The sequence below is a fragment of the Agrobacterium sp. 16-172Ci genome (assembly GCF_053522725.1).
The window spans coordinates 1-112,948 of sequence record NZ_JBNWBW010000008.1 but is presented as its reverse complement, the minus strand read 5'-3'; the positions used below and the strand labels follow the sequence as shown (position 1 = coordinate 112,948).

The following is a 112,948-nucleotide window of genomic DNA, read 5'->3' as shown; positions in this document are numbered from 1 at the left end:
AATCGGCCGGCTGGCGAAAAGCTTCAACGAAATGCAGACCCAGCTCGAAAAGGAAGAGCTGGAGATCAAGAATGCGCATGAGCGCAAGACGGAAATCTACAACCGCACGCCCGCCATGCTGTTTTCGCTCGACAGGCACGACCGCATTGCCGCCGTCAGTGACTATTGGGTGCAGGCGACCGGTTACGACCGCACCCGGATACTCGGCCTGAATTTCGCCGACCTCATCCATCCCGATGACCGGCTTCTGTTCCAGCAGCGCAAGACGGCTCATCCCCTGCCCGATGCCTCACATAGCGGCATTACGGTCCGCTTCCATTGTATGGATGGCAGCGTCATGGATGCGCTCATCCTCGAAAAGGCCCTTGATTCCGGCGATGCGGCCCATCAGAGCACCTGCCTCTGCGTCATGACGGACGTGACCGAACTGCGCCAGTCGGAAAAGCGCAACCGCCAGCAGGCCATTTCCGACCACCTGACCGGCCTTTTCAACCGCCAGGGCTTCGAGGCCATTCTCGACCTGCAAATCCGCGATGCGGACCGCAACGGCAGCGAGCTGGCCTGTCTGTTCATCGACCTCGACCGGTTCAAGGCGATCAACGACAATCTCGGCCATGCTGCGGGCGACGCCGTTCTCAAACAGTTCACGTTGAAGCTCGAACCGCTGCTGACACCGCTGGACAGCGCATCGCGGCTGGGCGGCGACGAATTCGCCATCCTTCTGGCCGGTGACAAGGTGGAAGAGCGCGCCCTGCAATTCTGCGAGCGCATCTGCGCCATGCTCGACACGCCCTTCGACATCGAAAGCAACAGCATCCGCCTCAGCGCCAGCATCGGCATGGCGGTCTATCCCCTGCACGCCGCCAGCGCCTCCGAGCTTTTGCAGAATGCCGACATGGCCATGTATACCCGCAAGCGCACGGGCAAGAACGGCTCGCAGGTTTTCGACAGTTCGATCATGGACCGTGCGCGCGAACATGCGGAGCTGGAACGGGATATCGCGCAGGCGCTTTCCGAAGACTGGTTCGAGGCCTATTTCCAGCCGATTCAAGACCTCGCCACCGGCCAGACGGCGGGTTTCGAGGCGCTGCTGCGTCTCAACCACCCGGACAAGGGCCTGCTTTCCCCGGCCACAATCGTCAGCCTTGCGGAAGAAAACGGCACTATCCACCGCATCGGCAATGTCATTCTCGATCAGTCGATCGCCAATCTCGCCCGGCTGTCGCGCCTGCCGGGCATGGAACAGACCTATGTGGCGGTGAATTTCTCGCCCCTGCAATTCGAACCGGGATTGCCGACGCGCATCGCCGGCGTTCTGCACCGCCATGGCATTCTTCCCAGACGGCTGGTCATCGAGATCACCGAAGCCGTTATCATGAAGGACGATCCGCAGGTCCGGGCGATCCTCAATGCCATCCACCAGCTCGGCTGCCGCATCGCGCTGGATGATTTCGGCACGGGTTATTCCTCGCTTAGCTATCTCAGCCGTTTTCCGGTCGATATCGTCAAGATCGACCAGTCCTTCACCCGCTCGATCTGCGACGATAGGATGGACATCAGGCAGCGCAATCGCATGCTGGTCGAAGGCATCGCGGCCATCTCGCACAAGATGAACTGCGCCGTCATTGCCGAGGGCGTCGAGACGGAAGAACAGAAGGCGCTTCTAAGCGATATAGGCGCGGATTTCGGGCAGGGTTATTTCTTCGCGCGTCCGCAGCCGGTCGAAAGGCTTATCTCCTCACTCGACACGGCGTCCGGGCAAAACCGCGCCGCTGCGCGGCAAGCATGAACCGGCAGGGGGCAGCCATGGGATTGATCCGCTTTTGCCTGATCTTTCTTGCACTCGCCGCTCCGGCCAGCGCGGCCAAGCTCTTCCTGACCACCGAGGTCTATCCGCCCTATAATCTGCAGGCCAGCGACGGCAGCGTGCGGGGTGTCTATTTCGAACAGCTCAGAACCGTGCTCGAAGACACCGGCACCAGTTACGAGGTCGCCGTCATGCCCTGGGCGCGGGCGATCGCACTGGCCAGAACGCAGGCCATGCACTGCGTCTTCGCCGCCGCGAGAACACCGGAGCGGGAAAAACAGTTCAAATGGGTCACGCCGATCCATATCGACCGCAACATTCTCGTGGCGCGCCGCAACGCGAATATCGAAGCCTCCAGCCTTGAGGAAGCCAAGAAATATCGGGTGGGAACCCAGCGTGGAGATTACACCGAAGCGCTTCTGGAAAAGCTCGGTTTCCCGCAGGTGGATGTCGGCGCAGATTTCGAGATCACGCTTCACAAGCTCAAGGCCGGCCGCATCGACCTGATGCCCATGTCTGAAAGCACCTTCAAAAGCCTGCCCGCCGACACGTTCAGCGAAGTGATAACTCTCTCGCGGCAGCAGCTTGGGCTTGCCTGCAACAAAAGCGTGCCCGACGAGGTCATCGCGAAATTACAGGCCCGGCTGGACAGGCTGATCGCCGATGGAACGCAGCAGCGAATATTCGACCGCTACAATCTCGTCAGCCCCTGAGCCCATCCGAAACTCCATAAAAAGATTGACAGCCGGCGGTTTTCGGGGTGGTGACAACAGCATCATCAGGCAAAACGCGGACATGCCCCATGAAGATCATCGCAGGACTTGGTAATCCCGGCGCGCAATATGCGGGAAACCGTCACAATATCGGCTTCATGGCCGTCGATGCGCTGCAGCGCCTGCCGTCCTTTGCGCCCTGGTCGAGAAAATTCAAGGCGGAGATTTCCGAAGGCGAGATCGGCGGCGAAAAGGTCCTGCTGATGAAGCCGCTGACCTATATGAACCTTTCGGGTGAGTCCGTCGGCGAAGCCATGCGCTTCTTCAAGCTTGCGCCGGCAGACATCATCGCCATCCACGACGAACTGGATTTGCCGGCCGGCCGCGCCCGCATCAAGATCGGCGGCGGCCATGGCGGTCACAACGGCCTGAAATCGCTCGACGCCCATTGCGGCAAGGACTATCGCCGCCTGCGTCTCGGCATCGGCCATCCCGGTGACAAGGAGCGGGTGCACGGCCACGTGCTCGGCGATTTCGCCAAGGCAGACCGGGTCTGGCTCGATCCGCTTCTGGACGCCATTGCCGACAATGCCGCCATGCTGGTGAAAGCCGAGGATTCGCAGCTGATGAACAAGCTGGCGCTCACCGCGGGCACCAACCCGGAAGCCGAAAAGCCGGCCAAGGCAGCCAAACCCGCCGCACAGTCCCATATCCATCAGGCACGCAACAGCGCCCAGCCGAAAAAGCTGCCGGAAACCGGCCCGATGGCCGAAATGCTGAAACGCATGTTCAGCAAGAAGGACTAGATCGCGGATGTCTTCCGAGCCCATCGTCCTGCGGGCAGCCGGAGCCGGCGACCTGGCCGGATTGCTTCACCTTTACCGGGCGCTCAATCCGTCCGACCCTGAAATGATGGCAGAAGAAGCGAACACGGCTTTCGCAGCCATGCTCGCCCAGCCGGGCCTGACCGTGTTTCTTGCGACCGAAGGCGAAGAAGCGGTCGCCACCGCCACGCTACAGATCGTTCCGAACCTGACGCGCGCCGCCCGCCCCTATGCCCTTATCGAAAACGTGGTGACGCTGGAAAACCGTCGCGGCCGCGGATATGGCCGCGCGGTGGTGCGCCATGCCGTCGAGGCGGCTTTTGCGGCGAACTGCTACAAGGTGATGCTACTGACCGGGCGACAACGCCCGGAGGTCCACGCCTTTTATGAAAGCTGCGGTTTCGTGCAGAACAAGACGGGCTTTCAGATCCGGCAGGATTAACGCTTACTCCTCCGGCTCGGTGGTGAACATCAGCGGAAAACCCGCTTCCTTGCCGAGATCGGTCGCTTCCTTGGCCTTGGTCTCGGCAATATCGCGCTCGCAGACAACGACGACCGCGCTGCCGAAGCGGTGCGCCGTCATCATCACCCGGTGGCCGGTTTCCTCGCTCATGCGGAAGACGGCTTTCAACACCATCGTAACGAACTCACGCGGCGTATAGTCGTCATTCAGCAGAATGACCTTGTAGAGCTTCGGCCGCTCCAGCTTCGGTTTGACTTTCGGTTTCGGCTTGAGATCGACAGGACTGTCACTCATCATGGTCGCTCGTGCCTGTCGCTCATCGCGGTAGTTCATGGGAAAACCCCGTTGATGACGAAAGATCGATCGCTTGACCGGCTTATATTGCGCCGCAACCGCAGCATCGGCAACCCTGCCCGAAATTCAGCACCATTAAAGGGGCTTTGCCCGCACAAATCGGCCCGCGGGCTTGACCTTGCCCTGCCCTTTCCGCAAAAGGCTCCTCAACGAATTCTTTCAAACGGACAGGTTTCAAGCCATGGGCTTCAAATGCGGTATCGTTGGATTGCCAAATGTCGGCAAGTCCACTCTCTTCAACGCGCTGACGAAAACGGCAGCGGCGCAGGCGGCCAACTATCCCTTCTGCACCATCGAGCCGAACACCGGCGAAGTGGCGGTTCCGGATGCGCGCATGAAAATCCTCGCCGACATTGCCGGCTCGAAGGAAATCATCCCCACCCGCATCTCCTTCGTGGATATTGCCGGCCTGGTGCGCGGCGCATCGAAGGGCGAAGGCCTCGGCAACCAGTTCCTCGCCAATATCCGCGAAGTGGACGCCGTGGTTCACGTTCTGCGCTGCTTCGAAGATGACGACATCACCCACGTCGAAGGCCGCATCAACCCCGTGGCCGATGCCGAAACCATCGAGACCGAGCTGATGCTTTCCGATCTCGAAAGCCTTGAGCGCCGCACGGAACAGACCCGCAAGCGCGCCACCGGCAAGGATAAGGAATCGCTGGCGCAGTTGCCGCTGATGGAAGCCTCGCTGAAGCTCCTGAACGAAGGCAAGCCGGTCCGCACCCTGCTCTCCACGCTGGATGCCGAAGAACTGCGCATCCTTCAGGGCCTCAACCTCCTGACCGCGCATCCGGTCCTCTACGTCTGCAACGTCGCCGAAGGCGACGCCGTCGACGGCAACGAACATACCAAGGCCGTTGCCGAAATGGCGAACGCCCAGGGTGCGGAATCCGTCGTCATCTCCGCGGCGATCGAATCCGAAGTCGCACAGCTTCCCGATGAAGAGGCGAAGGAATTCCTCTCCGCCCTCGGGCTCGAGGAAGCAGGCCTCGACCGCCTGATCCGCGCCGGCTACAAGCTGCTCGATCTCATCACCTATTTCACCGTCGGCCCGAAGGAATGCCGCGCCTGGACCATCGAGCGCGGCACCAAGGCCCCGCAGGCCGCCGGCGTCATCCACTCCGATTTCGAACGCGGCTTCATCCGTGCCAACACCATCGCTTACAACGACTATGTCGCCTTCAAGGGCGAAGTCGGCGCGAAGGAAGCCGGCAAGGCTCGCGACGAAGGCAAGGAATATGTGGTTCAGGACGGCGACGTCATCCACTTCCGCTTCAATACCTGATCCGGCCTTTGGCGACCTCGATAGGGTCGCTGAGAGGGGTAGCCGAACATTGCGGCACGGTTTCTTCTCCCCGCCGGGGAGAAGGTGGCCCGAAGGGTCGGATGAGGGGGCTAGCTCTGGGTTTATCTCTACCCTCGCCCCCTCATCCCGCTGCCGCGACCTTCTCCCCCTCGGGGAGAAGAAACACGTGGCTCCCCGCTCGCCCCATTCCTCTGCATTGCATCCTCGATTTGACCTTTACGTAAAGGGAAAAATCATTTTAGATGCCGTCGATATTGACTGTGCGAAGGGAGGAAACCATGACGCCGGTCGCGACATATGCCTATGAGGATTTTTCCGTCGGTCGGGAATTTCCTTTGGGCCCGCAATCGATCTCCGCAGAGCAGATCATCGCCTTCGCCAGCGAATTCGACCCACAGCCGATGCATCTTTCCGAAGAGGCTGGCCGCCAGAGCATTCTCGGCGGCCTGGCGGCTTCCGGCTGGCACACCTGCAGCCTGCTGATGCGGATGATGGCGGACAGCTACATCTCGAACTCGACCTCGCAGGGCAGCCCCGGCATCGATTTCGTCGACTGGAAAAAGCCGGTTCTGGCGGGCGATACGCTTGTCGGAAAATCCATCGTGCTGGAACAGCGGCCCTCCGCGTCGCGCCCCGGCATCGGCCTCGTGAAATTACGCCACGAGCTTTATAACCAGCACGGCGTTCTGGTGTCGCACGGGGAAAACACCGTGATGTTCCTGATGCGCGGCAATGGAGGCGTTGCAGCATGAAACTGGCAGAACTTTCTCCCATCGGCGAACGCGTCACCCTCGACACGCTGCATTTTTCCGCCGAAGACATCATCCGTTTCGCGCGCGATTTCGATCCGCAGCCCTTTCATCTCGACGCGGAAGCCGCAAAGAACAGCGTTTTCGGCGCTCTCTGCGCTTCCGGCTGGCACACCGGCGCAGGCTGGATGAAATGCTTCCTCTCTCACTGGGCCAAAGAGGTAAAAAGGTTGAAGCTACGGGGCCTTGAGCCGCCCAAACTCGGCCCCTCCCCCGGTTTTCGCGAACTCAAATGGAAAAAGCCCGTCTTTGCCGGAGACGATGTCACCTATTTCGTGACCCTGCTCGACACCCGAGCGCTGGAATCCAGAGCCGGCGTCTGGCTGAACACCACATTCAACGAGGGCGTCAACCAGTCGGGAGAAACGGTGCTGACCTTCCAGAGTGGGGTTCTGGAATTCGAATAGCAAAGCGTCGGGGCAATAGCGTCACCATTGCCCCGTTACCATCTCAGTGGCCGGAAAATTCCACCAGCGTGCGCACCTCGACACCGAGGTCTTCCAGCTTCTTGCGGCCACCGAGATCGGGCAGGTCGATAACGAAACAGGCGGAAACGATTTCCGCACCCATCTGCCGCAGCAGCTTGACCGCACCTTCGGCAGTGCCGCCGGTGGCGATCAGATCATCGACCAGAATGACCTTTTCGCCCGGCTGGACCGCATCCACATGCATTTCCATTTCGTCGACGCCGTATTCAAGGCTGTAGGCGACACGGACGGTGGTGTGCGGCAGCTTGCCCTTCTTGCGGATCGGCACGAAACCGGCAGATAGCTGATGCGCCACCGCACCGCCCAGAATGAAGCCGCGTGCTTCCATGCCGGCGATCTTGTCGATCTTCGTTCCAGCATAGGGCTGCACGAGTTCGTCCACGGCACGGCGAAAAGCGCGGGGGTTGCCGAGCAGTGTCGTGATATCTCGGAAGATGATGCCCGGCTTCGGATAGTCGGGAATGGAACGGATGGCAGCGGAAAGCTCCGAAGCGATAACGGTCATGGTATTTCCAGTTGAGATAAGGGAAATGGATCAGAAGGTTCGGACCACCCTATCAACTTGACGGCTGCGGACCAACTAAAAAGGGCCGGCGCTCATTCCGCCGGCGACATTCCCTCGATCCGCGCCCAGACCGGGCAGACATCCTCGAAGGAATGCGACAGGGGCCGCAGCGCCTCATCGTCCCTGTCATCGAAACTTCCAAAGACCAGCGCAACCGTCGGCGCGTCGTCGATGGCGCCAAGCGTGCTGCCGCAGATCGGGCAGAAGGCCCGGCTGGAGTAATCGGAGGATCGGAAAGTCGAAGGCGCGCCGCCCTCTCCCGTCCATGTCACCGCATCCTTCTCGAACTCCACCCAGGCAAGGCTGGGCGCACCGGAATGCCGCTGGCAGATATCGCAGGAGCAAGTGTGTGGATTACCTGGCTCGCCCTTCGCTTCAAAGCGGATGGAGCCGCACAGGCAGCCGCCGTTACGAATTGTCGTCATTTCCACCATCCCTCCCGGCACATGAAAAGGCCCCCACGGAAGACCGTGGGGGCCAATGGCTGACGGGCATCTTCTGGATGCCGATCAATGTTCCTTGTTGGCGTAGACCGATTTCTTGGTGAGATAGATCAGCGCCGTGAAGATGAACAGGAACACCATGACCATGAAGCCGGTGCGCTTGCGCTCTTCCAGATGCGGTTCTGCCGCCCACATCAGGAACGCAGCAACGTCCTTGGAATATTGGTCCACGGTCTGCGGCGCGCCGTCATCATAGGTCACCTGATCGGCACTGATCGGCGGCGCCATCTTTAAGGAAGTGGCGCTGACGAAGTACGGATTGAAGTGCGTGCCTTCCGACACCTTGTACTCCGAACCATCCGGGTTTTTTATGCCAGCCGGCGGATCCTGATATCCGGTCAGCAGCGCATGGATATAATCCGGGCCGCCCTCCTGGTAACCACCGACGATCGGGATCATGTCGATGATGAATTGCGGAAAACCGCGCTCCACGCCACGCGCCTTGGCGAGCAGCGACATGTCGGGCGGGGCCGCTCCGCCGTTGGCGGCAGCGGCCGCCTCATGGTTGGGGAAAGGCGAAGGGAAATGATCGGAAGGCACGGCCTTGCGATTGTACATTTCACCATCGGCGTTCGGCCCGTCCTGTACCTCATATTCCGCGGCGAAAGCCTTCACCTGCTCCTCCGAATAGCCGAGATCCTCCAGCGTGCGGAAGGAAACGAGGCTCATGGAATGGCAGGCGGAGCAGACTTCCTTATAGACCTTCAGGCCGCGTTGCAGCTGGCCCTTGTCGTATTTGCCGAAGGGTCCGGCAAAGGACCAGCTCTGCTCCTCGGGCTTGATGACCGGGAAGTGATTGCCGGCGATCGCATGCGTGGCCTGGGCGGCGAGATCATGGCTCTCCTCCGCCGCAAAAGCGGCGGCGGAACAGCCAATGGCGGCGAAAAGCGCGATGCTCGTGAGAAGCGTCTTCATTGTCGTCATCCTTCCTTCGCGCTCAGACTTCGGCAGCCGCAGATGCGGCACCTGTCTTGGCGGCGTTCTTTTCGAGAACGGCCTCGGTAATCGAATTCGGAATACGCCGGGGCGTTTCGACCAGACCGAGGATCGGCATGATGACGAGGAAGAAACCGAAGTAATAAAGCGTGCCGAGCTGCGAATAGCCGACATAATTGCCTTTCAGCTCGCCGGTGAGCAGGCCGAGCAGGCCAGTTCCTTCCGCCGGGCGTGAACCCAGCCAGCCGAGCATGATGGCATTGACCACGAACAGCCAGAAGAACATCTTGTACCAGGGACGATAGACGGCGGAACGCACCTTCGACGTATCGAGCCAGGGCAGGAAGAACAGCACGACGATCGCGCCGAACATCACGAGAACGCCGCCCAGCTTGGAATCGATGATCCAGATGTTGAAGGTGATGGCGCGCAGCATGGCGTAGAACGGCAGGAAGTACCATTCCGGAACGATATGCGCCGGCGTCTTCAGCGGGTCGGCCATGATGTAGTTGTCGGGGTGGCCAAGGAAGTTCGGCATGTAGAACACGAACCAGGCATAACCGATCAGGAACACGGAAACACCGAGCGCATCCTTCAGCGTCGCATAGGGTGTGAAGGGAACGGTGTCGGTCTTGCTCTTCACTTCAACACCGGTCGGGTTGGTCTGGCCGGTCACATGCAGCGCCCAGATGTGCAGGATCACGACGCCTGCGATCATGAAGGGCAGCAGATAATGAAGCGCGAAAAAGCGGTTCAGGGTCGGCTGATCAACGGCAAAGCCGCCGAGCAGGAACTGCTGGATCCATTCGCCGATGGCGGGGAACGCGGTGAAGAAGCCGGTGATGACGGTTGCGCCCCAGAAGGACATTTGGCCCCAGGGCAGAACGTAGCCCATGAAGCCCGTCGCCATCATCAGCAGGAAGATCACGCAGCCGAGAATCCAGAGGATTTCGCGCGGCGCCTTGTAGGAGCCGTAATAAAGGCCGCGGGCGATATGCAGGTAAACCGCGATGAAGAAGAACGACGCACCATTGGCATGCATGTAGCGCAGCAGCCAGCCATGGTTGACGTCGCGCATGATCTTTTCGACGGAATTGAAGGCGACCGTCGTTTCGGCCGCATAATGCATGGCCAGCACGACGCCGGTGAGGATTTGCACCAGCAGCATGACGGAAAGCATCGCGCCAAAGGTGTAGGCGTAGTTCAGGTTACGTGGGACAGGATAGGCAACGAAGCTGTCATAGATCATGCGCGGCAAGGGAAGCCGCGAATCGATCCACCTTTCGATGCCGGTGGACGGCTGATAACTGGAATGACCACTCATGAATATCTGTCCCCTTATCCGATCTTGATCACGGTATCGGATGTGAATGCAAATGTCGGGATGGCGAGGTTTTCCGGCGCCGGACCCTTACGTATGCGGCCCGCCGTATCGTAGTGCGAGCCATGGCAGGGACAGAACCACCCGCCGAAATCGCCGGCCTGGCCGAGCGGAACGCAACCGAGATGGGTGCAGGAACCGACCATGACGATCCAGTTTTCCTTGCCCTCGCCAGCGGAGCGGTCGATATCCGTCGCCTGCGCGTCGGCGGCGATGTTGGCATTGCGCGCCACAGGATCCTTCAGATCGCCGAGAGCGACGGCCTTGGCTTCCTCGATTTCCTTCTCCGTGCGGTTGCGGATGAAAATCGGCTTGCCGCGCCACTTCACGGTAAGCGACATGCCCGGCTCGACGGCCGTGACATCCACCTCGATGGAGGCGAGCGCCAGCGTCGATGCATCGGGACGCATCTGGTCGATAAAGGGCCATGCGACGGCGGCGGCACCGACAGCGCCCGCCATTCCCGTCACTAGGTAAAGAAAATCGCGACGGGTCGGTTCACCCGAAGCGTCGTGATTGGTTACGTGCTCGCTCACCGCTACACCATCCTCTGCGCTGTTTTTGCCGTAAATCGCATGAGTCCTCCCGCTATGATTTGATCCAAGACAAACTCCGTCCCATCGTCCTGGTCATTCTCGCGGCATTTGAGAAACCGCGTCATGTGTTTGATCGCAAAATATTGACTGACTTGGCAAGAGCAAAGCACACAAAGCTGCCGTAATTCTGCCGGAGGGGGCCGATTTGGCTCGCATTTTTTCGCCGTCCTTGGCAGGCGGGCAACATTGTGCGCATCCATGCACCATGTTAGGAGACTTCAAGGGAGAGCGCGGAAAGCAGGGATTCGGATGACGGCGAAGCTCTCTTGCATGGTCTCCACGGCAGTGGCTGCCGTTCTTTTCGTCGCCAGCCTGCGTTATGTGACGGATTTCTGGCTTCTCGCCTTCGTCACCAGTTTCCAGCTACACATCGCCATCGTCTGTATCCTGCTTTCATGCCTCGTTTTCTGGCTGACGCGCGACGCGGTTTCCGCGCTCCTCCTCGTCTGGTCGCTTGCGCTCGCCATCCATGCCATTGCCATGCTTCTGGAATTTTCCTCATCCGCCAACCCGGCGCCGGGCGCCAAACCCTTCCGGCTGCTGTCCTTCAACGTGCTGATGGACAATGCCACCAATGCGGATGCAATTGCCGACACGATTCTCGAATCGGGTGCGGATGCCATCTATCTCTTCGAGGCGGCGGCGCTGAAATCGGCCCTGCCACGACTGCAGCAAACCTATCCGCACAGGCTTGGCTGTTACACCGGAACGCCCGGATGCGATCTGGTGATCCTGTCAAAAAGACCGTTGCTGGAAGGCCGTTTCCATAGTCTCAGCGATCTTCGGCGGGATCGGTTCGCCATAGCCCATATCGATCTTGACGGCACGGAACTGACGCTCGCCGCCGGGCATATCACCAAGCCCTATTTCGACGATTATCATCGCGACGAACTCGATGAAGTCAGTGAAATTCTCTTTCGCGTCACCGGGCCGCTCATTCTGGCCGGAGATTTCAATTCGGCCAGCATCGCCCCTGACATGCGCGCTTTCCTCGCCGCCAACGATCTAAAAAAAGCGACCTTCGAACCCGCCACATGGCCGACAGAGGCCGGCCGCTTCGGCATCGCCATCGACCACGTCTTCGCCCGCGAACCGGCGACGCTGATGAAAACCACCCGCCTGCCCGACAGCCTCGGTTCCAATCATTACGGCCTGTTGGCGGATTTCATGATCGGGAAATAGCCGAAGGCCTTATTGCGCCGCTTCGTCCGCTGCAAGAAAACCGCCCGACTGCCGCGCCCAGAGTTCCGAATAAAGTCCGCCCTGCATGACCAGATCGGAATGGCTGCCCTGTTCGACGATGCGCCCCTGGTCCATCACGATCAGCCGGTCGAGAGCGGCAATCGTCGACAGGCGGTGGGCGATGGCCAGCACTGTCTTGCCCTGCATCAACTCATCCAGATTGCTCTGGATCGCCGCCTCCACCTCCGAATCGAGCGCCGACGTCGCCTCATCGAGCACCAGGATCGGTGCGTCCTTCAGCATCACGCGGGCGATTGCGATGCGCTGGCGCTGGCCGCCGGACAATTTCACGCCGCGTTCGCCCACATGCGCGTCGAACCCCTTGCGACCGCGCTGATCCTCGAGCCTGGCGATGAAATCATCCGCCTTGGCTCGCCGCGTCGCCTCCTGCAATTGCGCTTCGGTGGCGTCGGTGCGGCCGAACAGGATATTGTCGCGAATGGAGCGATGCAGCAGCGACGTATCCTGCGTGACCATGCCGATATGGGCGCGCAGCGATTCCTGCGTCACCCTGGCGATATCCTTCCCGTCGATCAGGATGCGGCCTTTTTCGACATCGTAAAAACGCAGGAGCAGATTGACGAGGGTGGATTTTCCCGCCCCGGAGCGTCCGACGATGCCTACCTTCTCGCCCGCTCTGATTTCGAGATTGAGATGGTCGATGACGCCGTTCGCGCGCCCGTAATGGAAGCTGACATTTTCGAAACGGATGCCCGGCTTCTTCACCTCCAGCGCCGTCGCCTCCGGCGCATCGACGAGACCGATCGGCTGCGAAATCAGTTCGGCGGCATTCTGCACCGTGCCGAAATTGCGCATAATGCCGTTGAACTGCGTCATCAGCCGGCCGAGCAGGAAGTTGAGACGCAGCACCAGCGCCAGCGTGAAGGCCACCGCACCGGAACTGATCTTGCCGGAAAGCCACAGATCGATGCAGAGCGCCGCCATGGACGTGATCATCACGCCGGACAACAGCGCCATGGAGGCGCGCACGCCGGTGATGAACCGGGTGAATGTCATGGTCGCATGCTGGAAAATGTCGAAACCCTGCCGCATGTAGCGGTCATTGGCATCATCTCGCCCGAACAGCCGGAGCGTCTGGATATTGCTGTAGGCATCCACCATGCGGCCGGAGAGCATTGAGGCGGCTTCCGCCGTTTCCTTGGAATGGTAGCGGATACGTGGCACGAAATAGCGCGCCAGCAGCGAGAATATCCCCACCCAGACGACGACGACGACCGCAAGCCGCCAGTCCAGCCCGCCAATCAGGAACAGCATGGAAACGGAATAAATGCCGACGAACCACACGCTTTCCATCAGCGAGGTGACGAGATCGCCCGCTGCCTGCCCACCCGACCAGACCTTGGTGACGATGCGGCCGGAAAAATCGTTCTGGAAGAAGGTCAGCGATTGCCGCGCCACATGCATATAGGATTGCCAGCGCACCAGATTGTAAAAACCGGGCGTGATGATCTGCTGATCCACCAGCGCCGTTACCATGGTGACGATAAAACGCACCACGCCGATCAGCACCAGCATGCCCACCAGCTCGCCGCCATGGGCCGCAAGCAGCCCCGCCCAGCCCTCTTCCGGCTTCACGGTAGAGAGAATATCCACCAGCCGCCCGACGAACCAGAACAGCGCCGCCTCGATGGCCGCCGTCAGCCCGCCCAGCACCAGCATGGCTAAAAACGGCGCCTTGGCCTGCGAGATGTAGAACCAGATAAAGGCGAACGTGCTTTCAGGCGGCCGCAAATCGTCCTTGCGGGCGAAGGGCTTTATCCAGTTCTCGAAAAACTCGAAGATGCGGGTAATAACCATGATCCGGATATAGGCGGATTCCCGGAGCGGGAACAGCCGCGAAGGCTTCGGGAAGAGATTATATTTCGGTAACATTCGGGGAATGAAGAAGGGCGGGGAATGTTCCCCGCCCTTAAATCGACCCAGCGATATTTTGCGCATCGGTTGCATCCTCACACCGTCACCCCGGACTTGATCCGGGGTCCAGCGCGATCAAGTCCTTGATCGCAAAAGACGCCTCTCACGGCGCGGACGCGCCGTGGCTGGATGCCGGATCTAGTCCGGCATGACGGAAGAGAGGTTGGCACACATATCATAGGCGAGAGGGCGGGAAACCATGCTTGCCGCCCTCTCGCTTTTCCTTACTCTGCGGCCACTTCCGCCTCATGGTCGGCGATGAAGCCGCCGGACTGGCGCCGCCACAGGTCGGCATAGATACCGCCCATCGCCACCAGTTCCGCATGGCTGCCCGCCTCCACGATCCGGCCCTTCTCGAGAATGATGAGCCGGTCCATTTCGGTCAGTGTCGACAGGCGGTGGGCAATCGCGATTACCGTCTTGCCTTCCATCAGCGAGAACAGGTTTTCCTGGATCGCCGCCTCGACTTCGGAGTCGAGCGCGGAAGTCGCCTCGTCCAGCACCAGAATCGGCGCGTTCTTGAGGAAGACGCGGGCGATTGCGATACGCTGGCGCTGGCCGCCGGAGAGCTTCACGCCGCGTTCGCCCACCTGCGCATCGAGGCCCTGACGGCCATGCATGTCGACAAGCGTTTCGATGAAGTCCCAGGCATTCGCCCGCTTCGCCGCCGCGATCACCTGCTCGTCCGTAGCTTCGGGGTGACCATAAGCGATATTGTCGCGGATCGACCGGTGCAGCAGCGAAGTATCCTGCGTCACGACGCCGATCAGCTCGCGCAGGCTGTCCTGCGACACCTTGGAGATGTCCTGCCCGTCGATGGTGATCCTGCCCGCTTCCAGATCGTAAAAACGCAGAAGCAGGTTCATCAGCGTCGTCTTGCCCGCACCCGAACGCCCGACCAGACCGACCTTTTCGCCCGGTTTTATGTCGAGCGTCAGCCCGTCGATCACGCCCTTGTTCTTGCCGTAGTGGAAACGGACATTGTCATAACGGATCGCGCCCTGCGGTGCGGCAAGCTGAGGCGCCTTCGGAACGTCGACGATATCGTGCGGCTTCGTCATCATCGACATGCCGTCATAGACCGTGCCGATATTTTCGAACAGCGAGGTGACCTCCCACATGATCCACTGCGACATGCCGTTGACGCGCATGGCAAGGCTGATGGCGATTGCGACCGAACCGGCCGTGACCGAACCCTGCATCCAGAAATAAAGACCGAGCGCCGCCGTGGAAAACAGCACCAGGGCGTTGTTGAGGTCAATCAGGATGTTGAAGCCGGAAATCTTGCGCATCTGGCGGTGAACGGTTCCGAGAAACACATTCATGCCCTCACGCGCATATCTTTCCTCGCGCCCCGCATGGGAAAACAGCTTGATCGTCGAGATGTTGGTGTAACTGTCGACGATCCGGCCCGTCATCATCGAGCGCGCATCCGCCTGTTCCTGCGCCAGCCGGCCGAGCTTGGGCACGAAATAAGCGAGGATGGCCATATAGATACCGAGCCAGACCAGCAGCGGAATAACCAGCCGCCAGTCCGCCGCCGCGACCATGAACAGCATCGAGACGACGAAGCTGATCGCATAGACGAAGACGTCGATCACCTTCAGCGCCACTTCGCGGATCGCCAGCGCCGTCTGCATCACCTTGGTGGAAACGCGGCCGGCAAACTCGTTGGCGAAGAAGTTCATGGAATGGCGCAGCAGGAAACGGTGCATCTTCCAGCGCGCAATCATGCCGAAATTGCCGGCAAGCGTCTGGTGCATCGTCATGGTGTGGATCGCGCCCATCAGCGGCAGCACGAAGAGCACCAGCGCCGCCATGCCGATCAGATGCCAGCCCTCATCGGCAAAAAATGTCTCGCGGTTGGCCGTGGACAGCCAGTCGACGATATTGCCAAGGAATTTGTAGAGCATGGCTTCCGCAATCGCGATGCCCATGGACATCAGGCCGAGCAGCAGGAGCCATGGCCATGCGGGCTTCACATAGTGCCACAGGAACGGCAAAAGCTTCTTTGGCGGCACGGAGGGCGCCGAAGAGGGAAAAGGATCGAGGCGTTTTTCAAACCAGCCAAACATAGGCCAAGCTCCGGCAATCAATCGCTCCATCGTGACACGGTGAGCGGACACAAATATGGCTCACGACGGAACGGAAAAGTATTTGGATATGGCCGTGACAGCCACATGACGAATCGAAAAATGGGAAACGCGGGCGAACCGCGGAATAACACCTAAGCCAGCAGCGGCACGACTGGGGCCGGGAGGCGGATGCGAATGTCATTTGGCATGAGAACCTCCCTTGGCTGGTGTTGAAGATATGGCCTTGTAGCGCAAAATTTAGTCAATGACCAGTCGGAAAGACACCGAATACGCGAGAAAACATGCAGGTGCCGCCCAAAGGCGAACGGGCGGAGATGACCCCGCGAGGTCTCCGCCCGTTAAACGATGCGCACGTCGCCCTATTCGGCCGCGGGTAGCCGCCCTGTGTGTCACGCGAATGAACATCCAGCCGGGAACGACGCTTCAAGGGGACTTTTCGCGGCATAGCTGTCGCCCGGCCCCTGCCCGTGATAATCGGACGGGCACGCCAACCGTAGTGAGACGTCCATGCCCGATACCATGCCCGAAATAAGGATCGCCCTTTACCAGCCCGATATTCCCGGCAACACCGGCACCATCCTGCGGCTGGCCGCCTGTCTCGGCCTCGGCGTCGACATCATCGAGCCGGCCGGTTTCGATATTTCCGACCGCAACCTGAAACGGGCGGGCATGGATTATATCGCAGCGGCGGCGCTGACGCGCCATGTCAGCTGGGACCGTTTCGAGGAATGGCGGGCAACCACCGGCCGCCGTCTGGTTCTCGCCTCCACCAAAGCCGCCCTTCCCTATACGAAGATCGCCTACCGCACGGATGACATCCTGCTTTTCGGCCGCGAAAGTGCGGGCGTACCAGACCATGTGCATGAGAAGGCAGAGGTGCGAATCATCATCCCCATGGTGGCGGGACAGCGCTCCATCAACGTCGCCATGTCGGCGGCGATGATCGCCGGCGAGGCTTTGCGTCAGGTGGCATGGGCATAGGCGTCATTTTTAACGCCAATTTTTCGGGCAAATACAAAATTTGACCGTTTTTACTTCAAAACTGTCGCAACCCGGCCTGTACCGAGGGCATCGAGGCTCCTATACTGATTAGCCGGACAATAAAAATCGTGCTCGCCGGAACCATCCGCCGGCGGGTGTGAGGAGACGTCGCATGCAATCCACCATTGTCATCGTCAACCTTCTCGGCGCAGTCGCGCTGCTGCTCTTCGGCCTTGCCCAGGTAAAGGACGGGGTCACCCGTGCCTTCGGCATGAAACTGCGAAGCGTGCTGGCGACCGGCACCCAGAACGGCCCGCGTTCGTTCTTTTCCGGCTTCTTCGCCACCGTCGCGCTGCAAAGCTCGACGGCGACGGCGCTCACCGTCGCCTCCTTTGCTGAACGAGACCTCATCAGGCCACGCATGGCGCAGGTGGTGCTGCTTGGCGCCAATGTCGGCACCGCCGTGACCGCATGGATCGTGGCAGCCGGGGTGGAATGGCTGTCGCCGCTGCTGATCCTTGCCGGCATTATTTTGAAAAAGGGCAGCTCCAATGCCCGGCAGGGCGGCGGAACGGCGCTGATCGGCATCGGCCTCATGCTTCTGTCGCTGCATCTGTTGAGCGGCGCGACAGAACCGATGCGCGCCTCGCCGGCTCTCGGCGTCTTTATCGGCCTGCTTGACGGGGCATGGCCCGTCGCGCTGATCTTTTCCGCCGTGCTCGCCTTCGTTTCGTCTTCCAGCCTTGCCGTCGTGGTGCTTATCCTGTCGCTCGCCGCCACCGGCACGCTTTCCACCGGCCTCATCATCGTGCTCATTCTCGGCGCCAATCTCGGCGGCGCCATTCCGCCGGTGATCGCCACGCTTTCCGGCCCTGCCTCGGCGCGGCGCATCACCATGGGCAACCTTCTGGTGCGCACCATTGGGTGCCTCATCGCCCTGCCGCTCGCCTCCTATGGCGCGGAATTCCTGCAGCAATTGCCGCTTTCGCCGGCAAAATTGCCAGTCGACGCCCATCTGATCTTCAACGTCATTCTGGCGGCGCTGGCCTGGCCCTTCTCCGGCCTGCTGTCAGACCTGATGGCAAGGCTGGTGCCAGGCGATCCGAAAGCCGAAGACGGCCCGAATTTCCTTGACCAGCAGGCGCTGGACATGCCGGTCGTGGCGCTTGCCAACGCCACCCGCGAAGTGCTGGGTGTCGGCGACAGCATCGAGCGCATGCTGATCCGCGCTGAAAACGCCTTCAAGCACAATGATCTCGCACCGCTTCAGGAGGTTTCCCTGCTCGAAAAGAAGGTCGACCGCCGCCAGCAGGAGGTGAAGGTCTATCTGTCGCAACTGGGACGCAAGGGGCTTTCCGACGAAGAAGCCCGCCGTTCGATCGCCATCATCGATTACGCGATCAACCTCGAACATATCGGCGATATCATCGAAAAGGGCATCTGCGAGCAGATCCGCAAGAAGGTGCTGAACAGCTTCAAGTTTTCCGACGACGGTTATGAGGAGCTGAAAACCCTGTTCGACATGACCATCGAGAACCTGCGCGCCGCCCAGAGCATTCTGGTGACCGGCGATTTCGAACTCGCCCGCCGGCTGATGGAAAGCAAGGTTGATATACGCCGGCTCGAAAAACAGTCCTCCAACCGCCATCTGGAGCGGCTGCGCGACGGGCTGGCGGAAAGCATGCAGACCAGCTCTCTGCATCTCGACATGCTGCGCGACCTTAAACGCATCAACGCCCATATCGTCACGGTGGCGCATCCCATTCTGGATGAAAGCGGTGTGCTGATCGAAAGCCGACTGCGTTATGCCGAGCCCCGCGCCTGAAAGCATTTCCGGGGAAATGCGAAAACGCTCTAAACTTCAATCGGCCGAAGGAAGCCGCCGCATGGTGAATTCGATGCGGTCGCCTTCCAGTTGCCGCCAGCTTTCCACTTCCGTCCAGTAGGCCGCTTTCGGAAAGCTGTCGAACCATTCGCGCGCCTTGGCGCGGGCTTCCTCGCGTCCGAGACAGAAGGTCTGCCGCACGAACATGCCATTGCGCGTCTTGTCGTCGCCCGAGCCTTCACGCGCCTTGCGGTGATTGGCGATCCTGCGCTTCAGCCCGTCGAGGGGCGGCGGTCCGGTAAATTTCGTCATGATATTCACCTCTGGCACCTACATCGATAAAGATAGTGCCCGCATGTGAACTTGGCGAGTCGAATTTGTGCGCGGGGCCTGCACCTGCTAGACGCGACAGGGAATCGACTTCACCTAAGGAGAATACGCATGGAACGGCCAATCTTGCCGAAGGGCTTGCCCGACGACATCGAGGACAAGAAGGCCCTTGCCCAAGCCTGGTTCCAGCATCTGCGCGACACCATCGTTAACTCCTTCGAGACCCTCGAAAACGACCTGACCGGCCCTCTTTCCGACCAGGAGCCCGGCCGTTTTGTCCAGAAAGACTGGCTGCGCGACAATGGCGAGGGCGGCGGCGGCAAGATGTCGATGATGGAAGGCCGCGTCTTCGAAAAGGTCGGCGTCCACACCTCCACCGTCTATGGCGAATTCTCGCCGGAATTCCGCAAGCAGATACCGGGTGCGGAAGAAGACCCGCGTTTCTGGGCGTCGGGCCTCTCGCTCATCGCCCATCCCGTCAACCCCAATGTGCCGGCGGTGCACATGAATACCCGCATGGTCGTCACCACCAGCCACTGGTTCGGCGGCGGCGCGGATCTGACGCCGGTGCTGGGGCGCAGACGGACGCAGGAAGACCCGGACAGCCAGCTTTTCCATCGTGCCTTCGAAATCACCTGCAACCGCCATCCGGTTGCCGATTATCCGCGCTACAAGACGTGGTGCGACGAGTATTTCTTCCTCAAGCACCGTAACGAAGCCCGCGGCATCGGCGGCATCTTTTTCGACTGGCTGCACCCGCAGGAGGAAAATGGCGGCTGGGACGCCAATTTCGCCTTCGTGCAGGATGTCGGCCGCGCCTTTAATCTGGTCTATCCGAAAATCGTCCGCGCCAATTTCAACCAGAACTGGACGGAAGAGGACCGCGACGAACAGCTCATCCGCCGCGGCCGCTATGTGGAATTCAACCTGCTTTACGATCGCGGCACGATCTTCGGCCTCAAGACCGGCGGCAACGTCGAATCGATTCTCTCCTCGCTGCCGCCGGTGGTGCGCTGGCCTTAAAAAACCTCACGCAAATTTGACGCTCATCAGCCAATTTGTCGCAAATAGCGCAAATTAGGACTTATGGAAAAATCAAGGCAATGATAGTCTCCTCCCCGCAGACGTACTGGAGGAGCTATCGTCATGATTACTTCGAACAGCATGCCTATCTCTGCTTCCCCCGAGGGAGCGCCACAATCCATCGATACCCCGGAATTGATCGACCGCCTGGCAGCGGAAATGCGCGCCACGGGTGATCGCGAACTGCCGCATTCCTTTTATGTCGAACAGGTAAAACGCTCCCTTGCCGGACAAAAAACGGCACGGCGGGCGGCCAATGACGAAATGCCTCGTACAAAAATTCCGGCAGCCGGCACATCCTCTGTTTTTCAGTGCTGGGCGATGCCCGAATAGGGGCCTGAATAAGGTCGAAGGACGCCGCTCTGGAACATAAGCGGTGAACATTCGTTTCTTGTCGGAGGGACAGCAGGCAATCGAATTGCTGTCCCTCACTCTCGCACATTCTCCCTGTCGAAAATCGATTCCGCTTTTCGACAGGGAGAATGTGCAGACTCAATATGTTAGAGCGTCCTTCATGCGTCCGAAAGGACGCATGGCGCTCTAAAACAGGGAGGCAAGACCATGAGACTGTTTGAATGTGGAACGCTCGTGCCCGGCTGTGCCTGGCACACGCGCGCAGATGACGACGCCGAAGTGGTGCGGCGCACCGTGGAACATATGCGATCGGCGCACGGCGAGACCGTCATCCGCGAGAACATGATCGAAAATATCAAATCCCGCATTCGCGACGAGGCAAATGCGGCCTGAGCCGCGACGCCGCCGTCGCTGACCTCAATTCTCCAGCATATCCTTCAGCCGGGCGGTTAACGCTGCCCGGTCGAGTGAGAAATTGACGTCGACCCACTTTTCCTCGAGGCTTTTCAGCACTTCGCCCACCTTCGGGCCCGCCTCGACGCCCGCCGCCATCACATCAGCGCCGCTCAGCGGAAAGCCCGGTTTGTGAAATTTCTCCGCCCGCGTCAGCAAAGTAGAAAGCCGCGCCACTTTCTGCATGGCCGTGTCGCCAGCCGAAAGATCGGCACGGGCCGAAGCAAGCGCCAGTTTCAGCCGCGTCTTCACGCCCTCGACGCCCTGACGATAGAGCAACCGGTCGAGCGCCGTCTCCTTCAGCTCTGGATCAGCCGCCGGCGCCGAAGCCCAATGGGCAAGATAAGCCGCTTCGGCCTTCGACAGCCGGAGGCGCGCGGAAAGGGCGGCCAGCCTGTCCCTGTCCGGCGGCACGATGGCGGCAAGCCGCAGCATCGGGTCCACCGCCCAGCCGAGAGCCTGCTCCGTCGCCACCAGCCCATGAATGGCGTCGATGCCCCATTTTTCTGTTTCGGGAAGAATTTCCGCCAGAACGCCCGATTGCCGCATCCACAAAAGGGCGCGGGAAGGATCGCGGGCGGAAAGCAGCTTTTTCAGCTCGCTCCACACCCGCTCGGCCGAAAGGGTGCCCAGCTTGTCCTTGGCCCGCGCGCTTGCCCGCAAGCCGTCCGCATCCGGGCGGCCAGAACCATAATGGGCGAAAAAGCGGAAAAACCGGAGAATCCGTAGATAATCTTCCGAAATCCGCATCGCCGCATCGCCGATGAAACGCACAGTGCCGGTCTCGATATCGGGAAGACCATCGATAAGGTCGATGATCTCGCCCTTTTCGTCGGCATAGAGGGCATTGATGGTGAGGTCGCGCCGCTCCGCGTCGGTCTGCCAGTCGGTGCCGAAGGCCACCTGTGCGTGGCGGCCATTGGTTTCGACATCGCGGCGCAACGTCGTCACCTCGAAACCTTCGCCATCGATCACCAGCGTCACCGTGCCGTGTTCGATGCCGGTCGGCACCGCCTTGATGCCTGCCGCCCTGGCCCGCGCAACAACCACGTCAGGGGTGAGCGTCGTCGCCATGTCGACATCGACCACCGGCAGGTCCATCAGCGCATTGCGCACCGCGCCGCCAACGATCCGCACCTCGCCGCCATCGGCATTCAGAAGCGTAAAAATGCGCTTCAGCGCCGGTTTTTCAAACCAGTCCCGCCCGGCAAGGCTGCTCATGAATAAAACCTCTCGTAAATCGTCCTGACGATGCCCGCCGTAATGCCCCAAATGTAGCGTTCGCCATAGGGCATTTCGTAGAAAAACCGCTCCTTCCCCTGAAAGATGCGGCTGCCGCGCCCGTGGTTGGCCGGGTCCATCAGAAAGGACAGCGGCACCTCGAAAACCTCATCCACTTCCGTTGGATTGAGCGTCAGGTCGAAGCCGGGCCGAACGATGGACAGCACCGGCTTGATGCGGAAACCCGTCCCGGAAATATAATCCGGCAGACGCCCGACCGTTTCCACAAAAGACCTGGAAAGGCCGATTTCCTCTTCCGTCTCGCGCAGCGCCGCCTCTTCCGGCGTCCGGTCCTCGGCATCGATGCCGCCGCCCGGAAATGAAATCTGGCCGGAATGTTTGCGCAACGTCGAAGTGCGCTGGGTGAAGATCACCCGCGCATCGTTGCCATCGTCAATGACCGGCACCAGCACGGCGGCGTCCTTCAGCCTGATGCCGTTTCCAGACAGCACCACGCCCGGATTGAGGACATGGTCGCCATTTTCACGCTCGGCCACACCCTCACCTTCCTGCAGTACCCGGCGGCGGAAATCGCTGGCGGTAAAACCTTTGAGTGTTGTTGTCATTGCGAAAGCCGTTCCAGTTCCTTGGCCGGCATCACCGGAAAGATCACCCCGCCCGAGCGCACCGCGAACATCTCAACGCCATCCACCTTAATCACCTCGCCAAGTGCGACGAGATCATACATCACCGCCCGCGACACGAGCGCTTCCAGTCTGCCGCGCACCAGAAGATAGGGCTTCAATTCGCGGTTCTCACCGAAAACCTCGAACCGCAGCGGATGCTCCGGCCCGGCCTCCACCACATCGCCGACATTGGTGCGGAAGGTCAGCAGCGGCTCGCCATCATCCTCACCCGCCGTCAGCTTCATTTCCACGGCGACGAAAGGCGCGTCCACGACGCGGATGCCGACTTTTTCCACAGGAGTTACGAGATAGGTTTTGCCATCCTCATCCTTGCGCAGAACCGTGGAAAACAGCCGCACCAGCGGCGCCCTGCCGATGGGGGTGCCGAGGTAGAACCATGTGCCGTCAGCGCGGATTTCCATGTCGAGATCGCCGCAAAAAGGCGGATTCCAGCGCTCCACCGGGGCCGGCCCGCGTTTGGCCTCACCGGTCTGTTCGGCGGCGCGGGAAATCATCGCCGCCAGCCCTGCCGCATCGCCTGCCGAATTTATCGTCTCCGCTGCCATATTCGAGTCTCGCTTTGCCGATAAGGAAATACTAAGTCACGACATAGTCATTCGAATGGCGCTTGTCAGCGGCCAAGAGAGCAATAAGCTATATGCAGCGCAAAATCCGTCCCGGCCGACTGCCAGCAAAACCGGGATGCGACTGTGACAGCGGCGAAGGTATGAGGAGAGCGACATGGGCGTGATGAATACCGGCGAAACCCTCGATGAAAAGGCCATCGTCGCCTCGGCCGAAAAGGCGCTTTCCGATATCGCGGCCATCCGCACGGAAGTCTCCAAGGTCATTTTCGGCCAGGAAAAAGTGGTGCAGAACACGCTTCTCGCCATCCTTTCCGGCGGCCATGCGCTGCTGGTCGGCGTTCCCGGCCTCGCCAAGACCAAGCTCGTCACCACGCTCGGCACCGTGCTCGGCCTCGATGCCAACCGCATCCAGTTCACGCCGGACCTGATGCCCTCGGATATTCTCGGTTCGGAAGTCATGGATCAGGACGAGAACGGTCGCCGTTCCTTCCGCTTCATCAAGGGTCCGATTTTCGGCCAGCTGCTGATGGCCGACGAAATCAACCGCGCCAGCCCGCGCACGCAGTCCGCTCTGCTGCAGGCCATGCAGGAATATCATATCACCATGGCCGGCCAGACCTATGAGCTGCCAAAGCCGTTCCATGTTCTCGCCACCCAGAACCCGCTGGAGCAGGAAGGCACCTATCCGCTGCCTGAAGCCCAGCTCGACCGCTTCCTGCTTCAGGTTGATGTCGGTTATCCCGAGCTTGCCGCCGAACGCCAGATCCTGCTCGACACGACGGGCACCGCCTCGGGCGAAGCGCGCGGCGTGATCGATGCCGGGCGCCTGATGGAAATCCAGGCCCTCATCCGCCAGATGCCCGTGAGCGACAAGGTGGTGGATGCAATCCTCTCGCTCGTCCGCTCCGCCCGCCCCGGCCATGGCAACAAATTGACCGACAAACACGTTGTCTGGGGTCCGGGCCCGCGCGCCGGCCAGTCGCTGATGCTGACGGCCCGCGCCCGTGCGCTTTACGAAGGCCGGCTCGCCCCGTCGCTGGACGATGTTCATGCGCTCGCCGAACCGGTGCTGGAGCACCGCATGGCGCTGACCTTTGCGGCCCGCGCCGAAGGCATGTCGGTGCGCGATGTCATCGCAGCGCTCGTGGAGCAGGCGAAGAACTGAAAGCACGTTCGCGAAAGGACTGCATGTGGCATCCATCGGCCAGATCGTAGACAAGACGCCGGGTAGCGAAGTTCTGGCGCGCGCACGCCAGCGCGCAGCCCTGGTGCCGGACTGCATGGTCGAGGCAAAGCGCATCGCCAACACTGTCACCGCCGGCTGGCACGGCCGCCGCAAACGCGGCATCGGTGAAAATTTCTGGCAGTTCCGCCCCTATGCCGAAGGCGAGAGCCTGTCGCGCATCGACTGGCGGCGCTCGGCCCGCGACGATCATACCTATGTGCGCGACCGGGAGTGGGAAGCCGCCCACACCATCTGGCTCTGGGCCGACATGTCGCCGTCGATGATGTTCAAATCCACCCTCGGCTCGGTCTCCAAGGAAAGCCGGGCGCTGGTGCTGATGCTGGCGCTGGCGGAAATCCTTGCGCGCTCGGGCGAGCGCATCGGTTGTCCCGGCATCATGGAGCCGGTCTCGGCCAGAAACGCCGCCGAACGGCTGGCCGCCGCCATCATGCACGCGCCGCTGACCACCGGCATGCCGGAAACGGGCATGATCCGCGGCGCGAGCGACATCGTCCTCATCGGCGATTTTCTCGATGATGCCAAAGCCGTGATGGAGCGGATTTCGCCTCTGGCGCGGCGGGGCCTGCGCGGCCATGTGGTGGAAATTGCCGATCCGGCCGAAGAAACCTTCCCCTACTCCGGTCGGACCGAATTCACCGACCCGGAAACCGGCGAAAAACTGGTGTCCGGCCGTGCCGAAACCATTCGCGAGGATTACACCCGCGCCTATCTCGCAAGGCGTGAGGCGCTGTCCTCGTCGCTGCGCCGTCTCGGCTGGAACTTCGTGTTCCACCGCACCGATCATCTGGCCTCCGAGGCGCTTGTGGCCATGCACATGTATCTTTCCGGCGCGCCAGCACAGGGCGGTGGGCAAAGATGAGCGCATTGCCTTTCGTCTTCACCAGCCCCTATATCCTCCTCGGCTTGCTGGCGCTGCCCGCCATCTGGTGGCTGCTGCGGCTTACCCCGCCGCGCCCCAAGGCGGAAGTGTTTCCGCCGCTGAAGATATTGGCGACGGTGCTGAAACGCGAGGAAACCCCCTCGAAAAGTCCGTGGTGGCTGACCCTGCTGCGCATGGCGCTTGCCGCCGCCGTGATTTTTGCGCTCGCCGATCCGGTGGTGAACCCGCGCAACAACAGCATAGCCGGCAGCGGCCCGCTGGTGCTGGTGGTCGACAATAGCTGGGCCTCCGCACCTGATTGGGAAAGACGCGTGGCGACCGCTCAGGCCCTGATCGGCGACGCGGAACGGGCAGACCGCCCCGTCTCCATCAGCTTCACCGCCGATGCGGAACATGACGCCGTACCGGGAACGACAGCCGTTGCACTGGAAAAACTCGCCGCAGCAAAGCCAAAGCCGCTCGTTCCAGATCGTGTCCGCACGGCGGAAGCCATCACCGAGGCGCTGAACGGCACGGCTCCCGGCACGATCGCCTATATTGCCGATGGTGTTCAGACCGCGCAGGATGAAAGCGCGATGAGAACGCTGGCCAGCCTCTCCCCCGCCGAATTCCGCATCGTGAAGGGCGACGGCAAGGCGATTACAGCCATTACCGGCGCCACCAACAATGCCGATGCCATGAGCGTCACACTGTCGCGGCTCGATATCGCCGAAGCCGCCCGGGTAACCGTCAATGCGCAGGACAGCCAGGGCCGCATCCTCGCCAACGGCGTCGCAAACTTCGCGCCCGGCGCGGCTGAAACCACGGCGACGGTGGAAGCACCCTTCGAATTGCGCAACGATTTCGCCCGCCTCTCGCTCGAAGGCGTGTCGACGGCGGGTGCGGTGCATCTGCTGGATGACGGTTTCCGCCGCCGCCGCGTGGCGTTGCTGGCCGGCGAAACCGGCAATGATTTCCAGCCATTGCTGCAGCCGCTTTATTATATCAGCCGCGCGCTCCAGCCATTTGCAGATCTAATCCCGCAGCGGCAGGCCGATCTGGCGCAGGCAATCCCGGAAATCCTGCAATCCAATCCTTCGGTCATCGTCATGGCCGATATCGGCCGTCTGCCGCAGGAAACCTATGAGCCGATGCAGAAATGGCTTGCGGGTGGTGGCACGTTGATCCGCTTCGCCGGGCCGCGCCTTGCCGCAGCCCCGGCCGACGATCCGCTCGTGCCCGTAACACTCAGACAGGGCGAACGCGCGCTTGGCGGCGCGCTCTCCTGGGCCGAGCCGCAGCCGCTTGCCGATTTCCCGAATTTCGGCGCCTTTGCCGGCATGCCGAAGGCCGACGGTGTCCTCGTCAAGCGTCAGGTTCTGGCCGAACCGACACCGGATCTGGCTGAACGCACATGGGCAAGCCTTGCCGATGGCACGCCGCTCGTCACCACCCGCAATGTCGAGGCTGGCCGCATCGTGCTGTTCCATGTCAGCGCGGAGGCAAGCTGGTCTGACCTGCCGATCTCGGGCCATTTCGTCGATATGCTGCGCCGTATCGTGCAATTGTCGAAGGCGGGCGGCGCTTCCGCCAACGCCAATGCCCCGGCCGCGGCCCTTCCGCCCTTCCGGCTGCTGACGGCGGAAGGCGCGCTTTCAGCCGAAATCGGCACTGCCCGGCCGCTGGAAATGCGCGCCGGCCAGCCGCCGCGCACCGGTTTCGACAATCCCCCCGGCCTCTATGGCACAGAGGATGGTTTCGTGGCTCTCAATCTCTTACCCGCAGGTGCCACACTTCGCCCGCTCGACACCTCCGCCGCCGGTGTCAGCACCACTAGCGAAGCCCTGATCGGCGAAACCGCGAAATCGCTGCGCCCCGCGCTCTTCATCGCCGCCTTCCTGATGTTGATTGCCGACAGCCTGATCGTGCTCTTCATGAACGGTGCCTTCGCACGCCTGCCGAAAGCCCGCAGCGCCACCGCCGCCACCGTGCTTCTGGCGCTCGGCGCCTTTGCCGCCATGTCGCCAACCGACGCCCGCGCCGACGATCCCAAACCCGGCGACGAACAGATTTTCGAGCGGCTGGACACCACCCATCTCGCTTATGTCCGCACCGGCGAAGACGATGTCGACCGCATTTCAGAGCAGGGTTTGCAGGGTTTGAGCGAATTCCTGACCTGGCGCACAACGCTGGAGCCCGGACAGCCTGTGGGCCTCGATATTTCCAAGGACGAATTGTCCTTCTATCCCATCATCTACTGGCCGGTTTCCGCAACAGCACCCATGCCCTCAAGCGCCGCCATCTCACGCATCGACGCCTATATGCGCGCCGGCGGCACCGTGCTGTTCGACACGCGCGACCAGTTCTCTTCGCTCGATACCGGCGCGACCAGCCCTAACGGCGAACGCCTGCAGGCGATCCTCGCCAATATCGATATCCCACCGCTGGAGCCCGTGCCGGAAGATCACGTTCTGACGCGCTCCTTCTACCTGCTCACCAATTTCCCCGGCCGTTACAACGGCTCCCCGCTCTGGGTGGAATCACGGCAGGGGGCGGCCAAGACCACCTCCGGCCTCTCCTCCTCCGGTGATGGCGTGACGCCGATCATGATAACGGGCAATGATTTCGCCGGCGCATGGGCCGTCGATCCGCAGGGCGCGCCGGTTCTGCCAACGGTGCCGCCGGATGAGATGCAGCGCGAACACGCCTTCCGCTCCGGCGTCAACATCATGATGTATATGCTGACCGGCAACTACAAGGCCGATCAGGTCCACGTTCCCGCACTTCTCGAACGGTTGGGGCAGTGACATGACATTGACCTTCGCCCCCTTCCTGCCGTGGATCGTGATTGCCGTTCTGGCCGTCGCCGCCCTTGCCCTCTCCTTCATAGGCCTGTGGCGCGGTGTGCGCGGCGCATGGCTGCGCGGGCTGGCGCTCGCCGCCCTGCTTGCGGCAATAGCCAATCCGCTTTTGACGCAGGAGGAGCGCGAGCCGCTCTCCACCATCGTGCCCGTCATCGTTGACCGCTCGCAGAGCCAGGACGTGCAAGACCGGCCGCAGATGACGGACACGGCGCTGAATGCGCTGAAAGACCGGCTCTCCCGCTTCCCGCGCATCGAGCCGCGAATTGTCGAAGTCCGCGACGACGGCGAGAGCGATTCGCCCTCCACGCAGCTTTTCTCGGCGCTCTCCTCCGCCGTTTCCGATGTCTCGCCGTCGCGCGTTGGCGGCGCGATCTTCCTGAGCGACGGCCAGATTCATGATATCCCCAATGCCCTGCCCAATGCCGAACAGGCGCTCGGCTTTCGCGCACCCGTGCATGGGCTGATCACCGGCAAGGCCGATGAGTTCGACCGCCGTATCGAGATCGTTCGCGCCCCGCGCTTCGGCATCGTCAACGAGGAACAGCAACTGACGCTGCGCGTCTTCGATGATGGCCGCCCCGCCGGCGGCGGTGCGGCGGAAGTGACCGTGAAGATGAATGGCGAAGAAATCGCCACGCTGCAGGCGACACCCGGCCAGCCGACGCCGTTCAATTTCAAGGTTCCGCGCGGCGGCAACAATGTCATGGAATTTTCCGTCGCCGAGCTTCCCGGCGAAGTGACGGCTGCCAATAACCGCGCCGTTCACCTGATCGAAGGCATTCGCCAGAACCTGCGCGTGCTGCTCGTCTCCGGTGAACCCCATGCCGGCGAACGGGCGTGGCGTAACCTCCTGAAATCCGATGCCTCGGTCGATCTGGTGCATTTCACCATTCTGCGCCCCCCGGAAAAGCAGGATGGCACGCCGATCAACGAACTCTCGCTGATCGCCTTCCCGACCCGAGAATTGTTCGTCGAAAAGATCGAGGATTTCGACCTCATCATCTTCGACCGCTACCAGCATCGCGGCGTGCTGCCGATCCTCTATTACGATTACATCGCCCAATATGTCGAAAAGGGCGGCGCGCTCTTGATCGCCGCCGGGCCGGAACATGCCGGTCAGGATTCGATCGCCATGACGCCGCTCGCCTCCGTGCTGCCGGCGCAGCCGACCGGTCAGGTGCATCAGGCCGCCTTTTATCCGCGCCTTTCGGAAGCGGGCAAGAAACACCCCGTCACCCGCGGGCTGGAAGGTTCGGGCAACGAGCCGCCGCAATGGGGCCGCTGGTTCCGCACCATCAGCGTCGACCCGCCGCAGGGCCAGACCGTGATGCTGGGCGACGGGCAGGACCCGCTTCTGGTGCTCAACCGTCAGGGCGAAGGCCGTGTCGCCATGCTGCTGTCCGATCAGGGCTGGTTGTGGGCGCGCGGTTTCGAAGGCGGCGGCCCACATGTGGCGCTTTATCGCCGCATCGCCCACTGGCTGATGAAGGAACCCGAGCTTGAGGAAGAAGCGCTGACGGCGCGCGCGAATGGCCGCACCCTGCAGATCACCCGCCAGACCATCGGCGACGATCCCGGTCAGGCCAGCGTGCGTTTCCCTTCCGGCAAGACGGAAAACATGGCCTTCACCAGCACGGAGCCCGGTCTTTACAGGATCGAGCGCCGCATGGACGAAACCGGGCTGTTCGAAATCAAAAACGGCGATTTCACCACCCTCGTCCATGTCGGCGCGGTGGATGCGCCGGAATTCAAGGCGATGATCTCGACCACCGAAACGCTGAAGCCGCTGGCCGAAGCAACAAAGGGCAGCGTGCACCGTGTCGCCGACAATTCCGGCCGTATCGCGCTGCCCGATATATTGCCCGTCCGAGGCGATATCAGGGTTGCCGATGAGGATCGCATGCTGATACGCATGACCGACGAGACGGTGCTGAAAGGCGTCAATACCCTGCCGCTCTTTGCCGGTTTTGCCGGGCTCGGCGCCCTGCTGCTCGCCTTCTCCGCGCTGTGGTGGCGTGAGGGCCGGTAAGGGCGTGGCCAGCGAAGAGCTTAAAGCGCTTCAAGTCTCGGAACGGAAAACGGGAAACGGCCGCCGCCCGGCGGCCCGGGAAGATGAACATGAATTTCGTTTTGAGCGACGTCGCGGATGCAGAGGCCGAAAAGGCCATTCGCGATCCGCTGGTGGCCTATAATCTCGCCCGTTTCGGCGAAAGCGACAAACGCGAACTCAACATCACCATCCGCGATGACGACAATACCGTCACCGGCGGTCTGGTGGGCCATACCGCTCGCGGCTGGCTTTACGTGCAGCTTCTTTTCGTGCCGGAGGCCATGCGCGGTCAGGGCACAGGCCCGAAGCTGCTTGCCATGGCGGAGGAAGAAGCCAGAAAACGCGGCTGCATGGGCGCCTATATCGACACGATGAACCCGGATGCCCTGAGAACCTATGAGCGCTACGGTTTCACGAAGATAGGCTCGCTTGACCCCCTTTCCAGCGGCCAGTCGATCACCTGGCTGGAGAAGCGGTTCTAGGCCGCAATCCCCGATACCCCACCGTCGACCGTTCGGCCCATGGCCTCACGGATTTGCTGGCGAAGCCATACGGCTCCGGCATCCGCGTCAGTTTGCAATGTCCAGACCATGGCGACGGGCGGGAAACTCAGCGTCACCGGCACCGGGCTTATTTTCAGCCCCAGCATTGGCGCATAACGCAGGGCGATGCGTGAGGACACAGTCGCCAGCACTGCCGAGGATCGCGCCGTCGCCAGCACCGAGAGAAAATCCGGTGCGGCCGCAACGACGTCGATTTCCAAGCCGCTCAGTTCCAGCGCATCCTTGATGCAGCCATGCAGGCTGTCCGTCTGCGATATGACCGCGTGTTTCGCCTCCATATAGGCGTCCAGTCCGACGGGATTGGGCAGATCGAGCAAGGCCGGGTTGAAACAGCAAAGCACGCTGGAGGAATAAAGCGGTTCGCAATGGTGGCGCTGCTCTTTCGAGTAGGTGCATCCGACGGCCATGTCGATCACACCCGTATCCAGCATCGCGGTAATTTCCTGCTCCTGCCCGCTGCGGGCCAGAATGCGAATACCGGGCGCGATCTCCCGCAGCCGCGCCGTCAGATCCGGCAAAAGCAATAGCTCCACCTCGCTCGACATGCCCAGCCGGAATGTGCGGCGCTCCGTCCCCGGATCGAACACATCCGCCGTCAAAACCGCCGCCTGCGCCTGCCTGAGCGCCTGCCGCACCGGGCCGGCCAGATGGAGCGCCCGCGCCGTCGGCTTCATCTCCTGCCCCACGCGGATGAAAAGCTCATCCTGAAACAGGGTGCGCAAAGTCGAGATGTTATGGCTCATGGCCGGCTGTTGGATTTTCAGCCGCCGCGCGGCGCGCGTCACGTTCATCTCTTCCATCATCGCATCGAAAGCGATCAGAAGATTGAGGTCGAAGGAACGGAGATTGAAATGATCGATAGTTTGCATAAGTCACATCGATTTGATTGCTGGCTTCCCTACACTTAGCTGGAGTGCGGAAAGTTTCAAGACGTTCCCTAACTCAGGAGCCTTTAATGCCATCACGTCGCTCACTTCTCAAAGGCGCCGCCAGCGCCATCTTTGCAGCCTCTTTCATTGCGCCCTCCCTCGCCTTTGCCAAAGCGCCGCTCGCTGCCACCCAGGCACCCGGCTTCTACAGGCTGATGGTCGGCAAGGTGGAAGTCACCGCGCTGTCGGATGGCGTCGTCGCGCTGCCGCTTGCAAAACTTTACAGCAACACGACACCGGAACACGCATCCAAGGTTTTGCAGGATGCCTTCCTGCCGGACGAGACGCCGACCTCCGTCAATGCGTTTCTGGTCAATACCGGCGACAGGCTGGTGCTGATCGATGCCGGCACCGGCAACTATCTTGGCGCGAGCCTTGGCAAGCTTGTCGCCAATATCGAAGCTTCGGGCTACAAGGCCGGTGAGATTGACGACGTCATCCTCACACACATCCATACCGACCATTCCGGCGGATTGTCGGCGAATGGCAAACGCGTTTTTGCCAACGCGACCCTGCACGTCAACAAGCGCGAAGCCGCTTTCTGGCTGGATGAGGCAAAGGCGAAGGCAGCGCCCGAAGCGATGAAAAAATATTATGCCGAAGCGAGAGAGAGCATCCAGCCCTATATCGATGCCGGCAAATTTGAGACTTTTACCGATAACGCCGCGCCGGTTCCCGGTCTCGGCTCGATCCTTTATGCCGGCCACACACCAGGCCATAGCGCCGTCGTTCTGGAAAGCGAAGGCCAGAAAATCGTCTTCTGGGGCGATATCACCCATGGCGATATCCTCCAGTTCGATGAGCCTGACGTGGCAATCGAATTCGACGTCGACCAGAAGGCCGCCGTCGTGGCGCGTGATTTGGCATTCAAACAGGCGGTAGAGGGCAAATATCTGGTGGCCGGCGCGCATATCGCCTTCCCCGGCATCGGCCACGTGCGCACTGACAGCACCAATTACGATTGGCTGCCGGTCAATTACGCCGCGCTCTGATAAGAACAAGACGTGGCCCGGTTCTGAAAGATCGGGCCATCGCCTTGGATCGCGACCTCAGGTGAGCGCGACCTGCCGCGTCTCTGCGTTGATCATCGTTGCGGCTATGGCCGCCAGCACCAGCAAACCGGCAAAGATGCCGATCGCGACCCCAAAGCCCTGCGCAATGGCATAACCGAGCAGAGACGGCGCCAGCAGGCCGCCGAGCCTTGCCATGGCGCCGGCAGCCCCCATGCCGGTCGCCCGCGATTCCGTCGGGTAAAGCTCCGGCGTATAGGCATAAAGCGCGCCCCACGTGCCGAGCAGCGCAAAGCTCATGATAAGAAGCGAGGCGGCGATCATCGCACCCGCCGAGGCCAGCGTGAACAGCAGGCAACCGAGCGCAGAGAGCAGGCAGAAGCCGATCAGCGTCGGCTTGCGGCCCCATTTTTCGACACCATAGGCGGCAAGCGCATAACCGGGGATCTGCGCCAGCGCCACCAGCACCAGAAAACCATAACCACGCACGAAACCGAACCCGTCACCCGCCAGTTTCGCAGGCATCCAGGTGAAGACGCCGTAATAGGAAACGGAAACGAGAAACCAGATGGCGAGGATCATGATGCTGCGCTGCCGGAGCGCCGGCGAAAATATCCCCTGCCCTTTGCCCACGTCAGGCTGGAAAAGCCCGGTCCCGGCATCGAGCGGCGCACGCCCATTCGTTACCAGCATTCGGTTGACGACGGCCTTGGCTTCTTCCAACCGCCCGCTGCGCAGCAGGTAAAGCGGCGATTCCGGCACCAGAAAACGAAGGCCAAGACCAAGAACGGCCGGAAAAGCCGTCACGGCGAATATATAACGCCAGGCATCGGCCACACCGGCAAGGCTTGCACCCCAGGCCGCCAGCGCCACTATCAGCGTTCCGACAGCCCAGAAACCCTCCAGAAAGACCAGCCAGCGGCCGCGATTCTTAGCGGGCAGGAATTCGGCCATCATCGCATAATCCACCGGCAGCGTGCCGCCCACGGCAGCACCGGTGAGAAAGCGCAGAACGAGCAGAATAGTGAAATCAGGCGCGAACACCGAAAGCACACCGAACAGCGCATCGCAGGCCACGGTGACGATCAGCACGCGGCGACGCCCGTAACGATCCGCCAGCCGCCCGAAACCGGCAGCACCCAGCAGCATGCCGAAAAAGAACGCCGTGCCAGTCTGCAACGCCTGCGGCACCGTCAGCCCGAAGGTTGCGGCGATAGACGCGGCGGTGAAGCCAACCGCCAGAACCTGCATGGCATCTGCCGCCCAGACGAGACCGAATATGCCCATCAGCCGCCGCTGATAGGCGCCTGCGCCCGCACGCTCCAGCGCATCGTTCATGGTGATAGCCGTCATGCCCCGCCCCTTTGCAGAAATCGACTTTGACTTGCTATCGTATAGGGGGAGGAAACGGAATTGAATTCTGTGGAGGGAGACGCGTTGTTTCGAAACAGGCTAGAGGAAGATAGATTTTACCAGACAAAAAGATGTGCAAGGCAGTCTCGATGTTTGCCATAGCGCGCAACGCCCCTTCCGTCATCCCGGCCTCGAGCCGGGATCCAGTCACGGCGCGTCTGCGCCGTGGGAAGAGTCCTTTCAGCCCAAACACTTGGGCTGGCTGGATTCCGGCTCAAGGCCGGAATGACGGGGTTTTACGCTGCGTTAAAAAGCACAAAGCCCCTTCGGATACCCCCTCAACCGTAAACCCTGAGCGGCTCCTCAAAACCCTCATCTTCCGCCGTGGCGGTCGACATGACGGCCTCGCATTTGCGCCAGCCGATCTTGCCCTTCAGCCGCTGGTGCACGTCGTCACCAATCGGCACGACGAGCACGCGGTTCGGGTCCACCGGTCCCGGAAAATCGAGCGCCGCATAAGCGACCTTCTCGAAACCGAGCGGCATGTAATAGGGCGGATCGCCGATCAGGATAACCGCTTCGGAGCCCTTTCGCCGGGCGGCGGCAATGGCGATCCGGACGAGTTCCCGGCCGATGCCCTTGTTCTTGTGCGAGGGCCGAACCGCAAGCGGCCCGAGCATATGGCCCTTCACCCCGCCCGCCAGAACCGGCGTCATGCGCACCGAGGCAATGGTTTCGCCATCGTCAGCGCAGACGAAGGACAGCGACCGGTCATGCGGCCCCTGCTCACGAATGCGCGCTGCGGCACGGGTATGCCTGCCGGGACCGAATGCTTCTTCGTTGATGACGTCGATGATGGCGTCGTGCGACGCGTCCTCGGTGAGGTAGACAAGATCGTGCTTGGACATGAAGAGACCGAAACTTCCAGAATGCGGATGCGACAATAGATGACGGCTGCGCCGGTAAGGGCGTTCAGGAGCGTCAGCGTCGTCGGAGCATCCGTGGTTCGATCATAATCAGCAATTTCCTCAGAATTGTGAAAATTGCAGTTATCAGGAAAATTCTCACCCGTCCAGAACAAATCTCTGCGCTATCCCATTCAGTTTGCCACAGGACCGGAAACGCATTGTTCAACGCCTTTCGGGTTCGCGGAAGAGTGCAGAACGGTTAGGATCGCTCAAAAGGAAACAATTAAGGAGATCGTCATGGGCATGCTGGTGGAAGGCGTATGGAAAGACGTCTGGTATGACACCAAGGAAACCAAGGGGCATTTCAAGCGCAGCGCCTCGCAATTCCGCAACTGGATCACAGCGGATGGCGCACCCGGCCCTTCCGGAGAAGGGGGGTTCGAGGCGGAAAAGGACCGTTACCACCTCTATGTCTCCTTCGCCTGCCCCTGGGCGCACCGCACCCTGATTTTCCGCAAGCTCAAAAAGCTGGAAGACCTGATTTACGTCTCCGTCGTCGATCCGCTGATGCTGGAAAACGGCTGGGAATTTAAGCCTGAGGGCGAGCGCACGCCGGGCGCGACCGAGGATCACCTCTTCGGCTCCTCCGCACTCTGGCAGGTCTACACAAAGGCAGACCCCAAATATTCGGGGCGCGTCACCGTGCCGGTGCTCTGGGACAAAAAGCGCGGCACCATCGTCTCCAATGAATCGGCGGAAATCATCCGCATGTTCAATTCCGCCTTCAACGATCTCACCGGCTCGCAGGCCGATTATTATCCTGAAGCGCTACGCAGCGAGATCGACGCACTGAACGACGTGATCTACGACACAGTCAATAACGGCGTCTACAAGGCCGGCTTCGCCACCACGCAGGATGCCTATCAGCAGAATGCCGTAAAAGTGTTCGAAACGCTGGATATGCTGGAGGACCGCCTGAAGGACCGGCGTTTCCTGTTCGGTGCGGAACAGACGGAAGCGGACTGGCGCCTGTTCACGACGATGGTGCGGTTCGACCCCGTCTATGTCGGCCATTTCAAATGCAATATCCGCCGCATCCACGACTATCCGCACCTGACGGATTACCTGCGCGATCTTTACCAGACGCCGGGCGTGCCGGAGACGGTGGATATGCGCCACATCAAGGAGCATTATTACCGCAGCCACCGCACCATCAACCCGACCGGCATCGTGCCGGTCGGCCCGGAACTGGACCTGACAATGGCGCATGGTCGCGAGGCGCTCTCCTGACGGAGAGCCGCCGCCTTTACCAGTGATCGGCGATCGCCGCTTCGCCGGCAAGCTCGGCGAGGCGGCGACGGGTGGCGGCCGTCACCCCTTCCGGCAGCTCCGGCAGGTCGAAAAAGCCGCTTTCGGCAATTTCATGATCCGGCTTTTTCGGTTTGGTCTGGGTGACGTCAAGCCGGTAGAGCGCAACATGATCGCGATTGCTGCCTTCCAGATTGAGATAGACATGGAAAAGCTCCGGCCTGGAAGCTGCTTCGAGATTGCCTTCTTCGCGGATTTCCTTGTGCAGCGCCACGAGCAGGGTTTCACCACGTTCCACCCCGCCGCCCGGCAGATACCAGCCCGGCAGATAGGTGTGCCGCACCAGAAAAATTCTGCCCTTTTCATCGAAACAGGCCGCACGCACGCCAAGGGTGGCGCCGCGCGTGAACAGAAAAACGAAATGCAGAAAACGGATGAAGACACGCATATGGAACGGACGGGCCTGCCGCCCGGTTGTTTCGTCATTCACCCTTGTTTCTCCCCGCCTGCCGGCTTTCATTGGACGCGCGGCATATCATAGGTTATCTCTGCCGCCATGTTCAAACTTGCGCATATTTCAGACGTCCATTTGGGGCCACTGCCAAAACTCACTTTCCGCGAACTTGCATCCAAGCGTATCACCGGTTTTGTCAACTGGCACCGCAACCGCCGCAAGCATCTCTTCACCGATACGCTGGAAAAACTGCTCGACGATCTGGAGACAAAGTCACCGGATCATTTGGCTATTACCGGCGATCTCGTCAATCTTGCGACCGGGATTGAAATCCGCGCCGCCGCCGACTGGCTGGAGGAGGTGGGCGATCCCGAAAAAACCTCCGTCGTTCCCGGCAATCACGACGCCTATGTTTCCGGCGCGCACGACAAGGCCATGCAGGCCTGGTATCCCTATGTTCGTGGCGATGGCGATCCGCCGGAATGGGACGACGACCGCAAGATTTTCCCCTATATGCGCGTGCGCGGTCCCGTCGCACTCATTGGCTGCTCCACCTCGATTGCGACACCGCCCTTTTCGGCAACCGGTTATTTCGGCAACCGGCAGGCCCGCGCCACGGCGGAGCTCTTGAAAAAAGCCGGTGAACAGGGGCTGTTCCGTGTGGTGATGATCCATCACCCGCCGATCAGGGGCGCTTCCCCCACCCACAAGCGCATGATCGGCATCCGCCGTTTCGCAGCGGCGCTGGGCGTCGGCGGCGCGGAACTCGTGCTGCATGGCCATACCCATCTCAACACGGTCTACTGGCTGAATACGCATCATGGGGAAGACCACATCCCGGTCGTGGGCATTTCCTCCGCCAGCCAGGGACCGGGCGGTGAAAAACCGCGCGCGGCCTATAATCTCTTCCATATCTCCGGTGGCCCCGGCACATGGAATGTCGCCTGTGAGCGTCACAGCCTCAATGAGACGGGGACGGGCGTGGCGCTGGAGGATGTGCGGGTGTTTTATGAAAACGGGCGGCCGCTTGGGTTTTCGCTGCTGGGGGAGTAGGTTCGCTGCGGTGAGGTTGGAGCATGTGGCTTCACCCTCAAGGCCCACTTACCGCGCCCGCTCTTCCAGCACCCGATTGGCCGCCGAAACAATCGCCTCCAGCGACGCCGCTACGATATTCGTATTGACGCCTGCCCCGAACAGCTTACCGCCCGGATGCTCCATCTCGACATAAGCGATGGCCGAAGCGTTCGAGCCATGCTGCAGCGAATGCTCGGAATAATCATTTACCGACAGGTCAATGCCGAGATAAACCGACAGCGCATTGATGAACCCGTCGATCGGGCCGGTGCCCTTGCCCTCGATGCGCTTCACCTCGCCATTATCGGTGATCTCGGCGGCGACGATGCGCACGCCCTTGAAATCGCCGGCCGGATAGGTGTGGTGATCGACGAACTTGATGCGCGCATTCGGCTGCGTCACGTAACGCTCGATAAAGCGCTCGTAGATGCGCTTGGCCGGCAGTTCCACGCCCTCTTCATCGGTGATGCGCTGGATATCCTCGCGGAATTCCACCTGCAGATTGCGCGGCAGGTTGATGCCGTAATCCTGCTGCAGAATATAGGCGATGCCGCCCTTGCCGGATTGCGAGTTGATGCGGATGATCGCCTCATAGGAGCGGCCGACATCCTTCGGATCGATCGGCAGATAGGGCACTTCCCAGACGGGATGGTTGGCGACCTTGATCGCCTTCATGCCCTTGTTGATCGCATCCTGATGCGAGCCGGAAAAGGCCGTATAGACCAGTTCACCGACATAAGGATGGCGCTCGGGGATCGTCATCTCGTTGGAATATTCATAGACCGCCTTGATGCGCTCGATATCGCGGCAATCCAGCTCCGGATCGACACCCTGCGTATACATGTTCAGCGCCAGCGTCACGACGTCGACATTGCCGGTGCGCTCACCATTGCCGAACAGCGTGCCTTCGACGCGGTCCGCACCGGCCATCAGGCCCAGCTCGGTCGCGGCAATGCCGGTGCCACGGTCATTGTGCGGATGCAGCGAGATGATGACATTTTCGCGATTGTCGATATTGCGGCACATCCATTCGATCTGGTCGGCATAGATGTTCGGCGTCGCCATTTCCACCGTCGAGGGCAGGTTCAGGATCAGCTTGTTGTCGGCCGTCGGCTTCACCACCTCGACCACTGCGTTGCAGATTTCCAGCGCCACTTCCAGCTCTGTGCCGGTAAAGCTCTCAGGCGAATATTCGAAGCGGTAACCGCCGCCAGCCTTGGCCGCCATATCGGTGATCATCTTGGCTGCATCGACCGCGATCTGCTTGATGCCGTGCACATCCTTGCCAAACACCACGCGGCGCTGCAATTCCGAAGTGGAATTGTAGAAGTGGATGATCGGCTTGTTGGCGCCCTCCAGCGCCTCGAAGGTGCGGGTAATCAGCTCCGGCCGGCACTGCACCAGCACCTGCAGGGAAACATCGTCAGGCACATTGCCCTCTTCCACGCACCAGCGGGCAAAATCGAAGTCCGTCTGCGAGGCGGAAGGGAAACCGATCTCGATTTCCTTGAAGCCCATTTCGAGCAGCAGCTTGAACATGCGGGCCTTGCGGTCGTGGCCCATGGGGTTGACCAGCGACTGGTTGCCGTCACGCAGGTCCACCGAACACCAGATAGGGGCCTTATCGATGGTCTTGCCCGGCCATGTACGGTCGGGGATATTGATGGTGGGATAAGGGCGATACTTCACGCTCGCGTCAGCCATGCCCTTGGAAATATTGGTAATCTTGCCGTCCATTTCGCTTCCTCCTTGCGCAGTCCGCGGGCTTCTTCAAGCCATCGGCGGATGCGCGGCCCTGAGGGCCTAAATCCAGTATAAAATGAGATTTCGAGATGAGGAGCGTTTGCACCAGCGGGCTTTCGGCCGCCGGGCGCTCCTCACTGGACCCGGCAACCGCGTGTAAGGTCGAGGCTAAGAAGCGAGAGTGCACCGCACGGCGAGGCCTTCGCAGAAATCTGCGCGCTCATTCCAAAAATAGTTGCGATGCTGTGGCTCATGGCGATGTGTATAAACAGCGGCTGGCGGTCTGACAAGTGATCTTGTGCCGTGCGCCGGTTATTTTCCCTGCCTGCCGCTCTCCAGCCTTTCGGCAATCCATTCGGCCATCAGGGATTGTCGTGTCCTGCCAAGGCGCACCGCTTCCGCATCCACTTTCCGCAAAAGCTTTTCAGGCAGATCGATATCGACATGCACCATTTCCAGTCCCGGACGGCTTGCCTTGGACCAGTCGAGATAATCGTCGATGTCTTCACCATCGTCGAATTTCCTGTCAAATTCTTCAGCGCTGATCGTCTTCATAACGCTGCCTTTCCTTGTCTCTGGAACGCCTGACGGAGATGATACGCAACCGGTCATTTCTGTAAGTGTAAATGGCGCTCCAGCACTTTCCGCGTAACTGGGCGACCATAATATACCGCTCTTCCGACGTGGTTTCGAGAGGAACGACGAGTCTTTTCTCGTCCAGCCAAAGCGCTCTTGCCTCGACGAAATCTATTCCGTGTTTGTCTTTGTTACTTTCACTTTTGGCAGGATCGAATTCGAAATCCATAAATAGTATTTCTTTAAAACAATAAGCTCCCTATCTAACCACGCTTCACCATTCGCTGCAACGCCATCATCAGCCCGCCGCCGATCAAGCCCCAGAAGGCCCCGGAAATGCCGCCGAAGGAAAGGCCGGAGGCCGTAATGAGGAAAGTGATGGCCGCCGCCTCGCGGGTTTCCGGCTCCCTGAAGGCTGCGACAGCGGAGCCGGAAAAGGCGCCGACCAGTGCCAGCCCCGCCACCGCCTGAATGAGGATCGGCGGCGCCAGCGCCACGAAGGCGGTGACCACGCCCGCCAAAAGGCCAAAAATAATATAGCCGACACCGCCGATGATCGCCGCCCAGTAACGCCGCTTCGGATCGGGATGGGCGTCCTCGCCAGCACACATGGCAGCAGTAATCGCCGCTAGATTGACGGCATGGCCGCCAAAAGGTGCGGAAAGCAGCGAGAAAAAGCCGGTCGAGGCGAAAAGCGGTCCGGGCTGCGGATCGTAATGATTGACCTTCAGCACCGCGATGCCGGGAATATTCTGCGAGGCCATGGTGACGATGAAGAGCGGCAGCGCGATGGAGACAACCGCGTGGAGACTGAAGACGGGCGTTACCCACTCCGTCGGCGGTGTCAGCGATTGCGCCACGCTGTCCAGCGCACCCGCCGGAATTTCGACGCCAAAAATCATCACCAGCACGAAGGCGGCAAGGGCGGCGGGCACGGCGAACAGTCGTTTAAAGGCCCCCACCACGATCCAGGCGAGGATGATGGGCAATCCGAGCGCCGGGTTGAAGCCGATCGCCTTGATGGGCGCAAAACACAGGCCGATGATGACGCCGGAGAGCATGGCATTGGCAAGCGGCGCGGGAATGGAGGCGACCGCCTTTCCCAGGGGCCGGAACAGGCCCGCGATGATGATCAGGATGGCGCAGATGATGAACCCGCCGACGGCCGCCGGAAAGCCGCCCTCAATGACGCCGGTGGTCGCAAGCAGCGCCGCACCCGGTGTCGACCAGGCGATGCTGATGGGAAGCCGGGTGGCGGCGGAGAGAATAATGGCGCAAAGCCCCATCGCCACCGAAAGCGCCATCAGCCCCGACGCCGCTTCGAAATCCGTCGCGCCGACAGCTTTCAGGCCCTGCAGCACGACGGCGAAGGAGCTGGCGAAACCGACAAAGGCGGTGAGGCAGCCCATGAACAGGCTCTGGACGGAAAAATCTTTCAGCATGAAGCACTCTGCGGCCTGCTGTCTGTCGCAAACAACCGCAGCGGTCCGCATTGGCGACAGGCAGAAACAAAACTGAAGCGTGACGCGCGAATCCGGGGATGGCGACACGCTTTGGATGAAGCGTGATTATATTCAGGATCAAAAAAGACGCGGCTTGGCAAGATGAGCCGCCAGACTTCAGGTACGGCGGCATGGAAAACGTCATCAAAGTTTAGCGGCACGGCGCTAATCCTCCCTGCACCACAACCGGTCATCCGCCACAAGAGGGACCCTTGCCAATGCTGCGCATCGTCACCACCGTCGCCTGCTGTTTTGCGGCTTTGCCCGCCGCGGCCCAGACCCCGCCGCCGCCGGCCTTTCTCGGCCAGATCGTCGTTCCATCGGGCCTCTCCATCGATGGCGTCACCTTCGGCGGCATTTCCGATCTCGCTTTTGACAGCGAAACCGGGCGTTATCTCGCAATTTCCGATGACCGTGTGGAAAAAGGGCCGGCCCGTTATTACGAGCTGGAGCTGACTGTCGCGGAAGGCATCGCGCTCGACCGCAAGGGCGGCAAGCTCTACTGGTCCTCCGAACGCGACCTGAAGAACCAGCCGGCGCTTTACGTCTCGGACCTCGACGGCAGCAATGTGAAGCGGCTGGAACTGCCAAACGCCTATCTCGTCGATGACGCCAAGACCAGGGGCGTACAGAACAACCTCGCTTTCGAAGGCCTGACGCTGATGCCCGGCCGGCTGATCGCCGCCACCGAAAATGCGCTCACCCAGGACGGCCCCAAGGCGACCCCGCAGGCGGGCAGCCCGGCCCGCATCCTCGTCATCGACACGGCGACGCTGAAACCGGTCGCCGAGCATGTCTATGTAACCGAGCCTATCTCTAAGACGCCGACAGCCGCCGAGCCGAAATATAACGACAACGGCCTTTCCGCCATCGCGGCCCTGCCGGATGGCCGTTTCGTCGCCGTCGAGCGCAATTTCGCTTCCGGCGTGGGCAATCACATCCGCTTCTTCATCGCCGACATGTCCCGCGCCGACAATATTCTCGGCAAGGACAAGATCGATCCCGCATCCGTGGCCGCCGTATCCAAATTGGCCTGGTTCGAAATCAACGAAGGCGATTTCGGCCTCGATATCGACAATATCGAAAGCTTCGCCTTCGGCCCGGTGGTGGATGGCAAGCAGCTCTTCGTCATCGCTTCCGATGACAATTTCAACACCGGCAAGCAGTTCACCCAGTTTGCAGCTTTCGCAATTCCCGCCAATCTGGGTCAGTGAAATCCACATGAAGCAGAATGCCGGTTCTGGACCATGTCCGGGCCGGCATCGGCAATCATGCCTTCACCAGCGGAGCAGACGTGAACCGGCAAAAGCGCCGATGATGCCGGTCAACAGGATGCCCAGCGAATACCAGATCAACACGAAAGCCATGCCGTTTTCGGTGCAGAACCACGAATAAACCCATGCCCCGGCCGCACCTGCTGCGATGCCCGAGGCAAAACCCGCAAGCCTGGGATCAGCGGGAGCCGAACGCCTGAGAACCGAGAAATTCGCGATAAACAGCGGCAGCGCGAAAGCAACGATCAAAAACGGGCAATGCAGCGCCGACGATCCGAGAATGAGGGTCCTGTAGGTGCCGGGCACGGCAAATCCAAGCTGGACGAGCGCGATGACCGCCATGGCCACGAAAATCACCGCAAGCCACGCAAACAGGCCACCCCTGTCGCCGTCCGGCCGCGCAAGACGCATGACGGCGAAAAATGCGGTCACGGCCAGCAGGACATTATAGGCGGATTTGACCCAGAAACCCGGTTCGGTCATGGCGTCATTCATATCGCTGCGAAGCCCCAGAATGACGACCATCAGCAGCAGCGAAACGCCGAGCGCGGGCAAGGCCACGAACGCCAGCCTCCGCTCCAGCGCGAAAGCTCGTACCGGTTTCAGATCGCCCGCCAGTTGGTCGATGATGTCTTCCGTCTTCCTCACGTGTCCCCCCGCAACTTTGCCGCCAGGACTTTCAGCGTTCTGTGAATACCGACCCTCGCCGCAAGCTCGGTCTGGCCGGATTTTTGCGCCGCTTCGGCAATTGAGTGACCTTCGAGCTTCACCCTTCGAATGAGATCCCGCTGCCGTTCCGGTAACTCATCAAGCAGCCGCTCCACATCCATGCGGGCCGTGACCGCATCGACGGACGGTTCCGCCTCCAGCGTTTCATCGAGTTCCACTTCCGCCAGCACGCGCGCACCCCGGCCCCGATAGTGATCAATGAGCTTGTAGCGCGCTATCGAAAAGAACCAGGCCGTAAAGGGTCGCGCACGGTCATAGGTCTCCCGCTTGGCGTGAAGCGACAACAGGGTTTCCTGCACAAGATCTTCGACATCGCCTCTGGCAGCTGCTCCCATGCGCCGGCCGTAATAGGCGATCAGCAGCCGTCTCAGGGCATGAAGCAAATGCCTGTAGGCGCCTTCGTCCCCATCGAGGGAACGCAGCATCAGCATTTTCAGTGTTTCTTCCGAAGGGCTGCCTGTCATCGTCACTATCGGGTTATTCGCAATCGGCAGGATATTGTTACATAGTGGCTTTAAAAAAATCTCGCCCGAACTTGTCGTCACAAGCGCGTGAAGATGTAACGGTCGGCCTTTCCCGTCCGAATGGACAATCGTGAGCCCCGGCACGATGCCGGCGGACATTCAACGACGTCCAGAGGAGACCCTTCATGACCCGCATTTTCACCGCCATTGCCGCCGCTTCCCTTCTGTCCGCTCTTTCCTTCGCAGGCATCGCCCATGCCGACAGCATGAAAACCGATACGATGAAGAAGGATACCATGCATAACGACACGATGAAGACAGAGACGATGAAAAAGGATGGCATGTCCATGACCGGCAAGAAGGCCAGCAAAAAGGACTGCATGCACAAGGCCGGCATGGAAATGGACAAGATGAAAAAGGCCGACATGATGAAGGCCTGCGACATGATGAAATAACACCGGCCTGAAAGGAAAAAGCCCGCACCGGTTTTCACCGATACGGGCTTTCTCAACTGAAAAATCGAAAACTCAGAGTTCCGACTGGCTTTCGACGATCTTGCCGACGAGGCCGTAGTCCTTGGCCTCTTCCGCGCCGAGCCAGTAATCGCGATCGATATCCTTGGCGATCTTTTCTTCGCTCTGGCCGGTGGCTTTGGAGAAGATCTTGATCAGGCGCTGGTTCATCTTGATGATTTCGCGGGCCTGGATTTCGATGTCGGACGCCATGCCGCGCGTACCGCCGGAGGGTTGGTGCAGCAGGAAGCGGGTGTTCGGCAGGCAGAGGCGACGTTCCTTCGGCACCGAAACGTAAATCAGCGCGCCGGCGGAAGCGACCCAGCCCGTGCCGATGATATAGACCTTCGGCTTGATGAACTTGATCATGTCGTGGATGGAATCACCCGATTCGACATGGCCGCCCGGCGAATTGACGTAAACGCGAATGTCGTCGTCGCTAGCGGCGGCGAGAGCCACGAGCTGCGTGCAGACCTTCTGCGCCAGTTCCTGCGTTATGCCACCATAGATGAAGATCGAACGCGACTTGAAAAGATTCGCTTCCGTTTCCTTGCCGATCGGCAGTTCCTTGCTCTTGTCGTCTTCGTCTTCGTTCATCAACGGCTCTCTCCAGCAAAATTCGTGCATGCCCTTCGGACATAGTGCGACTTGTTACGTAAGGCAATGAGAGAAAAAGGCAAGGTTTGCCCGCCAACAATAAACAGCACCCCCGGCAGATGACGCATGGACAGCCTGTCTGCCTTCGCGATATCGTTGAGGCCTCATTGCAGCGCCGCCTGCCGCGGGAAGCCCCAAGATTCCATTGCGGACGGCCATAATTTCAAGAGGGAACCATGCTGAAAAGACTAAGCCTCACTGCCGCCGCACTGGGCGTTACCGCCCTGCCCGCTTTCGCGCATTTGAACCCGGAAGAACACGGCTCCTTCATGGCCGGCGTCTCCCACCCGTTCTTCGGTGCGGATCACATTCTGGCGATGGTGGCCGTCGGCATCTGGGCCTCGCAGATCGCCGTGGCGCAGGGCGACCGCAAGGCGCTGTGGATCGTGCCTTCCGCCTTCGTCGGCACCATGGCCGCCGGCTTCCTGATGGCTGTTTATGGCATCGGGCTCCCCTTCGTCGAACCGGCCATTCTCGCCTCCGTCATCGGTCTCGGCCTGCTCGTTGCCATGGCGGCAAGGCTTCCGACGGCAGCGGCGGCGGCCGTTGTCGGCGCTTTCGCGCTTTTCCACGGCCATGCCCATGGCGGTGAACTCGGCAGCGCTGGCGCATGGCAATTCGGCATCGGCTTCATGATCGCCACCGCCATTCTGCATGCGGCCGGCATTGCGCTCGGCCTCGGCATTGCCCGTTTCGGCTCGGTCGCAAGCCGCACGGTCGGCGCGTTGACGGCGATTGCGGGTCTCTCGCTCGCTTTCGGCGGCTGACGATCATTACCGAAATTTAAAATTCGGGCTGCTTTGAAAAGCCGGAATTGAGGCCTACCTCCTTATCGTGGATTTTCGCTTCACGGTAAGGAGGCATCATATGTCACCGGAAGAAAGCCAGCTTCTCAAGGCCCTGTTCGACAGGACCAGAACCGCATCCGCCACCCCGCGTGACCGCGAGGCGGAAACTTTGATCGCAGACGCCGTGCGTGATCAGCCAGCAGCTCCCTATTATCTCGCGCAGGCGGTGATCGTGCAGGAGAAGGGTTTGGAAGCGGCGGCAGCCCATATCAAACAGCTCGAAGAGCGCGTCCATGCATTGGAAAGCGCTAATCCGGCCCCTCAGGCCGCAGCGCAGGGTGGCTTTCTCAGTTCCATCTTCGGCACCGGCCAGCCGCAGCCCCCAGCCCCGACTCCAGCACCCGCTGCCGCCCCAGCCTCGTGGCGCAACGATACCGCTGGCCAGACGGCCGGTCCGTGGGGATCGCCGGCAGCCCAGCAGCAGCCCGGTGGACCGTGGGGTCAGCAGCCGGCAGCAGTCGGCCGGTCTGGCGGCGGTTTCCTGCAAGGTGCGCTAGGCACCGCGGCAGGCGTTGCAGGCGGCATGCTGCTTGCGAATTCGCTGAGCGGCATCTTCGGCAGCCACATGTCGTCGCTCGGCCTCGGCTCGCCCTTCGGCGGCAATAGCGGCACTGGCAATGCGCCGGTCGAAGAAACGGTCATCAACAACTATTATGGTGACAGCGCGAGCCCGCAGGATAACAATGACGACGATATCCAGCAGGCCGATTACGACGACAGCGCCGATGATCCCGACTTCGATTCAGGCGACGATAGCTCGTTCGTCTGAGCTTTTTATCACCTGACGAGCCGGATCAGCCGCGACCGCGATAGGTGGGAACGCCCTGATCCGGCAGCCATACGCCCTCGGGCACCGGTCCGGTCTGCCAGAAGACGTCGATCGGAATGCCGCCGCGCGGATACCAGTAAGCGCCGATTCTCAGCCACTTCGGCTGCAGCAGCTCCACCAGCCGCCTGGCGATATAGACCGAGCAATCCTCATGGAATGCACCGTGATTGCGGAAGGACTGCAAAAACAGCTTCAGCGACTTGGATTCCACCAGGAAATCGCCCGGAATATAGTCGATGACGATATGGGCGAAATCCGGCTGGCCGGTCATCGGGCAAAGCGAGGTGAATTCGGGTGCGGTGAAGCGCACCACGTAATCGGTGCCGGCATTGCCGTTCGGCACCTTTTCAAGAACGGCCTTTTCCGGGCTCTCTGGCGTATCGACCTTCGTGCCCAGCTGCGACAGGCCGGAAACATCCGTCACGGACATGGAAAACTCCTGTTTTTCAAACAATCACTTTAACGCCATGCGCCTTTTCGCCTTCCGGCTCGACGTGAATGGCAAGGCTGGCGCCCGGTATGACGTCCCTTATGGCATCTTCAAGGCGGTCGCAAATATCATGCGCCTCGCGCACCGTCATGACAGCAGGGACCACGACGTGAAAATCGATGAAGGCGGCCGAGCCGGCGCGGCGTGTCCTCAGATCGTGTACGCCAATGACGCCGCCGCAATGTTCGGCGATGGCCTTCTTGATCGCCTCGTCTTCTTCCGGTTCCACGGCCCGGTCCATCAGCCCGCCAAGCGAATGCAGAATGACCTTGGATCCCTGGAACAGGATGTTGATGGCCACCAGAATGGCGAGCAGCGGATCGAGAATGGCATAACCCGTCAGCAGCGCCAGAATAAGGCCGACGAGCACGCCTGCCGAGGTCACGACGTCGGACATGATGTGATGGCCGTCCGCGGCCAGTGCCGGTGAGGCGTGTCTTTTGCCGACACGGATCAGGATCGTCGCCCATATGGCGTTGATGACGCCCGCCGCCGCATTGATGGCAAGACCAAGGGCCGGTGCTTCCGGCAGCCTCGGGTTGAAAAGACCGCCCCAGGCCTCCTGCACGATCAGAAGCGCGGCAACGACGATCAGCACTCCCTCCACGACGGCGGATATATATTCCGCCTTGTGGTGGCCGAACTGGTGGTCGTCATCGGCGGGCTTCTGCGCATAACGAATGACAAAATAGGCGATGAAGGCCGCGACCACGTTGACGGTCGATTCCAGACCGTCCGATAAAAGCGCGACCGAGCCCGTGACCCACCAGGCCACGAGCTTGAGGCCCAGCACGCCGAAAGAAAGCGGAATGCTCCAGAATGCGAGCTTCCGGACCAGCGTATTGCCTTCACTGTTCATTTTTGCCCCCGTGCGGATGCGAACGAATTGCATGACCGATTGCCAAAACGCACGAACCGCGCGCACGGGGTCTCCGTGCGCGCGGTTCGCTATTTGCGCGTTCTATCGTTCAAACGGAGAACAAGGTCAAGGGCCTTGCGCTCAGGCCCAAAACATCACTCTCCGCTTTTCTGCTCACAGAAACGAATGCGGTTGCCGAACGGATCGGTCACTTCCATCACATCACCCCATGGCAGTTCTTCAACGCCCGGCTTCATGAAGCGATAGTCTTTCGCCGCCAGTTCCTGTTGATAGGCGTGAACGCCGTGCATGGTGGCGAAGATGTTGGAGCCCGGCGTCGCATCGCCATGATGGCCGCTAAGATGAAGCCCCATTCCGGCCCGTGAAACCTGCATGTAAAGCGGGAAATTATCGCCGAAGCGATGTTCCCAGTCGACCTCGAAACCGAGAAAATCGACATAAAACTCCCGCGCCTTGGCCTCGTCGAAAATTCTGACGATCGGGAATATCCGCCCGAAGCCGATGTCTTCAACAGTCCGCTTCCCGGCATCGCCCATGCTGCCTCAACCCTTTTCCGGCCGTAAAACGATACCGGCCGCACAGGGTGCGGCCGGTAGGATCAGCTTATTCGGCTGCGACGATCTTGCCGTCCTGCCACTTGAACAGCGAGAAGGCCTGCGAGGTCAGGTCGCCGTTTTCGCCGTAGGTCACCTTGCCGATTGCGGTCGGGAAAGCGTCACCGCTTTTCAGGGCCGTGGCAACCGCTTCGGAATCCTTGGCGCTTCCAGCCTTCTCGATGCCGGCCTTCAGCACTTCCACGGCAGCGTAAGCATTGAGCGTGAAGGCTTCCGCCGGAATGTTGGCGGCCTTCAGCGCTTCGGCAGCGGCCTTGGAATCGTCGTTCTTCAGCGCGTCGGAAGCGTTAGTGAAGATCGTGCCTTCGCCAGCCTGCGAACCGATGTTCCAGAACTCGCTGTTCGACAGGCCGTCACCGCCGATGACGGCAGCCTTGGAGCCGATATCCTTCAACTGGCGCACCAGAAGACCCGCTTCCGGGTGGTAACCGCCGAAATAGACGATGTCGGCATTGTCGGACTTCAGACGGGCCGTCAGCGCGCCGAGATCCTTTTCGCCGGGCGTCAGCGCATCGTAGAGAACTTCGGTCACGCCACCGGCATTCAGCGTGGTCTTGAAGGCGTCCGCCAGACCTTTGCCGTAAGCGCCCTTGTCGTGAATGATGGCGATCTTCTTGTCCTTGAGGTTGGCGAGAACATATTTCGCCGCAACCTCGGCCTGCTGGTCGTCACGACCGCAGGTGCGGAAAACGTTGGCAAGGCCCCGGTTGGTCAGGCCCGGCGCGGTCGCCGTCGGCGTTACCATCAGCACGCCGTTTTCGGCAAAGACATCCGATGCCGGAATGGCGACGCCAGACGTCACCGGACCGACGACGAAGTGGATGCCTTCGGCAACCAGCTGGTTGGCCGCGGAAACGCCCTGCTTCGGCTCACCGCCGTCATCGGCAAGCTTCAGCACGACCTGTTCGCCGAGGATGCCGCCCTTCTTGTTGATTTCATTGACTGCCGTCTGGGCGCCGTTCTTCACCTGGTCGCCATAGGCGGCGACAGGACCGGTGAGCGGCGCAATCAGGCCGATGACGATTTCGGCATGAGCAAGGGGTGCGAATGCGAAGGACGCTGCAAGCGTCACGCTGGTCAATGTCTTCAGTTTCATCCTGGTGTCTCCTTAAAGGGGGTCGCGGGACCCGGTGAGCGCCATGGGGCGCCGACCGAATGAAACTATCGGACGCCTCCCGGCGAAAACTCGTTCCATTTTTGAATTCCGAGCCTTCCACTCAACTCATACGGAAGGTTTGATGATTTATGCAAGTCACTTTGCTGGATTAGCTCTATTAGCGGTAAATCATTCGCCGGATCGGCTACGATTGCGCCGTGTGAATGGACGCATCGACCTTCCGTAAACGCTTGGCGTTTGGCCGCCGCTGGAGGATAATACGCCATGATCGCAGCAGATGAAGAATTTCTGACGGGCCTGCCCGTCTTCCGGCATTTTGAAGACGTGGCCGACCCGGCGCTTTATCGCGCCCTGCCGCCGGGATGGGGGTTGGCCATCGCCGATATCATCGATTCGACCTCGGCAATCGGCACCGGCCGCTACAAGGCCGTCAACATGGCGGGTGCGGCGGTCATATCGGGCGTATCGAACAGTCTCGGCCGTCACGACCTGCCCTTCGTTTTCGGCGGCGATGGCGCTGCCGTCGCGGTGCCGCCGCACGGGCTGTCTGTCGCACGCACCGCGCTTTCGAATGTGCAGCGCTGGGTGAAGGACGATCTCGATCTTGCCATGCGCGTGGCGCTGGTTCCCGTCGAGGATATTCGTGAAAATGGCTTCGATATTCGTGTCGCGCGCTTTCAGGCGAGCGAGGACGTTTCCTACGCCATGTTTTCGGGCGGCGGCAACAGTTGGGCGGAAGCGCGAATGAAGGAGGGGCAATATGCCCTGCCGGCAGCCGAAAAGGGCGAACGCCCCGATCTCACCGGCCTTTCATGCCGCTGGAACCCCATTCCTGCCACCCATGGCAAGGTGGTGTCGATCATCGCCGTGCCGGGGCCGTCGCGGGACATGCCGGCATTTCGCCAACTGGTCGTCGATCTTGTCGATCTGGCCGAACAGGACGCAAGACACGGCCACCCCGTGCCGGAGGATGGGCCGAAACTCGGTTTCGTGCGCGAGGGTCTCGGCCTCGAAGCCCGTGCCGGCGCTGCCTATCGCGATGTCTGGGGCAAGACGCGCCGCTCGTTTCGCGTTCTCGGCGAGTCCCTGCTCGTCAATCTCTTGAGCGTGACGGGGCTCTCGTTCGGACCGTTCAATGCGATACGCTACCGGCGTTCGGTCGCGAGCAACACCGATTTCAGGAAATTCGACGACGGCCTGAAGATGACGGTGGATATCGACGCCGCACGGCTCGAAAAAATCCGCGCGCGGCTGGAACAGGGCCGCCTCTCGGGAAGCTGTTATTACGGCCTGCACGAACAGGATGCCGCATTGATGACCTGTATCGTTCCGTCTCCGCTTTCGCGAGACCATATGCATTTCGTGGATGGTGCCGACGGCGGATATGCGGCTGCGGCAAGCCGTCTCAAGCAGCAGATACAGCTTGCTGCGCCGGTCTGAAAAGCGCTCCAATACGCAGCCCCCGATTCCTGTGCCGGATGCGCCCGCAGCGAAGGCCAATGAAAAGAAAAACCGGCGTCGCGCGCCGGTTTCAATCTAGTGATGCTGCCGGGCCTTAACAGGGCCGTGGGCTCATGCAGCGGTCTTGCTGCTCTTCTGCGCCTGGCAGTAAATTTCCTCGAGGGATGCGAGGATTTTTTTCACGGATTCGGAATTGCTGGAATAATAGATGGTCTGCGCATCCCGTCGTGTCTTCACCAGCCGCTGGGCACGCAATTTCGAAAGATGCTGCGAGAGAGCGGACTGGCTGAGACCAACCTGTGAAGCGAGAACACCGACCGGCACTTCCGTATCCACCAGCGTGCACAAGATCATCAGGCGCTTGGGATTCGCCATGGCTGAGAGCAAGTCTGCAGCGGCGATGCTATGTTCCGACAGAGATTGATTATCCATACGCTCAAGTCTCCTGATGACAGTCGAAAAAGACGGTCATGGTGGCTATTATAGGTGTTCCAAAAGGTGTTTTTATAATTCAGTCGATACGTTGTATATACCTAAATCTTGCTTATATCGTGTCCCCTTCAAAGACTATTCTTCACCGATTATTTACTTAAAATATTGTGACCAAATTATCAGCTTTTTGCCTGTTTTTTGTCAATTTGATGATAAACCCATGTATTAGCGGCAGTATTTATAAGCAATAAACGATAAAAAGTTGAGCACCTCAATCTTAACACCCGACGCCGGATTTTGGGGTGACAATCTATTACCACCTTAAATTTAGCAGCGAGCTAAAGAATCTAGATTAACTTTGCGCAATTTTCTCTAAGTTTGCAATATGATTTTTATTAGTAATTATTTTCATGCATAACTTGTGATATCAAAAATATTCTTTGCTACCGTGGGAAGGTATAACTTGCGCCGTAAAGATCTTCTGGAAACAGAAAAAGGGCCCTCCATGGAGGGCCCTTTCTTTTTCAGACAGGCGAATCACTATTTTTTGCGGTGACGCGTCAGCCCCGCGACAACTTCATCGGCGGAAATCGTGCCGACGATAGCACCGTTGTCGACGACGCCGATCGCGCCGGAATGTTTTGACAGCGCATCGAGAATATCGATGAGCGGCGATGACGGACGGGCGGTGGCGGCGACTGTCATCTGCCCGTTGCGTTCGTCCACCCCACGCTTCATCACATCGGCGGCGGTCAGCATGGAGATCGGGTTCATGTTCTGCACGAAATCCGCGACATAGGGCGTGGCCGGCTGCTTGACGATCTGCTGCGGCGTTCCGCACTGGATGATGCGTCCGCCCTCCATCATGGCGATACGGTTGCCGATGCGGAAGGCCTCATCCAGATCGTGGCTGACGAAGAGGATAGTTTTCTTCAGCCGGCTCTGGAACTCCAGAAGCTCGTCCTGCAAGCGGCTTCTGATGAGAGGGTCGAGAGCCGAGAATGGCTCGTCCATCAACAGGATCGGCGCGCCGGTGGCAAAGGCTCTCGCCAGCCCCACACGCTGCTGCATGCCGCCGGAAAGCTCTCCCACCTTGCGGTCGGCCCAGGCGGAGAGATTGACCAGCTCCAGCTGCTCGGCCACCATGCGCTTGCGCTCGGCTTCCGGCACGCCGGAAAGCTCAAGCCCGAAGCCGACATTGTCGGCCACATTGCGCCAGGGCAGAAGGCCGAATTGCTGGAAGACCATGGAGACCGTGTGCATGCGCAGATCGCGCAGCGCTTTCGCCGTCGAGCGATAGGGATCGACATAGCCGGACTTGGTCTTCACGCCGACATTGCCGCGCACCACGGGCGCAAGCCCGTTGACGGCCCTCAGCAGGGTCGACTTGCCCGAGCCGGAAAGCCCCATGAGCACGAGTATCTCGCCCTCGCTGACCGAGAGCGAGGCATTGGCGACGCCGAGAACCAGTCCGGTTTCAGCATTGATCTCGTCACGCGTGCTGCCCTTGTCGATCAGCGACAGCGCCGCATCGGGCCGGTCGCCGAAAACGATATCGACATTTCCGAAGATGATGGCGTCACTCATAGATCATCCTCCGCGCCGGGAAGGCGGAAAAGCCGGTCGAGAACGATCGCCAGTATGACGATGCACAGTCCCGCTTCGAAGCCCATGGCGATATTGACGGTATTGAGCGCGCGCACCACCGGCACACCCAGACCATTGGCGCCCACCAGGGCGGAAATGACCACCATCGACAGCGACAGCATGATCGTCTGGGTAAGGCCGGCCATGATCTGCGGCGCGGCGAAGGGAAGCTCCACCTTGCGCAATACTTGCGAAGGCGTGGCGCCAAAAGCGACGGCCGCCTCCACCAGCGCCGGCGGCGTCGAAACGATGCCGAGACGGGTGAGCCGCACCGGTGCCGGAATGGCGAAGATGACGGTTGCGATGAGCCCCGGAACCATGCCGAGACCGAACAGCACCAGCGCCGGGATGAGATAAACGAAGGTGGGGATGGTCTGCATCAGGTCCAGCACCGGGCGCATGCCGGCATAGATCCATTTGCGCCGTGCCGCCAATATGCCGAGCGGTATGCCGATGATCATGCACACGGCGCTGGCGGCGATGACGAGTGCCAGCGTTTCCGTCGTCGCCTTCCAGTAGCCCAGATTGATGATGAGCAGCAGGCCGAGCGCCGTGAAGACCGGCATGCCGACGGAGCGGCGCGTCCAGGCGGAAAGCGCTGTCAGGATCGCCACGATGATGAGCGGATGCGGCGCCTGCAGCACATAAAGCAGGGCGTTGATGACGCTTTGGAAAATGAAGGAAAGCCAATCGAAGAAAAAAGCGAGATTGCCGGTCAGCCAGTCAATGGCCTCCTTAGCATATCGGCCGACGGGCAGGCGGTTTTCAGGAGCGCTGAGCCATTCCACGGTAAGAAAAGACCTTTCGTGAACTAAAACAATTCCGGCAAAAGTGCAGAGCGGTTTTGCGTCCGGAATTGCGCAGACAACAAAGAAATAGAGCATCGTCATCCCGTTTCACCGGGATTGCTCCAATGCAGAAATGACGACCGGCAGCGGAACTGCCGGACGCGGTGCTGGCGCATGACCTTCAATGTCTGAAAATTCACAGGCAAGGTCATGCATGGGCATCGTTATTTCCCGCTGATCCGGCCTGCCGCGCAGGCCGGATGCAGTCATGCATCGTCTTGCGGCTTAGAGGCCGAGAGCCTTCTTGGCAGCAGGCAGGGCGTCGGCGCTGCCGTCCTTGGTCTTGACGTTGGCGAGCCAGGGCTCGATCGCCGTCGGATTGGCCTTCAGCCAGGCGGTTGCAGCCGCCTCGCCCTCAAGGCCGTCATTCAGGATCTTGCCCATGATCTCGTTTTCCATGGGCAGGGAAAATTGCAGGTTCTTGAGGAAGGCGCCGACATTCGGGCACTCCTCGACGTAACCCTTGCGGACATTGGTATGGATCGTCGCGCCGCCGAGATTGGGGCCGAAGACCTCGTCGCCGCCGGTCAGATAGGTCAGCTTGAAATTCGCATTCATGGGATGCGGTTCCCAGCCGAGGAAGACGATGGGCTCGCCGGATTTTTCAGCGCGGGCCACCTGGGAGAGCATGCCCTGTTCGGACGACTCGACCACCTCGAATGACTTCAGACCGAAACTGTCCTTGGCCACCATGTCGAGAATCAGGCGATTGCCGTCATTGCCCGGCTCGATACCATAGATCTTGCCGCCGAGATCGGCGCTGTGGGCGGCGATGTCCTTGAAATCCTTGATGCCGAGTTCGGCGCCCTTGGCGTTGGTCGCCAGCGTGTATTTCGCGCCGGTCAGGTTTTCCCGCAGCGTCTCCACGGATTTGTCTTCGCGATAAGGCGCGATATCGCCTTCCATGGTCGGCATCCAGTTGCCGAGGAAGACGTCGATGTCCTTGTTTTTCAGGGATGTGTAGGTAACGGGTACGGAGAGAAGCTTGACGTCGGTTTCATAGCCAAGGCTTTTCAGAAGCACGGTGGCGGTCGCCGTCGTGGCGGTGATGTCGGTCCAGCCCACATCGGAAAAGCGCACTGTGCCACAACTTGCCGGTTCCGCAGCACCGGCCGCACTGAACGTCATGGAGGAGATTGCTGCGGCCAGGGCCAGACAGCGGCTTCTATTTGCAAACATATGGCTTGCTCCCTGTTTTTTCGTTCCCTTGCCATTATCAATATCTGCCGGACACAATCAACTCGCGCGCATTTGCGTGCTTTGGCGCACCGTTTGCGACAAAATGGTGAAAATGTCGGTATTCAGCGGTGCAATGTCGAAAAAGGGCAGACCGTAGAAATCTGTGTTTTTCCAACGGCCATACTTTTCAATCCGCGTCTTCGCCGTCAAAAGACGCTGGATGCAGCATCGGCTGGAAAACCGGGACAGGTTTGTGAGGCACGGTGTGCCGATTGAAGAGGTTGGAGCATTTAAACGCACGTCGGAATGATGCAACGGTGCTCCGGGAGTGGATAATGGCAAAACTCTATTTCAATTATTCGACGATGAATGCCGGCAAATCGACCATGCTGCTGCAGGCATCCTACAATTATCAGGAGCGCGGCATGCGCACACTGATCTTCACGGCCGCCTTTGACGACCGGGCCGGCGTCGGCCGTGTCGCCTCGCGCATCGGCCTGTCCTCCGACGCGCTGACCTTCGATGACAATACCGACCTGTTCGCCGAGGTATCGGCCCTCACTGCCGAAGCGCCGGTCGCCTGCGTTTTCATCGATGAAGCCAATTTTCTCTCCGAGCACCATGTGTGGCAGCTTGCCGACATTGTCGACAGGCTGAACATCCCGGTCATGACCTATGGCCTGCGCACGGATTTTCAGGGAAAGCTTTTCCCCGCCTCGAAAGAACTGCTGGCCATTGCCGACGAGCTTCGCGAAATCCGCACCATCTGCCATTGCGGCCGCAAGGCGACGATGGTCGCCCGCTTCGACAATGAAGGAAAGGTCGTAACGGAAGGCGCGCAGATCGATGTCGGCGGCAACGAGAAATATGTTTCCTTCTGCCGCCGCCACTGGGTGGAGACGTTCAAGGACGAGTGAACATCTGCGTCCGGTTGCCGCATTTGATTTTCCGCAAAGATGGCTCCCCCGCTCCTGGGCTAAGACGACGGCGACACATTCGCGTGGATGTGCTTTCTCTCAGGAGCAAAACTATGCAGAACAGAACTGCCAAATTCGCCGGCCTCGCCATTCTCGCAGGTCTTTTCGCCTTTCCCGCCCTTGCTGCCGAAATCGAAGTGAAGATGCTCAACAAGGGCAGCGACGGTCAGGCGATGGTCTTCGAGCCCGCAACCGTCAAGGCCGCCATCGGCGACGTCATTACCTTCGTCCCGGTCGACAAGGGCCATGATGCGGCAGCCGTGAAGGACATGATCCCCGAGGGTGTCGCAGACTTCAAGGGCAAGATGAACGAGACGGTGAAGTTGACGGTCGAGAAGGAAGGCGCCTACGTCGTCAAATGCACACCGCATCTGGGCATGGGCATGATCGCGCTCGTTGTCGTCGGCGATGCCGCGCCGGCCAATCTGGACGCCGTCAAGAACGGCAAACTGCCGAAAAAGGCGCGCGACCGGCTGAACGACGAGATCGCCAAGCTCGGCCTTTGAGGACATATCCCTTCGGTTCCGCGGCGGCTGTTCCTCCACAATCGGTGTGGAAAGCCATAATGGCCGGCGCGGACCGCAGGTTGAGAAAAGTTTCGCAATCATGTTGTATCCCGGTTGACCGGGACATATCTGGAAGACAGTAAATGACCGCGGTTTGTACGAAGCGCCGAAGGGCGCGGGTGGCCCGCGTGTTTTTCTTCCGGCGTCCAGCCCCACGGGCAGAGGAGACTATGACGACATGATCGACCGGATCACCGCTTTGATTCAGGCAGCCTTCAGCGCCATCGGCAGGGCCGCCGGTCTTCTCGTCGCCTGGCTTTTGTGGCCCTTCATGGCCGCCCACGGCTGGTACAGCGGCCGCAACTGGCTCATCAAGGGTCCGATCGCCCTCATCGTCATTCTTCTTGCCGGCTTCTACGGATATTTCATCTGGCAAACCCAGGTCTGGACGAATTTCGACCCGGATTACGTCGCGCGCTACAAGCTTGAAGAGCGCACCGTGCCTGCCGGGCAGGAATTGCCCGCCGCCGCCCCGGCGGGCGGCGCAACGGGTGCCGCCGCAAACACATCCGCGCCGGTCTGCCAGCGTTCGGCCATCGTCGACGCAGCCGCCGATCTCACCGATTTCAACGTCAACCAGAACGCGTGGATTTCCTCCATGCTGCTTTATCGTCTCGGCCTTTTCGGCATGGACTGGGACAGCACGCCGTTTCTGGACAACAAGGCGTCTTTCCAGCGTGGTGTAAACCAGGCCGTGCGCCGCACCTCGGTGGAACTTGTGGATACGCTCGGCCGCGTGCGCGGAACCTCCGGCATCAACAACAATCTCCAGGAAGCGCGCGGCAACATGCAGTTCAGCGAGTATTCCTGGTATTTCGGTCTCGATCCCTTCGGCCCGAAGACCCCGACCCCCAGCTATTACCGCGCCGCCATCCGCAGCTTCCAGGCCTTCAACGGCGAACTCGCCGCGTGCAAGGCCGTCTTCGATACCCGCGCCGACAACCTCATCCAGTTCATCGACCGTATCGCCGGCGATATCGGCTCCACGTCTGCAATTCTGCGCGAACGCTCGGAAAATTATAATGGCGGCTGGTTCGATACCCGTGCCGACGACCGCTTCTGGTTCGCCTATGGCCAGCTCTACGGTTATTACGGCGTGCTTTCCGCCGCCGGATCGGACTTCGCGCAGGTCATCCGCGAGCGTAACCTGACCAACCTGTGGAACGACACGCTGTTGCAGACCCGCGCAGCCCTGCGCATCCAGCCGGCGATCATTTCCAATGGTGAGGAAAGCGGCTGGATCATGCCTTCACACCTCGCCACCATGGGATTTTACGTTTTGCGGGTTCGCTCGAATCTCGTCGAGCTTCGCTCGGTTCTCGACCGGTAAGGCGAGGCCTGCCGGGAACGGCAGGGTCGATCAGTCTATCAGGCCAAGGCGTATTGTCTTGGCCACCAGCTGGGTGCGGTTGACGCAGTCGAGCTTGCGGATGGCGTTGTTCATATAGGCATTGACGGTATGTTCCGAGATGGACAGAAGCTCGGCGATCTCCACGGAGGTCTTTCCCTGCGCCGTCCAGCGCACGACGTCTAGTTCCCGCTTCGTCAAAGGCGATGGACCTTTTGAGTTGGTGCGGCAAAGCCGGTCATAGACTTCCAGCGCATGCAGCACGATCATGCCCAGCTCGTTGAGCGCGGCTTGCGGCAGGATATCGCGATCGCCCGCGAAATTCATCAGATGCCGGTTGCCGTACATGCCATGCACCGGCACCATCAGACCGGACGTTATGCCCATGCTGCTCAGCGAGGCCGCCGCATCCACCAGCGGTCCGCAGGCAATATCCGGATCCTGCAGCGACCAATATTGCGGCATCATCGATGACGCGCCGCGCTTGATGACGGGACACTCCCCAAGCGCGCCGTCCCGGGTCATCGCATTCACGACCCAGATGGGCAGGCTGCTTTCGACAACCGTCGGCAAGGCATAGGCATTCTGGCCGCCGGGCAAGCGCAAAAGGGTCACATAGGCGTAACCGAAGGCGCGCATCACTTCCCGCAGGGCCTCCAGCCATTGGGATTTGTCGGCCGCAGCCGACAGATCGTCGCAAAGTCTGGCCTGACGCTCCGTCTTCACCATTCACGCACCCTCGACACGCCGGGACGCAGCGCCCGGAGCGTAAAACATGCGGCTTGGCCAGAACGGGTTACGACCTTCATATCGGCTGGACCATCCTGATCAAAGCACCGGCTTTTCGGATTTGTCCTTCGGCTTGGCCATCAGTTTTTCCAGAAAACCAAGCATGACCGCCGAGACGACAAAAGCCAGATGGATGATGGTGAACCACATCAGCTTGCTGTCCGAATATTGACTGGCGTTGAGGAAGATTTGCAGCAGGTGGATCGACGAGATCGCCACGATCAACGATGCGACCTTGATTTTCAGACTGCCGGAATCGAGCTTGCCCAGAAAGGAAACCTCGGCATCGGCATCGTCGAAGCGGCTGACGAAGTTCTCGTAACCGGAAATCATCACCATGACGATCAGGCTGGCGACCAGCGCCGCATCGATCAGACCCAGCATGGCGAGGATCATGTCCGCTTCGTCGTAGGTGAAAACGTTCTTCGCAACTTTCAGAAACTTCAGCGCGAAGGAAAACGCATAAACCGCCAGTGCCGCGACGAGCCCGAGATAAAAAACGACGAGCAGCCAGCGGCTGGAGAGGATGATCCGCTCGACGAGCAGTTCAAGAGACTTCATTTCCGTATCCGATTAATAATCTGTTTATTGTTGGGGCATGGTTTGTTTCGCCATGTAAACTGGCTGCGAATATCCTAGCAAGCGGCAATGTCGGGACTTTGACCGTACCGTGGCGTTTTCACACCCCATTCACCAATGAGGGTCGAGAGCGGATAAGCGTCATATTTTTGCAACATACTGTTATGCTTTAAAACATGATGCAAAAAGTCATATATAATATGTTGACAGTTATCGTCATGTTTTTTAGTCCTCGCTTATCGGCTCGCCGTAACAATCAAAACAGTTTCAGCCGCGGCGGCAAGCGCGGCGTGCTTTTGCACGCCGTGGCCCATTCGCGCGCCTACCTGGGGGTAATTAATGTCCATTTCGCGCACGCATTCCGCGCTGCTTCTGTGCACTGCCATCTCTCTTCTGCCGCTTGCCGGCCCCGCGCGGGCCCAGGACGCCGCGGCGCAAGCGGACGAGGCCACCACGCTTGAAAGGATCGTCGTCAAGGGCAAGCGCGTCAAAAGCGCCAATGCCGCCGCCGACACGCCGCTGGCGAGCCAGACCACGGCGGAAGACATCCGCAAGAAGGATATCGGTAGCATCAAGGACCTCGGCAATAGCACGGAGCCGGGCGTCGATTACGTCGATGCCAAGCCCGGCCGGCCCGGCGGCCTGTTCATCCGCGGCCTCGGCGGCGCACGCGTCGTCACCTTGATCGACAATATTCCTGTGCCTTATTTCAACAATTTCGCCCGTCAGGGTCAGGCAACCACCACGCTCAGCGATACGAGTTCGAGCTTCGATTTTTCCTCGCTCTCGACGGTCGATGTGGTGCGTGGCGCAGATTCCAGCCGTATCGGCTCCGGTGCCCTCGGCGGCGCGCTGGTGCTGCGCACGCTCGATCCGGAAGACCTGATCGGCGAAGGCAGGGATTGGGGCGGCGTAGCCAAGACCACCTATGATAGCGAAGACAGAAGCGTGGGCGGATCGCTCGCCGTCGCCAGGAAGATCGAGAATACTTCGGTCCTGTTCCAGGGCTCCTATAAGCGCGGCAACGAGACGGACAACAAGGGTACGGCCGATATCTACGGCACGCGCCGCACCAAGCCCAATCCTGCCGACACCTATGAAAGCAACCTGATGTTCAAGATCCGTCAGGATCTTGAAGGCGGTCACAGCATCGGGCTGACGGCCGAGCGCTATTCTCTGAGAAACCGCAGCGACATGAAGACCCTGCAGGGCGTCAGCGTTTCGGGCTCGACCTACCGGATCGGCGACTACCGGGGCTATGAGGATACCGAGCGCGATCGCGTATCGCTCGATTACGAATACGAAGCGCCCTCGACCGACGGCTTCATCGACGCCGCCAATCTTTCGCTCTACTGGACGCGTCTTTCCAAGGAATCCGGCGCCGGCGACCGCCTGACCAACAATTCGCTTTATATTCGCGAAGACAGCATGCGCAACAGCGCATTCGGCATCGTCGGCGGCCTTGAATCCGGCTTCGAGCTTGGCGGCGTGCAGCACACGGTCCGTTTCGGCGGCAACGCCATGACGACCGATTTCAGCCAGGAGCTTTTCGCCAACACGGCCGGATCGACCTCGTCCTCGCAATCGGACATGCCTGACGTGAGCGGCAAGAGCCTCGGTCTTTATCTCGATGACGAAATCGCCTTCGGCAACGGCTTCCGCCTGACCCCCGGCCTGCGCTTCGATTCCTACGATTACGATCCCGATGGCTCCGTTTCCAGCAACAGCGGCTACCGAACATTCGGCCTGCCGAGCGGCAACAGCGGCTCGCGCTTCTCGCCGAAGCTTCTTGCCACCTATGACGTCACGCCCGAACTGCAGCTTTTCGCACAATGGTCGATGGCCTATCGTGCCCCGACGATCAACGAACTGTATCTGAACTTCTCCAACGTCAGCTCCGGTTACGCTGTTGTCGGCAACTCCGCCCTCAATCCCGAGACCAGCAACGGTTTCGAGATCGGTGCGAACTACGCCTCCGGCGACCTCACGGGAAGCCTGACGCTGTTCCACAACAAGTACAAGAACTTCATCGAGCAGTACACGACGTCGACAACGCTCTTCCCCGGCTTCGGCGGCAGGGGCAACGGATCGCTCTTCACCTATCGCAACCGTAACAACGTCGAAATCTCCGGTGTCGAAGCCAAGGTCCGCAAGGACCTCGCCAACGGCTTCTTCGCCCACGCTTCGCTTGCTTACGCCTATGGCAAGGACACCGATACCAACGAATTCATTCGCACGGTCGCGCCCTTCAAGTCCGTCGTCGGCATCGGCTACGAGCAGGACGTCTGGGGCACGGAATTTACCGGTGTCTTCTCCTCCGGCATGCGTGACGACAGGGTGGCCAACACCTTCGACGCCCCCGGCTATGGCGTCTTCAACCTGACCGGCTGGTGGGAACCGGAACAGACCAAGGGCCTGCGCATCCAGGCCGGCATCTATAACCTGTTCGACAGGAAATACTGGAATGCCGTCGGCGTTCGCGACGTGAACCCGAATGCCGTCAGCACCGTCAACCAGCCGGCCGACTTCTATACGGAAGCCGGACGCACCTTCAAAATTTCTCTGACCCAGAAATTCTAAACCCGGGCAGAAACATCATCTCCAGTTGGGGCGGCTTTCGGGTCGCCCCTTTTTTGTCAGCGGCAATAGAGATAACCGCCTTTTCGCTCCAGCACGTCGAGATGCAGGTGGTCCTGATGGGTGGCGTCGCTGCCGGGCGAAAGAACCGTGCGGAAGAACAGGCAGGCGGCGGCGGTAATCGTGCGCTGGAAAGCGCCTTCCCGCGTTCCGTCCTCACCGCGCGGCTTCATCACCAGCGGCTCGCCCTTATCGAAAGCGATCGTGGAAATATCGACGGCATTGCCCTTGGCATGTTCGGAAATCTTGCCGTTTGCCGCGCTGTTGCGGTTGCGGCATATATAGGTCGAGGCATTGGCGATGGCCGTCACCTTTCTCTCCGGCATAGCCAGAGCCGCAGCCGGCAGCATCATTTCCTTTGTCCAGCGGGAAAGCGCGAGCGCGGTTTCGCAGCGCATGGTGCCCGATGGTTCCAGCTTGATGCCGGGCAGAACCACGGAAAGCTCGACAGGCGCTTCGATGCCGCAGCCCTGCTCCGCATCCCGGATCGGTTCGAGCTGTTTGAATTCCGCACCGATATCCTTCAACGCGCCAAGGCATGCCTGAAGCGCGGCCGGGTCTTCCGGTTTCACCGGCTCCGGCGGCTTCTCTTCCGGTTTTGCAGCGTCAACATCCGGTTTCGGTTGTTCACCATCCTCTTTGCCCTCCCCCGCCTTGCCTTCGACGCCTTTCCTGCTGTCATCGGACCCCTTGTCTGCCGGCGTCTTGCCGTCATCCGGTTTCCGCTCTTCCGGGGCCTGCGGTTTCGGGGCTGGTTTCGGCGCTTCCACCGGGCTTTGCGACGGCTCGTCGGATGACTTTTCCGAGGGGGTGGCGGATTGCCCCTCACCCGGTTTCGGTTGCGGCACCGGCACCTGCGCCGGCGGTTCAGAGGCGGAAATCAATGCGAGGGTGGTTACCAGAAGACACAGGCGATGAAGCATTTTTCGGGGCACTCCTGACCGTTTCGGCAGGAGTGCAACGCCGCCACGGCCCGTAAGGTTCATTCCCTCACCGAAATCCGCTTGCCAAGGCGGATCGTGCGCGCTAACAATTTTCCCATGAACATCGTGTCTAAGAACATTGCTAACTGGTGGTGGGGCAGCTTTTCGCGGCCTTGACCAGTCATGTCTTCAGACAAAGTCCAAGCCGCCCGAATTTTCAGGCGGCTTTTTTGTTATTGTGCCGCCTGTCATCGGGCCTGAACAACGGGAAGTATGAGAGAAATGGTAACGATCATTCAGGATGACGGAGCGGAAACCTACGAGACGAAAGGCGGCATCAAGGTCAGCCGAAAGCGTCGGCCCGCCGATTACGCCAGCGCCATCGATAATTATATCGAAAAGCTCGATTCCCATCGCGGCGCGGTTTTTTCGTCCAACTACGAATATCCGGGCCGTTACACCCGCTGGGATACGGCCATCGTCGACCCGCCGCTCGGCATTTCCTGTTTCGGCCGCAAAATGTGGATCGAGGCCTATAATGGTCGCGGCGAAGTGCTGCTTTCCTTTATCACCGAGAAGCTGAAGGCGACGCCCGATCTCACGCTTGGCGCCTCCACCACGCGCCGTCTCGATCTCACCGTCAACGAGCCGGACCGCGTCTTTACCGAAGAAGAGCGTTCGAAAATCCCGACCGTCTTCACGGCGCTGCGCGCCATCGTCGACCTCTTTTATTCGAATGCGGATTCGGCCATCGGCCTGTTCGGCGCCTTCGGTTACGATCTCGCCTTCCAGTTCGACGCGATCAAGCTGTCGCTGGCGCGCCCGGAAGACCAGCGCGACATGGTGCTGTTTCTGCCGGACGAAATCCTCGTCGTCGACCATTACTCCGCCAAGGCCTGGATCGACCGCTACGACTTCGAAAAGGCCGGCGTGACGACGGACGGCAAGTCCTCCGACATCGCGCCCGATCCCTTCAAGACCACGGATACGATCCCGCCCAAGGGCGATCACCGTCCCGGTGAATATTCCGAACTGGTGGTGAAGGCCAAGGAAAGCTTCCGTCGCGGCGATCTGTTCGAGGTCGTTCCCGGCCAGAAGTTCATGGAACGCTGCGAAAGCAATCCGTCGGCGATTTCCCGCCGCCTGAAGGCGATCAACCCGTCCCCCTACTCCTTCTTCATCAATCTCGGCCATCAGGAATATCTGGTCGGCGCGTCGCCGGAAATGTTCGTGCGTGTCTCCGGCCGCCGCATCGAGACCTGCCCGATTTCCGGCACCATCAAGCGCGGCGACGATCCGATTGCCGATAGCGAGCAGATCCTGAAGCTGCTCAATTCGAAGAAGGACGAATCCGAACTCACCATGTGCTCGGATGTGGACCGCAACGACAAGAGCCGCGTCTGCGAACCGGGTTCGGTAAAGGTCATCGGCCGCCGCCAGATCGAGATGTATTCGCGCCTCATCCACACGGTGGACCACATCGAAGGCCGCCTGCGTGACGATATGGACGCCTTTGACGGCTTCCTCAGCCACGCCTGGGCCGTCACCGTGACCGGTGCGCCGAAACTCTGGGCCATGCGCTTTATCGAGGGCCATGAAAAGAGCCCGCGCGCCTGGTATGGCGGCGCCATCGGCATGGTCGGCTTCAATGGCGACATGAATACCGGGCTCACGCTGCGCACCATCCGCATCAAAGACGGCATTGCCGAGGTGCGTGCGGGTGCAACGCTGCTCAACGATTCCAATCCGCAGGAAGAAGAAGCCGAAACCGAACTGAAGGCATCCGCCATGATCGCCGCCATTCGCGATGCGAAAGCCACCAACGCCGCTTCCATCAAGCGCGACGCCGCCAAGGTGGGCACCGGTGTGAAGATCCTGCTCGTTGACCACGAAGACAGCTTCGTGCACACGCTGGCGAATTATTTCCGCCAGACGGGCGCGACCGTCTCCACCGTCAGAACGCCGGTTGCGGCAGAGGTGTTCGATCGCTTCCAGCCCGATCTTGTCGTGCTCTCTCCCGGACCGGGCAGCCCGACGGATTTCGACTGCAAGGCGACCATCAAGGCCGCCCGCGCCCGCGAATTGCCGATCTTCGGCGTTTGCCTCGGCCTTCAGGCGCTGGCGGAAGCCTATGGCGGCGAGCTTCGCCAGCTTGCGGTGCCGATGCACGGCAAGCCCTCACGCATCCGCGTGCTGGAGCCGGGTCTCGTCTTCTCCGGCCTCGGCAAGGAAGTAACCGTCGGCCGTTACCACTCGATCTTCGCCGACCCCTCCACCCTTCCGCGTGATTTCATCATCACCGCGGAAAGCGAGGACGGCACGATCATGGGCATCGAACACGCCAAGGAGCCGGTGGCCGCCGTTCAGTTCCACCCGGAATCGATCATGACACTCGGCCAGGACGCCGGCATGCGCATGATCGAAAACGTCGTGGTGCATCTGACCCGCAAGGCGAAGACAAAGGCGGCATGATGGTGGCTGCCGACGCCATCAGCATCGAACCCATCCGGGCGGAACACGTTGAAAGCTTTCACCGTGCTCTCGATGCGGTGTCGCGTGAGCGGAAATATCTGAGCTTCCTGGAGGCGCCGCCGCTCGATTCGGTCCGCGCCTTCGTTCTCGACATGATCGAAAACGACCATCCGCAATTCGTGGCGATTGCGGATGGCAAGGTGGTCGGCTGGTGCGATATTCGCCGCGAGAGCAGGCCCACCCATGCCCATCGCGGCACCCTCGGCATGGGCATCCTGCCGGCCTATCGCGACAAGGGGCTGGGTGGACGGCTGATGCGGCAGACGCTCGATGCCGCCCGTCAATGCGGGCTCCACCGTGTGGAACTGAGCGTGCATGCCGACAATGCCAGAGCAATCGCGCTTTATGAAAAGATCGGTTTTGTACATGAAGGCCGGGGCCGTGATGCCGTTCTGATCGACGGGCGTTACATCGACAGCCTGAACATGGCGATCATCTTGGGCAACTAACCCCTCGGCAGCGAGGCGGAAATGCACAGCGCGAATTTCTTCAGCAGCTGCGTGTCGAAGTGCCCTTCCCGCCGCAGCATCCAGGTCAGCGCCTCATTCGCCGTCCACGGCTTCTTGTAGGGCCTGACCGAGGTGATGGCGTCATAGACGTCGCAAATCGCCGCGATACGCGCATAGAGGCTGATCTGGCTGCCCGCACGGCCGCTCGGATAACCGCCGCCATCCATCCGCTCATGATGATTGAAGCAGACATCGAGCACCATCTCCGGCATCTGCACATTGCGCGACAATATATCCCGGCCGAATGCGGGATGGAGATTGATGATTTCCCGCTCGCTGGCGCTCAACCCTTCCGTCTTGTTGAGGATCGATGAAGGAATTTCCACCTTGCCGATATCATGCAGCAACCCGCTGATGCCGAGCAGATTGACCGTTCCCCTGTCGAGCCCGAGATAATTACCGAAGAGGATCATCAGCCCGCTGACGGAGACCGAGTGCACGAAGGTCGTTTCGTCTTTCGATTTCAGGCGGGTGACGCCGATGAAAATCGCCGGGTTCGACTGCACGGCATCGGAAATCTTGCCCGCCGCCGCAGCCATGCCCTTCAGCGAAACGACGCCGCCCTCTTCTGCGGAAGCAAATGTCTCGGCAATCGTATCGGCGGCCGAGCGCACGGCGTGGGTGACGGCAGCGACGGTTTCCGGGCAATTGCCCGGTTGCGGCGAAACCGCCGCAGAACGCGCGCTGCCTTCGGTATCGTATCCCCTGGCGGTGTTGATGACGATGCTTTCGGCGCCGCTTGATTTCAATTGACGCATTAATTCCTCGTGCCGCAAAAGAAAGCGGTGCCGTTTTAAAAATCCCTGGTTCGAAAGCGTTCCTTCGACCGCTTCGATAAACATGCCAATCGTCAGTTGCTGGGTGGAAATTCGTTTGAGCATCAGATGCTTTTATTTTCCTTCCCGGGAATGATAACCTGAAACCGTAATTCGTAAAAATGTCGGCGCGCAACCGGCTAAACTATAAAGGTGAAGTCCAGCCTTCCCAACCCTGCCTAAACTTGCACCTCGGAAGATTAGATAACACAAATATGAAAATTTTTTACTCTGGATATATTTAAAACTCAAAGAATCAATCCGAATAGACCGAGAAACAACCGTAGAATGTAAATAGTGAAAATTCTCGCATACGACGCAAATCAGGAGCCGAAGAAACCCGCATGAATTCCAGACTTGAAACGCGCATCGATCAGGGTACGGGCCGTGAACCGGCGGACATGGTTCTCAAGGGCGGACGCTTCTTCGACCTCGTCACCGGAGAACTCGTCGCTTCGGATATCGCCATCTGTGGCGACACCATCGTCGGCACCTGCGAGAACTACAAGGGGCGACAGGAAATCGACATTTCCGGAAAGATCGTCGTTCCGGGTTTCATCGATACGCATCTCCATATCGAATCGTCGCTGGTGACGCCGCACGAATTCGACCGCTGCGTTTTGCCCTATGGCGTTACCACGGCCATTTGCGACCCGCACGAGATCGCCAATGTTCTGGGCGTAGAGGGGCTTCGGTTCTTCCTCGACAGTGCCATGGAAACCATCATGGACATCCGCGTGCAGCTCTCCTCTTGCGTGCCCGCCACCCATCTGGAAACCGCCGGCGCGGATCTGCCCATCGAAAAGCTGCTGCCGTTCCGGGAGCACCCGAAGGTCATCGGACTTGCCGAATTCATGAATTTTCCGGGCGTCATCCACAAGGATCCGGTGTGTATGGCGAAGCTAGAGGCCTTTCAGGGCCAGCATATCGACGGCCATGCACCGCTTCTCTCCGGCACGGCTTTGAACGGCTATCTCGCCGCCGGCATCCGCACCGAACATGAATGCACGAGCGCGACTGAAGCGCTGGAGAAAATCCGCAAGGGCATGCATATTCTGGTGCGCGAAGGCTCGGTCTCAAAGGACCTGCACGCCCTGATGCCGATCATCACCGAGCGCCTGTCGCCCTATCTGGCCCTCTGCACGGACGATCGCAACCCGCTCGACATCGCCGAACAGGGCCATCTCGACTATATGATCCGCACCGCGATCGCCAGCGACGTGGAACCGCTCGCCATCTACCGCGCCGCCTCCATTTCCGCCGCAAAAGCCTTTGGCCTGCGCGACCGCGGCCTTGTCGCACCGGGCTGGCGGGCCGATCTTGTGGTCATCGACAGCCTGCAGAACTGCAAGGCGAGTATGGTGCTTTCCGGCGGCCGGCTCGTCGATGACGCCCTTTTTGCCACGCGCAAACCGGTCGCACCCGTCGGCCTCGACAGCGTCAAGGCAAGACCCGTGCTCGCCTCGCATTTCGGCGTGCCGGTCACGGAGGGCGAAAGCCCTATCATGGGCGTGCTTCCCGGCAAGATCATTACCGAGCACCGCCGCTACAGGCTGCCGACGGATGGCAACCAGACCACCGTCGATCTTGAAAACGACATCATCAAGGTCGCCGTCATCGAACGCCACGGCAAGAACGGCAACCATGCCAACGGTTTCGTTCAGGGCTTCGGCCTGAAAAAGGGCGCCATCGCCTCCACCGTCGGCCATGACAGCCACAATATCTGTGTCGTCGGCGTGAGCGAAGACGACATGGCGCTGGCCGCCAACCGGCTCGGCGAAATCAAGGGCGGCTTCGTGGTGGTGGAAGACGGCAGGGTGACGGGCGAGATCGCTTTGCCCGTCGCCGGGCTGATGAGCCTCGAACCCTATGAGACCGTTCGCGATACGCTGCACACGCTCAGAAAAGCAGCCTATGCACTCGGCACGACGCTGGAAGAGCCCTTCCTGCAGGTCGCCTTCCTGCCCCTGCCCGTCATCCCGCATCTGAAGATTTCCGATATGGGTATGGTGGATGTGGACCGGTTTGCGCTGATTTGATTGGCGGAAAATGCCTCGGCGGAAGACGGTAAATGCGCATAAGACGCACCGACCTCCTCATTCCTGTGCTTGTCACAGGAATCCAGTCGACGCGCGTCTGCGCGGCGAGAGAGTCTTTTCAGCCCAATGACTTGGGCTGGCTAGATTCCTGTGACAAGCACAGGAATGAGGGAAGCAGGATACGTAATCAGCAGAGATCGCTGCATCTTCTGCTGTGCCCATACCCTCAATCCGGAGGCAGAGACTTGCGAAAATAAACCACCCGCTGCGTTTCCTCAAATCCCAGCGCCGCATGCATGCGGTGTGAATCGATATTGGAAATATCGGCATCGGAAGCAAGTTCGCTCACACCCTTGCTGGTCGCCCAACGGGTTACTTCGGCAATCAATGCCGCCGCAACGCCCTGCTTGCGAAAGGCCTCCTCCACATAAACGCCTTCGAGAAACGCCACGGGCGAGGTGTCGCATCCGTTGACATAATCGTGCCGCAGGCTGGCTTCGGCAAAACCGATGGCCATGCCCGCCGGATCATAGGCGATAAATCCAACCTCGTTGTCGGAGACGTCCTGCAACTCCGCCCGGTGTTCGGCGGGTGAAGCATCCGGCCACAAACGGTGCCGCAGAAGCGACCACTCATCGAGCGATGCTTCGCCAGCCGTCTCGATGGCAAATTGGCCGCTCATGCAACGACCCCGCAAAACACATCCAGCCCCTCGAGCTTCACGATCCCCGCATCGAATAACGGTGCGAAACCCGGCATCGGCAGTATATCGGTGACCCGCATGGCCTTCGGTATCGGGAATTCCACCGCCTCACGGGTGAGGTTGAAAACGAAGAGCAGCTTTTCATCGCCCTTCTGGCGCGTGAAGGCCAGCACATCGAGATTGGTCTTGATAAAATGCATGTCGCCATCGCGCAGCGCGCCGTGACCTTTTCGGAAGGACAAGACGGCGCGGTAATGGTTCAAAACCGAGTCCGGCTTGCGCTCCTGCGCATCCACAGCCTGCATGGCATGGACATAGGGCACCGGCAACCATGGCTTTTGAGCGCTGGAAAAACCGGCATTCGGCTTGCCGGTCTCCCACACCATCGGCGTGCGGCATCCGTCGCGCCCCTTAAAGGCGGGCCAGAAGCGGATGCCGTAGGGATCGCGCAGATCCTCGAAGGCGAGTTCCGCCTCGGTCAGACCCAGTTCCTCGCCCTGATAGAGACATATGGAACCGCGCAGGCTGGCGAGAACGCAGATGGCAAGCTTCGCCACCCGCACCTGCTCCTCTACACTTTCGGAAAAACGGCTGAGGTGGCGCACCACATCGTGGTTGGAAAAAGCCCAGCACACCCAGCCATCCGTCACCACCTTGCCGAAGGTTTCGACCGAGGCGCGCAGATGCTTCGCGCTGAAATCCGGACCCAGCAGGTCGAAAGTGTAGCACATGTTGAGCTTGTCGTTGCCGGACGTATAAGCCGCCACCGTCTTCAGCGACCGCGCCCCGTCTCCCACCTCACCCACCGTGGCGCGCCCCTCATACTCGTCGAGCAGCGCGCGAAAACGCTTCAGGAAAGCCACGTTTTCCGGCCGCGTCTTGTCGTAGAGATGGTCCTGCATGCCATAGGGATTGACGTCGGAAGCATCGAGACCGAAACTCTCCTCGTCGAAAAGCGGCGGGTTGTCGCGCAAAAGCTTGTCATGGAAGTAATGGTTGACGGTATCGAGCCGGAAACCGTCCACGCCGCGATCCAGCCAGAAACGCACGGTTTCGAGAAGCGCATTCTGCACAGCCGGATTATGGAAATTGAGATCCGGCTGCGAGGCGAGGAAGCTGTGCATGTAATATTGCTTGCGCACGCCGTCCCATTCCCAGGCTGGGCCGCCGAACACGGAAAGCCAGTTTGTCGGCGCCGTGCCGTCCGGCTTGGGGTTGGCCCAGACATACCAGTCGGCCTTGCTGTTGGTGCGGCTCGCCCGGCTGTCCACGAACCAGGGATGCTGGTCCGACGTGTGCGAGATGACCTGATCGATGATGACCTTCAGCCCCAGCCGGTGCGCCTCTGCCATCAGCGCGTCGAAATCGGCAAGCGTGCCGAACATCGGATCGACATTGCAATAATCGGAAACGTCATAGCCCATATCGGCCATGGGCGAGGTGAAAAAGGGCGAGAGCCAGATGCCGTCGACACCGAGCGAGGCGATATAGGGCAGGCGTTTCGTCACCCCGGCAAGATCGCCGAAACCGTCGCCGGTCGTATCCTGAAACGAGCGCGGATAGACCTGATAGATCACCGCTCCCTTCCACCAGTCCGATTGCGCTTGAGGTTTGTGGACCGGGGCATAGGGCAGCGTCATCGGCGATCTCCTGTGGGCGTCTTGCCAGAGAATATAAAGCCGTTGCCTCCGCGTAAACCGGAACTTCGCACATGCACAAACGGCTACAACCGCCCTTGTCAGAGGCGCGCACTCGTCGTAAGCCGCATGGCTGGAAAAAACGGGAGGATAACGGCGTGGGCGGACGGTTTCTGTCGATTGGCGAATGCATGGTGGAACTGTCGCAGGCCGGCAACGGGCTGCTGCGCAAGGGCTTTGCCGGCGATACGTTCAATACCGCCTGGTATGCCCGGGCCTGCCTGCCGGGCGACTGGTCGGTCGATTATTTCACCGCGCTTGGCGACGATCCTCTTTCTGAAGACATGCTCACCTTCATCGCCGATGCCGGCATCGGCACGGAGAAAATCCGCCGCATCAAGGGCGGCACGCCCGGCCTTTACCTCATCAACCTGAAGGACGGCGAGCGCACCTTCAGTTACTGGCGCAACGCCGCCGCCGCAAGGCAGCTGGCCGCCGATGCGGACCACCTGCGCAGGACGGTGGAAAGCGCCGATGTCGTCTATTTCTCCGGCATCACGCTCGCCATTCTCGCCTCCGCCCATGATGTCGATACGTTCCTCGCCGAACTGCGACGCGCCAGGGCGGCGGGTAAGCTGGTGGTCTTCGACCCCAACATCCGCCCGCGCCTGTGGGCGGATAAGGATACGATGCTTGAGACCATCTCCAACGGCGCACGCGCCGCAGCGCTTGTCATGCCGAGCTTCGATGACGAGGCGAGCCATTTCGGCGATGTCTCCGTGGAAGCGACCATCGACCGCTACCGTTCGCTTGGCGTCGAAAACATCGTCGTGAAGGACGGCGCCAAGGGCGCGACGCTCGATTTCGGCGGCAGCCGCACTCACGCCCCGGCGGTGAAGGCCGTAGACGTGGTGGACACGACAAGCGCCGGCGACAGCTTCAACGGCGCTTTCCTCGCCCGTTATGTGACCGGCAGTTCGCCGGAGGAAGCGGCCACCTTCGCGGCAAGGGCGGCGGCAACCGTCATCGGTCACCACGGCGCGCTGATCAGCCCCGAGCTGCTGCCGCTGGTGGGATAAGGCTCCGTCGCACCGGGGAAGCGCGCAAACTTCTGCGCGCAAACCACGCTTCCCCGTCGTCACACACCCTGACATGATCCTGTAACACGCACGCCGCATATACGGGCAGAAGCCGGGCAATGGGGATTCGCCCGCGCGCAGATGAGCAGGATCAGTGTTTCATGACGAGAATCACGATTGTCACAGATGCCTGGCACCCGCAGGTCAACGGCGTGGTTCGCTCCATAGAAAACACCAATACCGAACTCGCTCGGCTCGGCGTCGATGTGCGCATGGTCACGCCGCAGAGTTTTTACAGCATCCCCTGCCCCACCTATCCGGAAATCCGCCTTTCGGTTGCCGGTTATCGCCGTGTGGCGGCGGAGATCGAAAAAAGCCAGCCCTCCTTCGTGCATATTGCAACGGAAGGGCCGCTGGGTTTCATGGCGCGGCGCTGGTGCGTGAAGAACCGCATGCGTTTTTCCACCAGCTATCACACCCGCTTTCCCGAATATGTGGCGGCGCGATTCCCTGTGCCGGAAAGCTGGCTTTATGCCTTCGTGCGCTGGTTCCACAATGGCGGCAACACCTGCATGGTGGCAACGCCGAGCCTTGAGACCGAACTGGAAGCGCGCGGCGTGCGCAACCTGAAGCGGTGGAGCCGCGGCATCGACGCCGAGCTTTTCCATCCCCGCCCGAAAGCAAAGCTGCCTTTCGATCTGCCGAGGCCGATTTTCATGACGGTGGGACGTGTGGCGGTGGAGAAGAACCTGCCGGAATTTCTGGAACTGGACCTGCCGGGTTCGAAGGTCGTCATCGGCGACGGCCCTGCCCGCCATGAATTGCAGGAGAAATATCCGGAGGTTTTGTTCACCGGCGTCAAGACCGGTGAGGAGCTGGCCGATGCCTATGCGCAGGCCGATGTCTTCGTTTTCCCCTCCAAGACCGACACGTTCGGCAACACCATTCTGGAAGCGCTTGCAAGCGGCGTGCCCGTGGCGGCCTTCCCCGTCACCGGGCCGATCGATATTCTCGGCGGCAACCCGGCAGCCGGTGCGCTGGACGATAATCTTCGCGATGCCTGTCTCGCAGCGCTTCATTGTTCGCCGCAGGAGGCGCTGGCGCTTTCCAGAAGCTACAGCTGGGAAAAAGCCTCACGTCAGTTCCTCGACAATGTCATTCACGCGGCAGGAAAATCCCTGCCGCTGCTGTCGCGTTCTCAGCTTGCATAAGGCGATCCCCGAAATTCTGTTCGGGAACGGTGGACGAAACGAAGCGGGAATGTCACAAGGCAATCAGGACGCGACTGCCGTTAACTTTAGAACGGGGTCGGGCTGCTGATTGACGTCAGGCGGCTGCCGCGAGAACACGCTGGCCGTCCTCTGTTTCCGGATGATACCGCCTCAGGACAAGGGAAGAAGCTCTTTCCGTTGGGCTACGCATCAGTGATTGATCCTCTCGATGATGTCCTTTGCAGCAATCGGCAGGGCGCTGTTGGGTATGACGGCCACCGTCCCGTGGAAAACCAGCACCAGACTGTCGGGCGGCGTGAGTGCGAGATGGTGAAGCCCAGCCTGCGTAGCAACATTGCCCCTATAAATCAAAAGGCCTTTTGCTGACAAAACCTTGGATCGACACTGCGCGGCGTAACCCGCCTTCACCATGCTCCGGTAAGCATCTGGCCGGAAAGCGGCACGGTCCGCGCCTTGCCGTCGCGATCCGTTACCGAAAGCGAGGCGGCCATCTGTTTCGGCGACTTGCGGAACCAGTTGGCGGCAACGCTCGCCATATCGCCGATCATCGCCTGCCTGTGCCAGTCGGCGAAGCGTCTTGCCGTGGCTTCGGGTTCGGAACGATAGAAGAAATCGCCGGATTGTCCGAGATCGTTGATGGATGCCGCCATGGCGGCAAGCGGCCGCTGGAACATTTTCGCCGGCACGGAAAGCCCATTGGCACCCTCCGAAAATGCCGGGGCCATGAAATCGATCGCCCAGCCATCCGCCTCGATCCAGCAGTGGAAGTTCTCGCCCGCGCCCGTCACATAACCGTCTTCACGGTGATCGGCGAATAGCAGCACGGTGCCGCCGAGATTATAGGCCGCAAGCCCGCCCTTCGGCACCGCCTTCACCTTGTAATGCTGCTGCAGGATGAAGGCGCCGAAGGTGCTGAAATACATGGAGGCCGAGGCGGGATCGGCATTCTGGCTGATGAGCAGGCTGTTGATGACGCGGTAAATCCGGTGATAGTCGGTCTGCTTGATCAGCATGGTCTTTTACTCTTCAAAACCGTGAAATTGGAGCGAGCGGGTGCACCTTGTTTCTTCTCCCCGAGGGGGAGAAGTCCGCGGCAGCGGGATGAGGGGGCGAGGCCAACAGTATACGGAGAGGTTGCCCCCTCATCCGACCCTTCGGGCCACCTTCTCCCCCTCGGGGAGAAGAAACACGCCGCAGCGTCGTGCATCATAAAAACGACGACCGATTACCGCCGCTTCTTCGCCTTGCTCTCGAACGGATTGTCAGACCCACGATAGTGCACGCGGATCGGCACGCCCTGCATGTCGAAATCCTTGCGCAGACCGTTCACCAGATAACGCGTATAGCTTTCCGGAATAGCTTCCGGCCGCGTGCAGGAAATCATGAATGCCGGCGGGCGGGCCTTTACCTGCGTCATGTATTTCAGCTTCAGGCGGCGGCCGGAAACAGCCGGCGGCGGATGCTGGGTCGTCTGCGAATCCAGCCAGCGGTTGAGGCGGGCGGTGGAGATGCGGCGGTTCCAGACCTTGTCGGTATCGATGATGTTCTGCATCAGCCGGTCGAGACCATAACCCGTCTGGCCGGAAATTGGCACGGCGCGGATGCCGCGCGCCTGCGGCAGAAGCCGCTCGGTCTTCTCGCGCAGATCGGCCAGATAGGCCTGCGGGTCTTCCACCAGATCCCATTTGTTGAAGGCAAGCACGGCGGCGCGGCCTTCGCGGATAACGAGGTCGACCAGCTGCAAATCCTGCTTTTCGAAGGGGATGGTGCTGTCGAAGACGATGACGACCGTTTCCGCAAAACGAATGGAGCGCAGCGAATCCGCCACCGAGAGCTTTTCCAGCTTCTCCGTCACCTTGGCCTTGCGGCGCATGCCGGCCGTGTCAAACATCTTGATGGTACGGCCGCGCCAGTCCCATTCGACTGAGATGCTGTCGCGGGTAATGCCGGCTTCCGGGCCGGTCAACAGGCGGTCTTCACCGAGGAAACGGTTGATCAGCGTCGACTTGCCCGCATTCGGCCGGCCGATAATGGCGACGCGCAGCGGCTTGGTCTCGTCATAAACCGGCTCCTCGTCTTCCTCGTCCTCGCTGCCCGGCTCGCCGCGCGGCAAAACGATATCCGTCTCCGCCTCGTCCACCTCAGGCGGGAAGGCCACGTCTTCACCGATCGCCTCGACGATGGCGTCGCGCAGGTCGATCATGCCCTGGCCGTGTTCGGCCGAGATCGGGCAAGGATCGCCAAGACCGAGCGTAAAGGCATCGTAGAAACCAGCATCCGAGCCGCGCGCTTCGGACTTGTTGGCCACCAGCACCACCGGCTTGCCACGACGGCGCAGCATTTCGGCCAGCGTCTCGTCGGCCGGCGTCAGACCCGCCTTGGCGTCCACGACAAACAGCGTCACATCGGCATCGTCGATTGCCGCTTCTGTCTGCGCCCACATGCGGCCCTGAAGCGTTTCCGGCCCGGATTGCTCCAGACCGGCGGTATCGATGATGGTGAAACGCAGGTCGACGAGCTTCGCCTCGCCGGGGCGGCGGTCGCGGGTCACACCCGGCGTATCGTCCACCAGCGCCAGCTTCTTTCCGACGAGACGGTTGAAAAGCGTGGACTTGCCGACATTGGGGCGCCCGACTATGGCGACGGTGAAGCTCATTGATCCTGGTTCCTTAAAGCACGTCTGCCCAAAACGTTACCTGTTTTGGGCAAAGGACATGCGTAAAATAATGAGTTGGATCGCTTTGGCAATGCACAGAATGCCGGCGCGATCCTGCGTGGCGCAGCGGCGTTAGGCAGCCTTGCCCGAAGCGGTGATATTGTCGAGCATGATCTGCGCGCGGTTCGTCACGTTGCGTGGCGCCTGCGCGTCGCTGACGATCTGCTCGAACCATTGTTTGGCCTTGGCGAAATCGCCGGCCTTGTAGGCGGCAAGACCCAGCGCCTCACGGGCTGAAGCGCGCATGGTCTGGCCATCGGTGCTCAAGGGCTCCGCAAGGGCGACGACCTGATCATAGGTACCGTTATCCACCAGCAGCCAGGCGGCGCGCACCTTGGCGGTATCGCGGAAGACCTGCGGTGCGGATGTGTCGTTGCCGATGGCGGTGAAGGCGGCGATGGCGCCGGCCGCATCACCCTTCTGCGACAGCAGCGTGGCCGAGCGGAACTTCGCCAGAACCGGATAATTGCCATGACCGGAAGTTTCGAGATCGGCGAAGGCCTTCAGCGCCTCATCCGTCTTGTTTTCGGAAGCGAGCTTCAGCGCCGCAAGGAACTGGTCGCCGGAATTGGAAGCGCGGCTGGTGTTCCAGTATTCGTAGATACCGGTGCCGGCGGCGCCCAGAACCACGAGAACGGCCGCACCCACGACCACGATACCGTAACGGCCCCAGAAGCGCGACAGCTGCTCGGAGCGGATCTGCTCGTTCACTTCGCGGATAAAGGTATCATTCTCGTTTGCCATCAAATTCTCCGTTACCCGCGCGGAGATCGTGTCCCGATCCATCCGTCCGCGGACATACCAAGCCGCTTACCCGGATCGGCAAAAGTAAGGCCAACCGGGTCATGGTCGGCCTTCTAGCCTATTTTGCCTGATATGTAAGGGGGAAACGTTGATTTCCTACAGGACGATGGGCTGAACGCCGATCAACCATTCGTGCAGTTTCAGGATGAAAGCACCCCACAGGACGATGCCGCCGACAACGGCCACCAGATCGTAACGGCCTGAAACGAAGTCCCGGACCACTTTTTCGCCTGCCCGTTCCCGGCGCTTCAGCGAAATCCGCATCACCACGCCCCAGGCGAGGAACGATACGAAAAGAAGAATGGAAGACGTCTCGCCATTGGCCAGAAGATGCGCGAGCGCCCATATCTTGACCGAAAGAATGAGCGGATGTTTCGTCTTCGTCGCGATGTGGCCAGCCGGGATGAGGCTGGCGATGAGACAGATCATCGCCGGCAGCATCAGGGTCACGGCAATGTGGCTCATCCAGACAGGTGGATACCACAACATTCCGGTTTCCTGCCGCGCTTCACCGAAGGCATAAATGACAAGGCCGAGCGTGATGAGGCTGACGAGCGAATAGACGCCCTTGAAAGGGCCTTCGCCCATCGACGCGATCATCCGCGCGCGAAATTGCGGTGCGACCACCTTCAAAAGATGCGTCAGCAGGAACAAGGCAAGACAGAGTGCGAGAAAAAGCATGAAACACGGTCCCCCGGTGGAACGAAGCGGCCCTATCACCGCAAGCTGCAACAGGAATTAGGCCGAAAGTCATGAAAACGCCAGACTATTCAAAGCTTCGCCTTATTCCACCCGCAAAAGGCCACGGTGTTTCATATGACGGATAACTGATGTTTCGCCCATTTGCCGCCTTTTCCCTGTCGCTTCTCGCCGCCCTTCCCGCTTTTGCGCAAGAGGCTGAGAAGCCGAAGCAGCTCGTCATCGTGTCCTTCGACGGTGCGGGCGACAATACGCTGTGGGAAAGAAGCCGGGCGACGGGCAAGCAAGTCGGCGCGCATTTTACCTATTTCCTTGCCTGCACGCTGGTGATGGACAGGAAAACCAGCGCCAAGACCTATCAGGGACCTGGCCAGAAGTCCGGACGTTCCAATGTCGGTTTCGGCCAGTCGCCGGAAGAGGTGGAGGCAAGGCTCAGAAACATCTGGGCCGCCTATCGCGAAGGCCACGAAATCGGCAACCACACCTGCGGCCATTTCGATGGCGGGCAATGGACGGCCGAACAATGGGACGGCGAATTCACCACCTTCACCAGCACGCTGGAAAACGCCTGGCAGATGATCGGCAAAAAGGGCGAGGAACCCGAAGGCTGGCGCGAGATGGTGAAAAAGATCAATGGTTTCCGCGCGCCGTATCTCTCGCAGGGGCCGGCGCTGACCGAAGCGCAGAAAAAGCACCGTTTCGTTTATGACGCCACCAGCATCACCAAGGGACCGGAATGGCCGGTGGAGCGCGACGGCATAGAGCATTTCGGCCTGCCGCTCATTCCGGAAGGCCCAGGCAACCGCCCGATCATCGCCATGGACTACAATCTCTTCATCCGCCACTCCATCGGCGTCGAGACGCCGGATCGTTCGAAGGAATTCGAGGAGCGCGCCTATACCGCCTTCCGCAATGCATTCGACAGGCAATATAATGGCGAGCGCATTCCGCTACAGATGGGCTTTCACTTCGTGAAGATGAACGGCGGCGCCTATTGGAACGCCTACGAGCGGCTGCTGCGCGAAGTCTGCGGCAGGCAGGATGTCGCCTGCGTGAGCTATGCCGAGGCGATGCCGATGATCGAGGCGCGGAAGAAACAGAAGACCGAGGGGTGAACTTCCTCATACTCTCCTGTTCGTGACAAAGGTCGAACACCCCTCCTCCGTCATGCCGGTCCCCGGAACAAGCCCGAGGATGACCCGGCATCGAGCTACGGCGCGTCTGCGCCGTGAGAAGAGTCTTTTGCGATCAAGGACTTGATCGCGCTGGACCCCGGATCTAGTCCGGGGTGACGGGTGCGAATGAGGCAGTTCACCAAACACATCGTCTTCTTAGGACGTGCTCAAGACCTGAAGGCGGCCAATCGGCCGCCTTTTTTCAAGGCTTGTTGGCCGCCAGCTCTCCGGCTTCCGCTTCCCGCTGAAGATAGCGCTCGTCGATATCCGGCAGGGGCTTGTCGTCGATCGCGGCCTCGAAGGCCACAAGACGTTTGTGGATGGACAGCAGCTCGATGATCGTTGTCCAGGAATTGACCAGATACTGGAACGAATTGCTGACCTGACCGAAGGCCGTGGCGATTTGCTGGTAGATACCATAGGTGATCTTGCCCGCCACGATGGTCGGAACGAGCATCAGAAGCAGGAACACCGCATCGGCCTGAATGTAGAAATACCGTGCGACGTTGAAATAGAGATAGTGCCAATACATACGGAAATAATTCTTCCGCACATTGGAGTAGAGTTCCTTGACTGTCGGCGGCTGGGCGCGGTCGGCGTGATCCTCGCCATAAACCAGTTCCTTACGATAGGCGGCTTCCACACGCTGATTGCGGAAGTTCAGGCCGGGCAGTTTGATGCCGACTGTCGCAAGAAGGACCGTGCCGAAGATGGACCAGACGATTGCCAGCCAGAACAGCGCATGCGGCACTTCGCCGAGGATCGGCAATTCAGAGACATAAGACGACAGCGCAAACAGGATCGGCAGGAACACGACGAGCGTCATCACCGAATTGATCAGGGTGATGCCCAATGCCTCAAGCGTCGAGGAAAACCGCATCGTATCTTCCTGAACACGCTGGGAAGCACCTTCGATGTGGCGCAGCTTTTCCCACTTGGACATGTAGAAGTCGTTCATCGCGGTGCGCCAGCGGAAGATATAATGGCTGGTGAAGAAATCTGTCAGGATCGAAACGGCCATGCTGAGAAAGGCGATCTTGGCGAATACGATCTGGAGACTATAGAAATCCCAGACCTCAATGCCCGGCTGTTTCGAAAGCGCATTTTGCAGAAGGTCACCGAAAGGCCGGCGGAAATTATTGATAACGACCGAAATCTGAACGCCGAAATAGGTCACCGCGATAATCAGCAGCGATCCCCAGATGGACCAGTACTTCCAGGGGTGATCCTTGGCGATAACGGTCCATACCCCACCGAACGCCGCCAGACACAAGGCGAGATAACCGTAAAAGAACAGGTTAGCCGGGACCAGGAAGTAGCTGAGATCGTAGGGTTCCTGTTCAGGCATTACGTAGCCCCAAGACCGACCTAACCCTTCAACGATGAAGTACCATCCGAGAATGGCGAAAAAAGCCCAGATAATGGCCGACGTGAAGAAGATTTTCGGTTTGGGAAAGAAGGAATGAAACACGTTTCGAACTCACGCGCGTTTGAAATCAGCCATTATTGGCGAAGCACTAGATGGCCCGAACCTAGGGCAGAAATTTGTGCACAGCAACGGAGAAGCGACGACCTTAACAAGATGTAAGGCGCAGATGGCGGACGATGGCCACCGGAAACACCGGATGAAAGGCAGGAAAAGACAGCCCGCGGCCTAGCGCCGCCGCTCCGTGGCGAGCACCGGCAGCATCAGCAGAATGCTGACGACGAGCACGGCGGAAGCGAGAATGCTGGGCGCGGTGAAACTTCCTGTCACTTCGGCAATCCAGCCGGCAGCAAGCGGCCCGACAATCTGGCCCGTGCCGAAAGCGGCCGTCATCAGCGCAAAGGCGCGACGCGGGCTCGGCCCGGCAAATTCCCGGCCGAGCTGCAGGCCATAGGCGGTGATGACCATGAAGGTCAGCCCGAGAAGCAGGCCTCCGGCCAGAACACCCGGCACCGGCGGCAGCATGACGGAAGCGAAAACACCGATGGCTTCGACAGCAAGAACGATGACGAAGGCGCGTTTCAGCCCCTGCGATTTCAACACCAGTTTCCAGAGAAAAAGCGAAATGGCAGCCGCGCAGCCTGTGATGAACCAGACCAGAAACTCCACGAAGGCGCCGGCGACGGCCATGCGGGCAATCGCCACGATGAAGGTGGCGGTGATGACGTAACCGAAACCGAAAAGCCCATAGGCCAGCGTCGTCAGGAAGAGCGGCCGCGTCCAGTGGAGCGGCGGCTCCGCCACCGAGGATGCATGTCGCGGCGGGCCTGCGGGCAGCACCCGCCAGACGAGAATGAATGTGATGAAGGAAAAGACAGCACCTGCAATCCACTCCTCCCGCCATGAGGAGCCGCCGCCGTCAAAAACGACGCCGATCAGATAGACCGCAAGCGAGGAGATCGCGATGCCCGCACCGACGCCGCCATAATGCAGCGCCTGAACGCTGTCCCTGCCCGCCTTGACAGCATGGCCGATAACGATCTGCGAGGTGAAGATCATGGTGAGCGCGCTGGCGACACCGGCCAGAAACCGGATGACGGTGAAGGCAGCGACGGAGTTGAAAGCCGCCATGGCAAGCAACAATGCCCCGGTGGCAAACAGGCCGCAGAGCGCCACCAGCCGTTCCCGCCCCGAACCCCACGAATAGGCCGCCAGAACCGCCCCCGCCAGATAACCGGCGAAGTTACCCGCTGCCACGATACCCGCATCCCCCGCCGAAAGCGGAACATCCGCCATCATGCCGGGCAGAATGGGGGTGAAGGAAAAGCGGCCGAAACCCATGGCGGAGGCCATCATCAGCGCCCCGGAAAATCCAAGTGCGGTCAGATGTCTGGCGGAAAGTGGCTTGTCGATGCTCATGCATGGCTTATCGCAACGGGGCGGATAGGGGACAAGCGAGTTATTTTGATCGGCGTTATAAGCGGTCGTTATCTGTCATGCGGCGAGCATCGATGCGTTCCGCGGGTGCCGCGTATTTCTTCTTCCCGCCGGGGAGAAGGTGGCCCGAAGGGTCGGATGAGGGGGCAGCTCTCCGAAATCCGGCGAGGGCGCCCCCTCATCCCGCTGCCGCGGACTTCTCCCCCTCGGGGAGAAGAAATAAGCGGCACGCGCTCGCTCCGACCTTAAAAGTGAGGGTGACGGAGGCAGGTGTAGCTGTCACTCAGCGAGCGTCAGCACCAGCGGCCCGTTCTTCGTCGCAACCACGGTGTGCTCATACTGCACCGTCGGCGCGCTCGGATCGCTATAGAGCGTCCAGGGATCGTCATCACCGTCCTCGGCCCAATAGGCGCCGGTCGACAGGAACGGCTCGACGGTGAACACCATGCCTTCCTGCATGATGCGCCGCTCGTCCTTGTCCGGCCAGGTCGCCAGTTCCTTCGGCTCCTCGTGCAGCGAGCGGCCGATACCGTGGCTGGCGAGATTGGTGATCAGCGTATAGCGGTTCTTCTTGGCAAAAGCGCCGATGGCGTTGCCGATATCGGCAAAAGGCCGGCCGGTTTTCACCTGCTGCAGGCCCGTCCACATGGCGCGTTTGCCATCGCGGCACAGCCGCTCGATGTCCTTCTTCACCGGCGGCACGGCGAAAGACGAGCCGGTATCGCCGAAAAAGCCGTTCTTCACCGCCGAGACATCGATATTGACGAGATCGCCCGCCTTGATGATGCGCGGTCCCGGAATGCCGTGGGCCACTTCCTCGTTGACGCTGATGCAGGTCGCGCCGGGAAACTTGTAGCAGAATTCCGGCGCCGATTGCGCACCATTATCCTCCAGCACCTTGCGGCCGATGGCATCCAGCTCGGCCGTGGTGATGCCGGGTTCCAGCGCGTCCGCCATGGTCTGCATCGCGACGGCGCACAAACGGCCGATGTCCTTCAGCAGAACCAGTTCTTCTTCGGTGGAAATGACCATGTCTCTGTCCGTCGTTCTGTATGGCGGGTCTCAAAACGCCCGCCTTGGCAATCATCAGGCCGTGGCTTTCACCGGATCGGCGCTCCCCGTCAATTCTTTTCTGACGATCGGGGCGACTTTCGTACCATAAAGCTCGATGCCGCGCATGATCTGATCGTGCGGCATCAGGCCGATGGCCATCTGCAGCAGGAAGCGATCGTTCCTGAAAACGCCATGCGCCTTGATGATCTTTTCCGCCACCAGTTCCGGCTCACCGAGGAAGAGATTGCCCTCCGGCCCGCGCGCGGCGTCGAAATGCGCGCGGTTCGTCGGCCCCCAGCCGCGCTCGCGGCCGATGCGGTTCATCACCTCCGCCTGCGGTCCATAAAACTGGTCCGCCGCCTTGGCGGTGGTGTCGGCAATGAAGCCGTGCACATTGATGCTGGTGCGCAGCTTCGTCTTCTCCTGCCCCGCGCGGCGCGCGGCCTCGTGGTAAAGATCGAACAGAGGCGCGAAGCGGCGATATTCGCCACCGATGATGGCAAGCGCCACCGGCAGACCCATGGCGCCTGCCCGCGCCACCGATTGCGGCGTGCCGCCAACCGCGATCCAGACCGGCAGACGCTCCTGCAACGGCCGCGGATAAACGCCACGCCCGTTAATGGCGGGATGCTTGGTGCCGGACCAGGTGACGATTTCCTGCTCCCGCAACGCCAGCAGCAGATCGAGCTTTTCGGCGAAGAGCACATCGTAATCCTCGAGATCGTAACCGAACAGCGGGTAGGATTCGATGAAGGAACCGCGCCCGGCCATGATTTCGGCGCGGCCGTTCGACAGGAGATCGACGGTCGAAAACTGCTGGAACACCCGCACCGGATCGTCCGAACTCAGCACCGAAACGGCGCTCGTCAGGCGAATATTCTTCGTCTTCACCGCCGCCGCCGCGAGAACGGTGGAGGGCGAGGAGACGACATAATCCGGACGGTGATGCTCCCCGAGGCCAAAGACATCGAGCCCGACCTGATCGGCAAGCTCGATCTCTTCGATGAGTTCGCGCAGCCGGCGCGCGCCTTCCGGCCCACGGCCATCGGCGGGGTTGGGATTGACATCCGCGAATGTGTAAAGACCGAGTTCCATAGATGATACCTCTGTTTGCTTGCCTCAGAGATAGGGACGGAAGCGCCCGCAGGCAAATGCAGAATCTGGCGCAAAATCTGGATGCTTAGCTTCGAAAAAATGGATGGGCGCGGCCTGTTTCACCGCGCTACCGAGCTCCCCTTAAATGGTGCCAAATGGCGATTGCCAGCCCGCCCCCTTTGGGCATACCTTGCTTAAACATGTGCGAAGTAATGCAAAAAGGGGAAAGCATGCATCGGACAGTTATCGTGACGGGCTCTACAAGCGGTATCGGCCTTGCGATTGCGCAGCGATTTGCGCGGGAGGGCGCCAATATTGTACTGAACGGTTTCGGCGATGAGGACGAGATCGAAAAACTGCGCCTTTTGCTGGAAGCGGAAAGCGGCGGGCGCGTGCTTTATCACCCCGCGGATATGACGAAACCGGACGAGATCGCCGATCTCATTCAATCCTCGCACGAAAAACTCGGCTCGGTGGATGTGCTCGTCAACAATGCCGGCATCCAGCATATCGCGCCCATCGAGGAGTTTCCGCCGGAGAAATGGGACTGGATCATCGCCATCAATCTGACCAGTTCCTTCCATACCATGCGCACTGCGATACCGCTGATGAAGAAGGCCGGAAAAGGCCGTATCATCAACATCGCATCCGCCCACGGTCTCGTCGCCTCGCCGTTCAAATCGGCCTATGTGGCGGCCAAGCACGGCATCATGGGCCTGACGAAGACGGCGGCGCTCGAGCTTGCGCAAACCGGGGTTACCGTCAACGCCATCTGTCCGGGTTATGTGCTCACACCGCTCGTCGAAAAGCAGATACCGGAAATGGCGAAGGTACGCGGCATCAGCGAAGAGGCGGTGAAGAACGACGTGATGCTGGAACTGCAGGCGACCAAGCAGTTCGTCACCGTCGACGATGTAGCCGCCGCCGCACTGTTTCTGGCAAGCGATGCCGCAAGCAACATCACCGGCACCCATATTTCCGTGGATGGCGGCTGGACGGCGCAATAATTGCCGAACTTTCTTTCCGTTTTGGAAACAATGAATTGCCAAAACGGAAATCGATATACGCCTGCGGGCGTGCATATGATGCGCAGGGACAATGACAAGAAACCGGCTCGGCAGCCGGTCAAAAAAGCAGGGCATTGCATGAACGACGCGATCAGCTTCATCCTCAACAGCGAAACCATCTCGCTGAAGGATTTCGGACCGACAGACACGCTTCTCGATTATCTCCGCATCAGCAAGCGGTTGACCGGGACCAAGGAAGGCTGCGCCGAAGGCGATTGCGGCGCCTGCACGGTGCTGGTCGGGCGGCTGCTGGATGGCTCGCTGCGTTATGAAAGCGTCAATGCCTGCATCCGCTTTTTAGGCTCGCTGCACGGCAGCCATATCGTGACGGTCGAGCATCTGGCCGCGCGCGACGGTACGCTACACCCCGTGCAGCAGGCGATGGTGGATTTCCACGGCTCGCAATGCGGTTTCTGCACGCCGGGCTTCATCATGTCGCTTTACGGTCTCTGGCTTGCCAGTGAAAGCCCCGGCCGCGCCGATATCGAAAAGGCGCTGCAAGGCAATCTCTGTCGATGCACGGGTTATGAGCCGATAGTCCGCGCCGCCGAAAAGATCGCCGCTGCCCGCCCGAGCGCGCTGTTCGACCCGCTGCAACGCGACCGCACCGATATTATGGCCAGGCTCTGGGCGATCCGTGCCAATGAGACGATCACCGTTACCCACGGCGAGGACCGCACCATCGTTCCGGCGACACTGGCCGAACTGACCGAAATTTACGCCGCTGAACCGAAGGCGACCATCGTTGCCGGCTCCACGGATGTCGGCCTGTGGGTGACAAAGCAGATGCGGGCGCTGAACCCGGTCATCTTCATCAACAATCTCGGGGATCTGCAAACCATCACCGTAGATGCGGACGGCGTGACACTCGGTGCCGGCGTCACCTATAGCCAGGCCTTCAAGACCGTTGCGAAACACTTCCCGCCGATTGCCCGGCTGTTCGACCGCCTCGGCGGCGAGCAGGTACGCAATATGGGCACCATCGGCGGCAATATCGCCAACGGTTCGCCCATCGGCGATACGCCGCCGGCGCTGATCGCGCTCGGGGCGACGCTGACCTTGCGATCCTCCTCCGGCAACCGCAGCCTGCCGCTGGAAAGCTATTTCATCGACTATGGCAAACAGGACCGGCTAAGCGGCGAATTCGTCGAAAAGCTCTTCATCCCGTTCCGGAAGCCGGAAAGCCTCTACGCCGTCTACAAGATTTCCAAGCGCCGCGACGAGGATATTTCCGCGCTCTGCGGCGCCTTCAACCTGACGCTCGATGCCGATGGCGCGGTCGAAGACATCCGCATCGCCTTCGGCGGCATGGCCGGCACGCCGAAACGCGCCGCGCATCTGGAGGCGGCGCTTCTCGGCAAGGCGTGGTCGCAGGAAACCATCGATGCGGCGCGCGATGTGCTGGACGAGGATTTCACCCCGCTGACCGACTGGCGGGCGACTGCCGAATATCGGCAACTGACGGCTAAAAACCTGCTGACGCGGTTTTTCCTCGAGACTTCGGGGCAAAAGCAGGAACTCAGCCGTTTCTCGCTGGAGGAGGCGTGATGATGGCGATGGCGACACCCGCACTCTCCCTCATTCCTGTGCTTGTCACAGGAATCCAGCCGACGCGCGTCTGCGCGGCGAAAGACTCTTTTAAGCCCAAAGACTTGGGCTGGCTGGATTCCTGTGACAAGCACAGGAATGAGGGACTATCATCGCTGTCATATGCCGTAATTCACCAAGAAGGAGCTTGAACCATGGACACCACAAGCTTCGACAAGACCAAGACCGAAATCGACGGCCCGATGCACGCTTCGCTCCGGCACGATTCCGCCCATAAGCATGTGACGGGCAGCGCCGAATATATCGACGATATTCCCGAACCCGCCGGATTGATCCACGGCGCTCTCGGTCTTTCTGACCGGGCACATGCCGAAATCGTCTCGATGGACCTCTCGGAAGTGGAAAAGACACCCGGCGTGCTCTGGGTCATGGTTGCCAAGGACGTACCCGGCGAAAACGACATCTCTTCCGGCGGCCGTCACGACGAGCCGCTGCTTGCCGAAACCAAGGTGGAATTCCACGGCCAGCCGATCTTCGCGGTTTTCGCCGAAACCCGCGATATCGCCAGAAAAGCGGCCCGGAAAGCAAAGATCACCTATAAGGACCTGCCGCATTTCACCGATATCGACACGGCGATTGAAAATGGCGGCGCGCTGGTCATTGACCCGATGACACTCAAGCGCGGCGATGCCAAAATCGAAATGGATGTCGCACCCCGTCGCCTCACCGGCACCATGCGGATCGGCGGGCAGGAGCATTTTTATCTCGAAAGCCACATCGCCATGGCCGTACCGGGCGAGGATGACGAGGTGACGTTATGGAGCTCCACCCAGCATCCGAGCGAAATCCAGCACATCGTCAGCCATATGCTTCAGGTCCCGTCCAACGCCGTCACGGTGCAGGTGCGCCGTATGGGCGGCGGTTTCGGCGGCAAGGAAACGCAGGGCAACCAGTTCGCCGCCCTCTGCGCCATCACCGCCAAGAAGCTGAACCGGGCCGTTAAAATCCGCCCCGACCGCGACGAGGATATGAGCGCCACCGGCAAGCGCCACGATTTCCGCGTCGATTACGAACTGGGCTTCGATGAAGAAGGCCGCATCCACGCCGTCGACGCCACCTATGCCGCCCGCTGCGGTTTTTCCTCCGATCTCTCCGGCCCGGTGACGGACCGCGCGCTGTTCCATGCCGATTCCAGCTATTTCTATCCGCATGTGCATCTCACCTCGCGGCCGCTGAAAACCCACACGGTCTCCAACACCGCCTTTCGCGGTTTCGGCGGGCCGCAGGGCATGCTGGGGGCGGAACGTTTCATCGAGGAAATCGCCTATGCGGTGGGCAAGGACCCGCTCGATATCCGCAAGCTGAATTTCTACGGCAAGACCGGCTCGGGCCGCACCACGACGCCCTATCATCAGGAGGTCGAGGACAACATCATCGCCCGCATCGTCGAGGAGCTGGAAACCTCCAGCGACTATCGCGCGCGACGCGAGGCGATCATCGAGTTCAACAAAACGAGCCCGATCATCCGCAAGGGCATCGCGCTGACGCCAGTCAAATTCGGCATCTCCTTCACCATGACCGCCTTCAATCAGGCGGGCGCGCTGGTGCATATCTATAATGACGGCTCCATCCACCTGAACCATGGCGGCACCGAAATGGGCCAGGGCCTTTACACCAAGGTGGCGCAGGTGGTGGCCGATGCCTTCCAGGTGGATATCGGCCGGGTGAAGATCACAGCCACGACAACGGGCAAGGTGCCGAACACGTCGGCCACCGCCGCCTCCTCCGGCACCGACCTCAACGGTATGGCGGCCTATGACGCCGCCCGTCAGATCCGCGAGCGGCTGGTCAAATTCGCCGCCGAGAACTGGAACGTCCCCGAAGAGGAAGTCGTTTTCCTGCCGAACCGGGTGCGTATCGGCCTTGAGGAAATCGCTTTCAATGATTTCATCAAAAAGGCCTATTTCGCCCGCGTGCAGCTTTCCGCCGCCGGTTTTTACAAGACGCCGAAAATCCACTGGGACCGCGCCGCCGGCCGCGGCACGCCGTTTTATTATTTCGCCTATGGCGCGGCCTGCTCGGAAGTGTCGATCGATACGCTGACCGGCGAATACCTGATGGCACGCACCGATATCCTCCACGATGTCGGCAAGTCGCTGAACCCGGCCATTGATATTGGCCAGGTGGAAGGCGCCTTCGTGCAGGGCATGGGCTGGCTGACGACGGAAGAATTGTGGTGGGACGGCAAGGGCCGGCTGCGCACCCATGCGCCCTCCACCTACAAGATTCCGCTCGCCTCCGACCGGCCGAAGAGCTTTAACGTCAAGCTGGCGGAATGGGCGGAAAATGCCGAACCCACCATTGGCCGCTCAAAAGCCGTGGGCGAACCGCCCTTCATGCTGGCGATCTCGGTTCTCGAAGCCCTCTCCATGGCGGTCGCCTCCGTCGCCGATTACAAGGTCTGCCCGCGGCTTGACGCGCCGGCAACGCCGGAGCGGGTTCTGATGGCGGTGGAACGGCTGAAGAAGGTGTGAGGGGGAGGTTTCCATGCGGCCAAGTCCCCTCATCCGGCCCTTCGGGCCACCTTCTCCCCGGCGGGGAGAAGAAATCTGCCGCACCGTCGCGGCAATTCAAAAGTGTTGCGGTCGTAGTGCGGAGCTTGCGGGAACTTTCTTCTCCCCGCCGGGGAGAAGGGGGCCCGAAGGGCCGGATGAGGGGGCCAGCGTCAATGCCTGACACCTCCCTGCCCTCTTTCCTCACCCGCTCCCCCACCGCGATCCTCGTAGAAATCGAGGCCGTGAAAGGGTCTTCCCCGCGTGAGGCCGGAACCTTCATGCTGGTCTCGCAAGACGGCCTGTGGGAAACCATCGGCGGCGGGCAGTTTGAATATATGGCGATAGACCACGCCCGCGCCATGCTGCGAACAGGTGCTGCCGAAGACCGCATGGATATTCCGCTAGGGCCGGAAATCGGCCAGTGCTGCGGCGGCCGCACCCTGCTCCGGTTCCGGCTGATAACTTCGGAAATTGCGGCAGCGCTGGAAGCGAGGGTGAAGGGCGAGGCCGAGCAACAACCCTCCGTCTTCATTTTCGGGGCGGGTCATGTCGGCAAGGCGCTGGCCGAGGCGCTGTCGCTGCTGCCCCTGACGCTGACAGTGGTGGAAACGCGGGAAAACGAGCTGCACGATCTTCCAGTGAACATCGCATCCGTGCTGACCCCCATGCCGGAGGCGCTCGTCGCGAAAATTCCTGCAAACGGGGCAGCGATCATCGTCACCCACGATCACGCGCTCGATTTCCTCATCGCGAAGGAAGCGCTTGCCCGCGACGATCTCGCCTATGTCGGCATGATCGGCTCGAAGACCAAACGCGCCACCTTCGCCCATTGGCTGGAGCGGGAGGGAGAGCCCCTGTCCCGCCTTGCGAAGCTCATCCTGCCCATCGGCGGCAATAGCGTCAGGGACAAGCGGCCTGCGATCATAGCGGCCCTTGTGGCAACCGAGTTGTTGCAAGCATTTTCCGCTGCCGAAACCCGTCGCAGCGAAAATCGACACGGCCATCCTCAAGGCCAAGATCACGCCTGAGCCCATCCGGCAGGCTTTCATCCGCCAGATTGTCGGGTTGAAGGCTTTCAAGAGTAAACCGTTCCGCTGTCCGCAGACCCGCACGCAGGCGGGACCACGCGCGCAAGAGTGCTGTGCGCATGTCCGTCTCCATTCAAAAATGTCAGAAGCTCAGTTGATGAATTGAGCTAAAAATGCTCTGTTTTCCGGAGAAAAACCAATGAAACCTTCGGCAATTGGCATAAAGAGAACTTATCCATGAAAATGTCCCGCCAGTTTCCCTTGAACGCCCTGCGGGTGTTCGAAGCTGCCGCAAGGCATCTGAGCTTCACCAAGGCCGGCGAAGAGCTGGGCATGACCCAGACGGCGGTGAGCTATCAGGTGAAACTGCTGGAGGAGAATATCGGCGAGCCGCTCTTCATCAGAAAGGCGAGGCAGGTCTCGCTGACAGAGGCGGGGCAGAAACTTGCGCCGAAAGTCGCGGAAGCCTTCAACAATCTGCGGGAGGCCGTCGACAATGTGCGTGACACGTCCGATGCGACCCTGACAATCCATTCCACCGCTACCTTCGCCTCACGCTGGCTTTCGCGGCATCTGGGTGCTTTCCAGCTCGAACATCCCTCGATTGCCGTGCGGCTCGACACATCAAGCGCTTTGATCGATTTTTCCCAGTCGGATTGCGATGTCGCCATTCGCTGGAGCAAAGATAGCGGCAAAGGGCTGATCTACCATCAACTGCTGCGCGGCGTTTACACGCCGATGCTGCATCCGGGCCTTGCCGAAAGCATCGGCGGATTGCACAAGCCGGAAGACCTGCTGCGCCTGCGCATCATCGATCCCGGCGACATCTGGTGGAGCCAATGGTTTCGGGAAGTGGGTGTTGAAAATCCCGGCCTCGACCGTTATCCCCGCAGTCGCCTCAATGTGCAGGCCTTCGAAGCCGCCGCCGCAATCGCCAGCCAGGGGGTGGCCATGCTCACCCCTGAACTCTATGCCGATGAGATTGCGCTCGGCCGCCTTTATCAACCCTTCGAGCACCTCAGCAGCGAAGGCAAGAACTATTGGCTGGTCTACCCCGAAAACCGCAGGAACATCCGCAAGATCAGGCTGTTCCGCGACTGGATATTGAAGCGGATCGAGGAAAGCCGGCCGCAGCAACTGCCTCAAAACCCCATATCCGGCGCATAAAAACAGCGCGGCGTGTCCTCATCCGGAAACAGACAGAGATGATATTCGCCGTCCTCGGATCGTCTTGCCTCGCGCTGCGACCAGTTGAAGACATGGCGTCGGGTGACCATGCGGTGATCGCCAGGTGCGAGCGAGACCTCGTAACCGTCGGGCGTGACACGAACACTGCGCGTGGGAATCATCTGGCAGTCGCCGGTTTCGGCGTCGCCATTGCAGCAATAGCTTTCATATTTGAACCCCTTGTGGGATTCATGGGCAAGCGCGGTGGCGCTGAACGCCAGAGATAAGAAGAGGACCGTCAGAACAAGGCGCATCGGCATGGTCTCCGTTGAAACAACGGCGGCTGCCGGAAGATCATTGCGTCCCTTTATTCAAATTTCACATCAACACCCACCCGGACACAACGGCACCGGGAACTGCGATACCTGCCCCTGATCTGCCCCCACCCAGGGTTCGCAGCGCCCGCTTTCGGAAGAACCGCCAGCGAAACATATCATGGAAGCCCTGCGCATCGGCGTAAAACCGGAATGGATTTCCGGCAAGGCGCCCCGCAGGACTCTGCAGCCTTATATTTTAGCACATCGGCAGACTGCACGAAGGATAATAGCTGAGTCGCGTTAGCCAGCTAAGCACAAACTATGCGACAGGAATGAGCGGCTGCAACTTTACCGGGCCAACCCACGTACACCGGCGAACTCCATCGAGATTGCGGACACAACGGCGCCAGATTGTGAACAATCACCGCCTGTCCTTTGCTTTTCCCTTTCCTAAAGGTCAAATTTCTCGCAAGGTGCGCTGCACAAGGATCAGGGGAACCGCATGTACGAATACGCCATTGCGTGGGAATGGATGGCCTTTGCCGTCCGCTGGCTCCACGTCATCACCGCCATCGCCTGGATCGGCTCATCCTTTTATTTCATCGCGCTCGATCTCGGGCTGGTCAAACGGCCGCATCTGCCGCCGGGGGCCTATGGCGAGGAATGGCAGGTGCATGGTGGCGGCTTTTACCACATCCAGAAATATCTGGTCGCGCCGGCCCAGATGCCCGAGCACCTGACATGGTTCAAATGGGAAAGCTACGTCACCTGGCTGTCCGGCTTCGCCATGCTCTGCATCGTTTATTACGGCGGCGCCGATCTCTTCCTCATCGATCATTCGGTGCTGGCGCTCACCCAGTTCCAGGCCATCTGTCTGTCGCTCGCCTCGCTTGCCATCGGCTGGCTGTTTTACGATTTCCTCTGCAAATCGCCGCTCGGCAACAATACCTGGGGCCTGATGATCGTGCTCTATGTCGCGCTGGTGGCGATGGCATGGGGTTACACGCAGGTTTTCACCGGCCGCGCCGCCTTCCTGCATCTCGGCGCTTTCACCGCCACCATCATGTCGGCGAATGTGTTCTTCATCATCATCCCCAACCAGAAGATCGTGGTTGCCGACCTGATCGCCGGGCGCACGCCGGACCCGAAATATGGCCGCATCGCCAAACAGCGCTCACTGCACAACAACTATCTGACGCTGCCCGTCATCTTCTTCATGCTGTCGAACCATTATCCGCTGGCCTTTGCCACGCAGTTTAACTGGATCATCGCGGCGCTGGTGTTCCTGATGGGCGTCACCATCCGCCACTGGTTCAACACCACCCATGCCCGCAAGGGCAAGCCGACATGGACGTGGCTGCTGACTGCCCTCATCTTCATCGTCATCATGTGGCTTTCCACCGTGCCGAAAGTGCTCACCGGCGAAGAGGTAGAGAAGGCCGCCACCCTCTCCCCCATGCAGCAGCAATTCGTCAGCGATGCCCATTTTACCAAGGCGCGTGACGTGGTTCAGGGTCGTTGTTCCATGTGCCATGCGGCCGAACCGGTGTGGGAAGGCGTGCCCTTCACGCCGAAATCCGTGAAGCTCGAGACCGACGAGCAGATCGCCGCCCATGCCCGCGAAATCTATTTGCAAGCCGGCCGCAGCCATGCCATGCCTCCCGGCAACATCACCGCCATCACCCCGGATGAGCGCAAGCTGCTGACCGCCTGGTATGAAAGTGCGGTTTCCGGGGCTGGAAAAGCCGAAGGAAAGACTGAATGAGCATGGTTCTGCTGCGTGGCCGCCTGCTGAGCTTCCGCCGCGCGCCGCTCGCAATCGACGATACGCAAAGCTACCTTTATATCGAAGACGGTGGCCTGCTGATCGAAGACGGCAGGATCGCTGCCATCGGCGAATACGCCGATATCCGTAGACAAGCCCCCGAAGACATCGAGGAAAAGGACCACCGGCCGCATCTCATCGTGCCGGGCCTGATCGATATGCACCTGCATTTCCCGCAGATGCAGGTCATCGGCTCCTATGCCGCCAACCTGCTGGAATGGCTGAACACCTATACTTTCCCGGAAGAATGCCGTTTCGTCGAAAGCGCCCATGCCCAGCGCATCGCCACGCATTTTTACGACGAACTGCTGCGCCACGGCACAACAACCGCCGCTGCCTATTGCTCGGTGCACAAGACCTCCGCCGACGCCTTCTTCACTGAGGCCATGAAGCGCAACATGCTGATGGTGGGCGGCAAGGTGATGATGGACCGCAACGCCCCGCAGGGCCTGCTGGACACGCCGGAAACCTCCTATGACGAGACCCGCGCTGTCATCGCCGACTGGCACGGCAAGGGCCGCAACCACGTGGCCATCACCCCCCGCTTCGCTATCACCTCCACCCCGAAGCAGATGGAAGCCGCACAGGCGCTGGCGCAGGAATTTCCCGATCTCTTCATCCAGACGCATCTCTCGGAAAATCTCGACGAGATCAAATATACCTGCGAGCTTTACCCCGAAGCGACCGACTATACCGATATCTATGTGCGTTACGGACTGATGGGCAACAAGACCCTGCTCGGCCACGCCATCCACCTCTCGGAGCGCGAGGCGGACGTGCTGTCGGAAACCGGCGCGGTCGCGGTGCATTGCCCCACCTCGAACCTCTTCATCGGCTCCGGCCTCTTCCCGATGAAAAAGCTGCAACGGCGCGAAAAGCCGGTGCGCATCGCGGTTGCGACCGATATCGGCGGCGGATCGAGCTATTCCATGCTGCGCACCATGGATGAGGCCTACAAGATCCAGCAATTGCTGGGCGAGCGCCTCAACCCGCTGGAAAGCTGGTATCTGATGACCCGCGGTAATGCCGAGGCCCTTTCCATGGTCGATCGCATCGGCACGCTGGACGCCGGCACGGACGCGGACATCACCGTGCTCAACGCCTCTTCCACCCCCGCCATGGCGCTGAAGATGGAAGTGGTGAACAGCCTGACGGAAGAGCTCTTCCTAATGTTGACCATGGGCGACGACCGCACGGTTGTGGAAACCTATGTGGCCGGCAGGGCGATGAAGAGCACGCTTGCATAGTTCGGCTGAGGCCGAAACATAAAGCCGCCGGCTCACTTACACAGTCATATATTGGATCAAGCGGGTGCCTCGTCTTTCTTCTCCCCGCCGGGGAGAAGTCCGCGGCAGCGGAATGAGGGGGCAAGGGTAGTGAGTTACGGCAACGTTGCCCCCTCATCCGACCCTTCGGGCCACCTTCTCCCCGGCGGGGAGAAGAAGCCGCGCCGAACCCGCTCGCTTCCAATGACAAGCTGACGCCATCCCGGCCGAAATGCAAATGACCTCTGGAGTGCGCCCTTGCCGGATTTAGACACAACCACAATGCTCATGGTCTTCGCGACCTTCACCATCGCGGGCATCGTCAAGGGCGTGACCGGCATGGGACTGCCCACCGTCGCCATGGGCGTGCTCGGCCTGTTCATGCCGCCCGTCCTTGCCGCAGGGCTGCTGATCCTGCCGTCCTTCGTCACCAATATCTGGCAATTGCTGGCCGGGCCGGATTTCAGGGCCATCGTCGCGCGGCTGTGGCCGATGATGATCGCCGTCGCCGCCGGCACCCTTATCGGCATCCGGCTGATGACGGCGGGCACCGGCGTCTGGACCACCTCGGCACTCGGCCTGTGCCTTGCTGCTTACGCGGCCTACAGCCTCTTCGCCAAACCCCTCTCCGTTCCGGCACGGCTGGAATCCAGGCTCTCGCCAGCCATAGGGCTGACAACCGGCCTGCTGACCGGCGGCACCGGAATTTTCGTCGTGCCCGCCGTGCCCTATATCCAGTCGCTCGGTTTCAACCGCGACGATCTCGTGCAGGCGCTCGGCCTTTCCTTCACCGTTTCGACCATTGCACTTGCCGCCGGCCTCGCCTCGCAAGGTGCCTTCCGCGTCGAGCATCTGTCGCTTTCGGCACTCGCCGTGCTGCCCGCGCTTCTCGGCATGTGGGTCGGCCAGAAGATCCGTAACATCGTCAGCCCGGCAACATTCCGGCGCTGGTTCCTCATCTGCCTGCTTTTATTGGGAGCCGAGCTGTTTTTGCGGGCTTTCTGGTGATCCACCCAGTCGATTTTGATGTTGCAACCGTCCCATTCATGTTATGTGAAGCCATCATTCAAATGTGAAGGCTTTATCCATGGGCAAAATCCTGACCATAGCGGACCTGAAGCAACAGGCTCAGCGCCGTGTGCCAAAAATGTTTTTCGACTACGCCGATAGCGGCGCATGGACGGAAAGCACCTACCGCGCCAATGAGGATGATTTTTCCAAGATAAAGCTGCGCCAGCGCGTGCTGGTGGATATGACCGACCGGTCGCTTGCCACAGAAATGGTCGGCGAGAAGGTTTCGATGCCGGTCGCGCTCTCCCCCACCGGCCTGACCGGCATGCAGCACGCCGATGGCGAAATGCTGGCCGCAAAAGCGGCCGAAGAATTCGGCGTGCCTTTCACGCTTTCCACCATGAGCATCTGCTCCATCGAGGATGTCGCTTCCGTCACCTCGAAACCCTTCTGGTTCCAGCTTTACGTGATGAAGGACCGGGACTTCGTCAATAATCTGATCGACCGGGCAAAGGCCGCCGGGTGCTCGGCGCTGGTGCTGACGCTCGACCTGCAAATTCTCGGCCAGCGCCACAAGGATTTGCGCAACGGCCTCTCCGCACCTCCGAAATTCACCCCGAAACACATCTGGCAGATGGCGACCCGGCCGAAATGGTGCATGGACATGGCTCGCACCAAGCGCCGCAGCTTCGGCAACATCGTCGGTCATGCGAAAAATGTCTCCGACCTCTCCTCGCTCTCCTCCTGGACGGCGGAGCAGTTCGATCCGCGCCTGTCGTGGAAGGATGTCGAATGGATCAAGCAGCGCTGGGGCGGCAAGCTGATCCTCAAGGGCATCCTTGACGAGGAAGATGCCCGCGCCTCGCTCGATACCGGCGCCGACGCCATCATCGTCTCCAACCATGGCGGCCGCCAGCTCGACGGCGCACACTCCTCCATCGCCATGCTGCCGAAGATCGTCGATGCCGTCGGCGACAGGGTCGAGGTGCATATGGATGGCGGCATCCGCTCCGGTCAGGATGTGCTGAAAGCCGTGGCGCTCGGCGCCAAAGGCACCTATATCGGCCGTCCCTTCCTCTATGGCCTCGGTGCCGATGGCAAACAGGGCGTGACGACGGCGCTGGAGATCATCCGCAAGGAGATGGATATCAGCATGGCGCTTTGCGGCAAAAGGCTGATTACGGATGTGGACCGCAGCGTTCTGGCGTGATATCAGAAGGGCAGAACTTCCGGCATGGCAACGAGAGCTCGCAGACCTCTCTACCGTCATGCCGGACTAGATCCGGCATCCAGCCGCGGCGCGTCTGCGCCGCGAAAGAGTCTCTCGCGATCAAAGACTTGATCGCGCTGGATCCCGGCTCAAGGCCGGGATGACGGCGGTCGGTATCGCCTTCGCGCTAGACCACCCAGCCCCTCAATGCCCCACCGTCTTCGAAAACACGTTGACGATCACCACCCCCGTCACGATAAACCCGAGACCAACCACGGCGGCGATATCCAGCGCCTGGCGGAACACGAAATAACCGATACCGGAAATCAGCACGATGCCGAGCCCGCTCCAGATCGCATAGGCCACGCCGACCGGCAGCGCCCGCAGCGTGAACGACAGCAGATAAAAGGCCGCACCGTAAAACAGCGCCATCAGCACCGTCGGCAACAGCCGGGTGAACTGCTGCGACTGCTGCAGGAACGAGGTGGCGATGACCTCGCAGACAATGGCCGCGACGAGCGCCCCGTAGGTGAAGATAGCCGCGTTCATTGTTCCATTTCCTTTTTCGTCTGCGCGATCATCCGGGCTCTGAGAGCCGCCCTGTCGCCACCTGCCCTGCCGTCATCGGCCAGAAGATCGGCAAACCAGATACCGTCAGCCGCAAGCCGCACCAGTTCCAATACCACCCCCTCATCCGTTTCCTTATGACGGATGAGACGTCCTTCGAACCAGCTGGTCCACATGCGCCTGAGCGACGGTTCACCGACCATCGACACCGATAACGCCGCCCATTGCCTGCCCGATTCCCGGTCGCGATCGGCGAAAACCGCGTTCACATAGGCCCTCGTGAAGCATCCGTAAGCTTCACAATCCTGTGAGATGAGCGCGTCGATTTCCGCGTCCAGCGCCGAAAGAAGGTCCGCCATCACCGCCTCCAGCAAAGCCTGCTTGGAGGCGAAATGATGAAACAACCCGCCCTTCGTAACTCCCGCCGCATCCGCCACCGCCTGCACGGAAAGTGCTGCAACACCCTGTTCGGCAGCGAGTTTCGCCGCGCAATCGAGAAGACTGCGGCGAACGATCTCAGGCTGCTTTTTCCGTTCATGTGCATTTTTCATGTTTCGAAACATACCGTACGGTTGGTTTCTTTGCAAGGAAATTGTGAGGCCTGCCGCTGGCTTGAAATTCATACTTAATTAAGCATGAAAGCGATCTCTAAAGTTTTAGCGGTTTTGTTGCCGGAAAGTGTCAGTAAAACTTCGCTCATCGCGGCGGCCGAACAAAAGGGGTGGACTATGTCGGGAACGATCAAACGGGGAATGGCGGGCGCATGGGTCTTCGCACTCGCCTTCTTTTGCGCGATCCTCTCATTGCAGGCATCGCCTGCGCAGGCCGGCTACGCCCACTTCATCATGGACGCCAATACCGGCAAGGTTCTGGCCGCCCGCAATGCCGATGTGCTGAACCACCCGGCCTCGCTCACCAAGATGATGACGCTTTACATGACCTTCGAGGCGCTGCATGCCGGCCGGCTTCGCTGGGACCAGAAGATAAAGATGTCCAAGAACGGTGCGGCCGTTATCCCCTCGAAGCTTTATGTGCGCCAGGGGCAGACCTTCACCGTGCGCGAGGCGGTCTACGGCATGATCGTCAAATCCGCCAATGACATGGCGGAAGGCATGGGCGATCATCTCGGCGGCTCCGAGGCTAGGTTCGCCGAGATGATGACCCGCAAGGCCCGCCAGCTCGGCATGACGAAAACGGTGTTCCGCAACGCTTCCGGCCTGCCCAGCAAATCGCAGGTGACCACGGCGCGCGACATGGCGAAACTCGGCCTGGCGCTGCAGCGCGACTTTCCCAAGGAATACGATCTCTTCGCCATGGAATCCTTCAGCTTCCGGGGAAAACGCATTCGTGGCCATAACAATCTGATGTATCGCTATCAGGGCATGGACGGCATCAAGACCGGTTATACCAATGCTTCCGGCTTCAATCTCGTCAGCGCCGTCAATCACAATGGTCGCCGCGTCGTCGGCGTCGTGCTGGGCGGCAAGACCGCGCGCAGCCGCGATGCGCAGATGGCCGCCCTTCTGGACAAGGCCGTGCCGCAGGCATCGAGAAGCCGCAACACCGAACAGCTCGTCGCCAGCGCCAATGTCAGCCGCACCTTTGCTGTGACGCCCGCAGCCGCGCCCGCCGCCTCAGTACCGCCCGCTTCCGTACCATTGCCGATGTTCGCCGAACGCCGCCAGGATCCGGTCGCCATGCAGATCGCCACGGCGAATAACCAGATGGCCGACATGATGCAGGTTTCGGCCATCCCACGGCCGGCTCCCGCGGCAGCCTCCACCAGCCAGCCCACGGGCCAGAGAAGCCGCTGGGAAGTGCAGATCGCCGCCACCGACAGCGAAGCCGCCGCCCGCTCGCTGCTTGCCAATGCTCGCTCCAACATCGCCGGAAATTATGCCGGGATCGCTCCCTACACCGAAGCGGTGCAAAGCGGATCGGCAACCCTCTACCGCGCCCGTTTCACCGGCTTCGAAGACCAGTCTTCGGCGGTTTCCGCCTGCAAGGAACTGAAGGCGCAATCTTATTCCTGCGTGGTGATGACCAGCGAGGGGTGAGGATCAGCGCTTGAGCCAGCCACCGGCCAAGGCTTCGGCCAGATGCGGCATGCCGTTGACCTTCGCCATCTCGGCCATGGCCATATTGTCGTAACGGATGTTGCGGAAATAGACCTGCCAGCCGCGCCCGGTCTCTTCCAGCACGGCATAGGTGGCAAGCGGGTGGCCGGCCTCGACGTGATGGTCGAAAGGCGTGTCGTCCTTCCAGCCGGGGCAGCCGACGCTGCCGGGATTGACGATCAGCCGGCCGTCGGAAAGCTGCACGGTGCGGGGAATATGGGTATGGCCACACAGCATCAGCGGCTGGGTGATGCCTTCCGCCATGGCTTCGATTTCGGCCAGCGGCCGCAATTTCAGAACGCCTTCCGGCGACAGCGTTTCCAGCCAATATTCCAGATCGTCACGCGGCGAGCCGTGGCAGCAATAAGCGACATCCTTGAACACCATGCTGAATGGCAGCGTTTGCAGCCAGTCCAGATGGGCGGCGCTCAGCTGCGCATGCGCCGGCCTCTCCCAGCTCCCCATCTCCTCCGGCGCGCGCTCGATCAGTTCGCGATCATGGTTGCCGCGAATGCTGGGAATCCAGTTGCCAACAAGCACATCGCCGGTAAACCCCGCTTCCAGCGGGCCGCTGAAACAATCGCCGAGATTGACGATGTCCTTGATGCCAAGCCTCGCGATATCCTCCAGCACGGCTTCAAGCGCGGCGCAGTTTCCATGAATATCGGCAATCGCGGCAAAGATCATGGCAATCAGCTTCCTCGATAGGTGGAATAGCTATAGGGCGAAAGCAGAAGCGGCACATGGTAATGGCCGCTCTCATCGGCAATGCCGAAGCGGATCGGGATAATATCGAGAAAGGCCGGCTCCGGCAGCACAACACCCTTGCCGCGCAGATAATCGCCGGCATGGAAAACCAGCTCATATTCCCCGGCCCTGAAACTGTCGCCGACGAGCAGAGGCCCGCCATCGACACGGCCGTCGCTATTGGTCTTCACTGTCTTCAGCTTCTCGCGGCGATCGCCGGAGAGCCGGTAGAGCTCGATCGTCAGTCCTTCTGCGGGCGTGCCATGGGCGGCATCGAGGACATGGGTGGTCAAACCGGTCATGGCTTGGGCTCCGCGATCATATAGGGCTTGTCGAAAAAATACTCTTCCAGATTGTTACCCGGCCCATCACGGTCGGCAACCAGAAAATCCGAAACCGCCTGCAACGGCATAAGTGGATAGTGCCAGACATTGCGGCGATAATTCACGCCCTGATCGCCCCGCGCCAGAAACACCTGCGGCCGGCCGGGCCGGCCGCCGTCGTCATCGGCGACGACCACGAGGAAGGGTCGGCCGGAAAGCGGTGAAAAACTCTGGCTGCCGAGCGGATGCCGTTCCATCATCTCGATTTCATGCGGAAAGGCCCGCGGCTGCCCGCGGAAAATATTGAGGATGACCCGCGCACCCTCACCCGCCGCCTCCGGTGCTGCAAGCGCATGATGCCGCTCCGTCTGGCCGCCATTGATATGCCGCATGGAAGAGGGTGTCGTTTCGATCACATCGCCGAAGGATGCGAAAGCCTCTTTGGTAAGAGGTTTTATGTCGAGAAAATCAGTCAAATGTCATTCACCTTGGGCATGCCAGTTTCGCAGAAGAGAGAGTTTGTCCAGAAGGTCCGGTATCGCCGTCTGTGTCGTATCCCAGACCGTTTCAAGATTGATGCTCATATAGCCATGCGCGATCCTGTTTCGCATGCCGCGCATCTTGACCCACGGAATATCGGGAAAATCCGCCACGAAAGCGGGAAACTCTTCCATTATCCGCGCGGTCGTTTCGCCGATAATCAGAAGGTTCATCGCTACCGCCCGTTGGCGGACGAGATCAGCCAAAAATTCATCCTTCGTTTTCAGTCGAACGAAGTCGATGGTTTCCGAAGCAACCTGCCTGATATCCTGAAGATAAACCTGCAGCCGCTCGACGCTCATACAGGCTTCGCTTCCTGCAGAACCTTCACACGGACGCGCTCGGGAAAGTCCCCTGGCGTCAGCAGATGAATGTCTGTGCCGCGCATGATGGCCGATAGCTCTTCCAGCAAACCGCCGAGATCGAACAATGTCGTACCCGGCAGCGCATCCACCAGAATGTCGAGATCGCTGTCCGGCCGGTCCTCGCCACGGGCGACGGAGCCGAACACGCGCGGGTTTGCCGCGTTGAAGCGTTTCGTCGCTTCGCGGATCGCTTCCCTGTTCTTTTCCAGCACCTCGGAAGGTCTCATGATCTTCATCTCCAGACAGCGCGATTCTAGCAGAACGGCCACCACTCGCCAATTCAGTCTTCCGGCAACATCGCGGAAAGGCGCAGCCAGGCGATCTTCTCCACCTGCGCCGTCGCCGTCTCAAATTCTTCGGCTGCACCGTTGCCGATGCGCGTCTCGAAGGCGGAAAGAATATCGTGCCTGTTCAGCCCCTTGACCGCGATGATGAAAGGAAAGCCGAATTTTTCGGTATAGGCGCTGTTCAACGCGGTAAAACGGGCGTGCTCTTCCGGGGTAAGGCGGTCCAGCCCCGCACCGGCCTGTTCGTTGCGGCTGTCGGCCGTCAACTCGCCCGCAATCGCCAGCTTGCCGGCAAGATCGGGATGCGCCCGCAATACGCCGAGCCTTTCCGCCTCGGAAGCGGCGCGAAACTGCGCGCTAAGCGCGGCGTGAACCGCCTTCGCCGTCAGTTCCAGGCCGGCTCCGCCCGCGTCATAGGCCCGTTCGGCGATGAAGGGCGAATGTTCGAACACGCCGCCGAAACGGCTGACAAAGTCCTCACGCGTCACCATCAAAGCACCTCCGGCTTATGATGTTCATGCCAGTGACGGGCAATCTCGATGCGCTGCGGGATCCACACTTTCTCATGGCCGAGCACATATTCGATGAAACGGCGAAGTGCCGCCGCGCGGCCGGGGCGGCCGACAAGACGGCAATGCAGGCCGACGCTCATCATCTTCGGCGCGCCCTCGACGCCTTCCTGATAAAGCACATCGAAAGCATCCTTCAGATAGGTGAAGAACTGGTCGCCGGAATTGAAGCCCTGCGGTGTGGCGAAACGCATATCGTTGGTTTCGAGCGTATAGGGAATGATCAGGAACGGCTCGTCCTTCGCACCCTTCACCCAATAGGGCAGATCGTCGGCATAGGAGTCCGACGAATAGAGGAAACCGCCCTCTTCCATGACAAGGCGCAGCGTATTGTCCGAAGGCTTGCCCTGATACATGCCGTAAGGACGCTCGCCGGTAACCTCCGTGTGCAGACGCACGGCTTCGACTATATGCTTGCGCTCTTCTTCTTCGGAAAAATCCTTATATTCCAGCCAGCGGTAACCGTGGCTTGCGATTTCCCAGCCCGCTTCCTTCATCGCCGCGACGGCTTCCGGGTTGCGGGCCATGGCGGCGGTCACGCCATAAACGGTGGTGGTGACGCCAAGACTGGTGAACATGCGCCACAGCCGCCAGAAGCCGGCGCGCGAGCCATATTCATAGATCGATTCCATGTTCAGGTTGCGCTGGCCGGGCCAGGGCTGGGCGCCGACGATTTCCGACAGCAGCGATTCCGAAGCCTTGTCATTGTCGAGAATGCAGCTCTCGCCGCCCTCCTCGTAATTGATGACGAATTGCACGGCGATGCGCGCGCCGCCCGGCCATTTCGGATCGGGAACATTGCGGCCATAGCCCACCAGATTGCGGGAGTAGTTTTCGGAAATCATGCAGCCACCCAGAACATCTCTCCCAAGGCGGAAACCGATTTCGGGAGACATAAAACAGATCTCCGAAGCGCGATGACCCGGAAGGGGCGCAACACACACTTCAGATATGCGATATCCGAACGGTAGCATCCGCATCCGGAATGTCGAGATCAATCTTGCCGACATTCCGATGCTTTTTTGTATACGATTGCGCCAACGCGCTCGTCAGGCTATCTTTCGGGCGGAAACACGGCCCATGGGGTGAAGCGAGTGTACCCGGAAAGGCGCACCCGGTTCATCCTCGATGAAAAGCGCAAGGCTGGAAAACTGCAGGGATCGGGTCAGCAGCGGCTCAAAAACCTTGCGCACGGCCCGCTCTATCCTCTGGCTGCTGGAAGCTTCCACACCGCCCGTCAGGGACATCTGGAACCGGAACTCATCCATCACATGTGGGCTGCCCCAGCGATGCAGATTGGTGAGCTGGGAGGCCGAAAGCCGGTCCGGATCCGCCCGCTCGATTTCCGCGTCGGAGAGCGGCGCCCGGTAACGGTCGAATTCCTGCACCACGCGGGCGGCAAAGAAATGCAGCACTTCGCAGGGGCGCTCGGGAACGAGGCTGAAGACATTCTCCTGCCTTGCCACCACCAGTTGCGGCAGCGTGAAGGGCTCCTGCCTGCCGGAAAAATACATCAGGTCACGCAGAAGTGCCGCCTCGGAATGGCCCTCCGCAAGACGGAAGGGAGCCTTGATCGTGCCGTGGAAACCGTAACGGCGCGGCAGGGCCGTATGGTAGGAAATCTCCTGCATGCCGAGATCGATCATGCCCGGCGGCTCCACCGCCTGACCGGAATAGGCATCGCGCCCCAACCATGCGGCAGCCGCCTGCGTCAGGGGGTCATTGGGGGAAGGCGTGAAATGAATGGCGTATCGCATGCACTGTCACCTCGCCGCAAATGCGGACAAACCGGCCTCGTTGCAGGCCAGCAAATAAGTGATTTGCGTGACAGATTAACGACGTGGGCGGCCTGATCAGAACTTTCTAAAGTCCGCGGCGGCGATACTCACGTGTTGTTGAAGGTGAAAGCCCGAGGGGATGACAGGCGTGTGACCGCACACGGTCTGCAACGCCGCGTCGGCGAGAAAATGCGCAAGCCCGAAGCTGACCTTGAAGCCGCCGGTCAGCGCAACGAGCCTCGGATGGCCGGGGATCGTGCCCACCATCGGGTCCCTCCCCACCGCCTTTGGGCGAAGCCCGGCCCAACGTTCCAGCACCGGCGCGCGGATAAGCGAGGGAACAACGGCAGACGCATCGGCAAGCAGTTTTTCGAGCTTTTCATCGGTACTGAAGGGATCGGAAAAACAATCTTCGCTGGTACTGCCGATCGCGACCGTGCCATCCTCATGCGGCACGATATAAAGACCGTTCAGGAACACGACCGGCATCGCCGGATCGGCTGCCGCGTCGAGAAGTGCTGCCTGCCCCTTTACCGCCTGCCCCAGCGTCACACCGGCCTCCAGGCCGAGGGCAGCGCGGATCAGGGGGAAGGCACCATGGCCGTTGGCGACGATGACATGGCCGAAAGAAACCTCATCGCCCGACGACAGCACCGCCCGCCCGGCATCCGCGTCGAGCGAAAGAACGCGGCAACCTTCCGCCAGCCGCACATGCCGCGCCTTGCCGAGAAAAGCCGAAAGAAGGGCGATCATCGCACGTGGCGAGACCCGCGCCGCCAGCGTATCGAACACGAAACCCGCCTCACCCGCCGCATCATCCACCCAGCCCGCCACCGAAGGCCTGTCGCCGACACGCCAATGGAACCGGCGCTCGCCCGACACCCAGTTCTCCAGCGCATCCCGTTCGTGCCGTTCGGCAATGGCGCGCAGATGCGGCTTCGGCAGCGGAATGATACGGCCTGAGCGGCGATAGCCGGCGGAAAGCCCGGTTTCCGCCTCCAGCCCGGCAATCTCTTTTTCCAGCGCAATGAGCGCATCGAACTGGAATTGCTTCTTGTCCGACCAGCGGTCCGGCATATGCGGCATCAATGCGCCCAGCAGCCCGCCGCTGGCGCCGCCGCCGGGGCGATCCGCCTCCACCAGCAATGTATCGATGCCGAGCCGTTCCGCCTTGACGGCGGCCCACAGCCCCATGATGCCGCCGCCGACGATGAGAAGCGGCACGGAAGCCGGCAATCTTGGAGATTGACCCTGTTCGAAAGCGGGATTATCGGCTTTAGCCATGAAACATTCCAACGAAAATATCACAGAGACCGGCGCAGCGGCCGGTTCACCGGCCGGGGAAACCCCCACCGCGCTCGACTGGCGTGACGGGGATATGCCCTATTCACTGGCCTTTGACGACCATTTTTATTGTCAGACGGACGGCAGGCTGGAATGCGGCCATGTCTTCCTCTCCGGAAACGGCCTGCCAGAGCGTTGGCTCGAACAGGAGGGCCCCTTCCGCATCGGCGAACTAGGCTTCGGCACCGGGCTTAACCTCTGCGAGACATGGCGCCAGTGGAAAGAGATGCGCAACGGCCGCTCCACACTGCATTTCATCTCCTTCGAACTCTACCCGATGAAGGCGGAGGAAATCGACCGGGCGCTTTCCCGCTGGCCGGAGGTGGATGCCGAACGCAAGGCGCTCACCGCCCTCTGGCCCGCCGAGCCGAAAGGACGGGTCGAAATCCAGCTCGATGACGAAACGCGCCTGACGGTGGTCTGTGGCGAAGCGCTCGCCGGCATTTCCGCAAGCGAGGAAAGTTTCGACGCCTGGTTTCTCGATGGCTTCGCACCCGCGCGCAATCCGGACATGTGGTCGCTGGAAATCATGCAGGCGCTTTTCGCAAAGACGGCGCCTGGCGGCACATTCGCCACCTATGCCGCCGCCGGCTTCGTTCGCCGCAACCTCATCGCCGCCGGTTTTGAGCTGGAGCGCCGGAAAGGTTTTGCCGGAAAGCGGGAAATGCTCTGTGGGACCAAACCGTTCGGCTGACGCGAAGCACAGCGATGTTTCGGTCGAAAAGTCACACGCCCGGCACGTCGCGGCGCGGCATGTTTTCGCCCAGCCATTGCGCGATCTTGTCTTCGAGCGTTTCCGGGCTGATGGGCTTCGACAGATAATCATCCATGCCCGCCTCCAGGCATAGTTCCCGATCCGCCTCCTGCGTATGGGCGGTAACGCCGATGATCGGCACATGCCGGCCGTCGGCGGCGGTCCGTTCCGCGGCGCGGATGGCCTGCGTCGCCTGATGTCCGTTCATGACCGGCATCGAAACATCCATCAGGATGATGGCGGGATTGTTCTCCTGCCACGCCTGCACGGCCTTCTTGCCATTGCCGACGATCAGAAAGCGCAGACCCGCCTGCTGCAATATCTGGGTGAAGACAATCTGATTGACGTCATTGTCCTCGGCCACCAGCACATCGACAAGGCTCGGCCGATGCCGCGCCAGCACCGCCGTCGATGCGGCATCGCGCTGCTTTCTTTCGGCGGAGCCTCTTTCCGGCAGGACGGCGCCATCACCCAGACCGTCACGCGGGGCCGGAGTTTGCCGGGCGCGTTTCAGCCGCACATCGCGCACCACATCGAAGAGGGTGGAGCGCAGGAGCCGCGCCCGCGCCGGCTTCATCAGATGCGCCTGCACATTGAGATCGGTGAACAGCGTCTCGTCGCCGACGACATCCATGGAGGTCAGGAAAACAATGGCGATGTCGTCAAAGCGCGCATCCGCCCGGATCCGCTCCACCACATCCAGCCCGTTCATCACAGGCATATGATAATCGAGAACGATGGCGTCGATGGAAAAACCGAGCGACGCCGCCTCCTCAAGCACGGCGATGCCGGAAGGCCCATCCTCCACCGCGTGGCCATCTATGCCCCAACTGCGCAACTGCTCCGTCAATATGCGGCGATTGACGTCGTTATCGTCGATGACGAGCACGCGGATATCTTCGATCGCCACGGAAAGAAGCGGGAGGTCGCGCTGTCTCTCGGTCACCTGAAACGGAATATTGACCTCGAAGGTCGATCCCCTGCCGACATCGCTGACGACCTTGATCGTGCCGTCGAACAGGCCGACCAGACCGACCGTGATCGCCAGCCCCAGCCCCGTTCCCTCGTGCCGACGCGTGGCGGAACCGTCGACCTGGCTGAACTTGTCGAAGATGGTTTCGAGCTTGTCGGCCGGAATGCCGATGCCGCTGTCTTCGACGCGCAGTGACAGGATGGCCTCGGAGGCTTCCGCCGAACGCGCCGAAAGCTCGACCAGCACATGCCCCATTTCGGTGAACTTGACGGCGTTTCCAACGATATTGGTGACGATCTGCCGAAAGCGGCCGGCATCGCCGATGACCTTGCCGAAGACAGAAGCATCGATCCGAACGATCAGCTCTATGTCCTTTTCCAGCGCCGCCGAGGACAGCAGCGACACCACATCCTCGACCGCCTCCGCCGGATCGAAGGGCACGCTGCGCAGCCTCATCTGCCCGGCCTCGATCTTCGAGAAATCGAGAATGTCGTTGATGATCGTCAGAAGCGCATTGCCGGATTTGACGATGATATCGGTAAAGGTCTTCTGGCGCGTATCGAGATTGGACTTGGCCAGAAGCTCCGCCATGCCGAGAACGCCGTTCATCGGCGTGCGGATTTCATGGCTCATATTGGCCAGGAATTCCGATTTGGCCCGATCCGCCGCTTCAGCACGCGATAGCAGCCGCTGCAATTCCTCTTCACGCAGCTTCATCTCGGTCACATCGGTGACGATGATGAGCCAGTAATTGCCGGAACTGTTGGTGGCCTCCAGATTGAGCCAGCTTTTGCCGGCGACATGGATGAGCCAGGAAAACGGCCGGTTGGCGGCGATATTCTCCCTCCAGGCGCGCAGCGTCTCCGCAGCCTCCCCGGCCGTGCCGAAATCGCCGCGCCCGGCGCAATGGGCGAAGAAACCAGACCAGTTGCAGCCCTTTTCCAGAAGATGCGGCGGCACGTCGAACATGCGCGCCATCGCCTCGTTGGACATGATGATCGTGCCCTGCTCGACCAGCACCAGCCCCTGCGCCATGGCGCGCGTGGCGCCCTGCATATATTCGCCGACCCGCTCCAGTTCGGCCTTCGCCTTGCTGATCTCAACATCGCGCATGCGCACATCGGTGACGTCGGCATAGGTGCTGAGGATTTTCCCGCCTTCGAGCCGGGTTTTCGAAATCACCGTGACCTTGCCGCTTTTGCTGCGCACCTCGCGGGGCGCAAAGACCTCCTCCTTCAGAAGCCGCTGCACCCGCTCGCCATAGACCTCATCGAAAGGCCTGTCGCCATAGTCATAAAGGCCGCTGTCGAAATTCATCTCCATGAATTCGCGATAACTTTTGCCGACAAGCGACTTCTCGCCGCCGATCTCGCCCCAGACCTCATAAAAGAACGGATTGACATATTCGATGACGAGATCGGCGCTGAGCAGCAGCACGCCCACCGGCAGGGCATGCAGAACCGCTTCAAGCTGGCGGTGCAGCGCCTCAGCCTCGGCCTGCGCGGCGATCAGCGCCTTTTCCCGGTCCTGCAACAGGCTGGCATCGGTGACCGAGCCCACCAGATAATAGTCGTCATCCGGCGTCGCGACCCGGCCGAGCCTTGTGATAACGGGAATGGCGCCGCCATCCGCAAGCGGAACGCTTCCGGTCTTTTCAATGGCTTCCCCGGTTCGCAGAATATGCTCGTTTTCCCGCTGGAACTGCGGGCCTTCCTCCGGAAACATCTCGCATTCGGTCTTGCCGATATGGTCGGCGAGGCTGCCGCCCAGAAATTTCTCATAGGCCGCATTGGCAAAGGTCAGGCGCCTGTCCTGATCCCGCAGGAACACGCCGACCGGCAATTGCTCAAGCGCGGCGCGCAGAAGCCAGGTCTCGCGGATTTGCGTGCTCAGAAGCGTCTCATGCGCCTTGAACTCGGTGACATCCACCCGCAGCCCCACCAGCATGCCGTTTTCCAGCCGCTTGTTGACCATGCGCACCCAGCGACCATCGGCAAACTGCTCCACCCTTTCGAGATAGGGCAGGGAAAAATCCCGCAGCTGCTCCTGCATCCACCCTTCGAACGCCGGATCGCCGGCCTTCGCATCGCGGTAGCCGCTCGAAAAATAAATCGCCCTCATCAGCGTCTCGAGCGGGACGCCGGCCTTCAGGTCGACACCGAGCGCGCTGTAGAATTCCCTGAAGCGGGTATTGCAGTAGACCAGCCGGTTTTCGCTGTCATAAATCACGATACCCGCATCGACGAGATCGATCACGCCGCTGCCGAACAGCAGCTCCGAAGCGCTGTCGGCTTGCGGAAAAACCTCCACGGCGGCGGACGGCATATCCTCGAACGCTTCGAACAGGAACAGATTGCCGTCGTCACCGGTGAAACGTTCGCAGCGAAGCGTGTATGGCCCGGACGCGCCCCCACCATGGCAGGCAATCATCTCATCCGTGGCGAAGACCAGCGAGCGGCGCTCCCTGTCCTCACGCTCGGCATCGCGAATATCGGCGGAAAGGGAAAGGCTGGTGTGTCCCTTGAATGCCCCGGGCGGGCGCCCCATAATCCGGGCATAGGCGGAATTGACCGCGATATAGCGAAGTTCGCTGTCCTTGATGCACGCGGGCAGGTCCAGGGCGGCAACGGCCCTGCAAGCCTTTTCCAGCAACCCGCAGCCTTCGGTCAATCGATACTCCACACCTTGCAGTCCATTTCTGTCGAATCAAATATTTCCGGACGCCGTCGCAAAAAACGTTATGTGAGAAAATCGATCTTTGCTATGTATCCGACGGTGTCGTTACCCTTTTTTAACCATAATTCTTCGCTGGCGCCCGCGCCGTCCTGGCAATCGCCGGCTACCCCACGCATGGCTGCCATGCGCCCTCCAGCGGCGGCATTACAAAACTATCGCTTGACTTTGAAGCGCAAAACGCCCACATGGCCCTCAAGCTTTCACCTTCGGCAGCCGCGTGAGCTGCAGCGTATGACCGGAAAGACGTCCTTAAAATAAGGAATCTGGCCCGCATGAAGGAAAAGCGCAGAGAATACAGAAGACGGCATGTGCCGCACTGATGCGCAGAAAGTTATTCCAACCCACAAGTTCCCAATTCACGCGGGGTTCTTGACGCCGAAACCGCCGGACAGCAGCCCTGTTCCGGACGATTGGTTTTTGGCGCCCCGAAAGGCATTATATTGACCAGTTTTAGCGAACTCGGCCTCTCCGAAAAGATCGTGGCCAGCGTTACCCAGCTTGGCTATACGACCCCTACTCCCATTCAGGCAAAGGCCATTCCGCTGCTGCTCGAAGGCCGTGACCTGATCGGCCTCGCACAGACCGGCACCGGCAAGACCGCCGCTTTCGGCCTGCCCATCATCGAAATGCTGATGAAGCAGGCGGACCGCCCGGCAAACCGCACCTGCCGCACGCTCATCCTCGCCCCCACCCGCGAGCTGGTGAACCAGATCGGCGAAAACCTGCGCTCCTTCGTGAAGAAGACGCCGCTGCGCATCAACCAGGTGGTTGGCGGCGCATCGATCAACAAGCAGCAGCTCCAGCTCGAAAAGGGCACGGATATTCTGGTGGCGACCCCCGGCCGCCTGCTGGATCTCATCGCCCGCAACGCCATCTCGCTCTCCAAGGTCACCTATCTGGTGCTCGATGAAGCGGACCAGATGCTCGATCTCGGCTTCATCCACGATCTGCGCAAGATTTCGAAGATGGTGCCGGCCAAGCGCCAGACGCTGCTCTTCTCGGCCACCATGCCGAAGGCGATCGCCGATCTCGCCCACAGCTACCTGACCGATCCGCTCAAGGTGGAAGTGACCCCGCCCGGCAAGGCAGCCGACAAGGTGGAGCAATATGTTCACTTCGTCGCCGGCAAGAACGACAAGACCGAGCTTCTGAAGAAGTCGCTCAACGAAAACCCGGATGGCCGCGCCATCGTGTTCCTGCGCACCAAGCACGGCGCCGAGAAGCTCTACAAGCATCTCGAACATATCGGCTTCAAGGTCGCCTCCATCCACGGCAACAAGAGCCAGGGCCAGCGCGAGCGCGCTCTCAAGGGCTTCAAGGATGGCGAGATCAAGGTGCTGGTGGCAACCGACGTCGCTGCCCGCGGCATCGACATTCCGGCCGTCACCCACGTCTTCAACTATGACCTGCCGGAAGTGCCCGACGCCTATGTTCACCGCATCGGCCGTACCGCCCGCGCCGGCCGCGACGGCATCGCCATTGCGTTTTGCGCCCCGGACGAAACCCGCCTGCTGCACGACATCGAAAAGCTGATGAAGATCGATATTCCGGTCGCCTCCGGCGAGCGCCCGGCCGGTCTTGCGAGCCCAACGCGCCCCAACAACAACCGCGGCGGCCGCAACAACAATGGCGGCCATCAGCGTGGTCCCCGCGAAGGCGGCCGTCACAACGGCGAATCCCGCCCGTCGCGCCACCACGCACCGCGCGAAGCGGACAACGATCTTGAAGTCACCTCCGACTTCAAGCGCGTCAAGCAGGCTGAAGGCGACGCAGGCCGCCCGGCCGGCCCGCGCAAGCAACGTCGCCCGGCCCGCAAGCCCGGCGGCAGCGGCGCCAACCGCCACGCCCCTGCCGGCGGCAACGGCCAGGAAAAGCGCGCTTCCGGCAACGGCCATCGCGGCCGTAACCGCTAAGTTGCTCTAATAGATTAAGGACGCCCGGCATTGCCGGGCGTTTCTTCTCCCCGAGGGGGAGAAGGTGGCCCGAAGGGCCGGATGAGGGGGTACCCTCTCCGAATATCGCTACTCTTGCCCCCTTGTAACTTGATTTCGCCGCGCTGTGCTATTGTCGCTTGTGCGGTGGCGGATGGAAGACCGATCCCCCCTGGGGACATTGATCCCGTGGATG

Annotated in this window: 109 protein-coding genes (1 of these 109 cut by a window edge); 48 read left to right on the top strand and 61 right to left on the bottom strand. The window is 60.4% G+C overall.

Translation table 11 applies throughout. From position 1 onward, the window contains the following. From ACQZ40_RS10575 to ACQZ40_RS10560, 4 genes are all read left to right on the top strand, one after another. Positions 1-1,789, top strand: partial view of a putative bifunctional diguanylate cyclase/phosphodiesterase gene (locus ACQZ40_RS10575; RefSeq protein WP_448747908.1) — the 3' portion only. 599 nt of this gene lie to the left of the window's left edge; only the last 1,789 of its 2,388 coding nucleotides appear in the window; its start codon lies beyond the left edge, outside the window; the stop codon is at positions 1,787-1,789. A 17-nt stretch (positions 1,790-1,806) separates the two neighbouring features. Next, the gene (locus ACQZ40_RS10570; RefSeq protein ID WP_125145538.1) at positions 1,807-2,520 is read left to right on the top strand and encodes a substrate-binding periplasmic protein; all 714 of its coding nucleotides are present in this window, start codon (positions 1,807-1,809) and stop codon (positions 2,518-2,520) included. Positions 2,521-2,609: 89 nt separating this feature from the next. Beyond that, positions 2,610-3,326 carry an aminoacyl-tRNA hydrolase gene (gene pth, locus ACQZ40_RS10565; RefSeq protein ID WP_271045371.1) on the top strand — a complete coding sequence of 239 codons (717 nt, stop codon included), beginning with the start codon at positions 2,610-2,612 and terminating at the stop codon, positions 3,324-3,326. 7 nt (positions 3,327-3,333) lie between these two features. Continuing rightward, complete coding sequence (locus ACQZ40_RS10560; RefSeq protein WP_065655712.1) at positions 3,334-3,786, top strand: GNAT family N-acetyltransferase; 453 nt, start codon at positions 3,334-3,336, stop codon at positions 3,784-3,786. A gap of 3 nt (positions 3,787-3,789) precedes the next feature. On the opposite strand, the gene clpS is transcribed toward ACQZ40_RS10560, so the two are convergent. Next, positions 3,790-4,101, bottom strand: a complete 312-nt coding sequence (gene clpS / locus ACQZ40_RS10555; RefSeq protein WP_065655944.1) for an ATP-dependent Clp protease adapter ClpS — start codon at positions 4,099-4,101, stop codon at positions 3,790-3,792. A gap of 241 nt (positions 4,102-4,342) precedes the next feature. Here clpS and ychF point away from each other — a divergent pair, with 241 nt between their 5' ends. From ychF to ACQZ40_RS10540, 3 genes are all read left to right on the top strand, one after another. Next, the gene (gene ychF / locus ACQZ40_RS10550) at positions 4,343-5,446 is read left to right on the top strand and encodes a redox-regulated ATPase YchF (protein ID WP_271045370.1); all 1,104 of its coding nucleotides are present in this window, start codon (positions 4,343-4,345) and stop codon (positions 5,444-5,446) included. A gap of 299 nt (positions 5,447-5,745) precedes the next feature. Then, entirely contained in the window at positions 5,746-6,219 is a 474-nt protein-coding gene (locus ACQZ40_RS10545; RefSeq protein WP_104679551.1) for a MaoC family dehydratase, read from the top strand. Then, entirely contained in the window at positions 6,216-6,683 is a 468-nt protein-coding gene (locus tag ACQZ40_RS10540; protein WP_104679552.1) for a MaoC family dehydratase, read from the top strand. The genes ACQZ40_RS10545 and ACQZ40_RS10540 overlap by 4 nt, the downstream gene beginning before the upstream one ends. 43 nt (positions 6,684-6,726) lie before the next feature. Here the strand turns inward: ACQZ40_RS10540 and ACQZ40_RS10535 are convergent, their stop codons facing one another. From ACQZ40_RS10535 to petA, 5 genes are all read right to left on the bottom strand, one after another. After that, a complete protein-coding gene (locus ACQZ40_RS10535) occupies positions 6,727-7,269 on the bottom strand; it encodes an adenine phosphoribosyltransferase (RefSeq protein WP_003494623.1) in 543 nt (180 codons plus the stop codon). Between the two features lie 92 nt (positions 7,270-7,361). Beyond that, a complete protein-coding gene (locus ACQZ40_RS10530) occupies positions 7,362-7,754 on the bottom strand; it encodes a GFA family protein (protein WP_078051948.1) in 393 nt (130 codons plus the stop codon). Positions 7,755-7,838: 84 nt separating this feature from the next. Continuing rightward, positions 7,839-8,747, bottom strand: coding sequence for a cytochrome c1 (locus tag ACQZ40_RS10525; protein WP_104679553.1), 909 nt, complete (start codon positions 8,745-8,747; stop codon positions 7,839-7,841). Positions 8,748-8,769: 22 nt separating this feature from the next. Continuing rightward, entirely contained in the window at positions 8,770-10,092 is a 1,323-nt protein-coding gene (locus tag ACQZ40_RS10520; protein WP_065655707.1) for a cytochrome b, read from the bottom strand. 14 nt (positions 10,093-10,106) lie between these two features. Further along, complete coding sequence (gene petA / locus ACQZ40_RS10515; protein ID WP_065655706.1) at positions 10,107-10,685, bottom strand: ubiquinol-cytochrome c reductase iron-sulfur subunit; 579 nt, start codon at positions 10,683-10,685, stop codon at positions 10,107-10,109. Positions 10,686-10,994: 309 nt separating this feature from the next. Between petA and ACQZ40_RS10510 the strand changes: the two genes are divergently transcribed. Beyond that, entirely contained in the window at positions 10,995-11,927 is a 933-nt protein-coding gene (locus ACQZ40_RS10510) for an endonuclease/exonuclease/phosphatase family protein (RefSeq protein ID WP_448747907.1), read from the top strand. A 9-nt stretch (positions 11,928-11,936) separates the two neighbouring features. Here the strand turns inward: ACQZ40_RS10510 and ACQZ40_RS10505 are convergent, their stop codons facing one another. Both ACQZ40_RS10505 and ACQZ40_RS10500 read right to left on the bottom strand, forming a co-directional pair. After that, positions 11,937-13,946, bottom strand: a complete 2,010-nt coding sequence (locus ACQZ40_RS10505; RefSeq protein ID WP_423753213.1) for an ABC transporter ATP-binding protein — start codon at positions 13,944-13,946, stop codon at positions 11,937-11,939. A gap of 200 nt (positions 13,947-14,146) precedes the next feature. Beyond that, the gene (locus ACQZ40_RS10500; protein WP_448747906.1) at positions 14,147-15,997 is read right to left on the bottom strand and encodes an ABC transporter ATP-binding protein; all 1,851 of its coding nucleotides are present in this window, start codon (positions 15,995-15,997) and stop codon (positions 14,147-14,149) included. A 528-nt stretch (positions 15,998-16,525) separates the two neighbouring features. Between ACQZ40_RS10500 and ACQZ40_RS10495 the strand changes: the two genes are divergently transcribed. Together ACQZ40_RS10495 and ACQZ40_RS10490 are read left to right on the top strand one after the other, a co-directional pair. Further along, positions 16,526-16,999, top strand: a complete 474-nt coding sequence (locus ACQZ40_RS10495; protein ID WP_442866777.1) for a tRNA (cytidine(34)-2'-O)-methyltransferase — start codon at positions 16,526-16,528, stop codon at positions 16,997-16,999. 172 nt (positions 17,000-17,171) lie between these two features. Then, positions 17,172-18,824 carry a Na/Pi cotransporter family protein gene (locus tag ACQZ40_RS10490; protein WP_020808607.1) on the top strand — a complete coding sequence of 551 codons (1,653 nt, stop codon included), beginning with the start codon at positions 17,172-17,174 and terminating at the stop codon, positions 18,822-18,824. Positions 18,825-18,860: 36 nt separating this feature from the next. Here ACQZ40_RS10490 and ACQZ40_RS10485 read toward each other — a convergent pair whose 3' ends face one another. Then, on the bottom strand, positions 18,861-19,136 hold the full coding sequence (locus ACQZ40_RS10485) for a hypothetical protein (RefSeq protein WP_003523094.1): 276 nt from the start codon (positions 19,134-19,136) through the stop codon (positions 18,861-18,863). A gap of 129 nt (positions 19,137-19,265) precedes the next feature. On the opposite strand from ACQZ40_RS10485, the gene hemF reads away from it, so the two are divergent. From hemF to ACQZ40_RS10470, 3 genes are all read left to right on the top strand, one after another. Further along, positions 19,266-20,177 carry an oxygen-dependent coproporphyrinogen oxidase gene (gene hemF / locus ACQZ40_RS10480; RefSeq protein ID WP_059757389.1) on the top strand — a complete coding sequence of 304 codons (912 nt, stop codon included), beginning with the start codon at positions 19,266-19,268 and terminating at the stop codon, positions 20,175-20,177. A gap of 123 nt (positions 20,178-20,300) precedes the next feature. Continuing rightward, positions 20,301-20,570: a hypothetical protein gene (locus tag ACQZ40_RS10475; RefSeq protein WP_078051779.1), complete on the top strand. Its 270-nt coding sequence runs from the start codon at positions 20,301-20,303 to the stop codon at positions 20,568-20,570. A 228-nt stretch (positions 20,571-20,798) separates the two neighbouring features. After that, positions 20,799-20,984: a DUF1059 domain-containing protein gene (locus ACQZ40_RS10470; RefSeq protein ID WP_003523091.1), complete on the top strand. Its 186-nt coding sequence runs from the start codon at positions 20,799-20,801 to the stop codon at positions 20,982-20,984. Positions 20,985-21,008: 24 nt separating this feature from the next. Here the strand turns inward: ACQZ40_RS10470 and ACQZ40_RS10465 are convergent, their stop codons facing one another. Genes ACQZ40_RS10465 through ACQZ40_RS10455 form a run of 3 tightly spaced genes read right to left on the bottom strand, consistent with a single transcriptional unit; the run spans position 21,009 to position 23,517 of the window. Beyond that, positions 21,009-22,265, bottom strand: coding sequence for a CCA tRNA nucleotidyltransferase (locus tag ACQZ40_RS10465; RefSeq protein ID WP_448747905.1), 1,257 nt, complete (start codon positions 22,263-22,265; stop codon positions 21,009-21,011). After that, on the bottom strand, positions 22,262-22,891 hold the full coding sequence (locus ACQZ40_RS10460; protein ID WP_080856629.1) for an NUDIX hydrolase: 630 nt from the start codon (positions 22,889-22,891) through the stop codon (positions 22,262-22,264). Before ACQZ40_RS10460 ends, ACQZ40_RS10465 begins: the two co-directional genes overlap by 4 nt. Next, positions 22,888-23,517, bottom strand: a complete 630-nt coding sequence (locus ACQZ40_RS10455) for a DUF1285 domain-containing protein (RefSeq protein WP_448747904.1) — start codon at positions 23,515-23,517, stop codon at positions 22,888-22,890. The genes ACQZ40_RS10460 and ACQZ40_RS10455 overlap by 4 nt, the downstream gene beginning before the upstream one ends. Positions 23,518-23,692: 175 nt before the next feature. Here ACQZ40_RS10455 and ACQZ40_RS10450 point away from each other — a divergent pair, with 175 nt between their 5' ends. The 5 genes from ACQZ40_RS10450 (at position 23,693) to ACQZ40_RS10430 (ending at position 31,039) form a co-directional block, all read left to right on the top strand. Continuing rightward, positions 23,693-24,703: an AAA family ATPase gene (locus tag ACQZ40_RS10450; RefSeq protein WP_065655696.1), complete on the top strand. Its 1,011-nt coding sequence runs from the start codon at positions 23,693-23,695 to the stop codon at positions 24,701-24,703. Between the two features lie 25 nt (positions 24,704-24,728). Next, positions 24,729-25,643 carry a DUF58 domain-containing protein gene (locus tag ACQZ40_RS10445; RefSeq protein ID WP_142845437.1) on the top strand — a complete coding sequence of 305 codons (915 nt, stop codon included), beginning with the start codon at positions 24,729-24,731 and terminating at the stop codon, positions 25,641-25,643. Further along, a complete protein-coding gene (locus ACQZ40_RS10440) occupies positions 25,640-28,450 on the top strand; it encodes a DUF4159 domain-containing protein (protein WP_448747903.1) in 2,811 nt (936 codons plus the stop codon). Before ACQZ40_RS10445 ends, ACQZ40_RS10440 begins: the two co-directional genes overlap by 4 nt. A 1-nt stretch (position 28,451) precedes the next feature. Beyond that, the gene (locus ACQZ40_RS10435; RefSeq protein ID WP_448747902.1) at positions 28,452-30,536 is read left to right on the top strand and encodes a hypothetical protein; all 2,085 of its coding nucleotides are present in this window, start codon (positions 28,452-28,454) and stop codon (positions 30,534-30,536) included. A gap of 89 nt (positions 30,537-30,625) precedes the next feature. Continuing rightward, positions 30,626-31,039 (top strand): GNAT family N-acetyltransferase, encoded by a 414-nt coding sequence (locus ACQZ40_RS10430; RefSeq protein ID WP_448747901.1) that lies wholly within the window; start codon positions 30,626-30,628, stop codon positions 31,037-31,039. Here the strand turns inward: ACQZ40_RS10430 and ACQZ40_RS10425 are convergent. Beyond that, entirely contained in the window at positions 31,036-31,989 is a 954-nt protein-coding gene (locus ACQZ40_RS10425; protein WP_448747900.1) for a LysR substrate-binding domain-containing protein, read from the bottom strand. The genes ACQZ40_RS10430 and ACQZ40_RS10425 overlap by 4 nt on opposite strands. Before the next feature lie 86 nt (positions 31,990-32,075). On the opposite strand from ACQZ40_RS10425, the gene ACQZ40_RS10420 reads away from it, so the two are divergent. Then, positions 32,076-33,041, top strand: a complete 966-nt coding sequence (locus ACQZ40_RS10420) for an MBL fold metallo-hydrolase (protein WP_448747899.1) — start codon at positions 32,076-32,078, stop codon at positions 33,039-33,041. Between the two features lie 57 nt (positions 33,042-33,098). Here the strand turns inward: ACQZ40_RS10420 and ACQZ40_RS10415 are convergent, their stop codons facing one another. Next, complete coding sequence (locus tag ACQZ40_RS10415; RefSeq protein ID WP_059757366.1) at positions 33,099-34,412, bottom strand: MFS transporter; 1,314 nt, start codon at positions 34,410-34,412, stop codon at positions 33,099-33,101. A 338-nt stretch (positions 34,413-34,750) separates the two neighbouring features. Beyond that, positions 34,751-35,320 carry a GNAT family N-acetyltransferase gene (locus ACQZ40_RS10410; protein WP_448747898.1) on the bottom strand — a complete coding sequence of 190 codons (570 nt, stop codon included), beginning with the start codon at positions 35,318-35,320 and terminating at the stop codon, positions 34,751-34,753. 297 nt (positions 35,321-35,617) lie between these two features. On the opposite strand from ACQZ40_RS10410, the gene ACQZ40_RS10405 reads away from it, so the two are divergent. Beyond that, positions 35,618-36,610 (top strand): glutathione S-transferase family protein, encoded by a 993-nt coding sequence (locus ACQZ40_RS10405; protein ID WP_448747897.1) that lies wholly within the window; start codon positions 35,618-35,620, stop codon positions 36,608-36,610. A 16-nt stretch (positions 36,611-36,626) separates the two neighbouring features. On the opposite strand, the gene ACQZ40_RS10400 is transcribed toward ACQZ40_RS10405, so the two are convergent. Beyond that, on the bottom strand, positions 36,627-37,118 hold the full coding sequence (locus ACQZ40_RS10400; protein WP_448747896.1) for an NUDIX domain-containing protein: 492 nt from the start codon (positions 37,116-37,118) through the stop codon (positions 36,627-36,629). Positions 37,119-37,184: 66 nt separating this feature from the next. Here ACQZ40_RS10400 and ACQZ40_RS10395 point away from each other — a divergent pair, with 66 nt between their 5' ends. After that, complete coding sequence (locus tag ACQZ40_RS10395; RefSeq protein ID WP_065655687.1) at positions 37,185-38,135, top strand: metallophosphoesterase family protein; 951 nt, start codon at positions 37,185-37,187, stop codon at positions 38,133-38,135. Positions 38,136-38,183: 48 nt separating this feature from the next. On the opposite strand, the gene leuA is transcribed toward ACQZ40_RS10395, so the two are convergent. The 4 genes from leuA to ACQZ40_RS10375 all read right to left on the bottom strand — a co-directional run bounded on the left by leuA (position 38,184) and on the right by ACQZ40_RS10375 (position 41,917). Continuing rightward, positions 38,184-39,893, bottom strand: a complete 1,710-nt coding sequence (gene leuA, locus ACQZ40_RS10390) for a 2-isopropylmalate synthase (RefSeq protein WP_003523073.1) — start codon at positions 39,891-39,893, stop codon at positions 38,184-38,186. 318 nt (positions 39,894-40,211) lie between these two features. Beyond that, entirely contained in the window at positions 40,212-40,454 is a 243-nt protein-coding gene (gene brnA / locus ACQZ40_RS10385; protein WP_170985846.1) for a type II toxin-antitoxin system BrnA family antitoxin, read from the bottom strand. Continuing rightward, on the bottom strand, positions 40,435-40,704 hold the full coding sequence (locus tag ACQZ40_RS10380) for a BrnT family toxin (protein WP_137003859.1): 270 nt from the start codon (positions 40,702-40,704) through the stop codon (positions 40,435-40,437). Before ACQZ40_RS10380 ends, brnA begins: the two co-directional genes overlap by 20 nt. 34 nt (positions 40,705-40,738) lie before the next feature. Then, positions 40,739-41,917, bottom strand: coding sequence for a benzoate/H(+) symporter BenE family transporter (locus ACQZ40_RS10375; protein WP_174036286.1), 1,179 nt, complete (start codon positions 41,915-41,917; stop codon positions 40,739-40,741). A 278-nt stretch (positions 41,918-42,195) separates the two neighbouring features. Here ACQZ40_RS10375 and ACQZ40_RS10370 point away from each other — a divergent pair, with 278 nt between their 5' ends. Then, complete coding sequence (locus tag ACQZ40_RS10370; RefSeq protein ID WP_448747926.1) at positions 42,196-43,191, top strand: esterase-like activity of phytase family protein; 996 nt, start codon at positions 42,196-42,198, stop codon at positions 43,189-43,191. Between the two features lie 63 nt (positions 43,192-43,254). On the opposite strand, the gene ACQZ40_RS10365 is transcribed toward ACQZ40_RS10370, so the two are convergent. Together ACQZ40_RS10365 and ACQZ40_RS10360 are read right to left on the bottom strand one after the other, a co-directional pair. Next, positions 43,255-43,899, bottom strand: a complete 645-nt coding sequence (locus ACQZ40_RS10365; RefSeq protein ID WP_338810668.1) for an NrsF family protein — start codon at positions 43,897-43,899, stop codon at positions 43,255-43,257. Further along, on the bottom strand, positions 43,896-44,444 hold the full coding sequence (locus ACQZ40_RS10360; RefSeq protein WP_121490424.1) for a sigma-70 family RNA polymerase sigma factor: 549 nt from the start codon (positions 44,442-44,444) through the stop codon (positions 43,896-43,898). Before ACQZ40_RS10360 ends, ACQZ40_RS10365 begins: the two co-directional genes overlap by 4 nt. A 185-nt stretch (positions 44,445-44,629) precedes the next feature. On the opposite strand from ACQZ40_RS10360, the gene ACQZ40_RS10355 reads away from it, so the two are divergent. Beyond that, positions 44,630-44,899, top strand: a complete 270-nt coding sequence (locus tag ACQZ40_RS10355; protein ID WP_003523062.1) for a pentapeptide MXKDX repeat protein — start codon at positions 44,630-44,632, stop codon at positions 44,897-44,899. A 72-nt stretch (positions 44,900-44,971) separates the two neighbouring features. Here the strand turns inward: ACQZ40_RS10355 and ACQZ40_RS10350 are convergent, their stop codons facing one another. Further along, positions 44,972-45,553: an ATP-dependent Clp protease proteolytic subunit gene (locus tag ACQZ40_RS10350; RefSeq protein ID WP_003523060.1), complete on the bottom strand. Its 582-nt coding sequence runs from the start codon at positions 45,551-45,553 to the stop codon at positions 44,972-44,974. A 236-nt stretch (positions 45,554-45,789) separates the two neighbouring features. On the opposite strand from ACQZ40_RS10350, the gene ACQZ40_RS10345 reads away from it, so the two are divergent. Both ACQZ40_RS10345 and ACQZ40_RS10340 read left to right on the top strand, forming a co-directional pair. Further along, the gene (locus tag ACQZ40_RS10345) at positions 45,790-46,380 is read left to right on the top strand and encodes a HupE/UreJ family protein (protein WP_059754176.1); all 591 of its coding nucleotides are present in this window, start codon (positions 45,790-45,792) and stop codon (positions 46,378-46,380) included. A 100-nt stretch (positions 46,381-46,480) separates the two neighbouring features. Then, complete coding sequence (locus tag ACQZ40_RS10340; RefSeq protein ID WP_448747895.1) at positions 46,481-47,230, top strand: DUF2076 domain-containing protein; 750 nt, start codon at positions 46,481-46,483, stop codon at positions 47,228-47,230. Positions 47,231-47,255: 25 nt separating this feature from the next. On the opposite strand, the gene queF is transcribed toward ACQZ40_RS10340, so the two are convergent. From queF to ACQZ40_RS10320, 4 genes are all read right to left on the bottom strand, one after another. Then, entirely contained in the window at positions 47,256-47,720 is a 465-nt protein-coding gene (gene queF / locus ACQZ40_RS10335) for a preQ(1) synthase (protein WP_078051763.1), read from the bottom strand. Positions 47,721-47,736: 16 nt separating this feature from the next. After that, the gene (locus ACQZ40_RS10330; protein WP_065655937.1) at positions 47,737-48,639 is read right to left on the bottom strand and encodes a cation diffusion facilitator family transporter; all 903 of its coding nucleotides are present in this window, start codon (positions 48,637-48,639) and stop codon (positions 47,737-47,739) included. 155 nt (positions 48,640-48,794) lie between these two features. Continuing rightward, the gene (locus ACQZ40_RS10325; RefSeq protein ID WP_125146618.1) at positions 48,795-49,196 is read right to left on the bottom strand and encodes a glyoxalase superfamily protein; all 402 of its coding nucleotides are present in this window, start codon (positions 49,194-49,196) and stop codon (positions 48,795-48,797) included. Between the two features lie 67 nt (positions 49,197-49,263). After that, the gene (locus ACQZ40_RS10320) at positions 49,264-50,370 is read right to left on the bottom strand and encodes a branched-chain amino acid ABC transporter substrate-binding protein (RefSeq protein ID WP_065655678.1); all 1,107 of its coding nucleotides are present in this window, start codon (positions 50,368-50,370) and stop codon (positions 49,264-49,266) included. Positions 50,371-50,655: 285 nt separating this feature from the next. Between ACQZ40_RS10320 and ACQZ40_RS10315 the strand changes: the two genes are divergently transcribed. Further along, positions 50,656-51,831 carry a DUF3095 domain-containing protein gene (locus ACQZ40_RS10315; protein WP_142779576.1) on the top strand — a complete coding sequence of 392 codons (1,176 nt, stop codon included), beginning with the start codon at positions 50,656-50,658 and terminating at the stop codon, positions 51,829-51,831. Positions 51,832-51,963: 132 nt separating this feature from the next. Here ACQZ40_RS10315 and ACQZ40_RS10310 read toward each other — a convergent pair whose 3' ends face one another. From ACQZ40_RS10310 to ACQZ40_RS10290, 5 genes are all read right to left on the bottom strand, one after another. Continuing rightward, positions 51,964-52,284, bottom strand: a complete 321-nt coding sequence (locus ACQZ40_RS10310) for an ArsR/SmtB family transcription factor (protein ID WP_003524068.1) — start codon at positions 52,282-52,284, stop codon at positions 51,964-51,966. Positions 52,285-52,824: 540 nt separating this feature from the next. Further along, entirely contained in the window at positions 52,825-53,871 is a 1,047-nt protein-coding gene (choV, locus tag ACQZ40_RS10305) for a choline ABC transporter ATP-binding protein (RefSeq protein WP_448747894.1), read from the bottom strand. Next, the gene (gene choW, locus ACQZ40_RS10300) at positions 53,868-54,719 is read right to left on the bottom strand and encodes a choline ABC transporter permease subunit (RefSeq protein WP_059754593.1); all 852 of its coding nucleotides are present in this window, start codon (positions 54,717-54,719) and stop codon (positions 53,868-53,870) included. The genes choV and choW overlap by 4 nt, the downstream gene beginning before the upstream one ends. A 285-nt stretch (positions 54,720-55,004) precedes the next feature. Next, a complete protein-coding gene (locus ACQZ40_RS10295) occupies positions 55,005-55,907 on the bottom strand; it encodes a choline ABC transporter substrate-binding protein (protein ID WP_371259706.1) in 903 nt (300 codons plus the stop codon). A 108-nt stretch (positions 55,908-56,015) separates the two neighbouring features. Further along, on the bottom strand, positions 56,016-56,273 hold the full coding sequence (locus tag ACQZ40_RS10290; RefSeq protein ID WP_139102971.1) for a hypothetical protein: 258 nt from the start codon (positions 56,271-56,273) through the stop codon (positions 56,016-56,018). A 20-nt stretch (positions 56,274-56,293) separates the two neighbouring features. Between ACQZ40_RS10290 and ACQZ40_RS10285 the strand changes: the two genes are divergently transcribed. From ACQZ40_RS10285 to ACQZ40_RS10275, 3 genes are all read left to right on the top strand, one after another. Beyond that, positions 56,294-56,875, top strand: coding sequence for a thymidine kinase (locus ACQZ40_RS10285; RefSeq protein ID WP_080856642.1), 582 nt, complete (start codon positions 56,294-56,296; stop codon positions 56,873-56,875). Positions 56,876-56,988: 113 nt separating this feature from the next. Then, complete coding sequence (locus ACQZ40_RS10280) at positions 56,989-57,441, top strand: pseudoazurin (protein ID WP_104679569.1); 453 nt, start codon at positions 56,989-56,991, stop codon at positions 57,439-57,441. A gap of 238 nt (positions 57,442-57,679) precedes the next feature. Beyond that, positions 57,680-58,831 carry a DUF2333 family protein gene (locus ACQZ40_RS10275; protein ID WP_078051758.1) on the top strand — a complete coding sequence of 384 codons (1,152 nt, stop codon included), beginning with the start codon at positions 57,680-57,682 and terminating at the stop codon, positions 58,829-58,831. Between the two features lie 30 nt (positions 58,832-58,861). Here ACQZ40_RS10275 and ACQZ40_RS10270 read toward each other — a convergent pair whose 3' ends face one another. After that, positions 58,862-59,578 carry a helix-turn-helix transcriptional regulator gene (locus ACQZ40_RS10270; protein ID WP_065655674.1) on the bottom strand — a complete coding sequence of 239 codons (717 nt, stop codon included), beginning with the start codon at positions 59,576-59,578 and terminating at the stop codon, positions 58,862-58,864. 99 nt (positions 59,579-59,677) lie between these two features. Continuing rightward, positions 59,678-60,199 (bottom strand): TIGR00645 family protein, encoded by a 522-nt coding sequence (locus ACQZ40_RS10265; RefSeq protein WP_448747893.1) that lies wholly within the window; start codon positions 60,197-60,199, stop codon positions 59,678-59,680. A gap of 357 nt (positions 60,200-60,556) precedes the next feature. Here ACQZ40_RS10265 and ACQZ40_RS10260 point away from each other — a divergent pair, with 357 nt between their 5' ends. After that, a complete protein-coding gene (locus ACQZ40_RS10260) occupies positions 60,557-62,797 on the top strand; it encodes a TonB-dependent hemoglobin/transferrin/lactoferrin family receptor (protein WP_448747892.1) in 2,241 nt (746 codons plus the stop codon). Between the two features lie 56 nt (positions 62,798-62,853). Here ACQZ40_RS10260 and ACQZ40_RS10255 read toward each other — a convergent pair whose 3' ends face one another. After that, entirely contained in the window at positions 62,854-63,777 is a 924-nt protein-coding gene (locus ACQZ40_RS10255) for an extensin-like domain-containing protein (RefSeq protein ID WP_448747891.1), read from the bottom strand. A gap of 282 nt (positions 63,778-64,059) precedes the next feature. Here ACQZ40_RS10255 and ACQZ40_RS10250 point away from each other — a divergent pair, with 282 nt between their 5' ends. Beyond that, positions 64,060-66,249 carry an anthranilate synthase gene (locus ACQZ40_RS10250; protein ID WP_448747890.1) on the top strand — a complete coding sequence of 730 codons (2,190 nt, stop codon included), beginning with the start codon at positions 64,060-64,062 and terminating at the stop codon, positions 66,247-66,249. Then, a complete protein-coding gene (locus tag ACQZ40_RS10245) occupies positions 66,246-66,758 on the top strand; it encodes an N-acetyltransferase family protein (protein ID WP_448747889.1) in 513 nt (170 codons plus the stop codon). Before ACQZ40_RS10250 ends, ACQZ40_RS10245 begins: the two co-directional genes overlap by 4 nt. On the opposite strand, the gene ACQZ40_RS10240 is transcribed toward ACQZ40_RS10245, so the two are convergent. Continuing rightward, positions 66,755-67,699, bottom strand: coding sequence for an HD-GYP domain-containing protein (locus ACQZ40_RS10240; protein WP_448747888.1), 945 nt, complete (start codon positions 67,697-67,699; stop codon positions 66,755-66,757). The two genes, ACQZ40_RS10245 and ACQZ40_RS10240, sit on opposite strands and share 4 nt — an antisense overlap. 278 nt (positions 67,700-67,977) lie before the next feature. On the opposite strand from ACQZ40_RS10240, the gene ade reads away from it, so the two are divergent. Next, positions 67,978-69,672, top strand: coding sequence for an adenine deaminase (gene ade, locus ACQZ40_RS10235; RefSeq protein ID WP_448747887.1), 1,695 nt, complete (start codon positions 67,978-67,980; stop codon positions 69,670-69,672). Between the two features lie 226 nt (positions 69,673-69,898). Here the strand turns inward: ade and aac(6') are convergent, their stop codons facing one another. Together aac(6') and bglA are read right to left on the bottom strand one after the other, a co-directional pair. After that, a complete protein-coding gene (aac(6'), locus tag ACQZ40_RS10230) occupies positions 69,899-70,354 on the bottom strand; it encodes an aminoglycoside 6'-N-acetyltransferase (protein WP_448747886.1) in 456 nt (151 codons plus the stop codon). Beyond that, positions 70,351-72,015, bottom strand: a complete 1,665-nt coding sequence (gene bglA / locus ACQZ40_RS10225) for a beta-galactosidase BglA (protein WP_448747885.1) — start codon at positions 72,013-72,015, stop codon at positions 70,351-70,353. Before bglA ends, aac(6') begins: the two co-directional genes overlap by 4 nt. A 155-nt stretch (positions 72,016-72,170) precedes the next feature. Between bglA and ACQZ40_RS10220 the strand changes: the two genes are divergently transcribed. Next, positions 72,171-73,091: a sugar kinase gene (locus ACQZ40_RS10220; RefSeq protein WP_161987925.1), complete on the top strand. Its 921-nt coding sequence runs from the start codon at positions 72,171-72,173 to the stop codon at positions 73,089-73,091. Positions 73,092-73,252: 161 nt separating this feature from the next. Next, positions 73,253-74,302: a bifunctional monoglucosyl/glucuronosyl diacylglycerol synthase gene (locus tag ACQZ40_RS10215; protein ID WP_125146612.1), complete on the top strand. Its 1,050-nt coding sequence runs from the start codon at positions 73,253-73,255 to the stop codon at positions 74,300-74,302. Between the two features lie 210 nt (positions 74,303-74,512). On the opposite strand, the gene ACQZ40_RS10210 is transcribed toward ACQZ40_RS10215, so the two are convergent. The 5 genes from ACQZ40_RS10210 to ACQZ40_RS10190 form a co-directional block, all read right to left on the bottom strand. Next, positions 74,513-74,734, bottom strand: coding sequence for a hypothetical protein (locus ACQZ40_RS10210; RefSeq protein WP_448747884.1), 222 nt, complete (start codon positions 74,732-74,734; stop codon positions 74,513-74,515). Further along, positions 74,728-75,336 carry a DUF2026 domain-containing protein gene (locus ACQZ40_RS10205; RefSeq protein WP_448747883.1) on the bottom strand — a complete coding sequence of 203 codons (609 nt, stop codon included), beginning with the start codon at positions 75,334-75,336 and terminating at the stop codon, positions 74,728-74,730. Before ACQZ40_RS10205 ends, ACQZ40_RS10210 begins: the two co-directional genes overlap by 7 nt. A gap of 212 nt (positions 75,337-75,548) precedes the next feature. Then, complete coding sequence (gene der, locus ACQZ40_RS10200) at positions 75,549-76,979, bottom strand: ribosome biogenesis GTPase Der (RefSeq protein WP_448747882.1); 1,431 nt, start codon at positions 76,977-76,979, stop codon at positions 75,549-75,551. Positions 76,980-77,111: 132 nt separating this feature from the next. Next, the gene (locus ACQZ40_RS10195; protein WP_448747881.1) at positions 77,112-77,783 is read right to left on the bottom strand and encodes a tetratricopeptide repeat protein; all 672 of its coding nucleotides are present in this window, start codon (positions 77,781-77,783) and stop codon (positions 77,112-77,114) included. A gap of 156 nt (positions 77,784-77,939) precedes the next feature. Next, positions 77,940-78,524, bottom strand: a complete 585-nt coding sequence (locus ACQZ40_RS10190; RefSeq protein ID WP_065655660.1) for an NnrU family protein — start codon at positions 78,522-78,524, stop codon at positions 77,940-77,942. Positions 78,525-78,673: 149 nt separating this feature from the next. Between ACQZ40_RS10190 and ACQZ40_RS10185 the strand changes: the two genes are divergently transcribed. After that, positions 78,674-79,657, top strand: coding sequence for a polysaccharide deacetylase family protein (locus tag ACQZ40_RS10185; protein WP_174039547.1), 984 nt, complete (start codon positions 78,674-78,676; stop codon positions 79,655-79,657). Between the two features lie 262 nt (positions 79,658-79,919). Here the strand turns inward: ACQZ40_RS10185 and sbmA are convergent, their stop codons facing one another. From sbmA to ACQZ40_RS10165, 4 genes are all read right to left on the bottom strand, one after another. After that, positions 79,920-81,188, bottom strand: coding sequence for a peptide antibiotic transporter SbmA (gene sbmA, locus ACQZ40_RS10180; RefSeq protein WP_065655658.1), 1,269 nt, complete (start codon positions 81,186-81,188; stop codon positions 79,920-79,922). 183 nt (positions 81,189-81,371) lie between these two features. Continuing rightward, positions 81,372-82,562, bottom strand: coding sequence for an MFS transporter (locus ACQZ40_RS10175; RefSeq protein WP_271045348.1), 1,191 nt, complete (start codon positions 82,560-82,562; stop codon positions 81,372-81,374). Between the two features lie 297 nt (positions 82,563-82,859). Continuing rightward, complete coding sequence (map, locus tag ACQZ40_RS10170) at positions 82,860-83,612, bottom strand: type I methionyl aminopeptidase (protein WP_065655656.1); 753 nt, start codon at positions 83,610-83,612, stop codon at positions 82,860-82,862. A 54-nt stretch (positions 83,613-83,666) separates the two neighbouring features. Next, positions 83,667-84,728, bottom strand: a complete 1,062-nt coding sequence (locus ACQZ40_RS10165) for an LLM class flavin-dependent oxidoreductase (RefSeq protein WP_080856655.1) — start codon at positions 84,726-84,728, stop codon at positions 83,667-83,669. Between the two features lie 230 nt (positions 84,729-84,958). On the opposite strand from ACQZ40_RS10165, the gene ACQZ40_RS10160 reads away from it, so the two are divergent. From ACQZ40_RS10160 to ACQZ40_RS10140, 5 genes are all read left to right on the top strand, one after another. Next, positions 84,959-85,735, top strand: a complete 777-nt coding sequence (locus ACQZ40_RS10160; RefSeq protein ID WP_448747880.1) for a 3-hydroxybutyrate dehydrogenase — start codon at positions 84,959-84,961, stop codon at positions 85,733-85,735. 138 nt (positions 85,736-85,873) lie between these two features. After that, a complete protein-coding gene (gene xdhA, locus ACQZ40_RS10155; protein WP_448747879.1) occupies positions 85,874-87,343 on the top strand; it encodes a xanthine dehydrogenase small subunit in 1,470 nt (489 codons plus the stop codon). Between the two features lie 194 nt (positions 87,344-87,537). Beyond that, the gene (xdhB, locus tag ACQZ40_RS10150; RefSeq protein WP_448747878.1) at positions 87,538-89,877 is read left to right on the top strand and encodes a xanthine dehydrogenase molybdopterin binding subunit; all 2,340 of its coding nucleotides are present in this window, start codon (positions 87,538-87,540) and stop codon (positions 89,875-89,877) included. Positions 89,878-90,071: 194 nt separating this feature from the next. Further along, complete coding sequence (gene xdhC, locus ACQZ40_RS10145) at positions 90,072-90,926, top strand: xanthine dehydrogenase accessory protein XdhC (RefSeq protein ID WP_448747877.1); 855 nt, start codon at positions 90,072-90,074, stop codon at positions 90,924-90,926. A 237-nt stretch (positions 90,927-91,163) separates the two neighbouring features. Further along, positions 91,164-92,093: a LysR substrate-binding domain-containing protein gene (locus ACQZ40_RS10140; RefSeq protein ID WP_433822699.1), complete on the top strand. Its 930-nt coding sequence runs from the start codon at positions 91,164-91,166 to the stop codon at positions 92,091-92,093. Here the strand turns inward: ACQZ40_RS10140 and ACQZ40_RS10135 are convergent. Beyond that, positions 92,069-92,407, bottom strand: coding sequence for a hypothetical protein (locus ACQZ40_RS10135; RefSeq protein WP_003524238.1), 339 nt, complete (start codon positions 92,405-92,407; stop codon positions 92,069-92,071). The genes ACQZ40_RS10140 and ACQZ40_RS10135 overlap by 25 nt on opposite strands. 505 nt (positions 92,408-92,912) lie before the next feature. On the opposite strand from ACQZ40_RS10135, the gene puuD reads away from it, so the two are divergent. The 4 genes from puuD to ACQZ40_RS10115 all read left to right on the top strand — a co-directional run bounded on the left by puuD (position 92,913) and on the right by ACQZ40_RS10115 (position 97,721). Then, on the top strand, positions 92,913-94,175 hold the full coding sequence (puuD, locus tag ACQZ40_RS10130) for a urate hydroxylase PuuD (protein WP_065655649.1): 1,263 nt from the start codon (positions 92,913-92,915) through the stop codon (positions 94,173-94,175). After that, positions 94,172-95,482, top strand: coding sequence for a guanine deaminase (gene guaD, locus ACQZ40_RS10125; RefSeq protein WP_448747876.1), 1,311 nt, complete (start codon positions 94,172-94,174; stop codon positions 95,480-95,482). The genes puuD and guaD overlap by 4 nt, the downstream gene beginning before the upstream one ends. A 306-nt stretch (positions 95,483-95,788) precedes the next feature. After that, complete coding sequence (locus tag ACQZ40_RS10120; RefSeq protein ID WP_448747925.1) at positions 95,789-96,508, top strand: sulfite exporter TauE/SafE family protein; 720 nt, start codon at positions 95,789-95,791, stop codon at positions 96,506-96,508. Between the two features lie 79 nt (positions 96,509-96,587). Next, positions 96,588-97,721 carry an alpha-hydroxy acid oxidase gene (locus ACQZ40_RS10115; protein WP_448747875.1) on the top strand — a complete coding sequence of 378 codons (1,134 nt, stop codon included), beginning with the start codon at positions 96,588-96,590 and terminating at the stop codon, positions 97,719-97,721. A gap of 204 nt (positions 97,722-97,925) precedes the next feature. On the opposite strand, the gene ACQZ40_RS10110 is transcribed toward ACQZ40_RS10115, so the two are convergent. Together ACQZ40_RS10110 and ACQZ40_RS10105 are read right to left on the bottom strand one after the other, a co-directional pair. Then, positions 97,926-98,270, bottom strand: a complete 345-nt coding sequence (locus ACQZ40_RS10110) for a DMT family transporter (RefSeq protein ID WP_003524247.1) — start codon at positions 98,268-98,270, stop codon at positions 97,926-97,928. Continuing rightward, positions 98,267-98,851, bottom strand: a complete 585-nt coding sequence (locus ACQZ40_RS10105) for a TetR/AcrR family transcriptional regulator (RefSeq protein ID WP_080851082.1) — start codon at positions 98,849-98,851, stop codon at positions 98,267-98,269. The genes ACQZ40_RS10110 and ACQZ40_RS10105 overlap by 4 nt, the downstream gene beginning before the upstream one ends. A 189-nt stretch (positions 98,852-99,040) precedes the next feature. Here ACQZ40_RS10105 and ACQZ40_RS10100 point away from each other — a divergent pair, with 189 nt between their 5' ends. Continuing rightward, positions 99,041-100,345 carry a serine hydrolase gene (locus ACQZ40_RS10100; RefSeq protein ID WP_448747924.1) on the top strand — a complete coding sequence of 435 codons (1,305 nt, stop codon included), beginning with the start codon at positions 99,041-99,043 and terminating at the stop codon, positions 100,343-100,345. A gap of 3 nt (positions 100,346-100,348) precedes the next feature. Here ACQZ40_RS10100 and ACQZ40_RS10095 read toward each other — a convergent pair whose 3' ends face one another. The 9 genes from ACQZ40_RS10095 to ACQZ40_RS10055 all read right to left on the bottom strand — a co-directional run bounded on the left by ACQZ40_RS10095 (position 100,349) and on the right by ACQZ40_RS10055 (position 106,298). Further along, on the bottom strand, positions 100,349-101,092 hold the full coding sequence (locus ACQZ40_RS10095; RefSeq protein WP_174036312.1) for a metallophosphoesterase family protein: 744 nt from the start codon (positions 101,090-101,092) through the stop codon (positions 100,349-100,351). A 5-nt stretch (positions 101,093-101,097) separates the two neighbouring features. Next, the gene (gene uraH / locus ACQZ40_RS10090; protein WP_271045339.1) at positions 101,098-101,454 is read right to left on the bottom strand and encodes a hydroxyisourate hydrolase; all 357 of its coding nucleotides are present in this window, start codon (positions 101,452-101,454) and stop codon (positions 101,098-101,100) included. Next, positions 101,451-101,951 (bottom strand): ureidoglycolate lyase, encoded by a 501-nt coding sequence (locus tag ACQZ40_RS10085; protein ID WP_080856668.1) that lies wholly within the window; start codon positions 101,949-101,951, stop codon positions 101,451-101,453. The genes uraH and ACQZ40_RS10085 overlap by 4 nt, the downstream gene beginning before the upstream one ends. 3 nt (positions 101,952-101,954) lie before the next feature. Next, positions 101,955-102,317 carry a HepT-like ribonuclease domain-containing protein gene (locus ACQZ40_RS10080; protein ID WP_271045338.1) on the bottom strand — a complete coding sequence of 121 codons (363 nt, stop codon included), beginning with the start codon at positions 102,315-102,317 and terminating at the stop codon, positions 101,955-101,957. After that, a complete protein-coding gene (locus ACQZ40_RS10075) occupies positions 102,314-102,607 on the bottom strand; it encodes a nucleotidyltransferase family protein (protein WP_271045337.1) in 294 nt (97 codons plus the stop codon). The genes ACQZ40_RS10080 and ACQZ40_RS10075 overlap by 4 nt, the downstream gene beginning before the upstream one ends. A gap of 53 nt (positions 102,608-102,660) precedes the next feature. After that, a complete protein-coding gene (gene uraD, locus ACQZ40_RS10070) occupies positions 102,661-103,158 on the bottom strand; it encodes a 2-oxo-4-hydroxy-4-carboxy-5-ureidoimidazoline decarboxylase (protein WP_448747874.1) in 498 nt (165 codons plus the stop codon). Beyond that, complete coding sequence (puuE, locus tag ACQZ40_RS10065) at positions 103,158-104,081, bottom strand: allantoinase PuuE (RefSeq protein ID WP_448747923.1); 924 nt, start codon at positions 104,079-104,081, stop codon at positions 103,158-103,160. Before puuE ends, uraD begins: the two co-directional genes overlap by 1 nt. A gap of 204 nt (positions 104,082-104,285) precedes the next feature. Beyond that, positions 104,286-104,993, bottom strand: coding sequence for a DUF1045 domain-containing protein (locus ACQZ40_RS10060; RefSeq protein ID WP_003524263.1), 708 nt, complete (start codon positions 104,991-104,993; stop codon positions 104,286-104,288). Positions 104,994-105,089: 96 nt separating this feature from the next. Further along, the gene (locus tag ACQZ40_RS10055) at positions 105,090-106,298 is read right to left on the bottom strand and encodes an NAD(P)/FAD-dependent oxidoreductase (protein WP_448747873.1); all 1,209 of its coding nucleotides are present in this window, start codon (positions 106,296-106,298) and stop codon (positions 105,090-105,092) included. On the opposite strand from ACQZ40_RS10055, the gene mnmD reads away from it, so the two are divergent. Beyond that, positions 106,297-107,052: a tRNA (5-methylaminomethyl-2-thiouridine)(34)-methyltransferase MnmD gene (mnmD, locus tag ACQZ40_RS10050; protein ID WP_271045333.1), complete on the top strand. Its 756-nt coding sequence runs from the start codon at positions 106,297-106,299 to the stop codon at positions 107,050-107,052. The two genes, ACQZ40_RS10055 and mnmD, sit on opposite strands and share 2 nt — an antisense overlap. A gap of 31 nt (positions 107,053-107,083) precedes the next feature. Here the strand turns inward: mnmD and ACQZ40_RS10045 are convergent, their stop codons facing one another. After that, on the bottom strand, positions 107,084-110,755 hold the full coding sequence (locus ACQZ40_RS10045) for a response regulator (protein WP_448747872.1): 3,672 nt from the start codon (positions 110,753-110,755) through the stop codon (positions 107,084-107,086). A gap of 68 nt (positions 110,756-110,823) precedes the next feature. Further along, positions 110,824-110,946 carry a hypothetical protein gene (locus ACQZ40_RS10040; RefSeq protein ID WP_448747871.1) on the bottom strand — a complete coding sequence of 41 codons (123 nt, stop codon included), beginning with the start codon at positions 110,944-110,946 and terminating at the stop codon, positions 110,824-110,826. 315 nt (positions 110,947-111,261) lie between these two features. Between ACQZ40_RS10040 and ACQZ40_RS10035 the strand changes: the two genes are divergently transcribed. Then, positions 111,262-112,734, top strand: coding sequence for a DEAD/DEAH box helicase (locus tag ACQZ40_RS10035; protein WP_448747870.1), 1,473 nt, complete (start codon positions 111,262-111,264; stop codon positions 112,732-112,734). Positions 112,735-112,948 lie beyond the last annotated feature (214 nt).

Coding starts and splice junctions, on each gene's coding strand:
- ACQZ40_RS10420 (WP_448747899.1), top strand. CDS start 32,076: ATGCCATCACGTCGCTCACTTCTCAAAGGCGCCGCCAGCGCCATCTTT.
- ACQZ40_RS10330 (WP_065655937.1), bottom strand. CDS start 48,639: ATGAACAGTGAAGGCAATACGCTGGTCCGGAAGCTCGCATTCTGGAGC.
- ACQZ40_RS10380 (WP_137003859.1), bottom strand. CDS start 40,704: ATGGATTTCGAATTCGATCCTGCCAAAAGTGAAAGTAACAAAGACAAA.
- ACQZ40_RS10105 (WP_080851082.1), bottom strand. CDS start 98,851: ATGTTTCGAAACATGAAAAATGCACATGAACGGAAAAAGCAGCCTGAG.
- ACQZ40_RS10275 (WP_078051758.1), top strand. CDS start 57,680: ATGATCGACCGGATCACCGCTTTGATTCAGGCAGCCTTCAGCGCCATC.
- ACQZ40_RS10360 (WP_121490424.1), bottom strand. CDS start 44,444: ATGACAGGCAGCCCTTCGGAAGAAACACTGAAAATGCTGATGCTGCGT.
- ACQZ40_RS10295 (WP_371259706.1), bottom strand. CDS start 55,907: ATGACGTTCAGTGCGGCCGGTGCTGCGGAACCGGCAAGTTGTGGCACA.
- brnA (WP_170985846.1), bottom strand. CDS start 40,454: ATGAAGACGATCAGCGCTGAAGAATTTGACAGGAAATTCGACGATGGT.
- ACQZ40_RS10425 (WP_448747900.1), bottom strand. CDS start 31,989: ATGCAAACTATCGATCATTTCAATCTCCGTTCCTTCGACCTCAATCTT.
- pth (WP_271045371.1), top strand. CDS start 2,610: ATGAAGATCATCGCAGGACTTGGTAATCCCGGCGCGCAATATGCGGGA.
- ychF (WP_271045370.1), top strand. CDS start 4,343: ATGGGCTTCAAATGCGGTATCGTTGGATTGCCAAATGTCGGCAAGTCC.
- leuA (WP_003523073.1), bottom strand. CDS start 39,893: ATGGACGGCAAGATTACCAATATTTCCAAGGGCATGGCTGACGCGAGC.
- ACQZ40_RS10320 (WP_065655678.1), bottom strand. CDS start 50,370: ATGAAACTGAAGACATTGACCAGCGTGACGCTTGCAGCGTCCTTCGCA.
- ACQZ40_RS10475 (WP_078051779.1), top strand. CDS start 20,301: ATGATTACTTCGAACAGCATGCCTATCTCTGCTTCCCCCGAGGGAGCG.
- ACQZ40_RS10395 (WP_065655687.1), top strand. CDS start 37,185: ATGTTCAAACTTGCGCATATTTCAGACGTCCATTTGGGGCCACTGCCA.
- ACQZ40_RS10535 (WP_003494623.1), bottom strand. CDS start 7,269: ATGACCGTTATCGCTTCGGAGCTTTCCGCTGCCATCCGTTCCATTCCC.
- ACQZ40_RS10205 (WP_448747883.1), bottom strand. CDS start 75,336: ATGCTGATCAAGCAGACCGACTATCACCGGATTTACCGCGTCATCAAC.
- ACQZ40_RS10110 (WP_003524247.1), bottom strand. CDS start 98,270: ATGAACGCGGCTATCTTCACCTACGGGGCGCTCGTCGCGGCCATTGTC.
- ACQZ40_RS10315 (WP_142779576.1), top strand. CDS start 50,656: ATGATCGCAGCAGATGAAGAATTTCTGACGGGCCTGCCCGTCTTCCGG.
- ACQZ40_RS10510 (WP_448747907.1), top strand. CDS start 10,995: ATGACGGCGAAGCTCTCTTGCATGGTCTCCACGGCAGTGGCTGCCGTT.
- ACQZ40_RS10440 (WP_448747903.1), top strand. CDS start 25,640: ATGAGCGCATTGCCTTTCGTCTTCACCAGCCCCTATATCCTCCTCGGC.
- bglA (WP_448747885.1), bottom strand. CDS start 72,015: ATGACGCTGCCCTATGCCCCGGTCCACAAACCTCAAGCGCAATCGGAC.
- ACQZ40_RS10325 (WP_125146618.1), bottom strand. CDS start 49,196: ATGGGCGATGCCGGGAAGCGGACTGTTGAAGACATCGGCTTCGGGCGG.
- ACQZ40_RS10140 (WP_433822699.1), top strand. CDS start 91,164: ATGAAAATGTCCCGCCAGTTTCCCTTGAACGCCCTGCGGGTGTTCGAA.
- ACQZ40_RS10370 (WP_448747926.1), top strand. CDS start 42,196: ATGCTGCGCATCGTCACCACCGTCGCCTGCTGTTTTGCGGCTTTGCCC.
- ACQZ40_RS10215 (WP_125146612.1), top strand. CDS start 73,253: ATGACGAGAATCACGATTGTCACAGATGCCTGGCACCCGCAGGTCAAC.
- ACQZ40_RS10375 (WP_174036286.1), bottom strand. CDS start 41,917: ATGCTGAAAGATTTTTCCGTCCAGAGCCTGTTCATGGGCTGCCTCACC.
- ACQZ40_RS10245 (WP_448747889.1), top strand. CDS start 66,246: ATGATGGTGGCTGCCGACGCCATCAGCATCGAACCCATCCGGGCGGAA.
- ACQZ40_RS10210 (WP_448747884.1), bottom strand. CDS start 74,734: ATGGTGAAGGCGGGTTACGCCGCGCAGTGTCGATCCAAGGTTTTGTCA.
- ACQZ40_RS10240 (WP_448747888.1), bottom strand. CDS start 67,699: ATGCTCAAACGAATTTCCACCCAGCAACTGACGATTGGCATGTTTATC.
- der (WP_448747882.1), bottom strand. CDS start 76,979: ATGAGCTTCACCGTCGCCATAGTCGGGCGCCCCAATGTCGGCAAGTCC.
- ACQZ40_RS10530 (WP_078051948.1), bottom strand. CDS start 7,754: ATGACGACAATTCGTAACGGCGGCTGCCTGTGCGGCTCCATCCGCTTT.
- ACQZ40_RS10195 (WP_448747881.1), bottom strand. CDS start 77,783: ATGGCAAACGAGAATGATACCTTTATCCGCGAAGTGAACGAGCAGATC.
- ACQZ40_RS10075 (WP_271045337.1), bottom strand. CDS start 102,607: ATGAGACCTTCCGAGGTGCTGGAAAAGAACAGGGAAGCGATCCGCGAA.
- ACQZ40_RS10040 (WP_448747871.1), bottom strand. CDS start 110,946: ATGGCAGCCATGCGTGGGGTAGCCGGCGATTGCCAGGACGGCGCGGGC.
- ACQZ40_RS10160 (WP_448747880.1), top strand. CDS start 84,959: ATGCATCGGACAGTTATCGTGACGGGCTCTACAAGCGGTATCGGCCTT.
- ACQZ40_RS10525 (WP_104679553.1), bottom strand. CDS start 8,747: ATGAAGACGCTTCTCACGAGCATCGCGCTTTTCGCCGCCATTGGCTGT.
- ACQZ40_RS10490 (WP_020808607.1), top strand. CDS start 17,172: ATGCAATCCACCATTGTCATCGTCAACCTTCTCGGCGCAGTCGCGCTG.
- ACQZ40_RS10430 (WP_448747901.1), top strand. CDS start 30,626: ATGAATTTCGTTTTGAGCGACGTCGCGGATGCAGAGGCCGAAAAGGCC.
- ACQZ40_RS10255 (WP_448747891.1), bottom strand. CDS start 63,777: ATGCTTCATCGCCTGTGTCTTCTGGTAACCACCCTCGCATTGATTTCC.
- uraD (WP_448747874.1), bottom strand. CDS start 103,158: ATGGTGACGCGTGAGGACTTTGTCAGCCGTTTCGGCGGCGTGTTCGAA.
- ACQZ40_RS10310 (WP_003524068.1), bottom strand. CDS start 52,284: ATGGATAATCAATCTCTGTCGGAACATAGCATCGCCGCTGCAGACTTG.
- ACQZ40_RS10280 (WP_104679569.1), top strand. CDS start 56,989: ATGCAGAACAGAACTGCCAAATTCGCCGGCCTCGCCATTCTCGCAGGT.
- ACQZ40_RS10120 (WP_448747925.1), top strand. CDS start 95,789: ATGGTCTTCGCGACCTTCACCATCGCGGGCATCGTCAAGGGCGTGACC.
- ACQZ40_RS10135 (WP_003524238.1), bottom strand. CDS start 92,407: ATGCGCCTTGTTCTGACGGTCCTCTTCTTATCTCTGGCGTTCAGCGCC.
- ACQZ40_RS10570 (WP_125145538.1), top strand. CDS start 1,807: ATGGGATTGATCCGCTTTTGCCTGATCTTTCTTGCACTCGCCGCTCCG.
- ACQZ40_RS10345 (WP_059754176.1), top strand. CDS start 45,790: ATGCTGAAAAGACTAAGCCTCACTGCCGCCGCACTGGGCGTTACCGCC.
- ACQZ40_RS10095 (WP_174036312.1), bottom strand. CDS start 101,092: ATGATCTTTGCCGCGATTGCCGATATTCATGGAAACTGCGCCGCGCTT.
- uraH (WP_271045339.1), bottom strand. CDS start 101,454: ATGACCGGTTTGACCACCCATGTCCTCGATGCCGCCCATGGCACGCCC.
- puuE (WP_448747923.1), bottom strand. CDS start 104,081: ATGATTTCCGAAAACTACTCCCGCAATCTGGTGGGCTATGGCCGCAAT.
- hemF (WP_059757389.1), top strand. CDS start 19,266: ATGGAACGGCCAATCTTGCCGAAGGGCTTGCCCGACGACATCGAGGAC.
- ACQZ40_RS10450 (WP_065655696.1), top strand. CDS start 23,693: ATGGGCGTGATGAATACCGGCGAAACCCTCGATGAAAAGGCCATCGTC.
- ACQZ40_RS10265 (WP_448747893.1), bottom strand. CDS start 60,199: ATGAAGTCTCTTGAACTGCTCGTCGAGCGGATCATCCTCTCCAGCCGC.
- ACQZ40_RS10190 (WP_065655660.1), bottom strand. CDS start 78,524: ATGCTTTTTCTCGCACTCTGTCTTGCCTTGTTCCTGCTGACGCATCTT.
- ACQZ40_RS10545 (WP_104679551.1), top strand. CDS start 5,746: ATGACGCCGGTCGCGACATATGCCTATGAGGATTTTTCCGTCGGTCGG.
- choV (WP_448747894.1), bottom strand. CDS start 53,871: ATGAGTGACGCCATCATCTTCGGAAATGTCGATATCGTTTTCGGCGAC.
- ACQZ40_RS10505 (WP_423753213.1), bottom strand. CDS start 13,946: ATGCGCAAAATATCGCTGGGTCGATTTAAGGGCGGGGAACATTCCCCG.
- ACQZ40_RS10540 (WP_104679552.1), top strand. CDS start 6,216: ATGAAACTGGCAGAACTTTCTCCCATCGGCGAACGCGTCACCCTCGAC.
- ACQZ40_RS10455 (WP_448747904.1), bottom strand. CDS start 23,517: ATGGCAGCGGAGACGATAAATTCGGCAGGCGATGCGGCAGGGCTGGCG.
- clpS (WP_065655944.1), bottom strand. CDS start 4,101: ATGAGTGACAGTCCTGTCGATCTCAAGCCGAAACCGAAAGTCAAACCG.
- queF (WP_078051763.1), bottom strand. CDS start 47,720: ATGTCCGTGACGGATGTTTCCGGCCTGTCGCAGCTGGGCACGAAGGTC.
- ACQZ40_RS10560 (WP_065655712.1), top strand. CDS start 3,334: ATGTCTTCCGAGCCCATCGTCCTGCGGGCAGCCGGAGCCGGCGACCTG.
- ACQZ40_RS10185 (WP_174039547.1), top strand. CDS start 78,674: ATGTTTCGCCCATTTGCCGCCTTTTCCCTGTCGCTTCTCGCCGCCCTT.
- ACQZ40_RS10260 (WP_448747892.1), top strand. CDS start 60,557: ATGTCCATTTCGCGCACGCATTCCGCGCTGCTTCTGTGCACTGCCATC.
- ACQZ40_RS10485 (WP_003523094.1), bottom strand. CDS start 19,136: ATGACGAAATTTACCGGACCGCCGCCCCTCGACGGGCTGAAGCGCAGG.
- ACQZ40_RS10410 (WP_448747898.1), bottom strand. CDS start 35,320: ATGTCCAAGCACGATCTTGTCTACCTCACCGAGGACGCGTCGCACGAC.
- ACQZ40_RS10495 (WP_442866777.1), top strand. CDS start 16,526: ATGCCCGATACCATGCCCGAAATAAGGATCGCCCTTTACCAGCCCGAT.
- ACQZ40_RS10340 (WP_448747895.1), top strand. CDS start 46,481: ATGTCACCGGAAGAAAGCCAGCTTCTCAAGGCCCTGTTCGACAGGACC.
- ACQZ40_RS10270 (WP_065655674.1), bottom strand. CDS start 59,578: ATGGTGAAGACGGAGCGTCAGGCCAGACTTTGCGACGATCTGTCGGCT.
- ACQZ40_RS10350 (WP_003523060.1), bottom strand. CDS start 45,553: ATGAACGAAGACGAAGACGACAAGAGCAAGGAACTGCCGATCGGCAAG.
- ACQZ40_RS10285 (WP_080856642.1), top strand. CDS start 56,294: ATGGCAAAACTCTATTTCAATTATTCGACGATGAATGCCGGCAAATCG.
- ACQZ40_RS10435 (WP_448747902.1), top strand. CDS start 28,452: ATGACATTGACCTTCGCCCCCTTCCTGCCGTGGATCGTGATTGCCGTT.
- ACQZ40_RS10465 (WP_448747905.1), bottom strand. CDS start 22,265: ATGAGCAGCCTTGCCGGGCGGGACTGGTTTGAAAAACCGGCGCTGAAG.
- ACQZ40_RS10470 (WP_003523091.1), top strand. CDS start 20,799: ATGAGACTGTTTGAATGTGGAACGCTCGTGCCCGGCTGTGCCTGGCAC.
- ACQZ40_RS10415 (WP_059757366.1), bottom strand. CDS start 34,412: ATGACGGCTATCACCATGAACGATGCGCTGGAGCGTGCGGGCGCAGGC.
- ACQZ40_RS10055 (WP_448747873.1), bottom strand. CDS start 106,298: ATGGCTAAAGCCGATAATCCCGCTTTCGAACAGGGTCAATCTCCAAGA.
- ACQZ40_RS10060 (WP_003524263.1), bottom strand. CDS start 104,993: ATGCGATACGCCATTCATTTCACGCCTTCCCCCAATGACCCCCTGACG.
- xdhC (WP_448747877.1), top strand. CDS start 90,072: ATGCCTGACACCTCCCTGCCCTCTTTCCTCACCCGCTCCCCCACCGCG.
- ACQZ40_RS10355 (WP_003523062.1), top strand. CDS start 44,630: ATGACCCGCATTTTCACCGCCATTGCCGCCGCTTCCCTTCTGTCCGCT.
- ACQZ40_RS10080 (WP_271045338.1), bottom strand. CDS start 102,317: ATGAGCGTCGAGCGGCTGCAGGTTTATCTTCAGGATATCAGGCAGGTT.
- ACQZ40_RS10405 (WP_448747897.1), top strand. CDS start 35,618: ATGGGCATGCTGGTGGAAGGCGTATGGAAAGACGTCTGGTATGACACC.
- ade (WP_448747887.1), top strand. CDS start 67,978: ATGAATTCCAGACTTGAAACGCGCATCGATCAGGGTACGGGCCGTGAA.
- ACQZ40_RS10165 (WP_080856655.1), bottom strand. CDS start 84,728: ATGGAACTCGGTCTTTACACATTCGCGGATGTCAATCCCAACCCCGCC.
- ACQZ40_RS10520 (WP_065655707.1), bottom strand. CDS start 10,092: ATGAGTGGTCATTCCAGTTATCAGCCGTCCACCGGCATCGAAAGGTGG.
- xdhA (WP_448747879.1), top strand. CDS start 85,874: ATGAACGACGCGATCAGCTTCATCCTCAACAGCGAAACCATCTCGCTG.
- ACQZ40_RS10500 (WP_448747906.1), bottom strand. CDS start 15,997: ATGTTTGGCTGGTTTGAAAAACGCCTCGATCCTTTTCCCTCTTCGGCG.
- ACQZ40_RS10460 (WP_080856629.1), bottom strand. CDS start 22,891: ATGACAACAACACTCAAAGGTTTTACCGCCAGCGATTTCCGCCGCCGG.
- ACQZ40_RS10100 (WP_448747924.1), top strand. CDS start 99,041: ATGGCGGGCGCATGGGTCTTCGCACTCGCCTTCTTTTGCGCGATCCTC.
- ACQZ40_RS10175 (WP_271045348.1), bottom strand. CDS start 82,562: ATGAGCATCGACAAGCCACTTTCCGCCAGACATCTGACCGCACTTGGA.
- puuD (WP_065655649.1), top strand. CDS start 92,913: ATGTACGAATACGCCATTGCGTGGGAATGGATGGCCTTTGCCGTCCGC.
- mnmD (WP_271045333.1), top strand. CDS start 106,297: ATGAAACATTCCAACGAAAATATCACAGAGACCGGCGCAGCGGCCGGT.
- ACQZ40_RS10115 (WP_448747875.1), top strand. CDS start 96,588: ATGGGCAAAATCCTGACCATAGCGGACCTGAAGCAACAGGCTCAGCGC.
- xdhB (WP_448747878.1), top strand. CDS start 87,538: ATGGACACCACAAGCTTCGACAAGACCAAGACCGAAATCGACGGCCCG.
- map (WP_065655656.1), bottom strand. CDS start 83,612: ATGGTCATTTCCACCGAAGAAGAACTGGTTCTGCTGAAGGACATCGGC.
- guaD (WP_448747876.1), top strand. CDS start 94,172: ATGAGCATGGTTCTGCTGCGTGGCCGCCTGCTGAGCTTCCGCCGCGCG.
- ACQZ40_RS10250 (WP_448747890.1), top strand. CDS start 64,060: ATGGTAACGATCATTCAGGATGACGGAGCGGAAACCTACGAGACGAAA.